The 115,343-nt window shown below is 36.7% G+C and carries 111 protein-coding genes, 1 tRNA gene and 2 pseudogenes (2 of these 114 only partly in view); 34 read left to right on the top strand and 80 right to left on the bottom strand.

Features of this window, described 5'->3' with window-relative positions; genetic code table 11:
* A protein-coding gene (locus tag BXY64_RS18875; protein WP_120241532.1) for a glycoside hydrolase family 3 N-terminal domain-containing protein crosses the window boundary here: on the top strand, positions 1-550 show its final stretch. It extends 2,561 nt beyond the left edge of the window; only the last 550 of its 3,111 coding nucleotides appear in the window; its start codon lies off the left edge, out of view; the stop codon is at positions 548-550.
* Here BXY64_RS18875 and BXY64_RS18870 read toward each other — a convergent pair.
* From BXY64_RS18870 to BXY64_RS18860, 3 genes are read right to left on the bottom strand one after another with little or no spacing between them, the layout of a single operon-like run.
* Positions 521-979 carry a CYTH domain-containing protein gene (locus tag BXY64_RS18870; protein WP_120241531.1) on the bottom strand — a complete coding sequence of 153 codons (459 nt, stop codon included), beginning with the start codon at positions 977-979 and terminating at the stop codon, positions 521-523. The two genes, BXY64_RS18875 and BXY64_RS18870, sit on opposite strands and share 30 nt — an antisense overlap.
* Before the next feature lie 10 nt (positions 980-989).
* Complete coding sequence (locus BXY64_RS18865) at positions 990-1,760, bottom strand: type III pantothenate kinase (RefSeq protein WP_120241530.1); 771 nt, start codon at positions 1,758-1,760, stop codon at positions 990-992.
* Positions 1,761-1,782: 22 nt separating this feature from the next.
* A complete protein-coding gene (locus tag BXY64_RS18860; RefSeq protein WP_211334552.1) occupies positions 1,783-2,724 on the bottom strand; it encodes an NAD(P)-dependent oxidoreductase in 942 nt (313 codons plus the stop codon).
* 159 nt (positions 2,725-2,883) lie between these two features.
* Here BXY64_RS18860 and BXY64_RS18855 point away from each other — a divergent pair, with 159 nt between their 5' ends.
* From BXY64_RS18855 to BXY64_RS18840, 4 genes are all read left to right on the top strand, one after another.
* Positions 2,884-4,041 (top strand): ATP-grasp domain-containing protein, encoded by a 1,158-nt coding sequence (locus BXY64_RS18855; protein ID WP_120241529.1) that lies wholly within the window; start codon positions 2,884-2,886, stop codon positions 4,039-4,041.
* A 155-nt stretch (positions 4,042-4,196) separates the two neighbouring features.
* Positions 4,197-4,559, top strand: coding sequence for a GNAT family N-acetyltransferase (locus BXY64_RS18850; protein ID WP_317124616.1), 363 nt, complete (start codon positions 4,197-4,199; stop codon positions 4,557-4,559).
* Between the two features lie 263 nt (positions 4,560-4,822).
* On the top strand, positions 4,823-5,596 hold the full coding sequence (locus BXY64_RS18845) for a class I SAM-dependent methyltransferase (protein ID WP_120241527.1): 774 nt from the start codon (positions 4,823-4,825) through the stop codon (positions 5,594-5,596).
* 151 nt (positions 5,597-5,747) lie between these two features.
* Positions 5,748-6,371, top strand: coding sequence for a class I SAM-dependent methyltransferase (locus BXY64_RS18840; RefSeq protein ID WP_120241526.1), 624 nt, complete (start codon positions 5,748-5,750; stop codon positions 6,369-6,371).
* A 171-nt stretch (positions 6,372-6,542) separates the two neighbouring features.
* Here BXY64_RS18840 and BXY64_RS18835 read toward each other — a convergent pair whose 3' ends face one another.
* The 14 genes from BXY64_RS18835 to BXY64_RS18770 all read right to left on the bottom strand — a co-directional run bounded on the left by BXY64_RS18835 (position 6,543) and on the right by BXY64_RS18770 (position 20,809).
* Positions 6,543-7,154, bottom strand: coding sequence for a hypothetical protein (locus BXY64_RS18835; protein ID WP_120241525.1), 612 nt, complete (start codon positions 7,152-7,154; stop codon positions 6,543-6,545).
* A gap of 192 nt (positions 7,155-7,346) precedes the next feature.
* Entirely contained in the window at positions 7,347-7,580 is a 234-nt protein-coding gene (locus BXY64_RS18830) for a hypothetical protein (protein ID WP_120241524.1), read from the bottom strand.
* Positions 7,570-8,085 (bottom strand): hypothetical protein, encoded by a 516-nt coding sequence (locus BXY64_RS18825; protein ID WP_120241523.1) that lies wholly within the window; start codon positions 8,083-8,085, stop codon positions 7,570-7,572. The genes BXY64_RS18830 and BXY64_RS18825 overlap by 11 nt, the downstream gene beginning before the upstream one ends.
* Before the next feature lie 90 nt (positions 8,086-8,175).
* Positions 8,176-8,898: a hypothetical protein gene (locus tag BXY64_RS18820; RefSeq protein WP_120241522.1), complete on the bottom strand. Its 723-nt coding sequence runs from the start codon at positions 8,896-8,898 to the stop codon at positions 8,176-8,178.
* A 200-nt stretch (positions 8,899-9,098) separates the two neighbouring features.
* Positions 9,099-10,133, bottom strand: a complete 1,035-nt coding sequence (locus tag BXY64_RS18815) for a toxin-antitoxin system YwqK family antitoxin (protein WP_120241521.1) — start codon at positions 10,131-10,133, stop codon at positions 9,099-9,101.
* Positions 10,134-10,224: 91 nt separating this feature from the next.
* Positions 10,225-10,773 carry a hypothetical protein gene (locus BXY64_RS18810; protein WP_120241520.1) on the bottom strand — a complete coding sequence of 183 codons (549 nt, stop codon included), beginning with the start codon at positions 10,771-10,773 and terminating at the stop codon, positions 10,225-10,227.
* A 665-nt stretch (positions 10,774-11,438) separates the two neighbouring features.
* The gene (locus BXY64_RS18805) at positions 11,439-12,641 is read right to left on the bottom strand and encodes a multidrug effflux MFS transporter (protein ID WP_120241519.1); all 1,203 of its coding nucleotides are present in this window, start codon (positions 12,639-12,641) and stop codon (positions 11,439-11,441) included.
* 778 nt (positions 12,642-13,419) lie between these two features.
* Positions 13,420-13,713 carry a transporter suffix domain-containing protein gene (locus BXY64_RS18800; protein WP_120241518.1) on the bottom strand — a complete coding sequence of 98 codons (294 nt, stop codon included), beginning with the start codon at positions 13,711-13,713 and terminating at the stop codon, positions 13,420-13,422.
* Positions 13,714-14,361: 648 nt separating this feature from the next.
* The gene (pcaF, locus tag BXY64_RS18795) at positions 14,362-15,567 is read right to left on the bottom strand and encodes a 3-oxoadipyl-CoA thiolase (protein ID WP_120241517.1); all 1,206 of its coding nucleotides are present in this window, start codon (positions 15,565-15,567) and stop codon (positions 14,362-14,364) included.
* Between the two features lie 166 nt (positions 15,568-15,733).
* Positions 15,734-17,080: an aspartate aminotransferase family protein gene (locus tag BXY64_RS18790; RefSeq protein ID WP_120241516.1), complete on the bottom strand. Its 1,347-nt coding sequence runs from the start codon at positions 17,078-17,080 to the stop codon at positions 15,734-15,736.
* Between the two features lie 19 nt (positions 17,081-17,099).
* Positions 17,100-17,753 (bottom strand): 3-oxoacid CoA-transferase subunit B, encoded by a 654-nt coding sequence (locus tag BXY64_RS18785; RefSeq protein WP_120241515.1) that lies wholly within the window; start codon positions 17,751-17,753, stop codon positions 17,100-17,102.
* On the bottom strand, positions 17,747-18,460 hold the full coding sequence (locus tag BXY64_RS18780) for a 3-oxoacid CoA-transferase subunit A (protein WP_120241514.1): 714 nt from the start codon (positions 18,458-18,460) through the stop codon (positions 17,747-17,749). The genes BXY64_RS18785 and BXY64_RS18780 overlap by 7 nt, the downstream gene beginning before the upstream one ends.
* A gap of 31 nt (positions 18,461-18,491) precedes the next feature.
* Positions 18,492-20,024 (bottom strand): hypothetical protein, encoded by a 1,533-nt coding sequence (locus tag BXY64_RS18775; protein WP_211334551.1) that lies wholly within the window; start codon positions 20,022-20,024, stop codon positions 18,492-18,494.
* 332 nt (positions 20,025-20,356) lie between these two features.
* Positions 20,357-20,809 carry a DUF5362 family protein gene (locus tag BXY64_RS18770; RefSeq protein ID WP_120241513.1) on the bottom strand — a complete coding sequence of 151 codons (453 nt, stop codon included), beginning with the start codon at positions 20,807-20,809 and terminating at the stop codon, positions 20,357-20,359.
* Positions 20,810-21,059: 250 nt separating this feature from the next.
* Here BXY64_RS18770 and BXY64_RS18765 point away from each other — a divergent pair, with 250 nt between their 5' ends.
* A complete protein-coding gene (locus BXY64_RS18765; protein WP_120241512.1) occupies positions 21,060-21,515 on the top strand; it encodes a cold-shock protein in 456 nt (151 codons plus the stop codon).
* Between the two features lie 191 nt (positions 21,516-21,706).
* Here BXY64_RS18765 and BXY64_RS18760 read toward each other — a convergent pair whose 3' ends face one another.
* The 4 genes from BXY64_RS18760 to BXY64_RS18745 all read right to left on the bottom strand — a co-directional run bounded on the left by BXY64_RS18760 (position 21,707) and on the right by BXY64_RS18745 (position 24,485).
* Entirely contained in the window at positions 21,707-21,898 is a 192-nt protein-coding gene (locus tag BXY64_RS18760; protein WP_120241511.1) for a cold-shock protein, read from the bottom strand.
* Between the two features lie 242 nt (positions 21,899-22,140).
* On the bottom strand, positions 22,141-22,686 hold the full coding sequence (locus BXY64_RS18755) for a GNAT family N-acetyltransferase (RefSeq protein ID WP_120241658.1): 546 nt from the start codon (positions 22,684-22,686) through the stop codon (positions 22,141-22,143).
* Positions 22,687-22,715: 29 nt separating this feature from the next.
* Positions 22,716-23,471, bottom strand: coding sequence for a DUF4197 domain-containing protein (locus BXY64_RS18750; RefSeq protein WP_120241657.1), 756 nt, complete (start codon positions 23,469-23,471; stop codon positions 22,716-22,718).
* Positions 23,472-23,597: 126 nt separating this feature from the next.
* A complete protein-coding gene (locus BXY64_RS18745; RefSeq protein WP_120241510.1) occupies positions 23,598-24,485 on the bottom strand; it encodes a hypothetical protein in 888 nt (295 codons plus the stop codon).
* 246 nt (positions 24,486-24,731) lie between these two features.
* Here BXY64_RS18745 and trhA point away from each other — a divergent pair, with 246 nt between their 5' ends.
* Positions 24,732-25,412, top strand: a complete 681-nt coding sequence (gene trhA, locus BXY64_RS18740; protein ID WP_120241509.1) for a PAQR family membrane homeostasis protein TrhA — start codon at positions 24,732-24,734, stop codon at positions 25,410-25,412.
* 75 nt (positions 25,413-25,487) lie between these two features.
* On the opposite strand, the gene BXY64_RS18735 is transcribed toward trhA, so the two are convergent.
* Both BXY64_RS18735 and BXY64_RS18730 read right to left on the bottom strand, forming a co-directional pair.
* A complete protein-coding gene (locus BXY64_RS18735) occupies positions 25,488-25,814 on the bottom strand; it encodes a hypothetical protein (protein ID WP_120241508.1) in 327 nt (108 codons plus the stop codon).
* Positions 25,815-26,029: 215 nt separating this feature from the next.
* Positions 26,030-27,409 (bottom strand): tryptophanase, encoded by a 1,380-nt coding sequence (locus tag BXY64_RS18730; protein WP_120241507.1) that lies wholly within the window; start codon positions 27,407-27,409, stop codon positions 26,030-26,032.
* Positions 27,410-27,992: 583 nt separating this feature from the next.
* Between BXY64_RS18730 and BXY64_RS18725 the strand changes: the two genes are divergently transcribed.
* The 3 genes from BXY64_RS18725 to BXY64_RS18715 all read left to right on the top strand — a co-directional run bounded on the left by BXY64_RS18725 (position 27,993) and on the right by BXY64_RS18715 (position 30,768).
* Positions 27,993-29,630 carry a DUF3078 domain-containing protein gene (locus tag BXY64_RS18725; protein ID WP_170150707.1) on the top strand — a complete coding sequence of 546 codons (1,638 nt, stop codon included), beginning with the start codon at positions 27,993-27,995 and terminating at the stop codon, positions 29,628-29,630.
* A gap of 122 nt (positions 29,631-29,752) precedes the next feature.
* Positions 29,753-30,220, top strand: a complete 468-nt coding sequence (locus BXY64_RS18720) for an HAD family hydrolase (RefSeq protein ID WP_110360276.1) — start codon at positions 29,753-29,755, stop codon at positions 30,218-30,220.
* A 113-nt stretch (positions 30,221-30,333) separates the two neighbouring features.
* Positions 30,334-30,768, top strand: a complete 435-nt coding sequence (locus BXY64_RS18715; protein WP_120241505.1) for a rhodanese-like domain-containing protein — start codon at positions 30,334-30,336, stop codon at positions 30,766-30,768.
* Here BXY64_RS18715 and BXY64_RS18710 read toward each other — a convergent pair.
* A complete protein-coding gene (locus BXY64_RS18710) occupies positions 30,765-31,262 on the bottom strand; it encodes an O-acetyl-ADP-ribose deacetylase (protein ID WP_120241504.1) in 498 nt (165 codons plus the stop codon). The genes BXY64_RS18715 and BXY64_RS18710 overlap by 4 nt on opposite strands.
* A gap of 293 nt (positions 31,263-31,555) precedes the next feature.
* On the opposite strand from BXY64_RS18710, the gene BXY64_RS18705 reads away from it, so the two are divergent.
* Positions 31,556-32,650 carry a 6-phosphofructokinase gene (locus tag BXY64_RS18705; protein ID WP_110360273.1) on the top strand — a complete coding sequence of 365 codons (1,095 nt, stop codon included), beginning with the start codon at positions 31,556-31,558 and terminating at the stop codon, positions 32,648-32,650.
* 309 nt (positions 32,651-32,959) lie between these two features.
* On the opposite strand, the gene BXY64_RS18700 is transcribed toward BXY64_RS18705, so the two are convergent.
* The 6 genes from BXY64_RS18700 to BXY64_RS18675 all read right to left on the bottom strand — a co-directional run bounded on the left by BXY64_RS18700 (position 32,960) and on the right by BXY64_RS18675 (position 36,269).
* Entirely contained in the window at positions 32,960-33,385 is a 426-nt protein-coding gene (locus BXY64_RS18700; RefSeq protein ID WP_147376044.1) for a thiol-disulfide oxidoreductase DCC family protein, read from the bottom strand.
* Between the two features lie 25 nt (positions 33,386-33,410).
* Positions 33,411-34,448, bottom strand: coding sequence for a permease (locus BXY64_RS18695; RefSeq protein ID WP_120241502.1), 1,038 nt, complete (start codon positions 34,446-34,448; stop codon positions 33,411-33,413).
* 24 nt (positions 34,449-34,472) lie between these two features.
* Positions 34,473-35,177 (bottom strand): aromatic aminobenezylarsenical efflux permease ArsG family transporter, encoded by a 705-nt coding sequence (locus BXY64_RS18690; RefSeq protein ID WP_120241501.1) that lies wholly within the window; start codon positions 35,175-35,177, stop codon positions 34,473-34,475.
* 5 nt (positions 35,178-35,182) lie between these two features.
* Positions 35,183-35,650 (bottom strand): nitrophenyl compound nitroreductase subunit ArsF family protein, encoded by a 468-nt coding sequence (locus tag BXY64_RS18685; protein ID WP_120241500.1) that lies wholly within the window; start codon positions 35,648-35,650, stop codon positions 35,183-35,185.
* Positions 35,651-35,719: 69 nt separating this feature from the next.
* The gene (locus tag BXY64_RS18680; protein WP_120241499.1) at positions 35,720-35,956 is read right to left on the bottom strand and encodes a thioredoxin family protein; all 237 of its coding nucleotides are present in this window, start codon (positions 35,954-35,956) and stop codon (positions 35,720-35,722) included.
* A gap of 13 nt (positions 35,957-35,969) precedes the next feature.
* The gene (locus BXY64_RS18675; protein WP_120241498.1) at positions 35,970-36,269 is read right to left on the bottom strand and encodes an ArsR/SmtB family transcription factor; all 300 of its coding nucleotides are present in this window, start codon (positions 36,267-36,269) and stop codon (positions 35,970-35,972) included.
* A gap of 238 nt (positions 36,270-36,507) precedes the next feature.
* Here BXY64_RS18675 and BXY64_RS18670 point away from each other — a divergent pair, with 238 nt between their 5' ends.
* Positions 36,508-36,966: a hypothetical protein gene (locus BXY64_RS18670; protein ID WP_120241497.1), complete on the top strand. Its 459-nt coding sequence runs from the start codon at positions 36,508-36,510 to the stop codon at positions 36,964-36,966.
* A gap of 60 nt (positions 36,967-37,026) precedes the next feature.
* Here the strand turns inward: BXY64_RS18670 and BXY64_RS18665 are convergent, their stop codons facing one another.
* From BXY64_RS18665 to BXY64_RS18650, 4 genes are all read right to left on the bottom strand, one after another.
* Positions 37,027-37,482, bottom strand: a complete 456-nt coding sequence (locus BXY64_RS18665) for a hypothetical protein (RefSeq protein ID WP_147376043.1) — start codon at positions 37,480-37,482, stop codon at positions 37,027-37,029.
* Positions 37,483-37,618: 136 nt separating this feature from the next.
* A complete protein-coding gene (locus BXY64_RS18660) occupies positions 37,619-38,065 on the bottom strand; it encodes a hypothetical protein (protein ID WP_147376042.1) in 447 nt (148 codons plus the stop codon).
* Positions 38,066-38,161: 96 nt separating this feature from the next.
* On the bottom strand, positions 38,162-38,548 hold the full coding sequence (locus BXY64_RS18655) for a hypothetical protein (RefSeq protein ID WP_120241494.1): 387 nt from the start codon (positions 38,546-38,548) through the stop codon (positions 38,162-38,164).
* Positions 38,549-38,569: 21 nt separating this feature from the next.
* Positions 38,570-39,268: a hypothetical protein gene (locus BXY64_RS18650; RefSeq protein ID WP_120241493.1), complete on the bottom strand. Its 699-nt coding sequence runs from the start codon at positions 39,266-39,268 to the stop codon at positions 38,570-38,572.
* 1,027 nt (positions 39,269-40,295) lie between these two features.
* On the opposite strand from BXY64_RS18650, the gene BXY64_RS18645 reads away from it, so the two are divergent.
* From BXY64_RS18645 to BXY64_RS18635, 3 genes are all read left to right on the top strand, one after another.
* The gene (locus tag BXY64_RS18645; RefSeq protein WP_120241492.1) at positions 40,296-40,847 is read left to right on the top strand and encodes a hypothetical protein; all 552 of its coding nucleotides are present in this window, start codon (positions 40,296-40,298) and stop codon (positions 40,845-40,847) included.
* Positions 40,848-41,090: 243 nt separating this feature from the next.
* Positions 41,091-41,852 carry a cyclase family protein gene (locus tag BXY64_RS18640; RefSeq protein WP_120241491.1) on the top strand — a complete coding sequence of 254 codons (762 nt, stop codon included), beginning with the start codon at positions 41,091-41,093 and terminating at the stop codon, positions 41,850-41,852.
* An 88-nt stretch (positions 41,853-41,940) separates the two neighbouring features.
* Positions 41,941-43,758, top strand: a complete 1,818-nt coding sequence (locus BXY64_RS18635) for an endonuclease/exonuclease/phosphatase family protein (RefSeq protein ID WP_120241490.1) — start codon at positions 41,941-41,943, stop codon at positions 43,756-43,758.
* 122 nt (positions 43,759-43,880) lie between these two features.
* Here the strand turns inward: BXY64_RS18635 and BXY64_RS18630 are convergent, their stop codons facing one another.
* On the bottom strand, positions 43,881-44,555 hold the full coding sequence (locus BXY64_RS18630; RefSeq protein WP_120241489.1) for a PrsW family glutamic-type intramembrane protease: 675 nt from the start codon (positions 44,553-44,555) through the stop codon (positions 43,881-43,883).
* Between the two features lie 242 nt (positions 44,556-44,797).
* Positions 44,798-47,245, bottom strand: coding sequence for a phenylalanine--tRNA ligase subunit beta (pheT, locus tag BXY64_RS18625; protein ID WP_120241488.1), 2,448 nt, complete (start codon positions 47,243-47,245; stop codon positions 44,798-44,800).
* Between the two features lie 219 nt (positions 47,246-47,464).
* On the opposite strand from pheT, the gene surE reads away from it, so the two are divergent.
* From surE to lpxB, 3 genes are all read left to right on the top strand, one after another.
* Positions 47,465-48,238, top strand: a complete 774-nt coding sequence (gene surE, locus BXY64_RS18620; RefSeq protein ID WP_120241487.1) for a 5'/3'-nucleotidase SurE — start codon at positions 47,465-47,467, stop codon at positions 48,236-48,238.
* Complete coding sequence (locus BXY64_RS18615) at positions 48,222-48,521, top strand: hypothetical protein (RefSeq protein WP_120241486.1); 300 nt, start codon at positions 48,222-48,224, stop codon at positions 48,519-48,521. The genes surE and BXY64_RS18615 overlap by 17 nt, the downstream gene beginning before the upstream one ends.
* A 124-nt stretch (positions 48,522-48,645) precedes the next feature.
* Positions 48,646-49,776 carry a lipid-A-disaccharide synthase gene (gene lpxB, locus BXY64_RS18610; protein ID WP_120241485.1) on the top strand — a complete coding sequence of 377 codons (1,131 nt, stop codon included), beginning with the start codon at positions 48,646-48,648 and terminating at the stop codon, positions 49,774-49,776.
* A 2-nt stretch (positions 49,777-49,778) separates the two neighbouring features.
* On the opposite strand, the gene BXY64_RS18605 is transcribed toward lpxB, so the two are convergent.
* From BXY64_RS18605 to BXY64_RS18590, 4 genes are all read right to left on the bottom strand, one after another.
* Positions 49,779-50,522: a GIN domain-containing protein gene (locus BXY64_RS18605; protein ID WP_120241484.1), complete on the bottom strand. Its 744-nt coding sequence runs from the start codon at positions 50,520-50,522 to the stop codon at positions 49,779-49,781.
* Positions 50,519-51,619: an acyloxyacyl hydrolase gene (locus BXY64_RS18600; RefSeq protein ID WP_120241483.1), complete on the bottom strand. Its 1,101-nt coding sequence runs from the start codon at positions 51,617-51,619 to the stop codon at positions 50,519-50,521. The genes BXY64_RS18605 and BXY64_RS18600 overlap by 4 nt, the downstream gene beginning before the upstream one ends.
* A gap of 173 nt (positions 51,620-51,792) precedes the next feature.
* Positions 51,793-52,539, bottom strand: coding sequence for a GIN domain-containing protein (locus BXY64_RS18595; protein WP_120241482.1), 747 nt, complete (start codon positions 52,537-52,539; stop codon positions 51,793-51,795).
* A complete protein-coding gene (locus BXY64_RS18590) occupies positions 52,526-53,497 on the bottom strand; it encodes an acyloxyacyl hydrolase (protein ID WP_170150706.1) in 972 nt (323 codons plus the stop codon). Before BXY64_RS18590 ends, BXY64_RS18595 begins: the two co-directional genes overlap by 14 nt.
* A gap of 242 nt (positions 53,498-53,739) precedes the next feature.
* On the opposite strand from BXY64_RS18590, the gene gldF reads away from it, so the two are divergent.
* The 6 genes from gldF to BXY64_RS18560 all read left to right on the top strand — a co-directional run bounded on the left by gldF (position 53,740) and on the right by BXY64_RS18560 (position 61,099).
* Positions 53,740-54,471, top strand: coding sequence for a gliding motility-associated ABC transporter permease subunit GldF (gene gldF, locus BXY64_RS18585; RefSeq protein WP_120241480.1), 732 nt, complete (start codon positions 53,740-53,742; stop codon positions 54,469-54,471).
* Positions 54,465-56,177, top strand: coding sequence for a gliding motility-associated ABC transporter substrate-binding protein GldG (gldG, locus tag BXY64_RS18580; RefSeq protein ID WP_120241479.1), 1,713 nt, complete (start codon positions 54,465-54,467; stop codon positions 56,175-56,177). Before gldF ends, gldG begins: the two co-directional genes overlap by 7 nt.
* Before the next feature lie 246 nt (positions 56,178-56,423).
* Complete coding sequence (gene dnaN / locus BXY64_RS18575) at positions 56,424-57,554, top strand: DNA polymerase III subunit beta (protein WP_120241656.1); 1,131 nt, start codon at positions 56,424-56,426, stop codon at positions 57,552-57,554.
* 102 nt (positions 57,555-57,656) lie between these two features.
* Positions 57,657-58,424 carry a 3'-5' exonuclease gene (locus BXY64_RS18570; RefSeq protein ID WP_120241478.1) on the top strand — a complete coding sequence of 256 codons (768 nt, stop codon included), beginning with the start codon at positions 57,657-57,659 and terminating at the stop codon, positions 58,422-58,424.
* Between the two features lie 30 nt (positions 58,425-58,454).
* A complete protein-coding gene (locus tag BXY64_RS18565) occupies positions 58,455-59,066 on the top strand; it encodes a fumarylacetoacetate hydrolase family protein (RefSeq protein ID WP_120241477.1) in 612 nt (203 codons plus the stop codon).
* A 236-nt stretch (positions 59,067-59,302) separates the two neighbouring features.
* Entirely contained in the window at positions 59,303-61,099 is a 1,797-nt protein-coding gene (locus tag BXY64_RS18560; protein WP_120241476.1) for an AMP-dependent synthetase/ligase, read from the top strand.
* Between the two features lie 126 nt (positions 61,100-61,225).
* Here BXY64_RS18560 and BXY64_RS18555 read toward each other — a convergent pair whose 3' ends face one another.
* From BXY64_RS18555 to BXY64_RS18535, 6 genes and pseudogenes are all read right to left on the bottom strand, one after another.
* A complete protein-coding gene (locus tag BXY64_RS18555; RefSeq protein WP_120241475.1) occupies positions 61,226-62,092 on the bottom strand; it encodes a class I SAM-dependent methyltransferase in 867 nt (288 codons plus the stop codon).
* Positions 62,093-62,134: 42 nt separating this feature from the next.
* Positions 62,135-62,842, bottom strand: a complete 708-nt coding sequence (locus tag BXY64_RS18550; protein WP_120241474.1) for an MgtC/SapB family protein — start codon at positions 62,840-62,842, stop codon at positions 62,135-62,137.
* A gap of 9 nt (positions 62,843-62,851) precedes the next feature.
* Positions 62,852-63,277, bottom strand: coding sequence for a GNAT family N-acetyltransferase (locus tag BXY64_RS18545; RefSeq protein ID WP_120241473.1), 426 nt, complete (start codon positions 63,275-63,277; stop codon positions 62,852-62,854).
* Positions 63,270-63,950, bottom strand: a complete 681-nt coding sequence (locus tag BXY64_RS21755) for an NfeD family protein (protein ID WP_449405343.1) — start codon at positions 63,948-63,950, stop codon at positions 63,270-63,272. Before BXY64_RS21755 ends, BXY64_RS18545 begins: the two co-directional genes overlap by 8 nt.
* Positions 63,951-64,001: 51 nt before the next feature.
* Positions 64,002-64,697 (bottom strand): annotated as a pseudogene (locus BXY64_RS21780) (NfeD family protein); the annotation flags it as partial.
* A 74-nt stretch (positions 64,698-64,771) separates the two neighbouring features.
* The gene (locus tag BXY64_RS18535; RefSeq protein ID WP_120241471.1) at positions 64,772-65,554 is read right to left on the bottom strand and encodes an EI24 domain-containing protein; all 783 of its coding nucleotides are present in this window, start codon (positions 65,552-65,554) and stop codon (positions 64,772-64,774) included.
* Between the two features lie 183 nt (positions 65,555-65,737).
* Here BXY64_RS18535 and purB point away from each other — a divergent pair, with 183 nt between their 5' ends.
* Both purB and BXY64_RS18525 read left to right on the top strand, forming a co-directional pair.
* Positions 65,738-67,075: an adenylosuccinate lyase gene (purB, locus tag BXY64_RS18530; RefSeq protein WP_120241470.1), complete on the top strand. Its 1,338-nt coding sequence runs from the start codon at positions 65,738-65,740 to the stop codon at positions 67,073-67,075.
* Positions 67,076-67,195: 120 nt separating this feature from the next.
* Entirely contained in the window at positions 67,196-69,025 is a 1,830-nt protein-coding gene (locus BXY64_RS18525; protein ID WP_120241469.1) for an ABC transporter ATP-binding protein, read from the top strand.
* Between the two features lie 117 nt (positions 69,026-69,142).
* On the opposite strand, the pseudogene BXY64_RS18520 reads toward BXY64_RS18525, so the two are convergent.
* A pseudogene (locus BXY64_RS18520) lies at positions 69,143-69,400 on the bottom strand (GIY-YIG nuclease family protein); the annotation flags it as partial.
* Between the two features lie 269 nt (positions 69,401-69,669).
* Here BXY64_RS18520 and BXY64_RS21400 point away from each other — a divergent pair.
* On the top strand, positions 69,670-69,816 hold the full coding sequence (locus BXY64_RS21400) for a hypothetical protein (RefSeq protein WP_170150705.1): 147 nt from the start codon (positions 69,670-69,672) through the stop codon (positions 69,814-69,816).
* Between the two features lie 135 nt (positions 69,817-69,951).
* On the opposite strand, the gene BXY64_RS18515 is transcribed toward BXY64_RS21400, so the two are convergent.
* Positions 69,952-70,024: transfer RNA gene (locus BXY64_RS18515), tRNA-Trp, on the bottom strand.
* Positions 70,025-70,277: 253 nt separating this feature from the next.
* On the opposite strand from BXY64_RS18515, the gene BXY64_RS18510 reads away from it, so the two are divergent.
* Complete coding sequence (locus tag BXY64_RS18510) at positions 70,278-70,721, top strand: (4Fe-4S)-binding protein (protein ID WP_120241468.1); 444 nt, start codon at positions 70,278-70,280, stop codon at positions 70,719-70,721.
* 38 nt (positions 70,722-70,759) lie between these two features.
* Here the strand turns inward: BXY64_RS18510 and hpf are convergent, their stop codons facing one another.
* Complete coding sequence (gene hpf, locus BXY64_RS18505; protein ID WP_120241467.1) at positions 70,760-71,050, bottom strand: ribosome hibernation-promoting factor, HPF/YfiA family; 291 nt, start codon at positions 71,048-71,050, stop codon at positions 70,760-70,762.
* Positions 71,051-71,510: 460 nt separating this feature from the next.
* On the opposite strand from hpf, the gene BXY64_RS18500 reads away from it, so the two are divergent.
* The 4 genes from BXY64_RS18500 to BXY64_RS18485 all read left to right on the top strand — a co-directional run bounded on the left by BXY64_RS18500 (position 71,511) and on the right by BXY64_RS18485 (position 74,944).
* Complete coding sequence (locus BXY64_RS18500) at positions 71,511-72,428, top strand: AraC family transcriptional regulator (RefSeq protein ID WP_120241466.1); 918 nt, start codon at positions 71,511-71,513, stop codon at positions 72,426-72,428.
* A gap of 108 nt (positions 72,429-72,536) precedes the next feature.
* Entirely contained in the window at positions 72,537-73,166 is a 630-nt protein-coding gene (locus BXY64_RS18495; RefSeq protein ID WP_120241465.1) for a LysE family translocator, read from the top strand.
* A gap of 368 nt (positions 73,167-73,534) precedes the next feature.
* A complete protein-coding gene (locus BXY64_RS18490; protein ID WP_120241464.1) occupies positions 73,535-74,149 on the top strand; it encodes an alpha/beta hydrolase in 615 nt (204 codons plus the stop codon).
* 312 nt (positions 74,150-74,461) lie between these two features.
* On the top strand, positions 74,462-74,944 hold the full coding sequence (locus tag BXY64_RS18485; RefSeq protein ID WP_120241463.1) for a hypothetical protein: 483 nt from the start codon (positions 74,462-74,464) through the stop codon (positions 74,942-74,944).
* A gap of 1,158 nt (positions 74,945-76,102) precedes the next feature.
* Here the strand turns inward: BXY64_RS18485 and BXY64_RS18480 are convergent.
* Both BXY64_RS18480 and BXY64_RS18475 read right to left on the bottom strand, forming a co-directional pair.
* Entirely contained in the window at positions 76,103-77,029 is a 927-nt protein-coding gene (locus tag BXY64_RS18480; protein ID WP_120241462.1) for an HNH endonuclease, read from the bottom strand.
* A complete protein-coding gene (locus tag BXY64_RS18475; RefSeq protein WP_120241461.1) occupies positions 77,026-79,062 on the bottom strand; it encodes an AAA family ATPase in 2,037 nt (678 codons plus the stop codon). The genes BXY64_RS18480 and BXY64_RS18475 overlap by 4 nt, the downstream gene beginning before the upstream one ends.
* A 223-nt stretch (positions 79,063-79,285) precedes the next feature.
* On the opposite strand from BXY64_RS18475, the gene BXY64_RS18470 reads away from it, so the two are divergent.
* Positions 79,286-80,524 (top strand): hypothetical protein, encoded by a 1,239-nt coding sequence (locus tag BXY64_RS18470; RefSeq protein ID WP_120241460.1) that lies wholly within the window; start codon positions 79,286-79,288, stop codon positions 80,522-80,524.
* Positions 80,525-80,626: 102 nt separating this feature from the next.
* Here the strand turns inward: BXY64_RS18470 and BXY64_RS21395 are convergent, their stop codons facing one another.
* The 4 genes from BXY64_RS21395 to BXY64_RS18455 all read right to left on the bottom strand — a co-directional run bounded on the left by BXY64_RS21395 (position 80,627) and on the right by BXY64_RS18455 (position 83,759).
* A complete protein-coding gene (locus BXY64_RS21395) occupies positions 80,627-80,797 on the bottom strand; it encodes a hypothetical protein (protein WP_170150704.1) in 171 nt (56 codons plus the stop codon).
* Positions 80,798-80,867: 70 nt separating this feature from the next.
* Positions 80,868-81,800, bottom strand: a complete 933-nt coding sequence (locus tag BXY64_RS18465; protein WP_147376048.1) for a permease — start codon at positions 81,798-81,800, stop codon at positions 80,868-80,870.
* 828 nt (positions 81,801-82,628) lie between these two features.
* Positions 82,629-83,201 carry a sigma-70 family RNA polymerase sigma factor gene (locus BXY64_RS18460; protein WP_120241458.1) on the bottom strand — a complete coding sequence of 191 codons (573 nt, stop codon included), beginning with the start codon at positions 83,199-83,201 and terminating at the stop codon, positions 82,629-82,631.
* A 135-nt stretch (positions 83,202-83,336) separates the two neighbouring features.
* Positions 83,337-83,759 (bottom strand): mercuric transporter MerT family protein, encoded by a 423-nt coding sequence (locus BXY64_RS18455; RefSeq protein WP_120241457.1) that lies wholly within the window; start codon positions 83,757-83,759, stop codon positions 83,337-83,339.
* A 267-nt stretch (positions 83,760-84,026) separates the two neighbouring features.
* Between BXY64_RS18455 and BXY64_RS18450 the strand changes: the two genes are divergently transcribed.
* Positions 84,027-85,490, top strand: coding sequence for a hypothetical protein (locus BXY64_RS18450; protein WP_120241456.1), 1,464 nt, complete (start codon positions 84,027-84,029; stop codon positions 85,488-85,490).
* Between the two features lie 43 nt (positions 85,491-85,533).
* Here the strand turns inward: BXY64_RS18450 and BXY64_RS18445 are convergent, their stop codons facing one another.
* The 25 genes from BXY64_RS18445 to BXY64_RS18325 all read right to left on the bottom strand — a co-directional run.
* Positions 85,534-87,150, bottom strand: a complete 1,617-nt coding sequence (locus tag BXY64_RS18445; protein ID WP_120241455.1) for an RluA family pseudouridine synthase — start codon at positions 87,148-87,150, stop codon at positions 85,534-85,536.
* 133 nt (positions 87,151-87,283) lie between these two features.
* Positions 87,284-89,557, bottom strand: coding sequence for a beta-glucosidase BglX (bglX, locus tag BXY64_RS18440; protein WP_120241454.1), 2,274 nt, complete (start codon positions 89,555-89,557; stop codon positions 87,284-87,286).
* 30 nt (positions 89,558-89,587) lie between these two features.
* A complete protein-coding gene (locus BXY64_RS18435) occupies positions 89,588-91,048 on the bottom strand; it encodes a glycoside hydrolase family 30 protein (RefSeq protein WP_120241453.1) in 1,461 nt (486 codons plus the stop codon).
* 80 nt (positions 91,049-91,128) lie between these two features.
* Positions 91,129-92,664 carry a RagB/SusD family nutrient uptake outer membrane protein gene (locus BXY64_RS18430; RefSeq protein ID WP_120241452.1) on the bottom strand — a complete coding sequence of 512 codons (1,536 nt, stop codon included), beginning with the start codon at positions 92,662-92,664 and terminating at the stop codon, positions 91,129-91,131.
* 17 nt (positions 92,665-92,681) lie between these two features.
* Positions 92,682-95,741, bottom strand: a complete 3,060-nt coding sequence (locus BXY64_RS18425; protein ID WP_170150703.1) for a SusC/RagA family TonB-linked outer membrane protein — start codon at positions 95,739-95,741, stop codon at positions 92,682-92,684.
* Between the two features lie 144 nt (positions 95,742-95,885).
* Positions 95,886-98,315 (bottom strand): GH36-type glycosyl hydrolase domain-containing protein, encoded by a 2,430-nt coding sequence (locus BXY64_RS18420; RefSeq protein ID WP_120241450.1) that lies wholly within the window; start codon positions 98,313-98,315, stop codon positions 95,886-95,888.
* A gap of 10 nt (positions 98,316-98,325) precedes the next feature.
* A complete protein-coding gene (locus BXY64_RS18415; protein ID WP_120241449.1) occupies positions 98,326-99,945 on the bottom strand; it encodes an MFS transporter in 1,620 nt (539 codons plus the stop codon).
* A gap of 5 nt (positions 99,946-99,950) precedes the next feature.
* Entirely contained in the window at positions 99,951-100,691 is a 741-nt protein-coding gene (locus BXY64_RS18410; RefSeq protein ID WP_120241448.1) for an NUDIX hydrolase, read from the bottom strand.
* Positions 100,692-101,339: 648 nt separating this feature from the next.
* Entirely contained in the window at positions 101,340-101,948 is a 609-nt protein-coding gene (locus tag BXY64_RS18405) for a hypothetical protein (protein ID WP_120241447.1), read from the bottom strand.
* Complete coding sequence (locus tag BXY64_RS18400) at positions 101,945-102,361, bottom strand: DUF5675 family protein (RefSeq protein ID WP_120241446.1); 417 nt, start codon at positions 102,359-102,361, stop codon at positions 101,945-101,947. Before BXY64_RS18400 ends, BXY64_RS18405 begins: the two co-directional genes overlap by 4 nt.
* Positions 102,361-104,631 carry a hypothetical protein gene (locus BXY64_RS18395; protein WP_120241445.1) on the bottom strand — a complete coding sequence of 757 codons (2,271 nt, stop codon included), beginning with the start codon at positions 104,629-104,631 and terminating at the stop codon, positions 102,361-102,363. The genes BXY64_RS18400 and BXY64_RS18395 overlap by 1 nt, the downstream gene beginning before the upstream one ends.
* A 2-nt stretch (positions 104,632-104,633) precedes the next feature.
* Complete coding sequence (locus tag BXY64_RS18390; protein WP_120241444.1) at positions 104,634-107,000, bottom strand: hypothetical protein; 2,367 nt, start codon at positions 106,998-107,000, stop codon at positions 104,634-104,636.
* Positions 106,997-109,603 carry a phage tail tape measure protein gene (locus BXY64_RS18385; protein WP_120241443.1) on the bottom strand — a complete coding sequence of 869 codons (2,607 nt, stop codon included), beginning with the start codon at positions 109,601-109,603 and terminating at the stop codon, positions 106,997-106,999. Before BXY64_RS18385 ends, BXY64_RS18390 begins: the two co-directional genes overlap by 4 nt.
* Positions 109,593-109,958 carry a hypothetical protein gene (locus tag BXY64_RS18380; protein ID WP_120241442.1) on the bottom strand — a complete coding sequence of 122 codons (366 nt, stop codon included), beginning with the start codon at positions 109,956-109,958 and terminating at the stop codon, positions 109,593-109,595. Before BXY64_RS18380 ends, BXY64_RS18385 begins: the two co-directional genes overlap by 11 nt.
* Positions 109,959-110,002: 44 nt before the next feature.
* Positions 110,003-110,332 (bottom strand): hypothetical protein, encoded by a 330-nt coding sequence (locus BXY64_RS18375; RefSeq protein WP_120241441.1) that lies wholly within the window; start codon positions 110,330-110,332, stop codon positions 110,003-110,005.
* A 32-nt stretch (positions 110,333-110,364) separates the two neighbouring features.
* Positions 110,365-110,811 (bottom strand): phage tail tube protein, encoded by a 447-nt coding sequence (locus BXY64_RS18370; protein ID WP_120241440.1) that lies wholly within the window; start codon positions 110,809-110,811, stop codon positions 110,365-110,367.
* Positions 110,812-110,822: 11 nt separating this feature from the next.
* The gene (gene gp17, locus BXY64_RS18365) at positions 110,823-111,176 is read right to left on the bottom strand and encodes a tail completion protein gp17 (protein WP_120241439.1); all 354 of its coding nucleotides are present in this window, start codon (positions 111,174-111,176) and stop codon (positions 110,823-110,825) included.
* Positions 111,176-111,685 carry an HK97-gp10 family putative phage morphogenesis protein gene (locus tag BXY64_RS18360; RefSeq protein WP_120241438.1) on the bottom strand — a complete coding sequence of 170 codons (510 nt, stop codon included), beginning with the start codon at positions 111,683-111,685 and terminating at the stop codon, positions 111,176-111,178. Before BXY64_RS18360 ends, gp17 begins: the two co-directional genes overlap by 1 nt.
* Positions 111,685-112,011: a phage head closure protein gene (locus tag BXY64_RS18355; protein WP_120241437.1), complete on the bottom strand. Its 327-nt coding sequence runs from the start codon at positions 112,009-112,011 to the stop codon at positions 111,685-111,687. Before BXY64_RS18355 ends, BXY64_RS18360 begins: the two co-directional genes overlap by 1 nt.
* 2 nt (positions 112,012-112,013) lie before the next feature.
* Positions 112,014-112,592, bottom strand: coding sequence for a head-tail connector protein (locus BXY64_RS18350; protein WP_120241436.1), 579 nt, complete (start codon positions 112,590-112,592; stop codon positions 112,014-112,016).
* 51 nt (positions 112,593-112,643) lie between these two features.
* Positions 112,644-112,994: a helix-hairpin-helix domain-containing protein gene (locus tag BXY64_RS18345; RefSeq protein WP_120241435.1), complete on the bottom strand. Its 351-nt coding sequence runs from the start codon at positions 112,992-112,994 to the stop codon at positions 112,644-112,646.
* Between the two features lie 14 nt (positions 112,995-113,008).
* Positions 113,009-114,370 (bottom strand): phage major capsid protein, encoded by a 1,362-nt coding sequence (locus tag BXY64_RS18340; RefSeq protein ID WP_120241434.1) that lies wholly within the window; start codon positions 114,368-114,370, stop codon positions 113,009-113,011.
* 35 nt (positions 114,371-114,405) lie between these two features.
* Positions 114,406-115,056: an HK97 family phage prohead protease gene (locus BXY64_RS18335; protein ID WP_120241433.1), complete on the bottom strand. Its 651-nt coding sequence runs from the start codon at positions 115,054-115,056 to the stop codon at positions 114,406-114,408.
* A gap of 2 nt (positions 115,057-115,058) precedes the next feature.
* Entirely contained in the window at positions 115,059-115,334 is a 276-nt protein-coding gene (locus tag BXY64_RS18330) for a hypothetical protein (RefSeq protein WP_120241432.1), read from the bottom strand.
* Positions 115,327-115,343, bottom strand: partial view of a phage portal protein gene (locus BXY64_RS18325; protein ID WP_120241431.1) — the 3' portion only. The gene runs 1,285 nt beyond the window's last position; the window shows 17 of its 1,302 coding nt (coding positions 1,286-1,302); its start codon lies beyond the right edge, outside the window — the gene reads right to left on this strand; it ends in the stop codon at positions 115,327-115,329. Before BXY64_RS18325 ends, BXY64_RS18330 begins: the two co-directional genes overlap by 8 nt.

Raw genomic sequence — 115,343 nt, 5'->3', positions numbered from 1 at the left:
CCAAAATGACAAGTTCTTTAGAAGGCAGTGGATAAAAGGATATGTACACGACCCTACATCAGCAATGCTTGGAGGTGTGGCAGGTCATGCCGGCATGTTTGGCAATGCCAGTGACTTGGCCAAGTTGGCGCAAATGTATTTGCAAAAAGGAGCATATGGAAGCGAAATGTACATTGGATCGGAAACCATGGAGAAGTTTACTTCGCGAGCATATCCTGAAGGAGAGAACCGAAGAGGGATAGGCTTTGATAAACCCTTTTTAGATCCTACCGATGAGAATGGACCAACCAGTAATTTGGCTTCATTGTCAAGCTATGGCCATACAGGTTTTACGGGAACCATGATATGGATTGATCCTGATTATGACTTGGTATACATCTTTTTATCGAACCGAATTTGTCCGGATGAATCCAATGCGAAATTGATGGAAATGGATGTTAGAACCAAAATACAGGAGTGCATTTATAAGGCCGTAAGACCCGAAATTACTCCTGCAAGAAATTTTTCCGACTTGTTGGTGTCACCACTTGATGAAAGGATTTTCAATTAAGGAGACGTTCAAATATTTTGGATCATTGCTGACTTCCTGATCTATCCATTCGGGAAGTTTAATTTGTTCTTCGGAAGATGCCAGTTCAATTTCAGCAACAATTAGCCCTTGGTTGTCGCCATGAAATACATCTACTTCCCAGGTGTATTGAGCCATAGGAATCAGGTATCGGGTTTTTTCTATTTTAGCATCACATAGTTCAAGCAGTTCATGAGCATCCGTCATGGGAATCTCATATTCAAATTCGCTTCTCTTTAAAATGTCATTTCCCGATTTGATGGTTAGAAAAGCTTTTTCGCCAGCGATTCTAATGCGTAAACTCTTCTGCGGATCGCTCCAGATGTACCCTTGAATCAACTTTTTTCCATCATTAGGAAGAGGGAGTAAATCTTGATTTACCAGGAATTTTCTTTCTATTTCTATTGCCATTTTTCAGTTATCACTGTTTGTAAAATTGATTTCCGATTATTTTTAAGCCATCAAGAGTCAAATCAGGTTCATGGTGATCAAAACAATCAATTACCGGAAGCATAACTTTCGATAAACCACCAGTTGCAATCACTCTTGTATCGCCTTCTAATTCAGATTTGATTTCCTTCAAAAGATATTCAACCAAACCTTTGTATCCCATTACAATTCCTGCTTGTAGTGCGTGTGTGGTATTTTTACCAATGCATGACGGAGGAACTGCGATGTCAACATTGGGCAGCTTTGCAGTATTCTGCGATAAAGATGCCATGGCAGTTTTTAAACCAGGCGCAATGCTTACGCCAAGTAGGTTCCCATCTGCTTTAATGGCAGTAAAAGTAAGTGCTGTACCAAAATCAACCACAATACAATTGCCTTTGTATTTGTTGTGAGCTGCAACTGCATTTGCCACCAAATCGGTTCCTATCTCGTAAGGATTTTTAATTCCGATATTTAGTTTCGGATAAAGCTCAGGTCCAACCACCAATGGTTCTTTTCCGAAAAGCTTTTTAATCATCTCCCGAATTGGCAGAATCAGTGAAGGAACCACACTACTCACTACGATTTTATCAACCTCTTCGAGTTTAATGTTTCGGCTTGAAAGTAAGGTACGATAGATTACTTCGTATTCATCGGCAGTTTTATTGGCAACCGTATGAATTCTAAATTGTTCTGTCCAATGGTTGTTGTCCGATAAACCACAAACCACATTCGAGTTTCCTATGTCAATGGCTAATAACATCTATTTGTAAATGATTTTAATTCTAATTTACTCTGTTTTTTTCTTTTCCGTCAATTAAAAAGGAAATGATATTCTCACTGGCCTCTTTGCCCATTTCTATTCTGGTTTCAATTGTTGCTGTTCCAATATGCGGAACTACAACTACATTCTCCATTTGCAATAGTTCAGGATGGATTTTGGGTTCGTGTTCAAACACATCCAAAGCAGCTCCCGCTATAGTGTTTCTTTTTAGTGCATCCACAAGTTCCTGTTCGTTTACCACTGGTCCTCGTGCAGTATTAATGAGCACTGCTGTTTCTTTCATCAGCTCCAATTCCTTTTCCCCAATTAGATGATGGGTTTCATCGGTTAGTGGGCAATTCAGGGAAACCACATCCGACTGTTCCAACAAATCAGTAAAATTAAGATACTGATAGCTTGAATTGTCTATTTTGTTGCGATTGTAATACACTACTTTCATACCAAAAGCTTTGGCTTTATTGGCAACAGACTTACCAATCTTACCCATTCCCACAATGCCGAGTGTTTTACCTTGCAATCTGGTTCCCAGGTTTTTCATTACGCCCCATTCAAAATCAGAATTGGTTTTTAATCCATGATGACATTTGGCAATGCCTCTGGAAAGAGATAAGATCAAGGCCAGGCAAAGTTCAGCTGTAGGCTCACAAACTGCTTCTGGCGTATTACAAACCACAATCCCTTTTTTGCCAGCCGTTTCAATGTCGATATTGTTAAAACCTACTCCGTAATTGCTGATAATTTTCAATTGCTTGCCAGCTTCAATTACCTCTTTGGGAACTTCCTTGTTGAATATCGACAAGAGTGCGATACAGCCCGGTATTCGTTCAATTAATTCTTCCGTTGAGAAAAATTCTTTATCAGGATATATTAAATCAAAATCTTTTTCAAGCTCCAAAAGTCCTTGAGGAGGAATAGAATAAGCGATGAGGATTTTGTCTTTCACAATGTAATTTTTAGTGATGATTTCAATTCTGAAATTTAATGAATCATTGCATATAAACATTGCTGCGACTGAAAAAACTGCAATTTCTGATTTCAGCATGAATATTAAAGCTTTCTTCGTAGCTTTGCGATATTATCATATCGACAAAACAAACACTACATGATACTATTGGATAAACCCTACGTTTCCAAATTCTTAAAGGAAACAATAGTAAAATATGACTTTCCTGCCTTAGATACCGGAAATATCACGGAGCATGGAGAACTAAGTCTGATAAGCCCTGAAGAAATTATTAAGAATTTTCAGAATGATTCGAATAGCAGATTGTATACCAATTCTGAAAATTCAATCAACTGGGTGGTGAAGAATTTGGGCTTTACCAAATTGCCAGAGTACATCAATGTTTTTAAGAATAAGGTTGAGTTTCGCAAGCTGATTCAGAAAATGTATCCTAATTTTTTCTTTCGCGAAGTGGGTCTGAAAGAGTTGGATGCAATTAAACTGGAAGAATTGCCAATGCCATTTATTATTAAGCCTGCAGTTGGTTTCTTAAGTTTGGGAGTTCACAAAGTATTGAATCAGGAAGATTGGGCGCGAGTAAAACAACTGATTAAAGATGAGTTTACCGAGGCTCAAAGCTTGTTTCCAATTGAGGTGGTAAATGCTTCCAGTTTTCTGATTGAAGAAATTATTGAAGGGGAAGAGTTTGCTTTTGATGCCTATTTCGATGAGGTGGGAGAGGCTACATTGTTAGGGATTTCGAAACACTTGTTTTCTTCGGATACCGATGTAAGCGACAGGGTTTATTATACATCCAAGGAAACCATTAAGCAATATCTTGAAACTTTTACCCAATTTGTTCAGCAGCTTGGTAAGGAAGCCAATTTGAAAAACTTCCCAGTGCATGTTGAAGTGCGTGTAGACAAAAATGGAGTGTTGATTCCGATTGAAGTCAACCCAATGCGTTTTGGTGGATGGTGTACAACTGCCGATCTAACTTATTTTGCAGCCAAACTGAATCCTTATCACTGTTTCTTAAAAAATATCAAACCAGATTGGAAGCAGGTATTGGAGGAGATGGATGATGAAATTTACTCCTTGGTTATTTTAGACAATTCAACAGGTATTCCTTCAAAAGAAATTGCAAGTTTCAATTACGATGCTTTGTTGGGTAAATTTGTTCAGCCATTGGAACTGAGAAAGGTGGATTACAAAATGTATTCTATTTTTGGAATGTTGTATACCAAAACTCCGAAGAATCAATTTTTGGAAATCGAAGAAATTCTAACTTCAGATTTAAAGGAGTTTGTAGAATAATAGATTTATAAGGATTATAAGTGAAGCCAAATTTGAAGATGTCAGCAGAAATGCTAATGCTTCAGGTTTGGCTTCATACTTATGCTACCGATGGCATTGAAGGAGAATATGCCGATTACCTTGTAGCTGAGATTACCTAAGAGAAGACCGAACTTATCATACAAAATCCTGACAAGAAACATTTTTTGATGGAAAAAGAAGGGAGAATAATTGGTTGTTACCAATTGGATTTTGATACCAAACGCCCAAATCTGGAAATCAAGGCCCCCGAATTATCCGTTTTGTATCTCTCTCAACATTTTCATGGAATGGGCTTGGGCAAACACATGCTGAAACATGCCGAAGAGGAAATTTTAAAATTGGGTTATGATACCATTTGGCTTACGGCTTATTATGAAAACAAGCAAGCCATTGCTTTCTACCAACATCAAAATTATGCGATGAAAGGGAAATGTTATTTCGAAATGGGTCATGGCAAATACGAGAATTGGGTGTTTTGGAAGGAGTTGAAGAAATGAATTCCTGGTTTATGATGGTAACTCTTTTACAGATATTAAAAAATATCTTACCTTTGAATCGAACTAAAATAGGTTGATGTTTAAATTTAAGAAGGATCTGGTATCGTAAATAAGTTCTGATGTTCTTTCAGGCTTATCCCATAGTAAAACTCAGACATGTCCATGTCGGAGTTATTTTTATGCCTATACATTATTATTTTATGATCCGACAAAGAAGTTAATTCTACTTGTCGATGATTTATTACATTTAAAATTTAAACATTATGAGTGAAGATATAAAATCAATTCACGAGTTCGATTTCACTTTAATATGCGAATATTTTTCAAATCTGGAGCGTCAAGGTCCGGGAAGTCCTGAGATTACTTTAAAAGCCTTAAGTTTTGTTGAAAACCTTACAAAAGATTCAAGAATTGCAGACATTGGTTGTGGTTCCGGCGGACAAACTATGGTGTTATCTCAGCAAGTAGAAGGACAGGTGACAGGAGTAGACTTGTTTCCCATATTTATTGATTTATTCAATAAAAATGCTTCTAACTTAAAACTTGAAGACAGAGTTAAAGGTGTAGTAGGATCAATGGATGATCTTTCTTTTCAGGATGAGGAGTTGGATTTAATCTGGTCGGAAGGAGCAATATACAATATTGGATTTGAAAAAGGTCTACAAGAGTGGAGGCGCTTTTTAAAGAAGGGTGCCTACATTGCTGTTTCTGAGGCGACATGGTTTACAGATGAACGTCCGGCAGAAATAGAAGAGTTTTGGCAGGATGCCTATCCCGGAATAGATACCATTGCAAATAAAGTAGGACAAATGCAAAAGGCAGGTTATGTTCCTGTTGCTAGTTTTATTCTACCTGAAAATTGCTGGACAGAATATTTCTACAAGCCACAAGTTGAACTTGATGAAAAGTACTTGAAGGAAAATGAAGGCAATAAAGCAGTTGAAGATTTTATTGCAAACCAGCGTCACGAGGCTCAACTGTATAACAAATACAAAGAATATTATGGCTATGTGTTCTTCATAGGTAAGAAGATTTAATTAAAAGAAGGATTGTCCTATTTATGGGGCAATCCTTTCTTTTGTGATTTATATCTAAATCCTCGAATTGTACACCTCAATGTTCCAATTGTGTTCCAAATTTGAAATGAATACCATGTAGTTTTGCTGATATATTTTTAAATTAACAGACATGAAAGAATTTTGGGACGAAAGATATAGTCAGGATCAATTTGCCTATGGTGAAGAACCAAATGCATACCTGAGAGAGAAATTGCCTCATTTAAAGGCTGGCAAAGTATTGTTTCCGGCAGAAGGTGAGGGAAGAAATGCTGTATTTGCAGCTCAGTTGGGTTGGCAAGTATCGGCATTCGATTATAGTGCGAAGGGAAAAGAAAAAGCCGAAGAGTTGGCCAGTAAAAAAAATGTGAAGATTGATTATAGCTTAAGTGGTTTTTTAGAGGAAAGCTACGAAAAGGAAGAATTCGATGCCATTTGTATGACTTTTGTTCATTTCGATCCGAAGATTAAAACGGAAATGCACAAACGACTGGACAGTTACCTAAAACCAGGCGGGCATATTATTTTTGAGGCATTTAGCAAAGAGCATCGTGAAATGAACAAAGTAAATCCTGATGCGGGCGGACCCAAAGACATCCATATGATGTATTCTATCGAGGAAATTGAACGCAATTTTAGCAATTACAATATCATCGAGTTGAAAAAGGAGTTGGTACATCTGAATGAAGGCTTCGGACATGTGGGGGAGAGTTCCCTGATTCGATTTATTGGGAAGAAAAGATTCAATATTGACTAGTTGGAATTTATAGGTAAGAAACTTGGATAAGTCGCTAGTGTGAAGTTGCAACAGAGCAATGGAAAAACTTCCCCTACTGCCGAGTTCTCTCGTTTGATTCAATCTTTAATATGGGACAGGATTAAATCTCTCACCAGTAGGAGAAGTTAAATTGCACTATAGGCTTATGCATTATAGTTTGTGCAAGATATCTTTTTTTCTTTGCATACTGTGCAACAATTTGCTTCCATGCTCTAGGAAGTAATCAATATCTGGTTCTTCAAATAACCATTTATTGATTTCTACACCTACAACCATTTTTCCTTTTAACTCTTTCACGAACTGAAGGTAATCGTTCTCAATGATCACTTTTAGCGGATTCGTTCTTTCAGTCATTTTTAAAAAATGCTTAACGGCTGTTGCATTTACGATTCGTAAAGGGATATCGCTCGATTTGGATGAAATGGTAACATTTTCATCAATGTAATGATTTCCTGTTTTGCGCTTGTTGGATGTTAGAAACTTATCCAACCAGTCTTTCTTTGTCATTTTAAGCTCAAGAGGTTCTGGTATATCAATAAGACCGTACAAACCTGTATATGTACAATTCATATAAGCTTTGGTTCCAAAAGAATCGTAAGCGCAAAAGAACAAATTATCCTTTTTAAATATTACAAACTTGGTATTCAAAACCGGGTCAGAAGGAAAAAAATGAAATCGTCTGTCATTCGTGTGAGTGTCATAATCCAATCCATGCTTTTTAGGATAGTCTACCAATATATCAAATGCACTTCGTTCTTCCATAGCTTATTGTTTTTTGATGGTTTTGTTCAATCTACAAATATGTATTTATACCCTCATTTAGAGATGTAATGTACACGTATCTGCTTGTGAATGTACAAAACAATAGTCCTTTTGCAAAGAATTTTAAGTTAGATTGGGGAGAGGTAATAAGAAATTCGATAAGTGCGCCTATTGTACGTCCAACTCTCTTTTTTACATGTTTTTTATTGAACCCGAATTGTAGCCTTTTTGGGATGCTATTATTTCATTTAATTCATCAGGGATTGCACCTTTCTCATGGACTTCAGCATTAATTAAATTGCTGAATGTTTCGGATAATTCATTTGCTCCAATTTTACGATAACCTTCAATAAGTTCTTTAATGCCATCCTCCTTATAATGATTTACAGAACTATCGATAGCTTCCATAACATCACTAATCCGCATGATCCTTAAATTTTCGATACTTTCCTTCAATTTGCAGTGTTGATTGTGGGGTATTGTTACTGTCCATTTTTATTGTGAATAGATATTTGTGATACGACCAATAATCACTTTTAAACTGCTTGTAGGTATTAACTCTTTGACCCAAATACGAAACGATAAAGTAATTGTGTCCTCTTTCATTAATCTTGTTGGTAAGCTGTTCTCCATTATAGAATGCAATTTTTGATGGCGGAAAGGAATTTTGCCACTCAATCTTAATGCTATCCCTTTGAATTAATGAATCGCTAACAACATGTATTTCGTTGGTATTCCATTTTGCTTTCCAATTTCTCTGGTGGGATTTGAAATTGGAAAAGAAAACCGCAAGGGCCAATATGAGGACAAAGAGTAAAACCAAGGGTGGGAGAAAAACCACTGCTTTCAACTTTTCTTCTCGGTAACCAAAACCAAAAACTGGTTTTTCATTCAGTACTTTTTCAATTATTTTTTGATACCATTTAAACATTTAATGTGTTTTGTTTTATTACTGTTCTTTCTTAGAAGTTATCGTATGTGATTCAACTTTGGGAATGCAAGGAGATAGAGTTGCATTTAATTAGCTATCTATTCGTTTCTTAATTAATTCTATTTCATATTGGTTATTGAGAGATTTTTCGAAATGTTTATTAATCCAATATGTAGCAGATTCATTATTAGCTTTCTGCTTATATAAGAAAGCTAAAATATATTCGTGTGATATAATTTTATGACCGATTTCGAAAACAGGATTTTCAATGTCTTCTAATAATCCTGAAATATTTTGGTCTAATGTGGTTTTTTCATCAAACCATTTTTTGAGTTTTGGGATATTCTTTGATAAAACCGTTTCTAAACTTTTTCTGAATTTTTCTTCATTAACAGTGCTTATTTTATCAGGATTAATTGGACTACCATCTGCCATACTCTTTTGCCAACCATCTAGTCTTTTAGAATATATAATTTTTGTCGATTTATCTGTTCTATGATTTACGAGTCTGCTTCCAGAGATACTTGGAACAGTACTGAAACAGTTGCCATAGGTAAATGACCCTCCAAATATTTTGAAGACATTGTATTCGACAACATGTTTTATTCCTTCATTATTAAAATCACTATACCATAAATATTTGCCATTCCAATTTTTTAGACCAATCTCGGCAAATTGAGGAGTTACGATTTCTCTAAAAATTTGTAATCTTTTATCTAAAAGAACTTCATCTAAGCTTTCAGCATCTTTAAAAATTCTGCGAATTGCCCTTTTTCGGTCTATTAAGTTCTTAATTTTTTTGATGATGTGCATGCTTTGAGATTAATACCAACGGATTTATAATTACAATGTCATAACTATTTTATTTATGCTAGTGCGAGCTTGTAGCTCGTACTCTGCCTTGGCAGAAATAAATTGATTATTTATATTTTCAGCTAAGTTTGTTGGATACTTTTTGCTTTCGCAAAGCACGAGCTACAAGCTCGCGCTAGCTGGGGTTATTTTTAAATGTTTTATTCTTTCAAGTAAATATTATCTAAGGCTAACCAAAATTCATTTCCATATTCTTCGTATAAATCTGATGTAATATCCATAACGATTTGAATTCCCTTTTTGTCTATTAGTGCATGTACAATTAAAACATTGTGTCTTGAACCATCTTCGTAAATAGTATATCCTGAATAGGCAATGGCATTTTTAATTTTTAGTCTACCACTATCATGAATAAATGTAGAATCTACCTCAAATGACATTTTCTGTCTCTTTTCCATTGAGTACAAAATAACATCATCCAAATCTACTTTTTCTTCAATGAGAAAGGATATATTGGGTAATATGTCTACGCCATTTTCATTTTTAATAGGATTTCGTTGAAAACTATGCCAGCTTACATTGTTTTTTCTGATGTATTTATTTCTGAACCACTCATTATTAGGAATATCAAATAATAATTTGTTTTTAAGTATCTCGTATTGTTTTTTATAAACAGGATTGTAAGTTAGGTTACCGTATTCATCGAAATATCTCCATTCACCAACTTTCTTTCCATTATCGAATTCACTATGAATTTTTAATTGTCCATTGGGAAACCAAAATTCAAGCACACCGTGTAAGTTCCCATTTACATATTCTCCATTAGACTCAATCTGTCCATCAGGGTAATAACTTCTCATTAAGCCATGAAAGATTCCATTTTGATAATTCTCAATTGTTTTTGTTTTGCCATCATCAAAGTAAAAGATGATTTCACCGTTTTGCTTGCCGTTTTTGTATTTGCCCTTTTGTACAATGACTCCTTTAGGGTTATACCAGATAAATTCTCCATGCCTGGCTGATTTGAATGGTTTATTCAACATCCCTGTCATCTGTAGGCGATTGTCAATATAGTAATCCTCAATTTTCCACAAAGAATCAAGTTTGGTTAACACTCTGTAATATTCAGCACTAGTTTTTTCAGTTTCTTCCCAGTCTGAAGCAAAATAAATTGTGTCTTGAGAAAATGCATTAAGAGTAAAAAATAGTAAGGGAATAATTAGGGCTTTTTTCATGTTATAGAGAGTTGATTGTTATGTGTTTTTTAGGAGTAATTGCCAATGACATAAATAAGAACTTGATGCCTGTTTTGATATTTACATTAAACTATTTTGCATACTTAGAAAACACATTGGCATAGTGATCATCAAAACTCAACTTTGTAATGTTTTTAAAATCATTAGTAGTGTTTTCTTTGTCGTATATGCCTTGAGCATTGAAATATCGAATAGAAATAGATTTTTTATTTACTCGTTTTAAATTTCCAATACAGAATGACTTTATCTTAGGGTGTTCACATTCTGAAATTACAGTTAAACCTGTTTTTTTTACATCCCTACAGATTGACTTCCAATCTGTCAAGTCTATCTTGTATTTCAAACCAACATTGGCAAGCAGCCCTTCTTCCTTTAGAATCCTTTCGTATGTTTTGTCATTCTTATTATACCTTACATGTTTAATGGTCTCGATAGGAAATATCTGGTAACCCAATATTCTAAATTCATCCGTTTCTTGGATTAATATGAAATTATTGGATTTACCTAAAATAAAACCAGTTGAGATACCTTCAAAACTGCCTTTTTTACGAGTTAATCGAACATAGTTTTTATTGGTGAAATACTGTTCTAACTTATTGAGTATTTTTTCTTTTTTCACAGTTTGTTTTAATTGTGAATATTTCGATTTATGTTTCCGCTCGTCAATTTACAAAACAATAATCCCTTTACAAAGGTTTTTATATTGTTATTTAAATTAGAATAGGATGAAGAGAGGAGTTTGTTATGTGCTTATTTAAAAATAGAAGAAAGCTTTTGAAAGTGAAAATCCATATCTTAAAAAAAAGAAGGCGCTTTTTAAGTTCAAAACTTACGTTCCCAAAATTAGAATGTAGCTGTAGCAGACAATAATCGATAATGTTTAAATGGGAATGTCAGTTTTGAAATTTTTAGGAGCGTTTTTAAAAATAAAAGAGGCCTTTTGAAGGTGAAAAGCCATTTTTTTTTAAATCGAACGTGCTTTTAAAATTCAAAATCCCATTTTAATTGAGTTAGAAAGGCGATTTTAAATTGAAAACTGCCTTTCAAAAACCAAAAACGCCCCTTTTTAATTTAAAAACCCATTTTCTTTGATTTAAAACGTGCCTAAAAGATTAAAAAGGCCTTTTCTAAGTCAAAGATCGTTGCTTTTTAAGTTCAAAAGTTACGATCAAATTAAAAGAACGCTCCTGAGGATTTTTTACAGCCATTTTCCACGACAATGTTTATTCATTCCTTTTAAAAGAGACAAGAATTGAAAATAAAAAGCTCCATTCAGTTAAAACTTTAGCTTTCCCTTCTCCCCAAAAACTTAAAATACTGAATCAGCAACAAGGAAATGCCACTACAAACAGCATATCCTGCAAAAACAGGTAGGGCAGTTGCATCAATAAATCGGCCAATAAAGGTAGCAATGGGTACAGCCATTACCGTTCCGATAAAACCAAACAGGGCAGCTCCAATGCCGGCAATGTGTCCCATGGGTTGCATGGCCAGTGCGTTGATGTTTCCGAAAATGAAACCAACACAAAATAGCATGCCCACAAAAAATAATAGGAGAATGCCAATATCAGGATTGGGCTTGCCGAAAAACAAGAGTACGTAGCATGAAGAAATGCAGAAAAGGAGTGTGGTAAAGCTTTGTGCCAGCTTTAGCATGCCAAAACGAATTACAAAACTTCCGTTTAAAAAGGTGGATAGACCAATTACAACGGCAATTCCTGAGAAAATAAATGGAAACTCTTCAACCAATCCGTATTGCTCCTGGAATATCTGCTGGCTAGAGCTCAGATACACCATAAAGGCCGATAGAATTAAGCCAGACATAAAGGTGAAAATTAAGGATTGTTTGTGCTTGGTAAACTCCTTAATTCCGTTTGAGAAAAGCGATAGAGTCAGCTTCCTTCGGTTTTCAAGCTTTAGGGTTTCCTGCTGTCGTTGCCACAACCACAAAATTACAAACAGACCGAATAGCAGCTGGCTCGAAAAGATGGATTCCCATCCAAAGGAGTCGAGCATAATCTTGCCAAATGATGGGGCTACAATGGGTGCCAGAATAAAGATTACCGTAACAAAGGACATGATTTTGGCCATATAATCTCCCACAAATCGATCGCGCACCATGGCGGTGGCAACGGTTCGGGGTGCCGATAAGCCAATTCCCTGAAGAAAACGTCCTGCAATCATCATCTCCATGCTCGAAGCGTAAATGCATAGCATGCTGGATAATGCAAACAAGGAAAAGCCAATATAAATGGTGTTTTTTCGACCAATACTATCCGATAAGGGACCTGAAAGCAATTGGCCGAAACCCATTCCTAAAAATATCATCGTAATCAGCAACTGATTGTTCTTCGGATCGCTTATGCCAATGGTTTTGGCAATTTCGGGCAAGCCGGGAAGCAAGGCATCTATCGATAGGGATGCCAGGGACATCAAAGAGGCCATGATGATGATAAATTCGGTATCTGATTTTCTTTTGATTTGCATAGGGATATTACATTTCGAACAAGCGTGCAAAGCTACTTATTATTTCGATACTGAAACCTGTTTTGTGAGTGGTTAGCGAATGATCTGCCTTTCTATGAAAGGAATAAGGCTACAAGTGCCATAAGCAATATGGGCCAAATCAGCAAAAGAGCAGATAGGCTTCTTTGGTTTTCGTATAGTTTTTTGCTTAAAATCAGGTTGGCGATTAAATAACGTGAGTTCGGTGTAAAATTCGACCACAGTTTGATCTGGTTTTGAGTAGAAATTTACACAAATACGTGAAGTAATATCGGGATATTTCAAACGGATTTGGGGGAATTTATACCAAAAGCAGGCGAATCTTTAAAGGAAAGTTCTCTTTACTATATCTTCACATTAAAAACTCTTCAAAATAGCCCACTATTCTTTCAGATTTTTTAATGCAAATCTATCGCAAATATAACTTTCTGTGGATGGAATTTTACGTCGAACTCACGTTATATAATGGATAGGCATTAATGGCAAAGAACAAAAGCGATGCATTGCCATTGGGATCATCAAATAAATATAAGCTCACGTAAAAAACAAGCGGCCATGCTAATATTGGCAATAGGCTTACTACTTGTAAAATTCGATAGGCAAGTGTCTTTTTCATTCTTGAGGATGATTGGATTGAAATCAATAGGTGTTGCAGTGGATGTTTTTGGCTGAAACACCATTAAAATTGGGACACGAAGATAGAAATTTATGACAGAAATATTCTGTTTGCTTTGTTCTGGGCTAAATAGGAGGGGACAGACTACTTGTTTATTTGCTCATCCTCTTGCTTTTTCTTGAACCAATTCTTAGGGTTAAAGTAGGATTTGTATTTTTTAAGGAGTTCTTTGCCCACCAATATGCCACCAGACCAAAACAGCACCTCACCTATAATTAGCGATACGGTGGAAAGGGTAATCTTGGTTTTGGCTTCCAATTCCATAAATGGAAATACAGGTATAATCAGAAAGAATGGGATGCAGAGAATCATCAGAAAGATTCCTAATTTGATTTGCCAGTTCTTTTTCGTGTTGTTAGTATTGCTTTGTTTGCTCATAGTTTTAAATTAAGGGACGTAGTCCTGAGATCTAAAATAGCATTATTTAATTGTGTATTTGTAAAAAAAAAGATCTCCAAGACAATCGTATTTAAAAATATTGGTTCTATAAGGAAGATAGTGGGTTGCTAAATCAATTATTAATTGAAAACATTATCCTTTAACTTTACTTTGCTCAAGCCGCATGGCTCTTACTTTTTGCATCGATCAAAAAGTAAGCAAAAAATCTAGGGCGTGTAAGCACAACCTCCTTCTACTTGAAAATATTAAGTTCGGCGGGGTGATCTTCGAACAAGTTCTCAGCTTCCCCGTCTCTCTAAATATTTTCTGCGGATAAGAAGCTTGTCCTTCCAATGCCCACCAACTCCACTCGAACAAAGTAGAAATGATTTTTTATTTTATACGCTAGGTAATTTTATAAACTACCCACTATAAATCATACAGAGCCAAAATGTTTCACACTGATGTTCGCAAATCTTTCGCTGATTCTCGCAGAATTTCAAAGAATAATATTTTTTTCTGCGTGAATCTGCGGATTCTAGTCAGCGATTATCTGCGAGAAAAGTAATAGTAAGTTTAAATCCAATTACCCTAACAAACGCCACTTTTATTGCATTTAATTAAAGATACTTTTTAAAGTGATAAGTCTTAAACTTTCTCCAATACCAAAGCAATTCCTTGCCCAACGCCAATACACATGGTGCAAAGTGCATACTTGGCATCGGAGTGAATCATTTGATAATAGGCCGATGTGGTGATGCGGGCTCCGCTCATTCCCAGGGGATGACCCAAGGCAATGGCACCTCCCAAAGGATTGATGCGTGGGTCATCATCTGCCAGACCCAGTTCGCGTGTGCAGCCAAGCGATTGGGCAGCAAAAGCCTCATTGAGTTCTATAATATCTATATCATCCAATTGTAATCCGGTAAGTTGTAGCACTTTTTGGGTAGCGCTTACCGGTCCCATGCCCATAATTCTTGGCAGAACACCAGCAGTAGCCATGCCCAATATCTTCACTTTGGGAGTGAGATTGTATTTCTTTACAGCATCTTCTGAAGCCAATAGCATGGCAGCAGCTCCATCGTTTACTCCCGAAGCATTTCCTGCTGTTATGCATCCATTGGCTCCTGAAATTGATTTCAGACTTGCCAGTTTTTCCAATGAGGAAAGTCGTGGATGTTCGTCGGTAGAGAAGAGGATGGGATCAGCTTTTCGCTGTGGAATTTCCACGGGGACAATTTCGTGAGCCAAACTTCCATTTTCCTGCGCATTGCGTGCTTTTTCCTGGCTCCATCGTGCAAACTTGTCCTGATCTTCGCGGGAGATTGAAAAATCGTCGGCAATGTTTTGTGCCGTTTGAATCATGCCTTCGGTACCATACATCTGGTCTAGTTTTTTATTCACAAATCGCCAGCCAATGGTGGTATCTTCCAGTTTGTGGTTTCGCCCGAATGCTGTTTCTGCTTTTCCCATTACAAATGGTGCTCTCGACATGCTTTCCACACCTCCTGCAATCATCAAATTTGCTTCCCCGGCTTTTATGGCCCTGGCTGCACTTCCAATGGCATCCATTCCCGATCCGCACAGGCGGTTGATGGTAGCTGCCGAAACGGTTTCAGGAAAACCAGCCAAGAGGGTAGCCATTCTTGCTACATTTCGATTGTCTTCACCCGCCTGGTTGGCACAACCCAGTAAAACGTCATCAATGGCAGACCAATCCATTTCCGGATTTCTATCCATTAATGCTTTTAAAGGGATGGCAGCTAAATCATCGGTTCGAACAGAGGCTAGTGAGCCTGCATATTTTCCTACTGGTGTTCTTATGGCGTCGCAGATATATACAGTTGTTGTCATATGGTTTCTTTTGGAGCTTAGTGTATGTGAGTTCTATCTAAGCTTAAATTAGTGTTTGTAATAGAATTAGCTTTATCATTAAGATTTCCGAAGTACCAGTGAAATGTAGTTTTCATTTTTATACTTATCACTTTATCCTTACTACTTTATCCTTTTTACTTCATACTTACTTGGCAAACTGATGAATTTCAGCTTTGTATTTTTTAAATCCATTGTATAAGGATTGAGATAGGCGATCTACTTCTACCTGTGTGATGGTGGTGGCAAACATACAAGCGAAGGTGTTGATCAGAATCAGGTTTTCATGAAGGAAAAGATAGTCGAGAAGGTCTACAATTACTTTTCTTTCTTCCGGTGCCTGATAGGTTTCACGATAATTGCGTGGCTGTTTGTGACGAAAATGTAAACGGAACATCGATCCTGCTCCCGTTATTACAACAGGCACACCGGCCAATTGAATGGCTTCCTGTATTTGCTTTTTAGCAATTGCTGCCATTTTATTGATCTTGTCTACTGCCTGCCTGTTGTACAGTTGCATGGCTGTTTTTCCTGCAATCATGGTAACCGGATTGGCCGAGAATGTGCCCGAATGAGGCTGTTTAATTACTTTTCGAGAGGGATCGAATACCGACATGATTTTTGCCGCTCCGGCAATGGCACCAACGGGGAATCCACCGCCTATAATTTTTCCAAGAGCAGTCATGTCGGGCTTTACAGGATATAAATGTTGTGCGCCACTATAGGTTACACGATAGGTTACCACCTCGTCGAATACCAAAAGCACTTTGTTTTTTCGGGTCCAATTGTAAATAGCCAGCAAAAACTTTTCCTCAATTGGGTACATTCCAACCCGATGAGAAACCGGATCGATCAATACACAGGCCAGTTCATTTTTGTTGGCTTCCAGTAAATTGATCGTGCGTTCAATGTCATTGTATGGGAATACAATGACATCTTTTTTTACACTGTCGGGTGTGCCATAGGTTACCGGAACCGAATTTGGTTTATTGATATCTCCCCAGTTTTGAGGTTCTGCTATTTGGCTGATTTCTGCAAAATCGTAGGTGCCATGGTAGGCTCCTTCGGCCTTGGCAATTTTAGGTCGGCCTGTATAAGCTCGGGCTGCTTTTATCATTGACATTACGGCCTCGGTGCCTGAGTTCACAAACCTAATTTTTTCGAACTCTTTGTTTCTTTCCACCAACAACTCACCAAACTCTACTTCTACCTCACTTCCCAGTGTATAGGCGGTTCCGTTTTGCATTTGTTCGGTAACGGCATCTACAATTACAGGATGAGAGTGCCCATGAATCAAGGATGCCATATTGTTAGCAAAATCAATTCGGGTATTACCATCTATATCGGTTACATAGCTTCCTTTTGCCTGGGCCACATAGAAAGGATGAGGACGGCGGAAAATGGTGTTTCTGCTTACGCCTCCGGTAATTACTTTTTTGGCTCTTTTGTAGAGTTTCAGGCTTGATTTATAATTTACATTATCAGCATTTTTCATGATGATTGCAGAGTTTAGTTTATTGATATAGTTTGGCTTCGGTATGTTTCTGTAAATATTCAAAATCAACATTGGGCCCTAATTTTCTCACATAAAGTCCCTCGTCTTTCACATCGATTATGGCCAGGTTTGTATAAATGCTTTCCACAACCCCTTTGCCGGTAAGTGGATAGCTGCATTGATTCAGGATTTTTGGTTTGCCATCTTTGGTATTGTGCTGTGTGATTACCAGTATTCTTTTTACACCTGCTACCAAATCCATAGCTCCGCCTACCGCAGGAATTGCATTGGCAGCACCTGTAGACCAGTTTGCCAAATCGCCTTGTTTAGAGATTTGCATGGCGCCTAACACACACACATCAATATGTCCTCCTCTAATCATTGTAAAACTATCTGCATGATGAAAGAAGCAAGCTCCGGGTATGGTGGTTACTGGTTTTTTGCCAGCGTTTATCAATTCAGGATCTTCTTGTCCGGCTATAGGTACTGCGCCCATTCCTAGCAATCCATTTTCAGTCTGATAGATCAGTTCACGACCTTCGGGAACAAAGTCGGCTACCATTTCGGGCATGCCAATTCCGAGGTTTACATAGGAGCCATCGGGAATGTCCATCGCTACATTTTGTGCCATTTCCGTTTTGCTCCAGCCGATATTTATCTGCTTTTCTACCATGGGTATGTAAGTTTTTGTGCTACCAATTCCGATTCATTGGCAGGCTTGGAAACTTCGATAATGTGATTCACGAAAATTCCAGGTGTTACCACGATTTCAGGGTTTATTGCACCTGCTTCTACAATCTTTCTGGCCTGAACAATACTTGTTTTGGCAGCAGTACACATGATAGGCCCAAAATTACGTGCAGTGGCATGATAGGTTAAATTGCCATAACGATCAGCCAGTTCGCATTTTACCAGTGAGAAATCGGCTTTTATGCCTTTTTCCAACACATATTCAATTCCATTAAACACTCTACATTCCTTGCCTTTAGCCAAAGGTGTATTTACCGAAGCGGGGGTGTAGAATGCAGGAATGCCGGCCCCGCCAGCTCTGATTCTTTCTGCTAATGTGCCTTGTGGTACCAGCTCCAATTCTATTTCTCCCGCATTGTAGAGTTCAGGAAATACGGTTGAGTTGGCAGTTCGAGGAAATGAACAGATCATCTTTTTCACTCTTCTTTGTTCGATTAAGGCTGCCAGTCCTACATTTCCACTTCCTGTATTGTTGCTCACTACGGTCAAATCTTTTGCCCCCTGATCGATTAAGGCATGAATCAATTCAATGGGACTGCCTGCTTCACCAAAGCCGCTAATCATTATGGTAGCTCCATCGTGAATGTTTTGTACGGCTTCGGCTAAGGATTGTACTGTCTTGTTAATCATAGAACAGAAATGCTTTTGTTTGAACAATATTCTATTTTCTCTCTAATTGTTTTTCTATGGCTTCTAATTCATCTGTATAGAAATATTTATCTCCTTCAAATGGTTTTAGTTTTTCAATGGTGTTTTGCTTGTCGTCGAATTCTGCCAAATACACTCTGTCCATCCATTCCATATTTCTGGCTTCGTTGAATTTAAGTGCAAAGGCCATTTTTTCATTTACTTCTACAGTTCCCAGCATCGAGGCTTTTCCGGCTGACGAGGTCATGGAGATATATCTGGAAGGTCGACCAACCGATGGAAGGCTTCTGTAAATTTGACTAAATACCTTATTGATATCTGCCAATGGTGCCGTGAAATAATGGTGCTCTCCTGTTGGACGGGCATAGTACATAGAGTGGAAGCCAACTCCCAACATCATGAGCACATGTCCTAGGTCTATCCAGTTTTGAGCAGATTTATCGATGTCAATACCTCCATTTTCATCCGGGAACAAGCTGATGTGTTTCATGATTGGACTCTGACTTTTAACCGTTATTCCTGTAGCTCTTAGTCGCCGAACAGCCGCAATGGTGGTCAGGTTCATCAATTCTTTTGGGCCAGAGAAATGTCCCATCCAAATAACTTGAATGCCATGGTCGATTAATTCTTTGTAGAGTGCTAATGTGTTATCAAAACTTGGTTTGATGATCATTTGAGGATCGAAGGTCAAGCTCCTGGAAGCCATGCGTATGTTTCTGATATGCGATAGTTCAGGATCGGTGGTAAATGGCAATAAATATTCCTTCAAACGGGAATATGGCATTAAGCCACCATCGCCACCAGTTAGCAAAATATCGGTTACCTCTTTGTGCTCTCTTAGGTAGTTATGAACCTGATCGATATCTTCCTGTATAAACATGTCTTCGTCGCCTCTTACCTGTGCATGGCGGAAACAGTAATTACAGAATGCAAAACAGCTTTGTGTGCTTTTATCAAATACAAGGAAGCACTGTGGATATTTGTGCTGACTACCATCCAGTATTTCAAAATCGCCATGCTCATTTTCGAAACACGCCTTATTCAGCAATTGTTTGCCATCGTGCGGATTGGTATCGTGAATGTAATCCTCACAAATTTGTTGCTTTTCCTCTTCCGATTTGGCATTCCTGTATCTTTCCAGCAGTTCAGTTTTCATCATTCCGGGCTGAGGAAATACCAATTGAAAAACTGAATCATTTACGTAATCCTTCCAGTTGATGGTATTTAAAATGTGCTTGGTGGCCATAAATCGATACACATTAATGAACAGCTCTCGTTCCTCGATGTAGCCAATATCAATACCATTGGAATTTAGAACAGATATGATTTCTCTAAAACCATCAATACCTGTGTAACGATTTTTACTGGAGGTAAACATTGGTTCACTTTCCTCTTTTAAGATAGAGTATTGTGGGAAGCAGTGATGTAATTTATTGATGAGGCTTGCAGGCAATAGCTTTTCTTTTTCGATGATTTGGACTGCATTTTCATCAATTCCGTGATGAGCAAATTGTTTGGTAAAATCAATTTTTTTTGAATGTAACATGTATAACTATTTTACGATTAATAGTCAGGTTTAGCAGCAGGAGTATGGACTCTTGCTTATTTTGATTCCCATTGTTTGTAGGCTTTATTCGTATTTGCAATACATATCAAATTAGCTTAAAAAGTTTGCTGATTTGTATAGCCTATAGTGGGTTACATGTAATCAAGTTACAACAAAAACTGATATTATTAAATGCATTTTTTTGCAAATAAAAAACCTTCTCTGTTTTTCAGAGAAGGTTCAAATTATATTGATGGCTATGTTTTATATATCGGCATTTCAATTTAATAATTCACAGCTTCGCTTAAGCTTACTCTGAAATTTAGATGGTATTACATGAAAGCTCCAATTCCACCTGCAATTGACATGATCAGAAATGCCAAAACGTAGAAGGATAAAAGTATAATGCTTAAAATACCAATAAACTTATAGTGTTTTTTCAAATACTTAAGTGCCAGGCTTAATTGTTCGCTGTCTTCACTGTAAATGGCAGTTTTTGAGTATTTCGAGAATTTGTACAGGTAAAAAATAGGGAAGAAGTACAATACGCCTAAAAGCAAGTAAAATGCTCCCATTACAATTCCACTGCCCATAAATGGCAGGTTCTCTCCTGCAATAACACCAAACATACTTGCCATAAAAACTGCGGCAATTAGTAGTATTCCCAGAAAAACAAATCCAAGTATGGAAAAAAACATGGTCCATTTTCGGGTTTCGTTTAAGTAAATTACCGATTGTGCAGTCAGTTCAATAGGTTTGGCTTCTCTTCCTTCTTTAGTTTCCATTATTTTAGGATTTTGTTAGTATTTTTGAACAGCTTAAAATAATTAATTCTTTTTTATTTTTGAGCATAAATTGAGGGGCTAATTAAACGAATTTACTATCATTTTAAAAAGCTTTGTATAAAATGAGTAAGTAGTGTAAATAAATGCTTACCTTGCAGCACCTTTCTGTCTTGAGCGAAGTAGGCAAAACTATTATCAGAATCGATTCATTAAGGCTGTTTTAATAATTAATGTATCACTAAAAAATTGTATGGGAAGATCGCAAGAGACTTATAACAAAAAAGAAAAAGAGAAAAGAAAACTCCAGAAGAGAAAAGAGAAAGAAGCTCGTAAAGAAGCTCGTAAAGAAGCAGGTGGAAAAAGTAGTCTGGATGACATGATTGCTTATGTTGATGAGTTTGGAAACATTACATCTACGCCGCCAGATCCACAGAAGAAAAAAGAAGAGATTAAAGCCGAAGACATTGTATTAGGAGCACGTAATAGTGGCGATTTTGCAGAGGAAGAAGGAAAAAGGCAAGGAGTTGTTAATTTCTTTAATGATAGCAAAGGCTATGGTTTTATTAAGGATCTAAATACTGGAGATAGTATTTTTGTGCACGTAAACGGATTGGTTGATACCATCAAGGAAAATGATAAGGTAGAGTTCGATACCGAGCGTGGCCCTAAAGGAATGAATGCTGTCAATGTTACTTTAAAAAAGTAACTATCAAATAATACCATTTATACCGCGTCATTAGTGCGTGGTATAATGCCGATATCTTGATGTGGCTTTAAGAGTTTTGTAAACTTAAAGTGATTGTATAATCAGTGTCATCAAATAATCGGTTTAAAATTTAGACAATAAAAAAAGCACCTCTAGAGGTGCTTTTTCAATTTCTTATAAAGGTGTAGTGATTAGTCAATCACTTTTACATTTACTGCATTTAAACCTTTTCTTCCATTTTCAACATCGTACTCAACTTTGTCGTTTTCTCTGATCTCGTCAACTAAACCTGATACGTGTACGAAAATGTCATCACTTTGATCAGCTGGTTTGATAAAACCAAAACCTTTTGATTCGTTAAAGAATTTTACTGTTCCTTCCATTGTAATTAAATTAAAATAATAATTTGAAATAAGTCTTAGTTCTTAATAACTCCCGTATACTCCTGTTAATTTAATTCCTGGAATGGAATAGCAACAAATAATATTGAAATTAAAAGAGTCGATTATAAATTCGACCTATGACTTTATATCGAGCCAAAGGTAGGTAAAAAAATGATACCTAAAACAAAAAACTTTTAAATTACTACATTTATAATTATTAGATAATGAGATTGTTGATTAAATTAGTCATTGGTAGCAGTCCATTCGCTTGCTAAAATGGCATAAATAACATCATCTACCCACCTCTCATTTATTAAAATACTCTCTTTGAAATGAGCTTCTTTTCTAAATCCAAGTTTTTCCATTAGCTTAATTGATGCAGTGTTTTTTGGATCGACAGAAGCTATTACTCTGTGTTTTTTTAGCTCGCAAAATAAATGATTCATTGTAGCGATTATTGCTTCTTTTGCATATCCTTTAGCATGATATTCCTTGTTTATGGTACATCCAATTTCTATTTGCTGATCATCTCCCTCAATAAAATGAATGCCCAAATCACCAATCATTTCATTGGTACTATGCAAAACAATTGCAAGTTGATACCAAGTCCCTGTTTCGTTAAACTTTTTGGCAATCCTATTTTTTATGAAGTGCTGACAATCTTCCAATGCGTATGGAATCCAGCCTTGGTATTTATTGGTTTCCCCATCCGATCGGTAGGAGTAGAAAGCCTCGGCATGTTTCATCTCTAGTTTTTCGAGCACAAGGCGTTTTGTTTCAAGCTTCATTACAGATAACTGTTTACTGATGTTCACTGTTACTTATCTAACTCTCCAAATACCCTTTTCAGAATATTGCTGATACGTTTTAAAGGATCTTTCCTGATTTGTTTTTCTTCTTCTGCCACTTTTAAAAACAGGGCATCCAAAGCTTTTTGGGTAACGTAATCATCTAACTTAGTATTCACAGCTTGCAGGTTTGCCAATTTACCGGCAAAACTACCTGCCACCTTATTGTAATTGCTGGTAAGCAGGTTCCACGATTCGTTGGTAGAAATGTTTGCTACCAATTTTTTATCGAGCGAAGCCTTAACTTTTGGCATGAATAAGTCTTTTAGCTTATCGGATGTTTTGCCTTTTAAATATTGGGTTGCTGCATCATCATTGCCTTTTAAAATACCAAAAGCATCTGCAATGGTCATTTCTGTAATGGCCGAAGCAAAAATTGGTGCAGCTTCTTTTACTGCATCTTCGGCAGCACGGTTTAATCTTATTTCTACTTTATCAATTAAATCCTTGCCTCCCGGAATCATGCTAATATTCTTCGATATTTTTTGAGCTTCGGGAGGAAGAAGAATCTTTACCAATTCATCTTTGTAAAAGCCATCTTCAACCGACAAAATATTGGCCGCATTCACACTTCCTACTCTTAAGGCTTCTTTTAAACCAGTGGATACTTCACCGTCGGTTAGAGGTCGGTACTGTTCCAAATTATACTGATCCATTACGGCTTGCATTTCGGCACAAGACCAAAGCATTGTAGAAATTATAATTAGATAAAAGTATTTTTTCATTCTGTGATTAAATTTTGGTTCCTGGTAATAATTGAAGCTCCAAGGTATCAAAAATTGAAACAATAAAAAATCCCTTGCGTGAACAAGGGATTTAAATCTCTGGGGAAGAGATTTATAAAACATGGATTATTTAGTTAATGCTTCCATGAAATCTTCAACATCACCCGGGGTACTCATAATTTTCATAAAAGTACCCATGGTAAGTTCAGGCCAGTACAATGCAAATCGGTATTTTCCATGTAGCATGGTAACTTCCTTGTCCTGAAGGATAATTTCGTATGGCATAGCAGCAATGTGGTCTTCGCCAATTATAGGTAAGAAGTGCTTTTCTCCACTTTCCTGATCAAGCAATCCTATACCAAAAACAGCAACTTTTTCATTTGTAAATACCTGTTCATAAATCAACTTGGTATTTCCTTTTTCTGCATTTAGGTTTTTACGAATTTTTGCTACTCCATCTTCAAAACTTTCAAACTCGTTAAGTTCTACCGGATCTTTAAAATAAGGCATCATTATTTTATAATGGTATTTCTTTAAAGCAACAGTTTTTACTGCTCCACCAAAAGCTGTAAACTCGTTTCCAAAATTTTTAAGAGCACTTGCTACATCTGCTGTAATTTTATCATAGGCACTCTTGTCTGTTTCGTAATTGCTAAGGTAAGCACAAAACATATAGTCAGGATTTAGCATACTTATTGTAGTTTGCTCTCCTTTTTTCACCAAGCCAAGTTTTAATACACTTGCCAGGGCACCTCTGTCTTTTGATTCTAAGCAAAGCTCCTGTAAATCATTTCTTGTAAAACAAACAACATGTAGATTGTTGTTTGATTCTGGTGCATATTCACCTACAATTTCAAAATCACTAGCCTTTAGTTGGTTTTTAATATATTCAGTTAATATAGCTATATTTTCTGTTGATTTTCCAACTCTTAGGAAAGGCGAAAGTGTTGATTTTTGTGCAGCTCCAGTTTGAACTGCTGCAAAAAAGCTTAATAATAATAGTATGTTTCTCATTTGATTAGTTACTTGTAGTTATAGAGATGTTTAGAGTTTGCAATATATAAATATGAAAACATCTAGAATGTGTCATGTTGAATGTTTTGCATTCTTTCCAATCGTATTGAATTTAATTTGTAACAGATGTACTATAAATATTAGGATGTAGAGTTATTTGAATTAAAATTAAATTGTATTGGTAATGCTTTGAGTCTTCATCTATTTTTCGGAAATTTAATCTTCCAATCAAAAAGGAGTAGATAAATGAAGTGGTTGTTATTAATAACAAGTCGAATTAAGGAGGATAAGAAGAGGTTTTTAAACAGTAAGGAATCTCTTCATGAACTATGGAACTGGATTTCTCATTTGGCCGGAGTTTTCTTTATCATTCCAGCTGGGACCTGGTTGATGTATCATGCTTGGGAAACCCAAAGCTGGAAAGGACTGTTGGCTGTTTTTATTTTCCTGCTAGGTTTTCTTCTGCTATATTTTTCTTCTGCATTGTATCATTATATGATTGATCATCCTAAAAGGAGCATGTTTAGAAAAATGGATCACATTAGCATATTTGTGATGATTGCAGGAACATACACGCCTTTTTTGGTAATTTACCTGGATAATATGGTAGGTAAAATTTACCTGGCAACTTTGTGGGTTTTGGTTGGATTTGGCATTGTATATAAACTATTCCTATTGGGAAGATACAAATGGATTTCCCTGCTGATGTATTTGTTTATGGGCTATATTCTTGTTTTTAATTTTGATGCATTTAGTGCGGTTCTTCCTATTCTAAGTTTGCAATGGATTATTATTGGAGGTGTATTCTATACCTTAGGTGTGATTTTTTATGTGTGGAAGAGGTTGCCTTTTAATCATTTCATTTGGCATTTGTTTGTGTTTGGAGGGAGTTTGTCGCATTTTGTTGCAGTTTATTATGCAGTATGATAAAGCTTTAGGAGTTGTTTAAATTAAAAAGACCTTCCTAAAGGAAAGTCTTTTCAATTGTTAGTTTTTGGGCAGTTAGCAGATTCTACAATTTTTAACATACCATGATACAGAGTGGTCTCTCTTTTCAACCAATTCCTGGATAATTTTTCGATTATCCCATACGGCACAGCACGAAGTGGTTTGATTTAAAGCTTTGATCAGCTTTGACCAATTGTCCATGATTTCCATAGTCAATAAACTTTCGTACTCTTTGAAGGCTTTAATTGCGGATGATCCACAGAAGTGTAATCTTTCTTCGATAGATTTTAATTTGTCATTTTTCGTGAAGATGTGATCACCAACTTTAAAGTAATCCTCTTCGTTTAATTGTAAAGTTACTTTAAGATCAATTGTAGTCATAGTTCGTTAATTTAGGTTAGAGTTTGCTTCTTTTTTTTCTTATTGAAAATAAGGATTAGTGTTCTTATTTTGTTGATATATTGATCTTTCTTAAAATTAAGCAATTTTGAAGTTCTGAAAAAATAAAAATTATTAAAGAATGATTTCTTTATTCGAACGCATAAAAAAAGCCCCTCGAAGGGAGCCTTGATCATATATGTAGTTGTGATTTTGACTTAGTCGATCTTTTCCAACTGCACTGTAAAGTGTCTCATAATTGGAGCTTCATCAACAATTTTGAAACCATGCTTGATTTCGTGTCTGCGATCGTAAACATTTTTTAGAGCTGCCGCAATTACATCCATATGATTGTTGGTATAGGTTCTTCTAGGAATAGCCAAACGCAACAATTCTAAATCCGGGTAACGATTTTCCCTGGTCTCAGGATCTCTATCTGCTAAAATGGTTCCAATTTCAACACCTCGAATACCAGCTTCTAAATACAATTCGCAACCTAAAGTTTGTGCCTGGTATTCTTCTTTTGGAATGTGAGATAAGATTTTCTTAGCATCCACGAAAATAGCATGACCACCAATTGGCTTTTGGAATGGAATGCCATACTCGTCCAATTTTCCTCCAAGGTATTCAACCTGTTTGATACGAGTTTCTAAATAGTCGAACTCGGTACCTTCATCCAAACCTTGAGCCAATGCATTCATGTCGCGACCTGACATACCCCCATAAGTAACATATCCTTCGAACATGATGTTATAAGTAGAAGCTTTTTTCCAAAGTTCTTCACTCTTCATGCCAATGAAACCACCCATGTTCACAATTGCATCTTTTTTAGAACTCATGGTTGCCATATCAGCATACGAGTACATTTCCAATACAATCTCTTTAATTGTTTTGTCAGCATAACCTTCTTCACGAGTTTTAATGAAGTATGCATTCTCAGCAAAACGAGCTGAATCGAAACATACAGGAACTTCATATTTGTCTGCCAATTCTTTAACCGCTTTAATATTAGCCATAGAAACAGGCTGACCTCCTGATGTGTTACAAGTCACAGTAACAATGATCATAGGAATTTGCTCCTTTGGATAAGTTGAAAGAACCGACTCTAATTTAACAAGGTCAAGGTTTCCTTTAAATGGGTGATCAATTTCAGTATCGAAAGCTTCATCAATAGTACAGTCGATAGCTTTTGCTTTTCTAAATTCGATGTGACCTTTTGTTGTGTCGAAATGAGAGTTTCCAGGAACCACATCACCATCTTTTACCAAAACAGAGAACAATACATTCTCAGCAGCACGTCCTTGGTGAGTAGGCAGGAAGTGATCGAATCCCAAGATGTTTTTTAATGCTTCTTTCATGTTGTAGTATGAACGAGCACCTGCGTAACTTTCGTCACCTAACATCATAGCTGACCATTGTTTGTCACTCATTGCACCTGTACCTGAATCGGTCAATAAGTCAATAAAAACCTGATCGCTTTTAAGGTTAAATAAGTTGTAGTTGGCATCTTTTAACCATTGTTCTCTTTCTTCACGAGTACTTCTTCTGATGGTTTCAACCATCTTGATTTTGTATGATTCTGCAAATGGAATTTCCATGATAATTTTTTATTTAATTGCTTAATATATTGTTTGTTACTAGTATTGGCTTTGGTTCGGTTTATGGTACCCAAAATATTTGTGGATACTACAAATCAATCAATTACATTGTTGTGATATTGAGTTAGCCAAAAAATGAAATACAGATATGCAACAAGAACAGACCAGTTGTAGTAATCTGATCAAAAAATTGCTATTGTATTAAAAAATGGGACAGAAATGTCCTGAGACGGATTAGAAGTGAAACTCGTCTCTGTTTTTGATGTTAAGGTAGACTTTGTGTGTCAGTTTAGGAAGTTGAAATTTAATTTCCATGCTTTCTGATTTTTCTACTGATTGGTCAAAAATAAAACTTTTTGGATTGAAACAAAAATTAAGGACTAAAAATATGCAAACGATTGAATTGAGGAACCTTTAAATGTAAACGATATTTTGGTCCATTTTTTGAATAGATTGCCCGCACAAATGCTTTTAAGAACAAAATAAATTTGACATTTTTGCACAAACCAAATATGATAGAATTGTATTTGGTTAGTGTATGTTCCAAAAGCCCATATTATTAATCCGAACAGAGCTACGCCCAATGATTCGATATTTTCTTGTATTGCTGATTGTAATTCAGCCATTTGTTTTGTTATCTCAAAGTACGTCACAGTTGCAGAAAGACTCTTTGCTTCTGGATACCATTCGGTTTGAAGAGTCGGTTTATAAAATAAAACACAATAGAACTGATTCGTTAAGGCATTTTACGCACGATTCTGTTTTACACCCTATAAAAGATCCTTTAAATCATATTGAAAATGTTGGATTCAGGTTTATTGTTCGTGAACTGGCAGTGGACTATGCTCCAAATCAACATCAAACCGATTCTGTTCGTAATGCGGTAAATACTTTGCTTCAGTATGTGGGGAATGATAGCATCCGAAATATGGTTTTTTACCTTAAGGATTATATAGAAAAGAGAAAAACAGAAGAGGCTTTAAGAGAAGTTAAAAAGCAAATAGAACTTGAAAAGGTATTAAGCTATCAACCTGATTTGCCAGTTATAGACGAAAATGAAATTCATGAAACCTGGAAGACCGAAGCCTTGGATGAACTTTATAATTACGTGGAACATGATCCGGTACACCAATGGATAAGAGAGATTAGCCGAGACTCTGTATTCCTGGGCGTTCGTAACTTTATGAATGACTCTGTAAAGTTTTGGATCAACAATGGAAAACAGGACTACAAGAGATTTTGGCTGAAAAAGAATAAACGAGATTCTATCGGTATTTGGATACAGAATACCTCGGATCGTTCGGTGAGAATTTTGGTTGATGATGATGTTTATCAACAATCGGTGCAGCGTTCAAAAGTTCGAGGAACAAGAGTATTGTTAGAGAAAAAAGAAAGAGCAGATCAATATGCATTAGCCAAACTGGGTAAATACAAACGTTATTCTCAAATCTGGAAAGTTGGAGCAACTGTTGGTATGGCTTTTAATCAAGGTCATGTAAGTGATAGTTGGTCGCGAGGTGGAGAGAGTTCCATGGCTACTACTTCAACACTTGAGGCATTTGCAAATTACAAAAGAGGAAAGCATACCTGGGACAACAGCCTGAAAGTAAAATATGGTTTGTTAAAATCAGGTGAAGATGGGTTTAGAAAGAACGAAGATAGAATTGAGTTTAATACCAAATATGGACAAAAAGCGGTGAAGAATTGGTATTACTCAGCTCAGTTCAATTTAAAAACTCAAATGGTAAAAGGTTATTCGTATCCAAGTGATGGACCACGAGTGTTAAAATCAAACTTTTTTGCTCCAGCTTATATTATTGCTTCTGTCGGTATGGATTACAAACCCAATAAGAATTTTTCAGTTCTTCTTTCACCACTTTCAGCCAAATATACTATTGTAAAGGATACAGCAATTATCGATCAAACGGCTTATGGTGTGGATAAAGACAAGAAAGTTAAAAAAGAGGTGGGGTCGTATGTAAACCTTTCTCATAAATTGAAATTTTGGGATGATTTGGAATTAATTAATAAGCTTACACTTTATTCAAATTATAGTGAAAAGCCTAAGAATGTTGATATAGATTGGGAAGTGAGTCTAACCATGCCAATAAATCAGTATTTACTATCAAAATTTTCAACCCATTTAATTTCTGATGATGATACTGGGTCGAAAGTTCAGTTTAAAGAGAACTTTTCAATTGGTCTTAGTTACCGATTTTAAATCAATATAAAAATGGTATAAATACACATTTTGCAGGAGTTGGGGGCAATCTATTGTGTTTTTAAACTTGTGAAATTTGTTTAAAAAACATTATTTTGTGATTGAAATTAAAACATTAATCTATGAGTTTAAATTATGCGGTTCCAGGTGTTGGAACGATTACTATCGATACCTTGGTGGTAGATTCGAATGGAACATTAACCGTTAAAGGGGAGATGGTTCCTGGTGTGGTGGAAAGAATTCATCGTTTACAAATGTTGGGAGTTAACGTGGTTATGATTTCATCAGACCAACGTGGAAATGCAAGAGATCTGGCTTTGTCGAGTGGTATAGCTTATTATGAAGCGAGCAACTCCAGAGAAAAAGAAGATGTATTGCTTTCTTTGGGAAGTCAAAATGTTGCAGCTATTGGTAATGCTCGTATTGATATAGGATTGTTCGTTCAATCATTAATTTCTGTAGCTACGCTTCAGGCAGAAGGAATTCATAAAGATATTATCGATCATGTTGATGTAATTTTGCCATCAATCAATGATGCACTTGACTTTTTCCTTGATAGCGATACCTTTATTGCTACAATGAAAAGATAATTGTATACGATGTCAATTTATTAAACAGAATAAAATTAAAATCTCCTTGAAGGGGATTTTTTTTTGCAAATCACATTAGAACAGACTATTTTTTCGGTGTTGATTTACTGCCTATGAATTTAATTTTATTAATTGTATCAGTTGTTGCTGTTGGGTTTGGCGTGTATTGGTATTTTATTCATGTGCCAAATTATTTCGCTTATACATCTTCAGAAGGAGAGAGTTTGAAAGAGTTTTTGAATCCAGATACCCTTTTGGAACTTACGCAGGAAGAGCAAGATGATATTTGGATATTGGATGTAAGGGAAGAGGAATATTTCTTAATGGGGCATATTCCCAATGCCAAAAACTTTCCGCATCATGATGTTGAAAAATGGTACGCTAAAATTCCTAAAAACAAGGCATTAATATTGTATTGTGATTTAACCATTAAAACACAAAATGTAATTATCTTTTTAGAAGAAAAGGGATATACAAAAATGTTGAACTGGGGCAAATACAAGCGATGGAATCATAATGAAACGGTAGAAGAAACCATTTCTATTTAAAGTAACTCATTGTAAAGTTTTAAGTTTTCATCATCGAATACACAAAACACAAGTTCTTTTAGGTACTTGCATTTTTCCAATTGTTTCCGGACGGTTTTAATGGCAATCTCGGCAGCTTCCTCTTTTGGGTAGCGATATATACCTGTGCTGATATTTGGGAAAGCAATACTTTGCAATTTATACTTCTCAGCAAGCTTTATGCTTTCTTTGTAGCAACTTTTTAGCAATTGATCTTCATCATATTTGCCTCCGCTCCAAACTGGGCCAACGGTATGTATAACATACCTACAAGGCAAATTATATGCTTTCGTGATTTTGGCTTCTCCTGTTGAGCACCCATTAAGTATACGACATTCTTCCAATAGTTCCGGACCGGCAGCTCTGTGTATTGCGCCGTCAACTCCACCACCTCCCAGTAGACTTCTGTTTGCTGCATTTACAATGGCATCTATCTTCAGTTTGGTAATATCTCCCTTAAATATTTTAATTTTCATGATTGCTAGTTTAATTTTACTTTTCTATCCCTGTTAATTATCCTAAATTGTATGGTGATCTTTCACCTCTGAACCAAATGATTATTTTATTTTAATCTTTACACAGATATTCGATTTATACTAAATATCGATTTTGTGTATTTTAAAATTAATAATTCAAATTCATTATAAAAAGCAATTTCGAAATCGATTGCAATTCACTGACAGTGAAATTGTTTGTTTCGGTTTGGAAAAATATTTTTATTTTAGCCGCGCTAGCCAAGCAAATTGATTGAAATATTAAATTGACAATTATGAAAAGAGTATTAGTTGCAACCGGAGGTGGTGATTGCCCTGGTTTGAATGCTGTGATTCGCGCCGTTGTGAAACGTGCAGCTCAAGAAAAAGATTGGGAAGTTGTAGGAAGTATTCAGTCGTTCGACGGAATTTTGAAGGAACCGACTGAAATTAAGATATTAGATGATGCTGCGGTTAAAGGTATCCACTACCAAGGGGGTACAATTATCGGAACAACTACAAAAGGAGGTCCTTTTGCTTGGCCAGTGAAAAACAAAGATGGTTCTTGGGGATCAGCTGACCGTTCGGATGAAATGATCCGTAAATTACAATATTTGGGAATCGATGCTGTAATTAGCATTGGTGGTGATGGTTCTCAGAAAATTTCACAAGCTCTTTACGAAAAAGGATTAAACATTATTGGTGTACCTAAGACTATCGATAATGACCTTTCGGCTACTGATTTTACTTTCGGTTATCAAACTGCTGTACAAATTTGTACCGAAGCTGTTGATAAGTTGAAAACTACTGCTGCTTCTCACAACCGTGTTTTCATTTTGGAAGCTATGGGACGTGATGCGGGTTGGATTGCATTAAGTGCTGCTATTGCAGGTGGTGCAGAAGCTTGTTTGATTCCTGAAATTCCTTACGATATCAAGAAAGTAAAAGAGAAATTGGATACTCGTTTCTTGAAAGGAAAAGGTTTCGGTATTATCGTAGTTGCTGAAGGTGCTATGCCAAAAGGTGGTGAAGCTTTAGCTGAAGAAAGTACTGAAGTTGGAAACCCTAACTTGAAGTTAAGTGGTGCTGCTGATCGTTTGGCTGCTGAATTAAAAGCCGCTGGTGTTGAAGCTGATATTCGTACTACTGTATTGGGTCACCTACAGCGTGGAGGTATTCCTGTAGCATACGACCGTGTTTTAGCAACTCAATTCGGTGTTAAGGCATTCGAAATGGTTTTGGAAGGTAAATTTGGTCAGATGGTAGCTTACCGTCACCCAGAAGTTGTTGGTGTTCCTCTTCCTGAGGCTATTGGCCAGCAAAACTTGGTTGATCCAAAATCGAACCTTGTTGCTACTGCAAAAGGTGTTGGTATTGCATTTGGAGACTAATTCAAATCAAGAAAATACATTCAACCGGGATCTTAGGATTCCGGTTTTTTTGTTTTTAGATACTGATTTTTATGAAGGATCTGATTATCGTAGATTAGAAAGTGTGAATGTATACTTTATTTAATGTACTACTTGGTTTGAAGGGCATTGGAAGGACAAGCTGCTTATATGTAGAAAGTAAGAGCCTTACGGCTTGAGCAGTCAAATTCTATTAATAAATTAAGCTGTTTGATGATATAATTTAATACCTTCGTTACTTAATCTGCGAAGATCAGCGAGAGACTATTTCAATATTGAGTACTCCAAATTTTACTCATAAAACCTTTTCCTCCATTCAGGCTTAGGAACCATGCATTGGTTCTTTTTACCAAACCAGGAATATCTGTTTCTGGCAATCAGATCGTAACCCCAATCGGTAATAGCATTAGGTAGGTATTTGAAGTAATAGAGTATTCTCCAAGGGTAGGCTAGATGTTTTGCAATATTAAAAGCTGCAGAGCTTTTGGTGTAAGCTTTGTTGTTTTCGATGAAGACTACGGTATTCATCTCATCGAAAGATAGATTGTGTTCAGTAAGCAATTGTTTCGCAAAATCAGATTGGAGTGGAGAGAAATGAATATTTTCTGCTCGATTGTATGCAAGCACAAAACGAACAGAGGTGTTGCAAAAATTACAAACCCCATCGAACAGTACGATAGGGTTTGAGTTACTTGTATTTTTTGAATGACTATGCATTGCTTTCTTTATCTCATACCAAATCTTAGTAGATAAAGTTAAAAATAAATCCAACTATAAGAATTCCGATAGCAACAATACTTACAAATGCCAATATTAACGGCATTTTAAGTACTTTTTTCAGGATAATAACCTCAGGCAATGATAATCCGATAACCGACATCATAAAGGCCAAAGTGGTTCCTAAAGCAGCTCCTTTTGCAACCAATACTTCTACGATTGGAATAATCCCTGCAGCGTTAGAATACATTGGAACTCCAATAAAAATGGACAATGGAACTGAATACCATGCTGATTTACCCATTAGGTTGGCCATGAAATCTTCAGGTACATAACCATGAGCTCCGGCGCCAATTGCTACTCCGGCAACAATGTATATCCAAATTCTACCAACAATTTCTTTTACCGAGTTTAATCCTGATTGAATACGTTCCGAAAAAGATAGATTGGTTGTGTCAATTTCAGTTTGTCCTGTTTTAACTTCGTAAACCCACTCGTGTACATACTTTTCAAGTTTTAAAGCACCAATTAACCAACCTGCAAGAATGGCAATTGATAAACCTGTAAATGTATAAAGAAGTGCAGTTTGCCATCCGAAAGCTTCTGCCAGCATTCCTAAAGCAATTTCGTTTACCAATGGAGCTGCAATCAGGAAGCTGAAAGTTACACCTAAAGGTACTCCTGCTTCAACAAAACCTAAGAATAAAGGAATGGCAGAGCAAGAACAAAAAGGAGTTAAAACACCAAGTAAAGCAGCCATTACGTTGCCAAAAAATGTTGATTTTCCAGCAAGAAAGTTTTTCGTTTTTTCTGGTGAGAAATAACTACGAATAATTCCTACACCAAAAATAACCAATACCAATAGCATAAATACTTTAGGGGTTTCGAATATGAAAAAGTTAACAGCTTCAGTTAAGTGAGCCTCTTTGTTCATTCCGAAAACCGTATAGGTAAGAAAATCAACAATATTCTGAAGGTTCACATATAGAAAATACCAAATTGGTAATGATAATAGAACCAATATTATCTGATTTCTGTTTGTAATTTGAATTGATTTGATCATGATATTCTAAAAACTGATATCGGTTTATTGGATAAAGAAAATGTAAGTGAAATACAATCCTGCAGCAATGAATATTAATGCTGCCACTTTTCTGAACCAGTATTCGAAATTTTTAATTTTGTTATAAAAGTTGCCTACTCCTGAAAGCGTAAAAGCCAATAAATAAGCAATAATAATTACCGGCAATCCGGTTGCAATAGCAAAAACTATTGGTAAGAACAATCCGTCGGCAGAGGCTACGGTTAATGGCACCAGCATTCCGAAGTACAATACCCCACTGTAAGGACAAAAAGCCAGAGCGAAAACCATTCCCATTATTAAAGCGCCCCAGTATTTCCCTCTCATTTTCTCCCCATTCAACTTATCGGTAAGCGAACTAACTCCTGGAAAGTTGATGGAAATTATATCGAGCATGAAGACTCCGATAATGATTAATAATGGTCCCAATAGCCTCTCGCCATAGGTGTTAAAGAAGCTCGAGATATCGAATTTGCTAGCTCCGAAAAACAGAATTATTCCTAAAGCAGTGTAGCTTATTGCTCTGCCAAGTGTGTAAATCAATCCGTTAAAAAAGATTTTCTTTTTATCGCTTAAATCTTTACTGATGTAAGCAGTAGCAGTGATATTGGTTGCCAAAGGACAAGGGCTAATTGCTGTCATGATACCCAATAAAAACGCAGTAAGGATTGGAAAGCTACTTTGAGATAATAATTGATCTAAGTATTCCATTCTGTTTATTGAAGTTCAGCTTTGATTACAGTTTCCAGTTTTTCGATATAAGCAGGAGTGTCGTTAATTGCATTACGGAAAGCAAATGTTGTTAAATCCTGAATTTCTCCAGACTTTGCACTTTTAATGTACAAACCTGAACTACTTGCCTGGAATGTTTTAGCCAACTCTTTGTTCTCTTCCTGATCGAAATTGATATCGAAGAAATTCGCATTTAAGCTTGCCGCTACTTCTTTGGCTTTTGCTCCTACAGCTTTGCAAGTTTTACATTTTCTATCACCATGAAAATAGTAAACGCCCGCCTTAGCTTGGTTCGATGCTACTTTTGTTTCGGAGGTTTTCTCACATTTTGTGCAGTCACCTTTGCATGCTGTTTCTTGCTCAGCTTTTGCAGTTTCTTTTTTTGTGTTCGATTGGCAAGCGCTAAAACTTAAACCTAAAGCCAGTATACCTAATGTTATTGTTTTTTTCATTTTGTTTGTGTTTTAGTGTTATCGTATTGGGTTAAAAGCTGCCGGCTGACCGCCAACAGCCTTAGGGTTTTATGCTTTTTGGATAAATTCCTTGATTTCAGCTACCGAAGGAACTTTGCCGCTAACAGCAACTTTCTCGTTGATTACCAAAGCAGGGGTTGACATTACACCATACGATAAGATTTTTACCATATCGTCTATTTTTTCAACATTGGCTTCAATTCCCAATTCTTCAATTGCTTTCTTGGTTGCATCTGCTAAAGTGTTACACTTTTTACATCCTGGTCCTAATACTTTAATGTCCATGATTAATAGTTTATTATTTAAAAAATTCTTTGAATAATTGCTGAGCCTCTGCCCAGTTCTCTTTATTTAAACAGTATTTGATTTTAGGAGGATTAATTTCTCCTTGCACCAAACCCGAGTTTTTTAATTCTTTCAAATGCTGCGATAGAGTTGATCGTGCAATAGGTACCTCTTCGGCTAAATCGCCGCTGTAGCAACATGCTTGTTTCGATAAAATATCGCAGATGTAAACACGCACAGGATGCGATAAGGCCTTTGCATACCTAGCTAGTTTTTTTTCTTCAACGGAATAAAATTCTTTTGTTTCTTCCATGTGTTTCGTATTTCGTAAAATTACGAAACAAAGGTGTGGGCTTTTTTTTTATTCTCCAAATATATGCTTGTTTTTTAGTTTTGGTTACTAAGGATTTTGATTGATATGTAGAGGTTTATGTGGTGTTTTGCTCATTCAGGTGTAGCTTGGTTTGATTAGGGTTTCTTTTTGATTAAATTAGTTCTCGCTAAACCTTTTCATCAGAGTAAAATAAATCAAAACTATAAACTCAATTTGTATGGATGATATCATTACTACCCTTTTTAATGGACTCACTTATGGTGGAGATCTTAAACTTTCTGTGCTTAATTATGCCTTATTGGTAATAGCCATGTTGCCTTTTCTTCTTCCGGCTGTAAAGTCAATTGCGAAACGCTGGGGAATTGTTTTCATTATTGCCGTTTTGGTTCAATCAACTTTCTGGTTTGTATTAGGTGTGCAGGGAATTTCTATTATTTGGAATGCTCTTGCGGGGATGTTAATGCTTGTGGTGGTAAGGCATGGAACTTCGCTATTGAAGAATGCAAAATGGTTTGTACTGGCTTCTATAGCGATAGTGATACTAGGGGATGTTTATTTTGGATTAATCTTTCCGCTTATTACGACAATAGCCCATGTGGCAGCCTTTCTTTTAGGGGTAATATTGTACTTACTTGTAGGATTTAGAAAGGATAGAAGCGTATCGTTGTCTTCCTGATTTTTATTTAAAGTAACAACAAGGGCTGAATCAAAAAGATTCAGCCCTTGTTGTTAGGTGTTACCATTTGCCGAGTGAGGCAATGTATTCGGTAAATCTTTTTTTTTGCTTGTCGGTTTTAGCTCGATGCGATTTTCGTATGGCGCGTTTTACTTCTTTGGTTCTTACATAGGTGTCGTCAACAAGTTTTGCAGCTTCAACAGGCAGGAGGGTTTCTCTTTTTAAGCGAGATGTTTTCTTGGCAATTTTTATGAGTAGTTTGGTTCGGCGCGATTTTGTAGCAATTTTGGCATATTCGATAAAGTTCGAATAGTTTGCTTTGGTTTTGAAGGCTTGTCTGCCAATTTTTCTGATTACATAGTTGTGATATATGCTCTGGTCGTAAATTGTTTTCAATTCACTCATCATCTCTTTTTTGGTCAGCTTCTTTGAAGTGCTTGCTTTTGTCTGTGCTTTGCTGTTCATGCTTATAAAAAGGCATATTAGCACGGTAAGGGTAATTTTAATTTGTTTCATGTGTGATTTGTTTGGTATTTGTATGTGACGAACTCATACCAGTAATTGTTACACCAATTATGTATTAAAATAATTTGTCACTTTAGTCCGGTTGTGTTGATGTTCTTTGTTTTGAATCCTGCTCGCTTATTTCATTTTACAATGAATATTTTCTAAGTTCCAATCGTCTTGGGTAACTTTTTATTATCGATAGGTTGAACAAGAACAAGAAAGGACCAATGTACAATGACTGTCCGGCGTAGTTGCCATTCAGGTATTGAGATAGTGACCAAATTTCGAAGAAAATTGCAAAGCCTGTACTGAATAAGAAAATGATTAAGGCTGGCAATAGTATTCTGTCGTATTTTACCCTAAAAAACAGGATTAGCGCATTGAGCAGGAAAAGTACATAGCCCAGTAATTTGGTATCGAGATGTTTTAAATCGGAAATGCCATTGTAATCAAGAATTGGTAATGGTATTAGTCTGAACCAATAATCTACTACTTCAATATTTGGTGTGATTTGGTACCGAAAACCAAGCATGCTGGAAAAAAACAAAGCACAAAAGGAGAGTGTGAGAAGTAATTTTTGTTGTGTGTTCAATGTTTTAAGATTTTAGAATCGTAAAAAACACCCACACTGTCTTTCAATAGTGCAGGTGTTCTAACTAAAATGATATGAGAAAAATTGTATATAGTGTTATTCTACTACTTTGATACCAAGCGAGCTGGCAGATAGTCTGGTAGTTTTGCCCCCTGTAACTTGAAAAGTCCGGTCGCTTTCATTGTAAGATTCTTTATTAAGACATCTGATATAGTACGTGCCATGATTTAATCCCTCAACAATTGTTTCGTTAAATAGATGACCGCTTTTAACAGGGCGAGGGTAAAATTTTGCAGAGTAGTTTGTTCTTTCAACTAAGGCTGCCTCTTCGGTGTAAATCTCATATGTCCCCCCTGCGTAATACTCTCCTTCAACTGTGATGATTACATCACCTGTAAGGTCAAGATCATCATCATCGCTACAAGAGCTTAGTGTTACTGATGCAAATAGCATCATCAATAGAATTGTTTTGAATGTATTCATTGTGATTTAATTTATATGTCCCTATTCTTCAGTTTGTTCTTCTGGGCTTTCAACGTTCTCGGCCTTTTTGCGAGTAGCAGGATCAACAATCATTCTTGCTGATTTGTAGGACAGGTAGAATTCCTTGTCATCCACAAAAAGTTCCATCATCGGGTCGATTTGATTACTGATTAAGCTCTGAATCTGATCGATATTGTCTTCGATTAATTCGTTGGTAGTTTTGCGCTCGTTAATCAGTTGGCGAGGTTCAGTTAATACCTTTTCGTAGTCGGTAATTTTAGTGCTCAGTTCAGTAATCATCTCTTCACTTAAGCCATAATCGGCAAGCTCGGTTTTAAGTGGTGTAATTCTTTCGAGCAAGTTTTTGCAAAAACTTAAAAGTTCCTTTTCTCTCAACTTCGTTAAGTAGGAATTGTTAGTGCGATCAACAAAATTGCTCAGGTTTTCTTCTTTACTGATAAACGAATAGGCCTTAAGGATATTGCTCGCTTTTAAAGCTACAGAGCTTAAAGCAGCACGAACCAAGTTTTTATTGCCCGAAGTTTTACTTGGAATGTTTTCAGCTTTGTCGATTAATTCGTTGGTTTCACCAATTAGGCTAGTAAGGCTAGTGAACATTTTTCCCATTGCCGGGATGTGAGCAAACTTTGCTTGATTGTTGCTTAAGTTGATTTGCACTTGCTGGAAAGCATTGCTTCTTGCTGTTATTAATTTGTCCATTTTTTAGGGTTAAAAATATTTTGTTATGATTGGTTAGTTAATTGGGTAGTTCGAAATTAAAAATAATTTTTAAATTATTCATAAAAATTATTGCAAAATAATCATAAGAGTGTTGTGTCTGTAGGCTTTGTTGTTGAGTGAGAATTGTGTATGTTCACAAATTTAATGGTTTATATGGGTATGTGAGGAGTGTGACTCTAGTTTTCTATTTATATAATAATCGTTGATTGTCAAAATATATGGATTGTATTTCTGTATTCTGATTAGAATGTTTTGTGATTGAAAGTGTGTCTATTAGAATATAAGCCTTATCGATTAAAACTATATGTTTACAGATTGAATTGTAAGGTATATTTCTTGAAACAGAGAAGCTACTTCTCTAGGTGGAGAGGTCATTTCTTAATGCTTAGACCCAATTGATCGAGACGGAAAGGCCATTTCTCGAAGTTGAAAGTGTAAAGATTAACGCTTGAATGCCATTTCTTGAAGCTGAGATCCTATTTCTTGAAGGTGGAAGTCTATAGATCAGAACTTCATGGCAATTTCTTAAGGGCGAAAGTCAACCGCATAAGCCGCGAACTCCATTTCTTAGAATTGGGAGTCTATTTCTTGGCGCGGGAAGCCTACTTCTCGAAGCTGAGAGGCTGTTTCTGGTAAATGCCTGCCTATTTCTTTAAGCTTACTCTTTGTTGCTTGCATATTTCAGACAACATTATCCTTTGTTTCGTTAATCTATAATGCAGTGTAAAATATTTATTGCTTTGCTTTGTTGAGGGATTATTGTTTTGTATTTTCAGTGGCGGAAAGTAAAATAGTGCATTTTATACCTCTGATATGGTGTTGTAAGGTGCAATGATATGCTTTATTTACAAGAATGTATATTGAAGGGGGAGTTGAATGATTATATAAGCTTGGAAGGAATTGCGAAGATTGAAATCTGACGCATGTTTGAGGAGGGAAAATAATAAGGGAGTTACAAAATTCAAACTGTAGGAATTATTCATTTAGTGTTTTGATGATCTATCATATGACAGAATTTATAGATACAATTTTAGTTGGTATAGAATATTGGGTAATAATCTCTTTTTTTTTAGGCTTAATTGGTATTATTCTACTTGCATATAATCCTTCTAAAAATCATATAGATCGTATAAAAAACTACAACTTAAAAATTAAGGTAGCTGGAATTATACTAATTATTCAGTTGGTAATATCCGCTTTTCTTGTATTTCGATTAAGTGCTTTTGTAGTTGATAATGCAGGTAGAGAGGTCAAAGAATTTTTATCTCAAGAAAATTTAACTATTAGAATTGGTAATAATAAGCTTGATGCATATGACTCTGATAAAGTTATACTTGAATTAAGAAGAATGTGTCATTTACCAGCTCATCATTCTCATCCAACGGATAATGAAATTAAAATTCAAATTGTCTCTGGTGGTAAAATAATGATTCTTAAATTATATAAGGATTCTAAAATTCCTGAAGAGTATTGGATATTCTGGGATAATTATAGAACAACAATGAAAAGTGAAGTAGGAAGAATAAGAACCACAATCTTTAAAAGTATAGAAAATTAACATTTTGTGCCTATGCATAAATATCGATTTCGATCATTTTTACATAGGTATTAAATCTCGCGATATTTAAGTAGTTGGTTTTCCTTGATTAATAAAATGCTTTATTTTGGCAGTTGTAGAGTTTGTTGTATGAACTATGCACAAATGACTTTAATAGGGTAAACTTATAATAAGTCTTTTACGAATGCAAAAGAGAATAAAAGTAAGGCAACAGCTTTGACTGGAGTAAAAAAAACGGAGACAATGAAAATAGTAGATTTATCAAAACCCATACGATACAATAAGTTCGACCCTTGGTTTATGAAGGTTAAGATTAAACACAAGGCACATAAAAAGGCAGGTTTGTTATTGCGTTTTTTGGGTTTGCCAAAGCGCTTGTTCCCTAAAGGATTTAAGGGTTGGGCAGATGACACCATCAAGCATATGGGGGTGCATTCGACAACACATATTGATGCCCCCTGGCATTATACACCTACAGTAAATGGAGAGCGCGCAAAGACCGTAGATGAAATACCTTTGGAATGGTGCTATGGCGATGGTATTGTGATTGATATGAGCCATAAGGAAGATTTTGATGCGATAAGTGTGGAGGATATTCAGGCTTTTCTTGAAAAAGAAAAGCTATCGATAAGGGAAGGTATGATTGTTTTGATTTATACCGGCAGAGACATTTACAATGGCACAAAAGATTTCCCGGATAAAGGGACAGGTATGAGTGCTGACGCTACCGAGTGGTTAATTGATCAAGGGATAAAAGTGATGGGGATTGACTCCTGGGGTTGGGATTTGCCGTTGAAGCATTTGATAAAGAAGGCAAAAGAAACCAAGAATTCAGAGTTGTTTTGGGAGGCTCATGTAGTTGGACAAAGGAAAGAGTATTGTCATATGGAACAGCTTGTGAATTTGGGAAGTCTTCCATATACAGGTTTTAAAGTCGCAGTTTTCCCACTTAAAATTGAAGGGGCATCAGCTGCACCAGCCAGAGTTGTTGCAATTTTTGAATAAGAGTAACCAGCTTCCCAGATAGTGTGAGTTTGGAGCTCGTGCTTTGTGAGTTACCCATAAATACAATAACCAAAATATCTAGTACCAAATGAAACGAATCGGAATTTATGCTCTGTTAATAATAGTTGCCAATCTGGTACATGCGGAAATCTATGGTCAGCACAGCAGGTTGAGATTAGATTTTGAAGAGAATGCTAAAAGTAGAGAATACGATCTTGTTGGAGATGGCTTTTCGTATGAAAAAGGAGTCGACGGTCAAGCTTTATTGATATCTCCCACCGGCAATGATTTTAATCATTTGTTAGTAAAGAACCTGCCTTTTGATGAAAAAACGAGCTTTACGGTTCAGTTTTGGATCAGGAGCGAATCTACAAAACCTACGGTATTAATTTCTCAAAAGGAATTTCTAAACAAAGGAATCAGCTCGCAAAAAAATAAGGGATGGGCTTTGTATAGCTCGGGAGGAACCATTGGCTGGTCTGTTGGCTCTGGCAAACGCCGATTGAATTACGAAAGAGATAATGGCGATAAGTTACCATTATCTGATGGCTTGTGGCATCAAATAACGATGACGTATGATGATATTTTATCGGAAGTTAGACTTTATTTTGATGGGGAAAACATAGCCATTTACAAGCTTTCGTTCGATTTTTTTAATAACACCCCAATAGTAGTTGGAAGTAAAGAGTACGACTTTGACTACGAGAACGAAGTGTTGGCAGATATCAAAAAAGGAAAGGAGAAGGTTCAGGAATTGGTTTGTGAATTCAACAAATTAGAGGTGGGGGAAGTTGCCGAGGATGAGTTTTTTAGTTTGATTGTTGATCCGAAAGAGTTATATCTGAGCAAACTCAAGCTTGACGAAGCTGAAAAGAGTAGTTTGAGAGAGAAGAAGCTGGCAATACTCGAAAAGGTAAATTCCATTCATCGTTCCTTATATTACAACCCCTATACAGTAAGTCAAAATCATGAATTAACAGCATTAAAGCCGGTAAGTAAAATTTATTACTTACAAAATGGAAAGGTGTGTATCAATGATTTTTATGCGAAGCAATTTGGTAAGGAAGAACAATTTTATCCTTCCGATTTTTCAATCGATAAGCTCACATTTTATGAGCAAGCTTTAGGCCCGGAAGCCATTAGAGATAATTATAGCAAATACCGGAAAGTAAAAGCTAAATTGGTAGCAGAGAAAATAGACACGCTGACCGTTGCAGTATGGAATATATGGCATGGCGGGACTCATTTTACTCAGAAAAAGGATGGATGGGACTCCAGGTTACGAATAGCAGAGCTATTAAAAAAATACAATGCGGATATTGTGTTAATGCAAGAAACCTATTCGTCGGGCGATTTTATAGCTGCTGAATTGGGCTATTATTTTGCTACTACATCAGACTGGGATTACTGTTCTCAAGGTTCAAACATTTCTGTATTGAGTCGTTATCCTATTAAGAAACTAGAGGTTTTGGATAAAACGGAATTCATGAATGTTTCAGTTAAAATTACCTTAAGCGAAAGTCAAGAGATTTATGCAATGTCCAATTGGTATGGCATGTCTTCCTTTCCTAAGGTTTATGAGTTTCATGAAGAAAAATTTAACGATGCCAACAAGACGCCTATCTTGTTTGGTGGAGATTTTAATGCTATTCCTCATACCGATGGTGGAAATAATAAGGCATCGGTTAAGCTTTTAAACAATGGTTTTGAAGATGCCTTTCGTTCCTTGCACAAGGATGTTGATACATTTCCGGGTTTTACACATCAGTGGGGAGAAAGAATTGATCAGCTTTACTACAAAGGGCAAGGGCTTTCTATCATTAGTTCGAAGGTAGTATCTACTGCATTTGGAGGCTTTCCTTCAGATCATTTTATGATATTATCGAAGTTCGAATTGAATTATTGAGCGCTGTTTACACGAGCTTTTTACGATTGTAATACAGATTAGATAAAAAGCAATAATATTTAGGCAGGAGTGTCTGTTTTGATTCCTGCCGAATCTGGGCTGCAAGCTTTGGCTGATTTTAATTACCTGTATCGAAATATTGATTTGTTATTCAATTCGGTCATTTTCCCATTGGTTTTGTACATCAAATAAATTAGGAATGGGAAGAATAGGATTAGTACCCAGTTGATTTGTACCATTAGTATAAAGTCGTAGATACCATGTGCCAGGAATGGAATAAAGAATGCCATTACAAATAGAGGAAGTCTACTGCCTTTCGAAAACTTGGCCAATCCTAGGTAATAGCCCATCATGATGCCAAACATGGCATGGGCAGGAACTGCCGTGAAAGCTCTTGCAATTCCGGTGCTCATTCCGTTCGAAAATACATACATGATGTTTTCTACCAAGGCAAAACCCAGCGATACAAAAACGGCATATACAATCCCATCGAATCGTTCGTTAAAGTTTGGGTTTTTCCATACCAAAATGTAAACCGCCAATAATTTAAAGGCCTCTTCGCAAAGCGCTGCTACTAAAAAAGCATCGCCAAAGGCATAACCAATTTTTCCGTTAAAAATATGCGGAAGAAAAGAGGATATAGCTTTCTCGGCAAATATGATTGGTATGGTAATGGTCATACCAGCCAGCAGTCCTTTTCCCAATAACGCAAGTGGTTCTTTCTCGTATTTGTCGCGATAGTACACGTAGAATAGAATAATGGCAATTGGTGCCACAGAGATTAGTAGAAGGTTCATGTTTTGAGTGTTTCAGAATGAAGTCATCAAATTTAGAAAAAGGATAATCAAACCCCAAGCATCAAAAAACAAATCAGATAAAAATATAAAACTTAAATTCTCATGTTCCTGTAAATTTCATGTTTCACAAACTTAAGATTGTAAATCTGAGGGAGCTATGTAAACTTGGAATTTAAGGAGCATTTACTCATAAAAAAAGCCGACTCTTAAGAATCGGCTTTTGATAATTTATTTGATAACAATTAACGCAATTCTGCACCCAATTGTTTTTCGTAGCTCTTAATTAGCTTTTGCATGATCTTGTCAATCTGCTTGTCGTTCAAAGTTTTTTCAGTATCCTGAAGGATGAAACTTACTGCGTATGATTTTTTATCAGCACCTAGTTTTTCACCTTCGTAAACATCGAACAATGAAACAGATTTCAATAACTTCTTCTCGCAGTTGAAAGCAATGGTTTTGATTTCAGCAAAACTTACCGATTTGTTGATTAACAAGGCAAGGTCACGCTTCACAGCTGGATATTTAGGTAATTCAGTATAGCTCACCTTGTTTTTCATAGCTTCCTGAATTAATAAAGCCCAGTCGAAATCAGCGTAGTAAACCTGAGTGTCAATGTCCATTGCCTTCAAGATTTTTCCACTAACCATACCCATTTCAACCAAAACCTTTTTCTTAATACCGTAGCTTAATCCTTCGGTAAACTGATCGTTTTCTGTTTCTCTAATTCTTAATTTCTCGATATTGAAACCAAAACGTCTTAAGATATTTTCAACGTAAGCTTTCATGTGGTAGAAGCTTGTTGGTTCTTCTTTCAAGTTCCAGCTAGTTGCAGTTTTGTTACCACACATGAAAACACCCAAACGTTCTTTCTCGAAATAGTTGTCAACTGGGTTTTCGTTTTCAGGATTCACGAAGTGCTGGTATGATTTACCAAACTCGTAGAATTTCAAATCAGCATTTCTGCGGTTGATATTGTAAGCCACACACTCCAAACCACCAAACAACAATCCTTGACGCATTGCATTCAAATCAGAACTCAATGGGTTAAAGATGCGAACTGTGTTTTCTTGCTTGAAGCTTTCCAATCCTTCGTAGTAAGAAGCTTTGGTCAACGAGTTGTTCATGATTTCGTTGAAACCAGCTGCGGTCAACATATCAGCAATGGTGTTTCTTAGCTTGTGCTCGTCAATTTTTGGAGCATAGCTTAATGAAGCATTCACTTTTGATGCTACTTCAATATTGTTGAAACCATAAATGCGCAATACTTCCTCAACGATATCAGCTTCACGCTTTACATCTACTCTATATGGAGGAACCAAAAGGTTCAATGTGTCGCCATCTTCTTTCTCAACTTTAATTTCTAAAGCGGTAAGAATGTTTTTGATGGTTTCTTTTCCAATCTGTTTTCCAATCAAGTTTTCGACACGCTCAACGCTTACCTCTACTTTAAAATCTTCAACAGGGTTTGGATAAATATCGATAACATCTGATGCAATTTCGCCACCTGCAATCTCTTTAATCAAAAGAGCAGCGCGTTTCATTGCATAGATGGTGTTGTTAGGATCAGTTCCACGTTCGAATCGGAAAGAAGCATCGGTATTTAAACCGTGACGACGTGCAGTTTTACGAACAAATACTGAATCGAAATATGCACTTTCCAAGAAAATATCAGTAGTTGTTTCGCTTACGCCTGATTCAATTCCGCCGAATACACCTGCAATACACATTGGGGCTTCGTCGTTGCAGATCATCAAATCTTTCTCGTTCAATTCTCTTTCAACTTCATCCAAAGTATTGAATAATGTTCCGTCAGCAAGAGTTTTTACAACTACTTTACCATTTGTTTTTGCATAGTCGAATGCGTGCAATGGCTGACCAGTTTCAAACAATACATAGTTGGTAATATCCACTACATTGTTGATTGGGCTCAAACCAATTGCCTTAAGGCGATTTTGCAACCACTCTGGAGATTCAGCAACTTTAACACCGCTGATACAAACCCCTGAGTAACGGTGGCAAGCCTCGTTATTTTCTACCTTCACATCGATAGGCAAGTTGTTGTTGTCAACTTTGAAATCTTCAACCGAAGGAATTTTGTAATCAATCTCTTTTTGCTGTTTTAGGTATGCAGCCATATCGCGAGCCACACCAATGTGAGATGCTCCGTCAATACGGTTAGGAGTCAAGTCAATTTCAATGGTCAAGTCATCTTCAATGTTGAAGTATTCAGCAGCAGGAGTTCCTACTTTAGCATCTTCAGGAAGAACCATAATTCCATCGTGACCTTGTCCAAGTCCGATTTCATCCTCAGCACAAATCATACCCATTGAAAGTTCACCTCTAATTTTTGATTTCTTAATGGTAAAGCTATCATCTCCATCGTACAATACGGTTCCAACTGTGGCAACCACTACTTTTTGTCCTGCAGCCACGTTAGGTGCACCGCAAACAATAGGTAAAAGTTCTTCGCCGTTAACATCAACGCTTGTAATGCTCAAATGATCTGAGTTGGTATGAGGTTCGCAAGTCTTTACTTCACCAATAACCAATCCTTCTAAACCTCCTTTAATTGATTGGAATTTTTCAATTCCGCCAACTTCCAATCCAATTTGAGTTAGAATCTCATCCATTTCTGCAGGAGAAAGATCAATGTCAATATAATCTTTCAGCCATTTGTACGATACCTTCATTTGTATGTATATTTTATCAGATAATTATCAAATTATACTTGTAAACAGATGCAGTTTGTCTACTGTTTACAAGCTTACAAAAGTAGAAATTTTAGACTCAAGTACCAAAGAACATCTAAGGATAAAGTGTTTAAGTTTTTGTTTACTTTAAATCTGTATGATTGGAATTGTTTATTGCCCCAAATTCGGATATATTTGTACAATTATCAAAATTGAAATATGAGCGATAAACCAATAATACTTGTTACTAACGATGATGGATTAAATGCCAAAGGAATTAAAGCTTTGGTGGCAATGGTTAAAGGATTTGGCGATATTTATGTCGTTGCTCCAAACCGTTCTAATTCAGGAAAATCAAACTCTATAACAGTAGAAGTGCCTATCCGAATTAAAAAAGTTCGTGATGAGGAAAATCTGCACATTTATTCATGTAAGGGAACTCCGGTGGATTGTGTAAAACTGGCTTTGAACAAGATTTTACCTCGAACTCCTGATTTTTTGGTTTCAGGTATCAATCATGGTGCAAATACATCGGTTAGTGTTTTGTACTCGGGAACCATGGGTGCAACTATCGAAGGTTGTTTGAACGGAATTCCTTCTATTGGATATTCGCTTAACGATTTTAGTGCAGATGCTGATTTTTCGCAAAGTATTAAATATGGTCGAAAGATTTTTGCCAATTTGCTTGAAAAAGGATTGGAAAGAAGCGTTTGTTTGAATGTGAATTTCCCTAAAGGAGATATAAATGGTATTCGTGTTTGTCGCCAGGCAGATGGACGTTGGAAAGAGGAGTTTGATCACAGACAAGATCCTTTTGGAGGCGATTATTATTGGTTGACAGGCTACTTTAAGAATGCAGAACCGAATGCTGAAGAAACAGATGAATGGGCAATTAATAATGGCTATGCATCTGTTGTTCCTACAAAAATAGATATGACAGCTCACCAATTGGTGGAAGACCTTAAAACCTGGGATTATGAAGTCGAAGATTAATTCTACTATTTTAGGACTCATTATTGGTTTGCTTGTACCAGTACTATCAATTTTGTTGGCTTATGTGGTACGTTTCCAGGATGAATTGACCATTAAAGAGTTTATTGATAGTTTGTTAATTTATAGGGTGTATACCAAAGTAATGGCTTTGGGAGTATACTTTGGTAATATAGTTTTTTTCTTTTTGTTTATTAAGACCGATTTGTTGAAAGCAGCAAGAGGAGTGCTTTTGGCTACCATATTGTATTCTTTTGCCATAATGGTTTTCCGTTTTGGATTTTAGACCCTGATAAAGAAGAAAAATAGGATTTGGTGATTGAATCCAAATCAACAAGTAAGTATTGAATTGTGAGGATTTAATTCTCAACTCATTCCCGATAACTGTCGGGATCATAATTCAGAATTCCATGAGATATTATATTATAGCAGGAGAAGCATCCGGTGATCTTCATGCTTCGAACTTGATGAAAGAAATAAAAAATGAGGATTCGGCAGCCGAATTTCGATTCTGGGGTGGCGACCTTATGCAAGCACAAGGGGGTGAACTGGTAAAGCATTATCGAGAAACTGCTTTTATGGGATTCTTAACTGTACTAAAGAATTTGGGAAAGATTCGAGCGAACTTTTCATTGTGCGAGAAGGATCTTTTGGAATACAAACCCGATGTTTTGATTCTTGTGGATTATCCTGGATTCAATTTGCGAATGGCAAAGTTTGCAAAGGAAAATGGAATTCGAGTTCATTATTATATTTCACCTAAAATTTGGGCTTGGAAAGAGGGGAGAGTAAAGAAGATTAAAGCACATGTTGATCGTATGTTTACCATTTTTCCTTTCGAAACGGAATTCTACAAAAAGCACAATTATGAGGTGAGTTTTGGAGGAAATCCTTTGTTGGATGCCATTGAAAATCGTCCAAATAAAGATGAATCATTTGAAGACTTCACGGCTAAAAACAATCTTTCAAATAAACCAATTGTAGCCTTATTGGCTGGAAGCAGAAAGCAGGAAATAGAAAGAATACTTCCTGTAATGTTAGATGTTGTTGGTGATTTTCCAGATCATCAGTTTGTAGTTGCTGCAGCTCCTTCAATTACAAAGGAATTTTATTCACAAGTAGTGGGCGATAGAGATGTGAAATTTGTTTATGGACAAACCTACGATTTATTGCAGCAGTCGAAAGCGGCATTGGTAACTTCGGGAACTGCTACTTTGGAAACAGCTCTTTTAAGAATTCCACAGGTGGTTTGCTATATCACCGGTGGTGGCAAAATTCTTTTTGCAATTGGCAAGCGATTGCTAAAAGTAAAATACATTTCCTTGGTTAATTTGGTGATGGATCAATTGATTGTGAAAGAATTGATTCAACATTACTGTAACAAACAAAGTATTACACAAGAGTTGAAAAATATTTTAGAAGAAGGAAACTACCGTTCGGAAATGCTTGAGAACTATCAACTGTTAAATGAAAAATTGGGAGGAGCTGGAGCTTCTGCTCGATTTGCCAAGATGATTGTTGAGGATTTAAAGTCTCAATAACATTACTGTGGTAAAACTTGGCCAGAAGCTTTTTGATTATTGACTTGAACCCTGTTAACGGTAATGTGTGGATTTCCTTTATAGTAAATATTGCCTGAATTGTAGAATGTTACATTTAGGCTGTCGTTTACCCAAATATGGGCATTACCAAGTCCGTTGTGACCAATTCTCATTTTATCAGTTTCCAATTCATTAGCGAACATATTGTTACTACTATTTAGTGTAAAATTAGCATTATTGCATATGCCTTTAAATGTATGTTTACCAGAACTTGATCCTCTACTGTCAAAGCTAAAAGTTTCGAACTTTAAGTTTAGATTCATTTCTACAATGTCAGCTTCTTCTGTCAGGAATATTGCTAGTTGATCACCTGAAAGAGTGCCCTCAGTTTGAAGATTGCAAGAAGTTTGAAACTTGATTTCTTTAAGTTCGGAGCAATGAATTTCTAGTTTTGGAATTTCTAAATTATGTAGCCAATTGCTATAATCATGCTTTATAGTCAGCGTATTTTCCTGATCGGTAAATGAAAATTTATCAAGGATATTTTCTCCTCCTTTAAAATAGATAGAGTGACTATCATCTTGAATGATGGTAATTGAGAAAATACCCTCAAGTACTATTGTATTAAATGTTTTGGTTTCGAATAGCACATCAGTTTCTGTTCCACTGTCTTCCAAAGGATTAATGAATGAACAGGATGAATTAAGTAAGTAGAATAAAATGAGTAAGTAATGGATGATTTTCATGACTTTTTAGTTTTATTAAAATAATATCCAATACCAAATTCTATATAATCCGATTGGTCTAAATATGCTTTCAATCCAAGATTAATTAGCAGGTGTTTATTGATTTTATATCTGAAAGCAAGTCGATTATAAAGAGAAGAGGAGGCTGGTTTAGATTGGTAATATGTATAAACTCCTACTTGAGCTGAAAATGAAAGACGGCTAAATACAAAATCATGTCCTATAAATATTCCCTGGTAAATCCTATTTTCGAAATCAGTTTCAGGAGAAAGGTTCCAGTCCCCTCGATTAATAGATTCATCATAGAATAAATCAATCCCAAATCCTAAACGCTGCTTTGAGTTAATACCCCATAAGTATCCTGTGGATAGATTGCTCACATAATAAGTGTGAGGATCGTTAGCACTTTTTTCCTTAAAAGCATGGTTTGAAATCAAGAAGAATTCATTGTCTAACTTGAGATATAATATATCAACCTTTCTTATTTTTTTTCTTTTTCCCCAATCTATTGAAACTCCTATGTTGCTTGTGATGTAGTTGAAACCACTATTAGGGTGTTTGGTTGATCCATTTGAAATATGGCTAAAATAGATGCCTCCAATTAGGTTAAAGGGATCTAGTTCATATTTTAGTTGAAAATTTAAATTTACATGGGCATTGTATTTTGATCCAATTAATTTATTTGCATAGTTTTCTACAGGGTGAAATGGCTTGGAAACTATGCCAATTCCTGTACCTATGCTTGTAAATAGGTTTAGGTTTCTCCAGTTGCTCAAGCGAAAAGTAATGTATGGGTAGATTGAATTTATTTCTCCAAGTACTTCATCACTTCCCAGAGAACCTTGATAATAGGCTATACCTATCTCACATACTGAGTATTGATTGATCCAGCTTTTATTTGGATTAGGATGGATTCCAATCCTTAATTCTTTGGCAGATAGCTTGTCTTGAATGAGGTAGTTTAGTTCCGGAGTTTTAGGAACACTCAATCCATGATGATATATAAGGCTTGTACTTAAAGTTCTTTGTTCAAGAATTTTCTGAGCAAAGCCACAATTCCAATAAAAGATAAGTCCAATCAGTAGAATCCACTTCATACCGTCCAATTATTAAATATTTCAAGCGGGTTGAAATATTTCTGAATACATTACATGTGAAATGTTAATCCTGAAATTTGAGAGATTACCAAAGTAACCTTCCCAAGGATTAATACATGTGATGGGTTAGTAGCACTATTTAAATTACTTTAAAAGAGTGAAACAACAAAATATTATTTTTCTTGTAATACTTCTCCAGTTGGATTCTGATTGTTAACCTGAATTCTTTTTACGGAAATTTCAGGAGTTCCTTTGTAGTATATGTTACCACTAGAATATATGGTTACATTGAGTTTATCTTTTGCCCAAACATGAGCTTCTCCGATACCATTTTGAGCCAGACTTATGTTGTTACTTTGTAAATCTCCTGCTTTAATATTAATTACACCATTAAGAGTATAGTTAGTGTTGGGGCAGGTTCCCGAAAACTTAAACCCACCAGTTGCAGAACCAAATGAGTGAAACTTCATGCTGTCATATTCTAAAATCAAATTCGTTTCAACAAGTTGTGATTCTGAATATACAATAATGTCGAGATGATTTCCACTAAGTTTATTTATACTTGAAATGTTTGCCGGAGCTGAATAAGTTATTTTAGTTACTTCTTTTAAATGAATTTCTGCAGTAATTAAATCAAAATTACGAGCATTATTGTTGTATGAATGGTCTATTGTCAATTGTTGATCTGCAACACTAACATTTGTTTTTGAAACCAGGTTTTCTCCGCCTTTCAGTAAAATAAATTCTTCATCATCCTGAATGATTTGAATCTGAAAAGTATTTAAGTTTTTAATTGCACTTACTCCGTTTATATCTACTCTCTTTTCAATATATTCTCCTTCTCTTTCGAAAGGATTAAAAGAACTGCATGATGAAAGGCAGAATGTTATTAAAATAACTAGTAGTCTATGGTTTCTCATTATTATTTGTTTTTAATTTATAACCAATTCCCCATTCAATATAATCGGCCTTTCCCAAGTGAGCTTTTAAACCTAAGCTGGCTAAAAAATGTTTATTTATCTCATATTTTAAACCAATTCTGGTATATACAGGTTTTTCTGGTTTTGTTTCGAAAAATGTATAAGCTCCTACATTTGCAATAATGCTAAATCTTTGTACAACTAGTTCATGAGATATAAAAATAGCCTGGCTAAAACGATCTTTAAATTTGGTTTGAGGATCAAAATCCCATTTTCCTCTGTTTGCTGATTTATCGTAGAAGAGATCGATTCCTAATCCTATTTTCTGTTTGGCATTTATGCCTTTTAAATATCCCAGGCTTAAACCTGTTTTGTAATATTTATGATCATCTTTTTCTGCTGTTTGCTTTATACCATTGTTCCAAATGATTACAATTTCATCATTTAATTTTGGATGGATTAAATTTGAATGGCTCCTAACAGGACTTTGAAAAACATTAAAATGATATTGAATACCAATACTTGCAGTAGCCATATTAAGTCCTTTGTTAGGTACTTTAATAGAACCATTGGAAAGATGTTGAAAACCTACTCCTGCATTGGCAGACCACTTATTTGTGAAATGATATGAACCATTCAATAGAATTTTGAAGAAAGCATTGAATTCTGATCCTATTGCTACATTTGTATAATTTTCTGTAGGGTGAAAGTGTTTTTTTGTATGTGCAATTCCAAAACCTGTTTGAAAACGTAAACTCCCTTTCTGGTAGTCTTTCAGATTAAAATTGATATATGGAAATATTGCATTCGTATTTCCCAATACTTTATCATTTCCCAAACTTCCATGATAAAATCCCAAACCTATTTCTGGTTGATTGTACAATCTAGACCATGATCGATTTCTTGATGGAAGAAAACCAAAATTCAGCTCAATGGCACTAACTTGATTATTAATCAAATAACGAATTGATTTATGATGGGGCAAAACCACACCATAATGATATCTTATACTTGTTATTAATATATCGTTATTATCCTTTTCTTGTGCAGTACCGCACTTGAAAATTAATAAAGAGAGTAAAAGCAGCAGGCAATTTTTCATGTTCAAATTTATGTAAATTAAATGAATTGAAAAACAAATTTTTTCTACTAAAATAATTTTGCAAATTTGTGGTAGTATAGTAAAACAACACACATTTTATGCTAGCACTTCTAATAAAGGAGTTCCGAACCTTTTTCAGTTCTCTTACAGGTTACCTGATATTATCAGTTTATTTGGTTGCAACAGGATTATTTGTATGGGTATTTCCCGGATCAACAAACCCATTGGATACAGGATATGCAAACCTTGATGTTCTGTTCGGGATGTCTCCATGGATTTATCTGTTTTTGATTCCTGCGGTTTGTATGCGATTGTTTGTAGATGAAAAAAAACAAGGTACCATAGAATTGGTTTATACCAGACCTTTAAAGGAGGTGGATATTGTAATGGCAAAATACTTTGCTGCCCTTTTGGTTATTTCTGTTTCTCTTTTGTTCTGCCTCATTTATTATTTCTCGATTTATTATTTGGGAAATCCTGTTGGGAGCATTGACTCAGGAGCTTTCTGGGGATCGTTTATTGGTCTGTTTTTGCTGGCAGCTGTATACATTGCAATTGGTGTTTTTTCCAGTTCGGTTACCGATAATCAAATTGTAGCATTTCTACTTGCTTTAATTCTGTGCTTTTTATTTTATACCGGTTTCGATTATTTAGCCGATTTGATCATTTTTCAGAATATACAATCAGATATTTACAATTTAGGAATCCAGGAACATTATAAATCAATTTCTCGAGGAGTAGTGGATTCAAGAGACCTGGTTTATTTTACAAGTGTAATTGTGGCTTTTTTGTTGATTACAAAAACAGTTTTAAAGAGTAGAAAATGGTAAAAGAGAAAGCTATGATTAAAAACAGAAGGAAGCAGGATATTCTCAATTTATTGATTTCATTAATTGGATTAGGAGTTCTGGTTCTAATTCTTCAAGTTTATTTTTTTCGTATTGATTTTACAGCCGAGAAAAGATATACATTATCTGATAAAACCAAGCAACTGGTGAGTTCTCTTGATAAAGATTTATACTTTGAAATTTACCTTGCAGGAGATTTGCCACATGGATTTAAAAAGCTACAGAAAGCAAGTATTGAAATGCTTGACGAATTGGAGGCTTATGCAAATGTGAATATCAACTATGCCTTAATTAATACCAGTGATATTCCCAATCCCAAGCAAAGGAACCAAATGTACGAACAGTTGGCTGCACGAGGATTAAAACCCACCAGTTTGCAGGAAAGAACTACCGATGGAAGCTTAAAGCAAAAGATTATTGTTCCTGGAATAATAGTTCATGATACGGAAAAGGAAACTTCGGTTCATTTATTGAAAAATGTGACCGGTTTATCTGCCGAAGAAAACCTGAACCATTCCATTGAAACCATCGAATTTGAGCTAACAAAAGCCATTCGAATGTTGCAAAGTAAACAACCAAAAAATATTGCTTTTTTAACTGGGCAAGGAGAATTGAACGAATTTGAAGTTGCCGATTTTACAGCTTCTTTACTACAAAAATATGAGGTCGATAGAGTTTCAGCACAAAAACTGAATCATTCTAAAAAGAAATATTCAGCACTGGTAATTGCACAGCCACGAAATGAATTTTCCAGAGAGGCTAAATATCAGGTTGATCAATACTTGATGAATGGAGGACGAATTCTGTGGCTTGTGGATGAAGTGTCGGCGAGTATGGATAGTCTGCAGGTAAAAGAAAGTACAGTAGCTTTTTATAAACCATTAAATATCGAAGACCAGTTATTTACTTATGGGGTTAGGATTAATCCTGATTTGGTGATGGATATTCAAGGACAATTGATTCCGGTTCAAACTGCTTTGCCCGGAGAAAAACCGAAATTTACGCCTGCTCCATGGTATTATTCGCCTTTGTTAAACGCACCGGATCATCATCCGATTACGCGAAAATTGAATGTGGTAAAAGCTGAATTTGCCAATTCCATTGATTGGGTAGGAGAGAATGCTAATGTGAAGAAAACGACTCTGCTTACAAGTTCTGATTATACGCGATTGGAAAAGGTGCCAAGTATTGTAAGTTTGGATATTGTGAATCAGCAACCCAGGCCGGAAGATTTTGCAGTGGGAAGAAAGAAAATTGCGGTTTTGCTTGAAGGGAAATTTCAATCGGCATTTATGAACAGAGCTTGGAAAGGAATCGATCGCAAATCATTTAAATCAGAAAGCACTCCAAGCAAAATGATCGTAATTTCTGATGGGGATATCATTAAAAACAGGGTTCGTGGAGTTGGAAAAAACAAGCAGATTGAAGCTTTGGGATACGATAGATATTCAAGAAAAACATATGGAAATAGAAGTTTTCTTTTGAATTGTATTGATTATTTGTGCGATAACGAAGGTTGGATGGAATTAAGAGCGCGAGAGGTAAAACTCAGAATGCTTGATAAAACCAAAATTAGATCGGAAAGATTATTTTGGCAAGTAGTAAATGTGGTTTTGCCTTTGTTTTTACTTTTGATTTTTGGAGTATTAAGATATTTTATGAGGAAACGAAAATTTACAAGGTCATAAATATGAGAGAGATATTTATGATTTTAAAATAACTTTGTATCTTAACATTATTGGTAATCTCTGCTTTTTAAATAAAATTTTGATTTTATTTAAAAAGAGGCAAATCTTTTTTGTCTTTAGGATATCGTCAATCCTTAATAAATTTGTATATTCACCACTTAATACTGTGCTAAAATAAGTTTCGTTTTTGAACTTGTTTAAGCGTTGAAATATAGAATTTTAGGTTAACTTTTAAATATTATGCAAATGAAATTTGTAGTATCAAGTACAGAATTGTTAAGTCACTTACAGGCCATCAGTAGAGTTATCAGTAGTAAAAACACTTTACCAATTTTGGATAACTTCCTTTTTGAGCTTAAAGATGGTGAATTGATAGCAACTGCATCTGATTTGGAATCTACTTTAATTACCACTATTCCTCTTGAAACTTCAGAAGGTGAAGGGGTGATTGCTTTTCCTGCTAAAATTTTGACTGATACTTTAAAAGAATTTCCAGAACAACCTTTAACTTTCGATATAGACAGCACTTCTTTGGCTGTAAAAATTACATCAGAAAATGGTGTGTTTAGTATCGTTGGACAGAATGGTGAAGATTTTCCAAAACTTCCTGAAAAAGAGGAGAACAGTTTGGTGAATATTACCGTTGAGAGTGATGTTCTATTAACGGGTGTAAACAAAACTTTATTCGCAACTGCTGATGATGAACTTCGTCCGGTTATGAATGGTATTTTTGTTGAGTTGGGTAACAATGATTTAACTTTTGTAGCCTCAGATGCTCATAAGTTGGTTCGTTATAAGCGTTTAGATGGAAGATCTGATGTGGAGTCGTCATTCATTTTGCCTAAAAAACCAGCTTCTTTATTACGCAATATCTTGCCAAAAGAAGAAAATCCTGTTAAAGTGGAATTCGATGATAAGAATGCATTCTTCACGCTATCGAATTACAAGTTGATTTGTCGTTTGGTTGAAGGAAATTATCCAAGTTACAATTCGGTAATTCCAAAGAACAATCCTAATGTTCTTACCATTGATAGAGTAGAATTGTATAACACATTAAAACGTGTTTCTGTATTCTCGAATCCTGCAAGTAACTTAATTAAGTTCGAATTGAGAGCAAATGAATTGGTAGTTTCTGCTCAGGATATCGACTTTTCAATCTCGGCAAGAGAAAGATTGCTTTGTCAATATGAAGGACAAGAACTGGAAATTGGATTTAAATCAGTATTTTTATTGGAAATCCTTTCAAACATTTCATCATCGAATGTAATGGTTGAATTATCTGATCCAACAAGAGCAGGTATTTTCTTGCCATACGATAACGAAAATGCCGACGAAGATGTATTGATGTTGTTAATGCCAATGATGATTAATGCCTAAACAGTATTAATTCCAAATAATGATATTAAAAACCTAACAGAGAGCATATTTCTGTTAGGTTTTATATTTTTATATCCTAAATAAAATAGAATAAATATATAGATGAATCTTAATTTAAAGAATCCAATTGCCTTTATCGATTTAGAAACGACAGGTATTAATGTTGCAAAAGATCGTATTGTTGAAATATGTATCGTAAAAGTTAATCCCAATGGCGATGAAGAGGTAAAAACTTATCGTGTTAATCCTGAAATGCATATTCCTGCTCATGCTTCGGCTGTTCACGGTATTAAAGATGAGGATGTTAAAGATGAGCCAACATTCAAGGAATTGGGTAAAACCATTGCTAAATGTTTGGAAGGTTGCGATTTGGCAGGCTACAATTCGAATCGTTTCGACTTCCCTTTATTGGCAGAGGAGTTTTTGCGTGCTGATATTGATTTTGATATGCGCAAAAGAAAATTTGTTGATGTACAAACTATTTTTCACAAAATGGAGCAACGTACTTTAACAGCTGCTTACCGTTTTTATTGCAATAAGGAATTGGAAGGAGCTCATGGTGCTGAGGCTGATACCAAAGCAACTTACGAGGTTCTTAAATCGCAATTGGATAAATATGATTCATTGGAAAATGATATCGACTTTTTGGCGAAATTCTCATCGCAGAATAAGAATGCCGATTTTGCAGGATTTATTATCATCGATGAAAAAGGAATTGAAAGATTCAATTTTGGTAAAAATAAGGGGAAAACTGTTGAGGAAGTTTTAGAGCAGCAACCTGGGTATTATGGTTGGGTAATGAATAGCGATTTTCCTTTGTATACGAAGAAAATACTAACTGAAATTAAACTTCGTGGATTCAATAAATAATCCATTGTATAACTGATCAGATTTACTGCAATGAAAATATTAGCCATTGGAAGGAACTACGTAAATCACGCAAAGGAATTAAACAATCCGGTACCAAAGGAACCAGTTGTATTCTCTATGCCTGATTCTGCTTTGTTAAAAAATAATAATGATTTTTACTATCCTGATTTTTCTAAGGATATTCACCATGAGTTGGAGGTGGTGGTGAAAATTAATAGAGTAGGGAAGAATATTCCTATTGAATTTGCACATCGTTATTATGAGGAAATTGGTTTGGGTATCGATTTTACAGCTCGTGATATTCAGGCTGAATGTAAGAAAAAGGGATTGCCTTGGGAAAAGGCCAAAGCTTTTGATGGAGCAGCTCCAATTAGTAAGTTTATTCCTAAAAACAAGTTTAAATCGGTTGATAATTTGAATTTTAATTTGGATATCAATGGAGAGAGGGTTCAGGTTGGAAATACAGCAAATATGATTTTCTCAATTGATTACTTGATTTCATATTTATCACAGTTTTTTACCTTAAAAATTGGTGACATGATTTATACAGGAACGCCAGAGGGAGTTGGTCCTGTAAAGATTGGAGATCATTTAGTTGCAGATTTGGAAGGTGAAAAACTATTGGATTTTCATGTGAGATAAGATACAATACAGTATAATTTCTGTATTTAAGATACTTCTAACGATCATTAGCTTATGTTGATGATCGTTTTTTGTGTAAGGAATTGAAGTGTAGTTTGTTTGTTGAGATTGGAGGTTCGTATTATGATGCAAATTGATAAAGGTTAACAGATTACAACTCGCTACAATTCAATGAAAATCTTTTAAATCGGTCAAACATGATTATATTTGTATCGATTTACAACTAAAATACTTTTATGGAGTATCAACATTGGGGCAAGTTAATTCGTGACAGAATTGAAAAATTCGGCGATCGAATTGCAATGCGCTATAAAGATGAAGAGAGCAATAAGTGGATAGGTGTAAGCTGGAATGAATTTGGTTTGCAAATTCGACAAGTATCAAAAGCTCTTATGAAATTGGGTGTTAAGGAGAAGCAATCTGTTGCTATTTTCTCTCAAAACATGCCTGAATGGATTACCGCAGACTTAGCTATTATGAGTGTTCGCGGCATTTCTGTTCCAATATATCCTACAAACTCTACAAGCGAAGCAAAATACATAGTTCAAGATTCTGAAGTTCAGGTTATTTTTGTTGGAGAGCAAGAACAGTACGATCGTACAATGGAATTGATTAAAGAGGTTCCACACGTGAAGATGGTTGTTGTTTTCGATAAAAAGACAAAGCTTACCGATCATGATAAATCTATGTATTGGGATGAGTTTATCATCATGGGGAAAAACTCAGGCTTAGGAAAATCATTTGATGAACGTTTTTACAGTGGACAATTTGATGATTTGGCTACCTTGATTTATACATCAGGAACTACTGGTGAGCCCAAAGGAGTAATGATTGACCACAAGAACATCTCAAGTGTATTGGTTTCTCACGATAAGGAGTTGAATGTGTCTGAGAACGACATTTCTCTTAGTTTCTTACCATTAAGTCATGTTTACGAACGTGGATGGTGTTTCTTCTGTTTCCATCGTGGAATAGAGGTATACTTCAATCGTGATCCAAAACAAATTGCTGAGGTAATGAAAGAGGTAAGACCAACATTAATGTGTACGGTTCCTCGTTTGTATGAAAAGATCTACTCTGGCATAAAGGATAAAACCGCAGAAGCTTCGCCAACCAAACGAGCACTGTTAAACTGGTCGGTAAAAGTTGGCGAAAAATACTACAATCAATATCAGATGTTTGAGAAGAAAGTTCCATTGGGATTGAAGCTTAAGCATAGAATAGCTGATAAATTGGTTCTGAGTAAACTTCGTGGAATTATGGGAGGTAGAATCAACTTTACACCTTGTGGTGGAGCACCTGTTTCCAGAGAAATATTGGAGTTTTTCCATTCTTTGGGGGTCAATGTGAAAGTTGGTTATGGATTGACAGAAACCATGGCTACCGTTAGTTTGTATGGCGATAAGAATATCGATTTTGGAACTGCGGGTAATACCATTATTGGAACTGAAATTAAAATCGGTGAAAATGATGAGATTATGGTGAAAGGCCCTGGTGTGATGCGTGGTTATTACAAAAAGCCAGAAGCTACAGCCGAAGTAATGAAAGATGGCTGGTTTTGTACAGGTGATGCTGGTAGAATTGATGAAAATGGTTGTTTGGTGATTACCGATCGAATTAAAGACCTGATGAAGACTTCTGGTGGAAAATATGTTGCTCCACAAAAGATTGAAACGACATTGGTTAACGATCAGTTTATTGAACAAATTGCCGTAATCGGAGATTGTAGAAATTATGTGACTGCACTTGCAGTTCCTGCATTTGGTCCGTTACAGGCATATGCAATTCAGCAAAATATTGTTTTCGATTCAATTGAAGAGTTGTTAGCAAATTCTCAAATTATTGAGTTTTTTGAAAAGAGGATCGAAGAATTACAAAAGGAACTCTCAAGATTTGAGAAGGTGAAGAAATTTACGCTTCTTCCTAAAGAATTTACCATTGAAGCGGGAGAGATTACTTCTACTCTTAAATTGAAAAGAAAAGTAATTCAGGAAAAATACAAGCATCTTATCGAAAAGATGTATAAGGAATAAATCGACAGTTTAACTGTTAATAGAAACCCGAGAAATTATATTTTTCGGGTTTTTATTTTGTGTTTAGAATCAAGCTTATAGAAGAGAAAAGGAATTTTTCCACGCTATTATAAGAAGCTTTTTAGCTTACTTCTGTACAATCATCCCAATCCAAGGACTGCCATCTTCATATGGTTTTCCTCTTAAATTTGCCCAGTAATCCTTAACTGTAAATCCGAGCTCCTCGGCCATTGCAATTGCTCTTTTTACCGAAAAATAATGCTTCCAAATGTGATGAGTTCTCATTTCACCATCATTGAAAATTAAGGTGTATTTATCGAGACGAATTTTTTCTTTCTTGTATTTGTAATGCGATTGAAGAAGCAGGTGTTCTTTTTCGCTCCAAAAACCGTCTTCTTCGCTAATGTACCACGATTGATCAGGTTCTCTTGTTTCAAAATAGTATTTGGTAAACACATCGAATATTAGGAATCCACCAGGTTTAAGTGCTTTATAAACTTTTTTAAGAAGTTTGTCGCGATCTTGGTGTGATAACACACACAAATCTCCGTAAATTAAACTAACAACATCGAATTCATTCTCATAATCAATATCCAGATAGTCCTTACACAAGTATTGAATTGGGTAGCCAAATTCTGCCGCTTGCTCTTTTGCGTAATTGATAGAGTTTTCAGAAAAGTCGATTCCTGTTACATCAAATCCTTGTCCAAAGAAATTTTCGCTGTATAAGCCAGGTCCACAACCAAGATCAAGGTATTTGCTGTCTTCAGGCAATTTCATATAGGAACAAAGCCAGTTAACAGCTTGAATAATATTTTCGTATTTTCTTGATCCTTGATCTGAATCATCATCAAGATGAGCGTATAGAAGATGTTCTGATATATATGGATCTTGCCAAAAATTCCCATCATCTTTGGCAAATAACTTAGGCTTCTTTGTGATTTTTTCAAGATTCTTAAAATTAAGAAGACCTTCGGCTGTTAATAGCTTCATAAAACAAGTAGTTTATAAGGTATCGGTGATACAAGCTGATGCTTATAGAATTTGTTGCAATTTTACTCTTTTTATTCCTGGAATACTACCCAATTCGGCAGTTAGTTCATTTAGTTTAACTCTTTCTGATATTTGAACAGTTAGGTAGTAACTAATTTTATTTTCATCGTAATGCTGTTCCACATCAATGGTTCGAATTGCTACTTTATGATTTTTCAATATACCCTTAAATTCATCAGGAGAAACTTCTTTGTTTTTTATATGAATGTGAAGTCGTTTGATATATTTTCCAGGAAATAATTTCTTTTCAATTACATCCATTGCCATCAGTGCAACCAATAAAATAGCTGTTCCTATTAATACACCAATATACATGCCTGCACCAATGGCTAAACCAAGAGCTGCAATAACCCATATGGAAGCTGCGGTGGTTAATCCTTTTACATTAACACCAAACTTCATAATTGCTCCAGCTCCCAAGAAACCAATACCTGAAACTACTTGAGCAGCAATTCTGCCAGGATCACCATTTTGGAAATTTTGAAAAGTTTGTGGAACAAAAATCGAAAGAAGCATGATTAACGTGGCGCCCATGCATATTAAGATGTGGGTACGCAATCCAGCAGGTTGTCTATGTGCCTCACGCTCTAAGCCAATAATGGCACCAATGAAAAAACTAAATAATAATCTCCAAAATATGGTTTCGGTTGTTATTTCTGTAGTTGATATGAGTTGATTGATATAATCCATTTATCGATTTTAGTGTTTACGTTTGATCATTACATCGTATTTGTCCAGGTATTTAAATCCGAGCTTTTGATAAAGTTTTATTGCATACTTGTTCTCCTCATGTACCTCAAGCTTTATTTGCATATTCGCTTTCTTGGCAAATTGTAATGCTTTTTCGCTCAATAATCTACCATATCCTTTTTGCTGATAGTTTGGATGAACACCTAAATGATGGAGATACAACCTTCGGGAATCATTGGTAAGCCAAATGGTTCCGATGCATTCGTCACTGGTTAAATCTTCAAGAATCCAAAATTTACCTCCAAACTGCAGGCTCTTTTCAATAGTAAGTGCTGAATCAGCACGTTTTTCGTCAGCTAAACCAGTTAATTCCCATAAACCGAGAACAGCTGCAAAATCATGAGTCTCATATTCTCGAATCTTGATTTTACTCATCACTTTCTTTTTTTATCACATAAACCTGACCTGTTTCAAATCGAATTACTTCCACTTCTGTCTCTTTATCGATAAAACCATCTTCCGATTTGGCATCATATATCTGGTTGTCGATAATTACTTTTCCAGATGGACGCAGCACACTAATGGCTACTCCAATTTTTCCAACCATGTTTTTTGCACTCATGTCAACGCCAACGTAACCTTCTTCCGCATTTTCAACAGTACTTAGAGCCAAATGTCCAAGGAATGAATTGGAGGAAAATAGTTTTTTACTCATGTATATAGATCCCACTATGGCTACCAGCATTGAAAAAATTACCAAAAGTAAGGAAGCTACAATGGTTTTGATATGTCGAGGCTCAAATTCGAAAGCTACATTATCGACCAAACTTAAAGTCAAGCCTGTAATGATGAATATGATCCCTGAAACTCCTGCAACTCCAAAACCTGGAATTACAAATATCTCCACGGCGAGCAGAACCACTCCGGCTCCAAAAAGAATAATCTCCCAGTTTTCAGCCATTCCTTCCAGGTAAAGAGGAGAGAAGTACAATACTGCTGCAATTGCAGAAGCTAGAATTGGGAATCCGATTCCAGGAGTTTGCAATTCAAAATATATTCCTCCTATAATAATCATGATTAGAATTCCTTGCAATACAGGATTTATCATGAAATCAACCACTTTTTCTATACCAGATGGCTCGTAGGATTTTATGGTATACTCTTTCACTCCGGCTTTTTTTAAAACTTCAGAAACATTGTTGGCTATGCCTTCACAATATCCATTTTTAATGGCTTCATCAGGAGTAAAGGTGAGTACTTTTCCAGTATCAATCACATTTTCAATATAAGTTCTTGGATCCACCATGGCCTCTGCAATTAGAGGATCTCGTTTCCATTTATAAATGGTATCTCCAGCTTGAACAAGAGTATCCTTTCCATGAGATTCTGCCGTTGCTCGCATTGTAGATCTCATGTAGGATTGATATTTATCAGGCATTGCCTCTCCGGTCTGGTTTACAACCGTTGCAGCACCAATATTGGCGCCAGTTCTCATGTAAATGCTATCGCAAGCAATGGAAATTAATGCTCCTGCCGAAGCTGCATTGTTATCGATAAATACATAAACAGGCTTTTTGCTATTCAAAATAGCAGTGCGGATGGAATCTGCATGAATTACCATACCTCCGTATGTGTTCATGTGAATTAAAATCAAATCAGCATTTAATTCATCAGCTTCCTCAAAGGCATCTTTTGTTTGGCGCCAGGCAGCTGGACCAATTTCTCTTTTAATGTCAAATTTATACACTAGTTTTTTTGTCGATTCAACTATAGAATCAGGAGTGTTTTGAGCTTTAGGAGCAAAGCTGATGAGCAAAAACAATAATGAGAGAATAATTTTACCGATATGATTCATAAAAGTACTTTTAGTTGTTTATTGTATATAAGATAACAATTAAGTTGCAATAATTCTTTTGTGGCTGAGAAGATTTAATGTTTTTCTTTTTCCCAAATCTCATTAACAGCCAAAGTTCCAGCAACAACAGAAATTATTGCGGCAAAACTAGAGATGGATACACCACAGAATGGAACAATAAGACATAAAGAAAATACAAATCCATTGGCTATTACGATTCCTTTGTTTTCTCTCATAAACTGTACACTTTCCTTAATGCTAAATCTTTTTCTTTCTATGGCATAATCTAAAAAGGAAAAACCATAAAAGTAAGCCGAAATGAAGAATAACATTATGGCTGATGCCCAGCCAATGATTGGAATAAAGCTTAGGAAAAACATTAATACAGTCAATAGCAACTCGATGCAAAGGTTTCTGACTGCAATAAAAACACCACGAATTATGTCCTTAACCAGTTGTCTGAATTCAAAAGGATAATCGTTTCCTGTTTTAATTTTCTCTGTTCGTTCCGATAAGTAAGAGAAAACCGGAGACATGATAATAATAATGATGTATCCACCGAAATAAGCAAACATCAGGAAGAAAAGCACCTTAAATACAATCCATATAAATCCACCGATTGTTGCTTTTAAGAATCCTGAGCCCCAAAAATCTGCATTTTCAAGATCCAACCAATTTTGTAGATAGTTTTGAGTGAATTCCGATAGTGAATTGATATAATCCCATCCGATCCAGAATAGTAGAATATTCAATAGCAGTGGAAAAATAAAGAACCATGCAAGTCTTTTTTTGAATATGTAATTCAAGGCTTCTGAGTAAGTACGTAAACCAAAGCCAAAATCTTTAATAAATTTCATGTTTTTATAGATGTGAGATAACAATTGTGTGTATTAACAAAAATAAGATTAAAAGTGAAATACTGAAAGAACCTAAAACTTAAATGTGTGATCTATTATCTTGCATCATATTTATCACATTTCATAGCTTTTAATTACCTTTGTGACTCTAAATAACCATTATTGACATTTAATATTTTAGAAATGCAAAGTTTGACAGCAATTTCGCCGGTTGACGGGCGTTACCGTGACAAAGTAGACGTATTGGGTGAGTATTTTTCAGAGTACGCTTTGGTACGTTACAGAGTGTTGGTTGAAGTAGAATATTTTATTGCTCTTTGCGAGGTTCCTCTTCCACAGTTGAAAGATTTTAACAAAGATTTATATACTGACTTGCGTAGCATTTATCTTGATTTTACCGTTGAGGATGCGCAAAAAGTGAAGGATATCGAGAGTGTAACCAACCATGATGTAAAGGCAGTTGAGTATTTTATCAAAGAAAAATTTGACGCTTTACAACTTGAAAAATTCAAGGAATTTATCCATTTCGGATTAACCTCTCAGGATATCAATAATACAGCTACTCCATATTCTTTGCGTGATGCTGTATATGATGTGTATTACCCATTGTTGGATCAGTTGATTGCAAAATTGGAAAGTCTTTCTGAAGATTGGAAAGAAATTGCAATGTTGGCTCGTACTCATGGTCAGCCTGCATCTCCAACTCGTTTGGGTAAAGAAATTCAAGTGTACGTTTATCGTTTGAAGAAGCAATTGGATTTATTGAAGAGTGTTCCTTGTTCTGCTAAATTTGGTGGTGCAACAGGTAACTTCAATGCTCACCATGTAGCATATCCTGAGGTTGATTGGGCAGAGTTCGGTAATCACTTTGTGAATGATATTTTAAAATTAGAAAGAGAAGAGTTAACTACTCAGATTTCTAACTACGATAATATGGGGGCGATCTTTGATAACTTGAAGCGTATCAATACCATTTTGGTTGACTTGAACCGTGATTTCTGGACGTATATTTCTATGAATTACTTCAAGCAGAAAATCAAAAAAGGTGAAGTAGGATCATCTGCAATGCCTCATAAAGTAAATCCTATCGATTTTGAAAATTCGGAAGGAAACTTAGGTTTGGCAAATGCAACTTTCGAGCATTTGGCTACAAAATTACCAGTTTCTCGTTTGCAGCGTGACCTTACAGACTCTACTGTTTTAAGAAATATTGGAGTACCATTTGCTCACACAATTATCGCATTTAAATCTTTATTGAAAGGTTTAGATAAACTGATTATTGCAAAAGAAGCTTTTGAAGCTGATTTGGAAGCAAACTGGGCAGTAGTGGCTGAAGCGGTTCAAACCATTTTGCGTCGCGAAGGATATCCAAATCCATACGAAGCATTAAAAGCTTTAACCAGAACAAATACTCACGTTACTCAGGAAAGTATTGCTGAATTTATCGATACGCTTGAGATTGATGATGATTTGAAAGCTCAATTGAAGACAATTAGTCCTGATAATTATACAGGAATCTAGAAAGCATTAATATTTGTTAATACTTTGTTTTTAGGCTGTAAGAGTTGTACTTTTACAGCCTATTTTTATTGAGAGAATTGTGGTTTTCTCAATGATTTTGTTTCACATATTTAATCATTAATGAAAGATTTTATAAAGGTTCTTCAGCGATTCTTACCTCCTTACAAGGGAGATACAATAATGATGTTTGTTTACAACCTGTTGGGGGCTATTTTTGGTGTTTTTTCCTTGGGAGCAATTGTACCTGTGTTAGATACATTTTTTAATAAAAGTGTAGATGTTGCAGTTCTTGAGAAAGTGCCCTGGGAACTGAAAACAGATGTAGCAGTGCACAATTTTAATTATTACATAACCGTGGTAAAGAATAATTATGGTGCTGAGTATACCTTGTTTTTTATAGCTGCGGTTGCATTAACCATGGTGTTCTTTAAAGTATTATTTACTTTTTTGGGTTCATATCACTCAGTTAATATCAGAAACGGAGTAGTAAGGGATTTACGCTTGCAGATTTACAATAAAATGGTTTCATTGCCTCTTCCTTTTTTCTCGGCCGAAAAGAAAGGAGATATTATTGCACGTTCAACTGGAGATGTTCAGGAAGTAGAGATTTCTGTGATGAGTTCCATTGATATGATCTTCAAAAATCCAATTATGATATTGGTTTATTTAATTGGATTGTTATTAATCAGTGTTCAGCTAACCTTATTTGTATTTATCATGTTGCCAATTGCAGGTTATATTATTGGTTTAACTGGTAAAACGTTGAAGAAATCTTCGAGGGATGGACAAAATAAAATGGGGGATATCTTATCTACCATTGAGGAGAGTTTATCTGGATTGAGAATTATTAAGGCTTTTAATGCCGAAGAAAAAATGCATGTTCGTTTTTCTGAAGAAAGTAACTCTTACAGAAGAATCATGAATAGTATGATGCGTCGTTATGTGTTGGCACATCCAGTGAGCGAATTCATGGGAACATTGGTAATGTTAACGATAATGTGCTATGGAGGGATGTTAATTCTTAATGGTACTGGCAATTTAACTGGTTCTACATTTATTGCCTATTTAGGAATGTTTTATATGATTATTGCTCCAGCAAAAGCTTTTTCAAAAGCAGCATATACAATTCAAAAAGGTTTAGCAGCAATGGATCGTATCGATCAGTTATTGGAAGCAAAATCTACCATTACCGATAAAGAAAATGCAATATCAGTTAATGAATTTGGAAATTCTATCCATTATAAGAATGTTACCTTCTCATACAATGGAGAAAAGAATGTTTTGAAGAATGTTGATCTGGAAATCCCAAAGGGAAAGACAGTAGCATTGGTTGGTCAATCAGGTTCGGGTAAAACTACTTTCGTAGATTTGTTACCAAGATTTTACGATATAAATGATGGTAGTATTTCGGTTGATGGTGTTGATATTCGTGACTACAAGATGAAAGATTTACGTAACCTGATGGGGAATGTGAATCAGGAATCAATTCTTTTTAATGATACCATATTTAATAACATTGCCTTTGGAGTTGAGAACGCTACAATGGATGATGTAATAGCTGCTGCTAAAATTGCCAATGCTCATGACTTTATCAGTGCTACAGAGAATGGTTACGATACCAATATTGGTGATCGAGGTAGTAAACTTTCAGGAGGTCAACGTCAGCGATTGAGTATTGCACGTGCGGTTCTTAAAAACCCTCCAATTATGATTTTGGATGAGGCAACCTCAGCTTTGGATACAGAGTCGGAAAGATTGGTGCAGGATGCCTTGGATAAGTTAATGGAGAATAGAACTTCATTGGTGATTGCACACCGTTTATCAACTGTGAAGAATGCAGACCTAATTTGTGTATTCCACGAAGGAAAAATTGTAGAACGTGGCAAGCACGATGAATTAATCGAGAAAGATGGAGCCTATAAGAAGCTGTATGATATGCAGCTGCTGTAGCTTTGAATCCTCTGAATTAACAGGTCCTTCGACTCCGCTCAGGAACCCTTGAATCTGCAAAATGGAGTAGGAGCGGTCCCTGAGCGAAGCCGAAGGGCCATTACAATATCAAACGCATTACAATTTTTTGTAGTGCGTTTTGTTTTTACATGCTGAGAGTAATTTTAGTTCTTCCTTTTGATTACTAATCAATGCTTCTTTCTTTATTCTACTCCAACCTTTTATTTGTTTTTCTCTGTAGAAAGCATCATCTACTCTGTCAAATTCTTCGAAATAAACCAACTTTACTGGTAAGTGTTTTTTAGTGAATTTAGAACTTAAGCCAAGCATGTGTTCTTCTAATCGTTTATCTAAGTTCTTGGTACTACCAGTATAGTAAGAACCATCATTTCATTGTAATATGTAGGTATAAGCAGAGCATATTATATGAGCTTGGTTTTATTAAAGATAACTCTTTTATTTTTTTTCGGCCCTTCGACTTCGCTCAGGAACTTTTGGAAGTGTAAATTGAAGTAGGATTGTAGGTCTTTGAGTGAAATAGAAAGGTTATTGAATATCAAATACATTTTTTTGTAACGTCCCAGGCAAATATTCCGTAAAAATATCTGACAATATGATTTTTGAAGAACTAAAAATTTGGTGTTATGTCTAAAACTTTTAGAGCTGAACAGACCAGAGAAAAGAGAAGACGACCTCAATCGAAGAAATCAAAACGAGGATTTAAAAACAATTTAAACCGAGAAAGTCATCAGGAAATAGCAGACAATTATTTATTGAAAGAGCGTGTGTGAAATCACCGATAGGTGACTCTTCATACCAGAGTTAGTAATATTAGTGTAGGAACAATTAAAAACAGAGAACCGCCTTCGGGCGGTTTTGTTTTTTTATAGATACAAAAAAACCTTCCGAAAATTCGGAAGGTCTTGCACGGGAGGAGAGACTCGAACTCCCGACACCTGGTTTTGGAGACCAGTGCTCTACCAACTGAGCTACACCCGTGTGTTTTTGTAGACTTTAAGACTATCGTTTCTCAAAAGTCTGCGACAAAAGTAGAACATTTTTTTAGATCTGCAAGAGCTTTTTTATACTAAAAGTAAGAATTTATTTTGCCTGCTTTTGCTTGTTTTTGCAGGTGGTTCAGGATGAGGAGATTGTTGTAAGAACTTTTTTTATGCTTTGAAATAAAAATCTGCAATTTTTTTAAAAATGTGGTAAATTAAGTGGTGACAATCTAACATCAAAACAAGAAATCATGAAGAATACAAAAAAGGAATATTCAAATGGAGAGGTAACTGTTGTTTATGATTCGGCTATTTGTATTCATGCCGGAATCTGTTTTAAAGGTTTACCAACAGTTTTTCAGCCAGGAACTCGTCCTTGGATTAAAATGCAAGGAGCAGATACGGAATCAATTATTAGGCAGGTGCAAAAATGTCCGTCGCGTGCTTTATCATTTTATATGAATTCTCCAGAAGAGGATGAGGCTGATAAGGGGCCAATAAAAGCTTTAGAAACAGGTAAAAAAATAGAGGTAATGACCAATGGACCATTGATGGTTGAAGGGCCAATCACATTGGTTAGGTCAGATGGAAAGCGGGAAGCTATGGAAGATGCTTGCTATTTTTGTAGGTGTGGAGCTTCGAAGAACAAACCATTCTGTGATGGTTCGCATCAAGATATTGGTTTCAAGGAATAAAAAAAACGGAGCCGATTGGCTCCGTTTCTGTTCGAGGGTTATTTCTTTTCTTTATATTTTAGAATTTGGCTTCGAAGTGCATCTGCTACCAAATCTGTTGCTTCTTCAAATGTTTTGCTTTGTTTTTTTGCAAATAGTTCCGATCCTGGAACCTGCATTTTCACCTCAACAACCTTATTTTCCCTATTACTAGCTTTGTCTACGTTTAGTATTACATTGTAAGTGGTAATACTGTTTTCCAACTTCTCAAGCTTTTTAAGTTTTTGGTTAATGAAAGCTTCTAATTTGCTATCTGCTTTAAAACCTACGGATTGCATTTTCATGTTCATCACAATTCCTCCTATATTTAATATCCACAAGTGGATAAGTTAATATTCTGATAAGTGTAAACCGGTTTTGTTCTGCGCGTATGTTCGGCTTCGTTAAGCCTTTTTGATTAATCTTTCTACCCTGAAATTAAGCAAAAAAATTAAGCTTACGAAACGAAACCTGCGATTTTATTGAAGTTTAACAAATATTAATTTTCAAAGCATTCAAAATAAGCATACTAAAAAAATAAATTTTTTAATTGTTAAAATTGATAAGGAATTTTAACACTTCAAGATACTGTTCATCACTTAAATTTATTGGGAATACGCTTGTTTATGAGTTGATTTGTTTTACAAAATCAAGATTAATATCTCCGATTGGAGATGTGTATATTTTAGAATTACTACTATCATTTAATTTCTTAAGTAGCGGTAATCGAAGATCTACCTGATTGGAGTTATTATTATAAGCCAGTTTTTTATGCAGAAAGTACAATATGGGTTTTTTAATAAAAATCAATTAGATTGCATTTCCTTTCCCAATACAAAAGAGTTGATGAAGATACAGGAGTTACAAAATGCGAATCATGATCATTTGTCTTTTCAAATGATAGAAATCGAACACAAACCCGTGTATGATTTTACCAGCATTCACAGGCACGATTATTTTGAGATCATTTTGTTTGAAAAGGGTGGGACAGGATCGCAGTTGATCGACTTTCAAGAATATCCCATTAGTGAAAAATCATTGTATGTGGTAATGCCCAATCAAGTGCATTTAATGAAGCGCAAGAGGGAAGAGAATGGTATCATCATTCAGTTTACCAAAGAATTCTTGCAAGCCAGTTTATTGCCGGTTCAAAATGATTTTATGAAAATGCTTCGAAAGAATCCTTATACTCAACTCAATTTGGAGCACTTCGATTTGCTTTACAATGGCTTTACACAATTAAAAGAGCTGTATTTTTCAGGAGGAGAGTACAAGATGCATCAAATCAGGCACCTGTTTGCCTATGTGTTTTTTCAGATTTTGGACATTCTTCCACAAAAGGCTGAAAGTTCGAAACACGATGCTTTGATAGATCGCTTTATTGATATGGCTGAAAGCAATTTTAAGCAAATGCGATTGGTTGCCGAATATGCAAAAATGCTGAATGTTTCGTTGAGTAAACTGAATAGCGAGTTGAAAGAAAAAATGGGCAAGACTCCTTTGCAAATCATACATGAGTTGTTGGCCTTGGAAATCAAAAGCATGCTATTGGTCGAAGATCTGACTCATAAGGAAATCAGTTACCAATTGAATTTCGACAGCCAGAGTTCTTACAGTCGATTTGTGCAGAAACATTTGGGATGTAAACCTTCCGAATTGAAAGAACAATTGCTAAACATTCATTCGTAAAGATTGAACCAAATGCAAATGGCACAATTTGATGTGAGAATTGCTAAGGCTCATTTGATCTAATACTACTTAATTTGCTCGTAATTACTAACGAAAGGATTGTGTAGAATGGAATTAGAGATGATACTTTCTTTTTTAACGGCATCAGTGATTTTATCAATCATGCCTGGTCCCGATAATATTTTTGTGTTAACCGAGAGTGTAAGCAGCGGACAGCGCACAGGTTTGGCCATATCATTAGGTTTATCGCTTGGGGTTTTGGTGCATACCTCGGCAGCTGCTTTGGGCTTGTCTATTATCATACAGCAATCGGCTCTGGTTTTTTCTGTAATAAAATACTTAGGCGCTGCCTATTTGTTCTATTTGGCCATTTCCGCTTTAAGAAGTAAAGGCGATGGAAATCAGAATGAGTCGATAAAGCAAGAAGTGCCAATGGGTGCATTCAAACTGGTTCGAAAAGGTTTCTTGATGAATGTGCTAAACCCTAAGGTTTCCTTGTTTTTTATTGCATTCTTGCCTCAGTTTATTAGCAAATCGGGCATTGCCATTAGTATTCAAATGATTGTTTTGGGAATCATTTTCATGATACAGGCATTGCTTGTGTTTAGCCTGATAGCCATTCTTTCAGGGCGCTTGAATCGCTACCTGAACAGTCAGAAATTTTGGAAGATTACCCAATGGAGCAAGTTTGGTGTTTTGTCTGTTTTAGCCAGCTTGCTTCTACTATCTGAGAAATAATCTACTTACATACAATTCCATGATCCTGATGGATCAAACAAGAAGTCGCCATTGGCGGCTTTTTTTAGCTTAAGCAAATTTGATGGTTTGGCACATTTTTGTGTTGAAATTGCTAAGTGTTAAACCTGATATTATTTGTTAATTGGTACAACCAAATAAAAAAATGATTTGGTGAGTATAGGGGAAAGATGCATTGTGGTTAATGAAATTTTTCCCCTTTCTGGTTGTATTATAATTCCCATTTTCTTTCATCCAATACGTGTGTCATCATTTTCGCTTGTCTATAGAGTATAGATAAAGCAAATTACAGATGTAGGATTACAATGAGCTTGAAAAACACAAATTGTAATCTTTAAACAATTAGCACAATGAAGGAATTAATTACAAAATCGATTTTACTGTTTTTTTTAGGTTTAAGTATTGTATCATGTAGCAAAGATGATGATGTAGACTACACGCTACAATCCAAGTTTGATATTTTTGAGGTGCAAGCCGATAACAAAACCGTTTTAATGAAAGGTGAGATAAAATCGAGCACACTTGGCGATTTTAAACACATGTTGGAAGGTCACCCAAATATCAAAATCATTAAGATGGTTGAGGTTCCAGGCTCAAATGACGACGAAACAAATTTTAAAGTTGGTAAACTTTTGAGAGAGAAAGGAATCAATACACATATTGTAGACAAAGGGATGATTGCATCGGGAGGAGTTGATTTCTTTTTGGCTGGTGTAAAACGTACAAAAGAGGGTACTGTAAAATTAGGTGTGCATTCTTGGTCTGATAGTGATGGAAAGCAAGCAATCGATTTTCCTGAAAGCAGTTCAGAGCATAGACCAAATATTCAATACTACGAAGATTTAGGGTATTCTAAAGAGTGGTCGAAAGATTTTTACTTTTTCACAATTAAAGCTGCTAAAGCTGAAGATGTACACTGGATGACTGAGGAAGAAATTGAAAAATATAAAATGTTTACGGAATAATACAGTAGGATGTATCCGTTTTAGTTTGCAGGTAATACTGTTGAATGAACCCGTTGATTGAATTCAACGGGTTTTTTTAATCGGTGAGCGAGCATAAATATTAGATGTATTAACCTGCTTTTAGAAGTGAAACCTACCAAAGACACTCCCTATAGTTATCGGCGTTGAATGATAATCGGTATAAGTATTGCGACTGAAATTTAATGGTTTAAGTGCTGAAAAGTGCAAAATATGATAAATGTCATCGTCTGATCCGTAATTACTTGTTAAATTCATACTGATATTTTTAGTATTAATCAAAAACTAAATTTCATGCAAAAAAATTTGTTTGATTTGGTTTTAACAGCTGAGGAGCAAACTCAGGTCGATACTGCTCTACAAACCTTAAATGATGTTTTGTTGGCTAAATTGAAAGTTCTTCCGAAAGAAGAGAAGAAGGACATTTTAATTATGGGCGATAAATCAGTGGCTTTTGTAGACAAGTCGCACGAAGTAGCTCGACAGGAAACTGCGATGCTAGGCGGATTTATCGATTTTGATGCATTCGATCACGATGTGGAGGCGATAGGCACATTGCGTTCTATCGACTTCAAATTGTCGGAGATTCTTTCAGCTGTTAAGGATTCTTACGCATTGGCAGGTAGCGAAGCTTATCGAACTTCACTGATGGTGTATAGTTTGATGAAAAATGCTGCTAAAATGGGACATCCGGGAGCTCAGGATAAATTGGATGAGCTGTCGAAACGTTTTCCAGGCCGAGGTGTGAAGAAAACCGAAGAACAAACAGACGAGTAAGACTCGCCTGTTTGATGGATTCAAAAGGAAAGGGTACCAGGCACGGTATCCTTTCTCAGTTTACAAGATCTTTATATAAACCAATATATGCAATAGTAGGTGTAAACTTCTCCTTCACATTTTGATGAAAGGGAAAAATTGCTTGATCTTTCTCTTGCCAGGCTCGCAATTTTCCACTTGCAGCTCCACCTTGCTTTAAATTTGCTCGAGCTTAAACGAAATATCCTCCGCATTTCTATCCAGAGGCTCATTATTGCCCTTTTCAACATCCACTTTTCCAACCGAAAGCTCGACATTGAGGTTTGGAAGCACAAAATTGAGGTATGCGAGGGCAATTTGCCATCATTTTTTAGACGAGCGCTGTTTTTTGGGAAAGCAATGCTGAGCCTTCCAATGAAAATGCCGAGCTAAAATAGGGCAATGCCGACCAAATTTTGGGTAAACTCGAGCCTCAGAGGTGATAGGTTGATGTATGACTACACCCCTGTCGAAGGATTTTTGCCCTCAGCCGAGCCTTTAGAGGGAAAGATTGGGGGTAGCAATAGCAAATTTGCTATCTGAGACAGCAATATTCCTATCCCAGACCCCAAAATTGGGGTCGCCGATAGCAATTTTGAGCTGTGCCTGCTTTTTTTCCTATCCTTATTGCCCTTGCTAGTCTAAACTGAGAGCATCACTTGGAGTGATACCCTCAGCCATATGGATTTGATGCTCTCACTGGAGTGAGGGTATCAATAAGAATAAGGCATGGGGTAGATCTGTTTGCCATAGGGCTTGAAGAGTTTAGAAACTTATGCCGCTGTCAGCAGCTTCGCAGTCTGACAGGTCGTGAAAACCAGCTAGGCAAGTGTATAGGATTAAAGGGGCGTTAGCCCTAAAATCGTCGTAGAAAAATTAAGCATTGGAATAAGTAGAGGGGCATAGCCCTGATATCTAATACCAAGGCAAATACAGAATAAAAAAATCAACAAGCTCTTTTGGAAACCTATAATGATATTTAGATTTCAGGACTACGTCCCTAATATTGCATTGATCATTACATTTCTACGAAGAACACAGGACTACGTCCCTCAGACATATGGATTTGATGCTCTCACTGGAGTAAGGGTATCAATAAGAATAAGGCATTGGGTAGATCTGTCAGCCTTTGATGAAAGCTTATTTTATAAACTTTACCTCGCGGGCGATGTCTCTGGTGAGTTTGGCTAGAGGGCGCTTGCCGAGGTCTTCTTCGCTTGTATAATTACATGTAATTAAGCGTGTGGCTACCTCTTCATTCTCTATTAGATCAGGAAAAGATTCAACCAAGCTATCAATGTATTCTTTTGTATAGATTTCCCCTTTTAGAAGTAGTTCTTTCACTACATCGTCATGATTTTGATATAGATCTTTTAGACCAAATGCATCGATGTTAGATTGCATTTGTCCATTTACCTTGGTGTTAGGAGTAGGCGTAATTAAGATATTTCCTTTAGGATAGGCAAAAGAAGAATCTTTGGGTTTCCATTCAAATGTTATCACATCGTCAGCACGTTCAATTTCGTAAGGGGATAAGCCAATTTCTTGTTCTTTTTTGATGTGGTTACAAGCAGAACAAGATGGGATTAGGTTATAAAAGCATAAAGCCAAATATGGATATCGACTTTTCGGGAAAAAGTGATCCAATTGATCTGTTCGTTTGATTTCCCCATTTTTCCTCTTTGTGGATATAATGAAAGTACGATTGCAATAAGGACAAACTTTAATACCTAAATTTTCTACTAGATCTGATGGTCGATACAAATGTTCTTCTCTACCAGTAAAAGAATTATACTTGGTTTTAATGAAACCCAAATTAAAATTCTGAGCATCCTTTGTGTTTAAAACGCCTCCAACTTTATTTGCGATTTGCCTTAACAAAGATGGAGTTGCAAGTATTAGGTTTTTAATTTGCTTGTTTACTTCACTTCCTAGTAAAGTTTCTAATTCATTTCTTTTAACCCACTTGAGTATATCTTGTTTATTAGCTTTTGAGAATAATGATTCTACACCAGTCCAATGAACATTTAGGGAGTTTTGAGTATCTGGAATTATGATTGGAATCATTGTTTATTTCTTTTGAGTTCAGCAAGTTTTGCTTCAAGTATTTCAATTTCATCATTTAATTCAAACTCATAATGGTCGAACATTTCCTGAAGTTTATTTTTTAATAATGGTTCTCCAATCTGTTGAATTACAAATAGCATGTCACCAGGACTCATCTTGTCTTCTTCATTTTGAAGTTCATTGTTAAGATTTCGAATGACTTGATCAATCTTGCCCTTGGCAAATTCACCCATTAAGCCATTTTCTAAAAAGAAAGAGTTGCGGTAAAGAGAATGGATGTTCGCACCGAAGGTATACTCTGGTTGCTCTTTTCTCTTACAAACGTGGCAAAGGTTAATTGAATTATCATTAACGTCTTTACCCTTTTGAGATTTTAGAAATATAACATTTTCCTTAGGAAGATCAGACAAGAAAAATGGTGAATGAGATGAATAAAGAACTTGAATAGAATCAAAATCTTTACATACTATTTGAATTATTCTTAAAGACCAATCAAGAAAGGTTTTTTGCCACTCAGGATGAAGTGTTAATTCAGCTTCATCTAACATTATGAGTAGATTGTCTGGAATTTTAATTCGATCTTCTGTTAGAATATTACTAATAATATCAGTGTGGTTTTCTTTTATTTTTGAGATAAGATGCCACATATTGCTACCAAACTTTAGGAGTGCCTTTTCTCCAGAACTCATCGAGTTGAAAATATCGTTTTTATCGTATGAAAAACCAAATTGGAAAATATTGCTAAAGTTTATTCTTTTAGCATTATTAATAAAATAATTCATCCTATTAATATTGCTACTATCTTGAAGTCTAAAACTCTTTATTCCATTTTTTCTATTGTAATCATATTTCTTTAATAAACCAGATGTGATGATTTCCTTAACACCAATGAAATATTCTATTATATCAAAATTATTTTTGGGAAAAGTTGTTATTTTTTCTTGTGATTCAAAGAGAATAGCTATAAATTCTAAAAATGTATCACTCCATTCAATTTCTGTAGTTAGATCAATACTTTTGATGAATCTTTGTATTTTCTGTTTGGTATCATAATCATCAATATTTGTTTCTGTTAATCCTTTTAGCCAAAGAAATAAGATGATTTGATCAGAAAATTTATTAGGGAGATAATATGGTTCCGTGTGAATATGCTGCTTAAGCCAGTTCATTCTTAATTCACTTCTTTCTAGTAGGTCTTTTAGATTTTGAACACTAAAATTCAGATTGATAATTAGGTAAGGTGGAAGTGAGAATGGGAGGTCTTCTTCTAGTTGAATAAATTGATTAATGAATATTGCTTGTTGTGTAATTTCAGAATGATGAAAATCTGATATATTTTGAAATGATTTAATTCGATTATTTATCGAAATATCAGTTCTAAATGTGTTAGGAATGGAATTATTTTGGATGGTGTCATTTGTTCTAAACCATATATCTTCTCTATTTTTATACTCTTGAATCTTTATTTCATCAAATATATTAGAGTAGTAGCAAGGATATATATTAAGGTAAGATGGAATAAAATTGACTTTCTTTGTTTGTTCATAGGGGTTTTCAAGGTCATCATTCGGTATGAATGATTTGGTAGTTTTTAAATGAAAATCAAGTGGTTTTCTTTCAATGTCTAGATGTTTAATAATAATATCCAAGTTTGTGAAGCCGCAATATTTTGTTGTTTTATTCTTGCTGTAGATAATTATGGTTTTAAAAATCCCAGGAATGTCTTGAATTTCAACAAAAGGAATTCCATTTGTTTCAAATGCACTGCCAAGTGAAAATTTAAAGATTGCTTCCATTAATGTGCTTTTCCCACTACCATTCTTGCCAACAATTGCAGTTACATTGCTAATGTTCTCACCAAAGAAGTCTTTCGGATAGTTGGTGTTTCTTTCTTCGTGGTGTAGGGTACCTCCAATTATATTTCCTTCCTTGTCTTCTTCAGGTTTAAAATCGAACCAATGCTTCGGCGAAAAGTTAAAGCCTTGCTTTTTAATGTTTTTGTAGTCTTCAATCCAAACGTATAGCAATTCCATAGTATCAGGTGTTTTGTGTTTTACACTGTCAGCAGCTTCGCAGTCTAACAGGTCGGGAAAACCTGACAGTATCCGGAGGATCTGTCAGCCTTGACAATATTTTAGGATTTTTAAATGTAAGCAATCCATCTCATAATCTGCTGTAAAAAAGTATATAATGTTTAACAATTCACAGAATTAATTATTAAATTGGAGGGGAACTTATGAAAATAAGACATTTGTTATGGCTAAGAAGAGGAAAAAGAAAAACAACCAAATGGTTCGTAAGCCTTTGAATAAAAAGAATGGCTTAAAAGTATTCGAGAAGAAGATGTATGAGTTTTTGCGGACTAAATTTCCGAATGAAAGCGAACTGCGTTTTAGTCCAATGGAACTGAAGATCATGTTTATTTATCGGATTGAAGTACCGAATCCTGTAAAAACCGAAGGTCAGAATGTTAGTTCGAGTGAAATGAACCAGATTGGTCATTTGATTCACAAAAGGCTTCGCGAACCCATTTTGCTTCACGATGGTGTTTGGTACTCTACCATTGAACTGGGCTTGTTGTATTGTTATTTTTGGGGGATGAACGATCCCAAAATAACCCCCCAAAGGCGTATGGAATTGTGGCAGTACATTGGAAGTGCCAATAACATTAGTTTATCTCCCGGCCAAATAGCGGAGTACTATGTGGCTGCATTTAGAAAGACCATCACCGCCATTTCCAATGTAAGAAATAAGATTTACAGTTTAAGTTTGCGAGAAACCTATTGTGATCCTAAAAATCCGGCTCTTGCATTTGGCCAAAGAATATGTGTCGGTTATGCCAGGTCAAAAAAGATTAATATTCACGGTAAATCGCGTTTGGTATATCGTTTCATATTGCCCCGAATTAATGATTTGCCTTGGTATGGATATATCATAGCAAAGGATGTAGAAGAGATATACAGCGGTGGTAAGGAGTATCTGGATATTTACATTCAATCTCATGCCTTGGAACGCATGAAAGAAAGGCTGGATTTGTTGGATGAGGAGGCTTTAAACTATGTTATTTACGAAAGCTTTTTAAACCTTCAATTTATGGTTTTAAGCGGCGGTTATGTTTTAATTACGATCAAATTATTTAAGTGCAAGGTGGGCTATTTGGTCGCCAATATTATTGATGATGATTTTGTGATTCGCACCTTTTTATTTGTTACCCATGCAACAACACCTGAGGGTGATAAACTGAAGGAGATTTGTGGATTGGGCAAAAACGACGTGCCTTACTGGAAGATCGATCGCCTGAGTACCTTTATGAATGTTGATGCAGAGCAGTATCCCAAACTATCGGCCATGTTCGAAGAGGCAGGCTGTGGCGATTTGTTTAAACTGCACAACGAAGAGTTTTCGGTTGAAGCCATGCAGACCGCTAATTTAGATGGATTGCGCGAGTATGTGTTAAAAGGACGAATGGAAGTGGAGGAGCCTGTTGAAAATTAAAGTCTTGTTCTTATAAATCACTGAGAGCATCACTTTAAGTGATACTCTCAGTATAATTAATGTGATCTTACCGGTTGAATTCTAAAAATTCAATTCGTTGATTTAACCACAACAGCTGTCACCTGTTTGGTTCGGTTTTTCATCTTCTTTAACTTCTTCGATTTTGATATCGCAACAGCTTGATGCTGGCTTTTTCTTCTTGTCGTCTTTTACTTCTTCAATTTCGAATGAACAACAGCTTGTGTTCTTTTTTGATTTTCCGAATAATCCCATTTTCTTAATATTTTAAAAGTTATAAAGCAATCAGCTTTCAGCGGTCAGCTAACAGCAAATGCCAATTTTTTTACATGATAATATTGAATGCATAACCAGTAATCACGGCCACCAGAAAAATGACTCCAATGAAGGAGAACAAAAGCTTTTTCTTGAAGATCTTGGCCAGCATTGTCATTTCTGGTATGGCCATGCCTGCGCCACCAATTATCAGAGCAATGGCGGTTCCCATACCTACTCCTTTTGAGATTAGTGACATGGCAATTGGAATGGCAGTTTCGGCACGGATGTACAAAGGAATACCCACTACAGAGGCAATTGGAACAGCAAAAAAGTTACCGTCGCCTGCATATTGTGCTATGGTTTCTCCTTTAGGAAGATATCCGTAAATGGCTGCGCCAACTGCAACACCTATAAACAAGTAGGGTAGAATTGGTACCAGTGAATTCCAACCAGCTTTAAGCGATAAACCCATTTTTTTACCCATGGATAAAGATCTTCTTGTATCAATTCCATTGTTAACAGAGTGAGCTCCACCTGATACTTTTACGGCTTTTACATGTTTGGCAAAATTGAACTTCTGAAGCAGGTAGCCAAAAAGTACTGCCAATGTAAAGGACAGGGCAAAATAAATTGCTGCATTTTGAACTCCTACGGTTGCTGCCAGCATGGCCACAATTATTGGGTTCAATAATGGTGATGATATCAGGAACGACATTACCGATCCGAAAGGAACTTTGGCGTTTAAAAAACCTACTGTCATAGGAATGGTTGAACAGGCGCAAAATGGAGTAACCGCTCCAAATACTGCGGCAGCAATGTTTCCAATTATTCCTTTTCCTTCGAATAACTTTTGCAGTTTATTCTGGTTCACATGCATCATGATGTACTCGATGATTGCTGTAATTGCGATGAACAGAATAAACAGTTCTGCTGTGATGAAAACAAAGTTCCCTAGTGTTTTCGTTAGGTTATCGTAGAATGGAGTTGGTATAACTCCCATTGTATGATAAAATAAATTTCTGAATGCTAATATTAAACTCTCTTGCATAATTTTTACTTGTTGATTTGTTACTTGAATAATTGTCTTTCGTTTGAACTACTCTCTATAGAAAAAATTCAATGCGCAAAAATTACAGGTTGAGTGTTTCCCTTCCAGGGAAACTGTCGATAGACTAAAGGGTGAAATGATAAAAAGATAATTTAAAAGCACCCCTCTGCCTGTCGGCATCTCCCCTGAAAGGAGGAGAAAGCCACCATTATACTATTGTGCATCCCATTCACCGTCCCAATGAAAATCAAAATGATTTTGGGCAAAGAGTAATCTTGTGAATGATCAACGATTATCCTGGGCAACAAGTGGACTTTCCACTTTTCCCATAAATCTGGGTGAAACAGATAATGGTCTTGTTCTTTGTCATTACTAATTCATTTAAATTCATAGTAAAGGCGGAAAGGGGGAGTAAAAGATGCAAGAAGGGGTGACTTTTTTTGAAAAAATCACTCTTTAGTAGTATAAGTGCTTATTGATATGGATTTTAAACAGAAATGAAAAGTCAGTAAAAATCAAGAGTAAATATCATTAATCCTTAAGCCGGAAGGCTCCTACTTTTTCCATTGATGAAAAAGTAGGCAAAAAATCTAGGGCGTGTAAACCCAAACTACTGATACTTGAAAACTTTAAGTGCGGCGGGGTGATTTTCGAACAAAGTTCTCAACTTCCCCTTCTTTCTAAAAGTTTTCTGCGTATAAGCAGCTTGACCTTCCAATGCCCACTGAGGTAGATTGTTGGTCACTAGTGTTTAAATTTGTCGATACAGGAGATTGTTAATTAGTTTTTTCTATTGTTTCTTTTTTCGAGCAATGGTGTACAATGGCTCTTGATTTCACAAGAAACAATATTGCCTTGCGCATCGAATTCCACTTCGCAGCATTCAAAGAATAAATCGCGAAGTTTTTTGCGAGCGCGCTGCACTCTCGATTTGGCTCCGGGAAGAGTGATGTCCAGTTTTTGGGCAATCTCTTTTTGAGGAATACCATCAATATCGCTCCATTGCAGCGGAAGGGCATACTCTTTAGGCAATAGGCTAATCATGTCGGAAACATCATCGGAAAGGATTTGTTGAAAATCAGCCGAGTTCAGGTGGTTCAAATTAATGTACTCCTCTTCCCGAAAGTCTTTGTTTTGCAATCGGAAATAATCGGCAATGGTATTGCGAGTCACCTGAAACAGCCAGCTTTTTAAATTTTTAATTTCCTTCTCGCTGATGCATGATTCCATGGTTTTCAAGAAAACTTCCTGAAGCAGGTCGTCGGCGCTTGAAGAATCCTTAATCTGCTGACGAATAAAGGCTAGCAAGTGAGTGCTGTAACGTTGGTATATGCTGTGAATATCGCAATTCATGTTTGTGCTTTTTTGTGAATGATAAAATAAGCAAAAGGGATTGTATTATCAAGAAGCATGAAAACCTTCACCCTCTGCTTAAAGAGAATGAAGGTTCAGTTGTTATGATGGCTTACTGTTTTCCTGTTGTGACAATTAATGATTTTGTGAACATCCGCCATTGCAATTACTAGTTTCAGGACTAGGCTGGCTGGGACAGCATGACTTCGTGGCATTTGAATTTGTAAGGCTCAGCCCCAGAAGGACGATAGTAAAAATGCTTACCACCCAAAGAAAAAGTTTAGCCCTTCTATTGCTCGGTGTTTTTCCAGTGGATTCTGTATTACAACAAGCAGTGGGTTTCTTAAAATAAAGACGATAAAAGCCTATGGTTAGTGATATCAGGGCAACCGAGATGAGGTAGGGTTGCATGGCATGTAAAAAACTCAATTGACTGGCTCCAATTCCCAATGAGGCCAATATACCAGCAATAATAGGGGCTCCACAACAGGTAATACTTCCAAGTGCGGCAAGAATGGCAGCCCCTGCCCCTGCAATAGGTGATCGATTATTTTTCATATTCTAGATATTTTAATTTATATGGTGTCGGGAAGGAAAGGGAAAAGATGCAGGAATTTTGAAAAAAGTGAAGTGGATAACAAAATTACTTGTGAAGTAAAGTTTTTAATGGCCTGTAGGGAGATGTATCAGGAATTTTAATTCCGCAAACGATAGAAGTGCTATCCCTTTAAAAATGGGGCTTCTAAGAGGAGAGGTATTGATAGGAATTCAGTATCTTTAACAATTGAAAGCACACCGAATTATAAATTACAAGAAGTCTGGCGAATGATAAATGAAGTTGTAAAAGTACATGATAAGTTTTCTGTAGAGATTAAAATGGGGTACGAACCCAGTAAGGATAGGAAGGTAAATGAGTTTTCGGTTAAAACCTGGCTGTTTGTTCCAAGTAGTTTAGATATCAATCCATCTACCTATAAGAAGGAAGACTTTTACAACGATTTTAATTCCAATATCCGTTTGATTACCCCGCCTTACCTGCTAAGGGAAATTGCCTTGGGCGATCAATCGGTGTTCAAGTATTTGGAGGATTCTTTCCAGAAGGTGGCCAATTATTCCACTCCCAAGAATGAAGCAAATTACGAGTATCACATTCGCATGTTTCATACCATTCTTCGTTCTGCGCTTCGCCGCGAAATTCAGCATATCCTTAGAAATGAACAGGCCGAAGATCGCCAATATCTCATTAAGGATTACCTGAACAATGTTCGAAAGATTGGGGAGCGATACCGAGAGCTGAGAAGAATTGTTAATGTGCCTACGGTTCGGAAGGAGATGTTCGATTACTTTCTGTTTGGAGATGAGTTCATGAGCAACCAATTCGATGAGCACTCCTACTATTTGCACCGTGGTTTGCGCAAAGTGAATGATCCGGAGATTGATAAATGCAAGGAAGAAATTCTAAGTCTGGTGCGCGATGAAGTTGCCTACAAAAAGAGCAAAAACTACCTGGTGGTAGAGGAAAAGCCTACCGACAAAAACCGTTGGTTTGTGCATCGCAGGGGAGCCTTTAAGAAATATTTCGAGGGGCAGCTATTGCTTTCATTCCGAAAGAAAAAGGAGGGGGTTTTTATGATTCAGGTTCTGTATAGCATTGCAGCTGGATTGGCCATGATTATAGGTGCAGCTCTTACTTTTGTGTTTCAGCAAAGCCTGGGAAGCTTTACCATTCCTTTGTTTGTTGCCTTGGTGATTATCTATATGCTGAAGGATCGAATCAAAGACCTTAGCCGCCATTATTTAGTGGGGAAAATCAATAAGCGATTCTTCGATCACAAGAGTATCATCCGCGTAAAGGGTGATGAGAAAATTGGTTGGTGTAAGGAGAGTTTTGATTTCGTTCGTGAAGATTCCGTGCCTCTTCGTGTGATGAAACACAGAAACCGATCACGAATTGTTGATGTGGAGAGTCGGGGAGTAGGAGAGAAAATCATCTTTTACAGAAAGCTACTTCGTTTGGATCAAAAGGCTTTGGACAATTCATATGGCAATTACAACATTACCGGGGTTGTGGATATTATTCGTTTTAATGTGTCTCGCTTTATCCAGAAAATGGATAATCCTGAAATTCCACTTTACTACCTAAAGGATGATCAGTTTGAAAAGACAGCGGGAGAAAAGGTTTACTTTATGAATATGGTGATTCGTTTTAAACTGGATGATCAGACCAGCTATCGTCGCTATCGAATCATTTTTAACCGACGAGGCATTAAGAAGGTGGAGAAGGTGTAGCTGTATGATTTTAAGGGCTATTTACTATGAATCATACTGATTCTTAAAAATCAGCTTTGTATTTATAAGTAACTTTCTCCTGTGTTGAAGGATGAATAAATGTAATTTCTTCGGCATGCAACATCAGGCGATCTGCCTTCAAACCATATAATGGATCACCAGCAATGGGAGTGTTTAGTCCAAGCGGGTGAGCTGCATGTACCCGCAGCTGATGTGTGCGACCTGAAATAGGGTAGAAATGAACTTTACTTTGACTTGCTGTTCGCTCAATTACTTCCCATTTGGTAAGTGCTGGTTTGCCATGTTCGAAACAAACCAATTGGCGAGGCCGATCATCCAGATCAACACGTAGTGGGAGATCAATGATGCCAGAGTCTTCCTTTATGATACCATCCAGAATGGCGACATATCTTTTTTGAATGCTTTTGTTCAGAAATTGTTTCTGCAGGTTTTCATGCGCCGATTTGGTCTTGGTAATAAGTAAAATGCCCGATGTAGCCATATCAAGACGATGAACAATAAGCGGATCGTCGGCATTTGGATAAAGAGCTTTGGCCTGCGTATAAACCGATTCTTGTTCTTCTTTTCCTGGTACAGATAAGAGGCCGGAAGGTTTATTGACTATGGCAATGGCATCATCTTCATAAAGCACTTTGATGGCTAATTTTCTATTTTCTTCTTTGGCTTTTTCTATTTCCAGCCCTTTAAGCATGTGACCGAGTATTGGTTCGCATTTGCTTTTGCAGGCAGGGTAGAAGTAGGCATGCTTGCGAATTTCTTTTTTTGGAGACGGTCCCCACCAAAATTCGGCTATGGCAATGGGATGTAATTGGTTCTGAAAGGCATACTGTAATAGTTTGGGAGCGCAGCAATCGCCAGCACCGGCAGGAGGAACTTTCGCACCTGTTTGCCTAAAAATAAGGCTTGCACTCTTTTCCTTTCCTTTGCAATTCAAGAAAATATAACTATCGAATATTTGTTGTTGAAGTTGAGCTGATTGGGTTTTGCGTTGTTTTTTTAGCTCATTCACACGTTGATTGTAGGTGTCAAGTTTTAACTCAACTGCTTCAACTCTCTTTTTGCACTCTTTCTTAAGTTTGTTGAAATTGCTTTTCTCAGTTTGGCTTTCTTTGATAAGCTGTTGAAGTATGTTATCCTCGTTCGTGTGATTTTCAGCTTCTGCCCTCTTGGCTTGCCTTTCTTTTTTGGCTTTTGCCATTGCCAGTTTTGCAGCTTTTATTGTATCATTTGATTTTTCATTTGCTTGTTCAAGCTCTTTTAAAAGCTGTTGTCGTTGAGTAGAGTTTTCTGCTTTGTAAATCTCTTCGTTAAGCATATTTAAGCCAGCTTCTCCTTTGCGAAAGAAACCATAGGGATTTGTAACTTCAAACACTTGTGGTACAAAAGGGATTTGGCTTACCTGCGGTTGATCATTGCCAGAATAAGCTGCAAGAAAGCCAAGATCGCCAATCTTGTTTTTTACAATAAGCACACCATACATTTTTCCTTTGGTTTCAGGATTGGGAGTCCCAAGCTCAGCTTGCAATTGTTTAGCTGCTTGTATACTTAAAGGATGAGGGGTATAGTGAAATGGATTGGTAAAGCACTTTGGAAGTTCTTTATCTTGCCATGTGGTATTAAGTGTTATGAAACAATGCATTCGCGATTCAAATAAGAGAATAGAATAATTATTGCAAAAGAAGTAGATTTTGTAGCTAGATGCAAGTCATTATCCCAAAAAGAAAAAGCAAGGCTTATCAATAAACCTTGCTTTTAAACTCTAACCAAGCGAGCTAATCTATGAACTTAACACTAAGTTTTTGTACGTCTCTTGAATTTGTTCCTACATACAAATGGTATGTTCCGGTTTCAAATAAAAATTCACCATCAGGAGAATAATATCCCAAATCAGATTGATCTAAACTGAATTCAATTTCTTTCTCTTCTCCAGGCTTAAAGCTGATTTTTTGAAATGCTTTTAACTCTTTCACTGGTCGGGCATAAGTAGCAGCAGGATCCTGAATGTAAACTTGAACCACTTCCTCGCCAGTAAATTTGCCAGTGTTTTTTACTTTTACATTTAACTGGATCGCTTCATTCATTTTGTAAGTTTGCTTGTCAACATTTGCTTCTCCATATTCGAAAGAAGTGTAGCTTAAGCCATAACCAAACGGATAAAGTGCTTCGTTGGGAGCATCGGTGTAGTGCGACCAAAATACATTGCCTGTATTGTTTGGACGTCCTGTATTCATATGATTGTAATAAATTGGGCATTGACCTGTAGCATATGGAAAGGACATTGTTAGTTTGCCTGAAGGATTAAAATCTCCAAACAAAATATCGGCAATGGCATTTCCAGCTTCGCTACCGGCAAACCAGGTTTCCAGAATGGCATCGGCACTTTCAGCAATCTCAGGAATGGCAATTGGTCTACCATTCATCAGTACAACAACGATCTTCTTATTCAGTTTCCTGATTTTATTGTACAAGTCCATTTGAACTCCTTTTAAGCGAATGTCGGTCTGACTGCGGCCTTCTCCCGACTGAAAACAGTCTTCTCCCAAGGCAAGAATTACGATATCTGATTTTTTTGCAACAGCAACAGCCTTTGCCATTTCTTGGACATCAGCTTCAGCATAAACCAATTCGTCAAGGAAGTTTCTGTCTCCCAAAGCCAGATCGCATCCTTTGGCAAAATTGATTTTGCTTGTTGATCCTACTGCGTTCTGAATTCCTTCCAATAGCGATACAGCCGAATTCTTTATGGCTTGTGCTCTCCAACTTCCAAGAGGTGAGTTCTTATCATCAGCCAATGGACCGATTAGAGCAATGGATTTTGTGTTTTTTGAAAGTGGCAATAACTGATCGTTATTTTTCAATAAAACCATGGAGTGGCGAGCTACTTCTCTGGCCTGTTCACGACTTTCCTTGCTATAAACGATTTCTTTTTCACGTTCCTCATTTGAATATCTGTATGGATCATCAAACAATCCCAATCGATATTTTAATTTTAGGATTCTTCGGGCTGCATCATCAATTAAGGCTTCATCAACTTTTCCTTCTTCTACCAACTCTTTAAGATAGGGAAGGTAAGCACTCGATTCCATATCCATATCCGAGCCAGCTTTAACTGCTAACTCAGCTGCATGTTTTAAATCTTCGGCAGCACCATGGGAAACGATCTCTTCAATGCTTCCCCAATCGGAAATCACATAGCCTTCGAAATTCCATTTGCCTTTTAAAATCTCTCTTTGCAAATAAGGACTTGCAGTAGCTGGTGTACCATTAATAATATTAAAGGCATTCATGAATGTGCTAACGCCAGCATCTGCAACCGCTTTAAAAGGTGGAAGTGCGATGTTGTGCAGCGTGTAAGTGCCAATGTCGACCGTGTTGTAATCGCGTCCTGCTTCGGCAAATGCATAAGCTGCAAAGTGTTTTGCACATGCAGCAATTGTATTTTCCTTAGAAAGATTTTCACCCTGGAAACCTTTAACTCTTGCCACAGATAGTACGCTTGCCAGGTATGGATCTTCTCCGCAACCTTCCATCACACGACCCCAGCGGGAATCGCGACCAACATCCATCATGGGAGCGAAGGTCCAATGTAATCCTGCAGCCGAAGCTTCCCGAGCTGCCAGTTGAGAGGATAATTTTGAAATTTCAGGATCCCAGGCACAGGCTTCGGCCAGGGGAATTGGTGCCATGGTTTTGTATCCATGAATTACATCGTAAGCGAATATCAAGGGAATTCCTAACCTGCTGTTTTCTACTGCCAGTTTCTGCGCTTCATAAGTAGCCTTGGCTCCAACTACATTTAGCATAGATCCTACACCACCAGTTTTTATTTCTTCCAAACGTTTCTGCGATGAGGCATTTTTTGGCGCTGGTCCGGTCATCTCCCAATGACTGGTATATTGGTTCATCTGCCCAATTTTTTCTTCCAGTGTCATTTTTGCCATTAGCTCTTCAACAAACTGATCTTCCTTACTCTTCATGTCTCCCTTATTGGTGCAAGCAGAAAAAAAGATAAGACATCCTGCTAATATTTGCTCTAACTTGATCATTCTTTGTTTTGGTTGAGTTTATAATATGATTTAGTATATAATGCTTTGCATTGCCCTTGCCGGAATGGTAATACTAGTTGCAGTACTACTCCCAACATATAGCTGATAAGTTATTTCTTCATCGGTTGAATTCATCACTACGGTAACCATTTTTCCATCGGGATTTACAAATGTTGTGCTTTCCAGGAAACTGATGCTCGAAACTGTACTTACTCTTTTGGCTCCCGGTCTGATAAATTTCGAGAAATGACCAATGTAATAGTAGGATGGGGTGTAAATCAGGCTATCTGTTCTAGTGTCGGCATGAATGGGAGCAAAGCACAGGTTGTTTACATGATTTGGTCCTCCGGTTTCATCCAAAAGAATGTTCCAGTCAGTCCAGCCTACCGTTCCACGGTTAAAGTCATTAATCATAGAGTGTCCATAGCGTTCTGCATTTGGCCAGTATTGGTATTTCTCAGGATCGAATGCTTCGTTGCAGCCTTCGGTAAATAATAATTTCTTGTCAGGATATGATTCCTGTATTCTTTGTAAGTTTTCGAACATTGGATTTCCTTTTCTCCAGGTTTCGTACCAGTGGAATCCGGTTCCCCAGGCATATTTGGCTGCTTCCGGATCATCAAAAATTGTATTTGCCCTGTGGGTAATCAAATCGCGGTTGTGATCCCAAACCACAATGTTTTTATCTCCCAATCCTTCTTTTTCCAGGATAGGGCCAAGATGGTTTTTAAGAAAATCTCTTTCTTCTTCAGCACTATAAATGCACGATTCCCATCGTTGAGTTGCCATGGGTTCATTCTGAATAGTAACGCCCCAAACAGGTATCCCTTCTGCCTCGTAAGCTTTGATGAATTTGGCATAGTATTTTGCCCATGCATCGTAGTATTCAGGAAGCAATTTACCTCCTCGTAACATGTTCTTGCTGTCTTTCATAAATGCAGGAGGACTCCACGGACTTGCATAAAATAGCATAGAACCACCAGCCTTTTCAATGGCTCTTTTGATCATTGGAAGTCGATAGGCTTTGTCAATCTCAATCGAGAATGTTTTTAATTCTTTATCTCCTTCTTCGATATAGGTGAAGTTGCCCTTACTAAAATCACAAGAATGAATTGAAGTTCGCATTAAGCTATAGTCAATGCCACTTTTACTATAGTAAGCCTGAAGCAACTCTTCCTGTTTTTCTTTGGATAATTCTGCGAATATTTCGGCCGACGAATCGGTAATGGCACCGCCAATTCCAATAAAGGTCTGGAAGGTTTTGTTGGGATTCACAAAAATGGAATTTTCGGTTTCTAATGCTTGTTTCGCCTTCTTAAATTGGACTGAGCCCGATTTATTCAATCGCAAATCAGTATCCTTTGCCGTAGTATAAATACTGGCTTTCTTGCCTTCTGCCATCTCATCTCTCTTCTTTGTTAGGTCTGTTTTCTCTCCCGCTTGCATACAAGCCAACAGGGGAATCGCTAATAATGGAATAAATCGTTTCATGTTTATATATCTATTAAGTTACGAAACAGGTAAAGACTACCCCACAATGAGGTAGCCTTTGGTAATTAAATAATATGATTTTAGTATCCAGGGTTCTGATCGGTTTCACTAATTGAATTGTTTGCAATGATTTCATTCTGAGGAATCGGGAACAATTCATGTTTGTTCGCTGAATAACCTAAACTGCCTAATTCTTGTACCGCAAGATTCCAACGAACCAAATCCCAATATCTGCTGCCTTCAAAAGCCAATTCCAATTGTCTTTCGGTTACGATAGCCTGAAATACATCACCAGAAGCTTCGATATCAGCCAAGCTTGCACGATCTCTCACTTTATTGATTTCAACTAAAGCAAGACCATCCTGGTCCGAAAAGTGATAAGCTTCGGCAGCCATTAAAAGCACATCGGCATAACGCAATAAACGCCAGTTGGTAGTATAGTTCAATTCTGCAACTCCATTGGTACTGGTTTCTGATGCCCTGGTCACATATTTTAGCCTCATGAAGCCTTCATAATCGTGTGCGTTTTCATCCTCGATTACACCTCCTGTAGCTTCAAAATCGGCAGCCGATATTACAGTTGCATTTCCGCGTTCGGTATCACCTGCATCAATGAATGCCTGTCCAATCTTAGCAGATGGCATATTAAATCCCCAACCATTCACGATATCCAATGATGATCCGGAAAGATTAAATAAATTGCCACGAGGACCTTGTAGCTGAACTTCAATATTGTTTTCATTTCCACCACCCCAGGGAAAGTTACCCCAGTCGTATCCCTCTTGTGCGGTATAAGAGATTTCAAATAAAGACTCTTGTCCAAATTCAGTTTCTTTTGTCCATACATCCGCAAAATTAGGTTCAAGGTCATACTCGCCTCTACTAATTACAGCTGCTAGTTGAGTGGCAGCATCAGCATATTTCTTCTGATAAAGAAGTGCTTTGCCATAATAAGCTTGAGCTGCTCCTTTTGACATTCTGTATCGGTCAGCAGCACTGTATTCACTTTTCATTGGAAGATCAGGAATTGCTTCTGATAAATCCTTCTCAATTTGAGTATAAACATCAGCTACTGATGATCGTGGTAGATGATAGTCTGCGGAACTAACTGGATTTACAGTCATTAAAGGTACTCCTCCAAACATAGTAACTAGTTCTAAATACTGATATGCTCTTAGTGCTTTGGCTTCAGCAATCATTTCTTGTTTAGCATCGGTATTAGGCTCAACCAAGTTAATAATGGTATTGGCAGAACTAATTGCCTTGTAAAAGTTGGTCCAAATGGCTTCAATCTTTGCGTTGGTAGTTTGAATTGCAAAGTCATCAATATTCTGATAGCCTGTTTGGTCACCAGGTGATGAGCCGGCCAAACAATCATCGGCAGGTAAATTTTTAATGAAATACACACTCGCCCAGGCACCGCTGGAGAAGTTGTTTTGCATAGAGTTGTAGATTCCAACAATAACGGTTTTTACTTCTTCGTCGGTTTCTAAATAGGTCTCGCTCGATAATTTACCAATTGGTTCTTTATCCAGGAAACGATCTTCGTTACACGAAGTAATTGAAAAAGTCAAGGCTAATCCTATGATGAATATATAGTATTTTGAAAATTTCATGTCTTACGATTTTAATATTAGAAGTTAACAGATACACCAAAAATTACTTTTCCTGCTACTGGGTATAAACCTCTATCAACACCTTGTCGTGTATTGTTAGAACTACCTGCTTCAGGATCTAATCCTTCATAATCGGTAAAAGTGAAAAAGTCATCAAGAGATACAAAAACTCTTGCGCGTTCGATACCTGATTTCTCAAGTATGGATTGTGGCAATGAATAGCCCAATTGAATTTGCTTGATTCTCAGGTAAGATCCATCGGAAACCATCAAGTCACTTCTGTAAACATAGTCGCTTGAGTTGTTAGCAGCCGGACGACTCGCATTCGTATTTGTCGATGTCCATCGATCATCGTACATGAATTTAGGCTTGTTTGAGAATTGTCTGTCGGAGCGGAACCAACCCATAAATACATCATTCCCTTTAGAACCCTGTATGAATAAATTAAAATCGAATCCTTTGTATTGTGCATTGAAGGTAGCTCCATATAAAATATCAGCATGTGGATCACCAATATAAGTCTGGTCGGCATCCGTGATTTCTCCATCGTCATTTGTATCGACTACATTTACTTCGCCATTGGCTGGATTTATGCCATTGGTTTTATAGCCTTTAAAGTACCAGATAGGATATCCTTCTTCAAACCATGTTAAATCGTATCCTCTTAGGTTATCACCTTTTACAGGATTGTCAACATCTAATCTTGTTACTTCATTATCAAGAGTAGACAAATTTAGATTGATGCTGTATTTAAATTCATGATCCATGTTGGTATAGCCCAATTCAAAATCAAATCCTTTGTTGGTTACATCCCCAACGTTCATGATTGGAAAATCGTTTCCTGCTGATAAAGGACCACTACCTTGCGCTAATAAATCTTTAGTTTTCTTGTGGTAATAATCGGCAGAGAATGATAATTTTCCGTTTAATGATCTCAAATCAAAACCAAGATCTAATTGTTCTGTAGTTTCCCATTTTAAATCTGGATTTACCAACTTGTCAATTTCAGCACCTGTTTGGTAGGTATCATCCGCCCCGGGATATTGACTGTTGAATACATAAAACTCCTGACCTTCGTTACCTGGTGTATTGGCTCGACTTCCATTTTCTCCCCAGCTGGCACGTAGTTTCAAGAAATCTATACCTTTTACATCAAAGAAATCTTCCTCTGAAATTGTCCAGCCTGCAGAAACTGCAGAGAAAACAGCAGCTTGATTATCTTTAGGGAAAACATCTGCGGCATCACGTCTGATCGAAAATTCCAACATGTATTTGTTCAGGTAATTGTAAGATAAACGACCAAAGAATGATGTCATGGCATGTTCTTCATATGATCCGCCAACTTTGTCAGCTTCGTTTCCTGTTGCATATCCCTGGTGTGCATACTGACTTCCTTCTTTTACAAGAGGACCTGAGTGCATGGTATATAAAGGACTTTGAGATTCTTCTGCAGAATAACCAGCTAAAACAGTGAAGTCATGATCTCCAAATGCTTTGTTGTAAGAAGCAAAGTTTTCCCATAACCATGTGTACCATTTGTTGATGTTATCATCAACGTAAGTTTCAGAATTCTGACTTTCAGATGAGAAATAGTATAATGGAGCCCATCTGTGATCCGTTTGATAAGTCAAATCCAAACCTATACGAGAGGTGAAAGTCAAACCTTTTATAGGTTTAAGCTTTGCATACACATTACCTAAAATTTTATCCTGGGTAATTGTGTTTCTATAAGTGTCTAGTAAAGCCAATGGGTTTGAAATTTCACCTGTGACATATTCTGGCAATCCATAATATCTTCCATTCTTATCGGTAAGAATCGTGTTTCCTGCGTCAATTAAGGACTGTACTCTTTCTGGAGTTCCATTGTAGGTTACAGGAGTTAATGGATCTAGCAAAAGAGCTGAATTTACAGGACTTCTGTATTCATCATCTTCACCAATGTATTTTTGCTTTGAATGCGAGAAACTGATGTTGTTACCAACTTCGATCCAATCTTTTAATTCACTTTTAATGTTTGCTCTGGTTGTAAAACGTTCATACTTTGCTTTATCGTCACCTACAATACCATTTTGAGAATAGTAAGATCCGGAAATCAAGAAAGTGGTTTTGTCATTTCCTCCTGAAAAACTTAAGTGGTGTTTTTGCATTGGAGCAATCTCAAAAAGTTCATCCAACCAGTCGGTATCATTTCCATTTAAGCTTACCTCGCCAGCTCCTGATTCTGCCATCCATTGTTTGTATTCCTCCGCATTCATAAGATCCAGGTCACTTCTTGAGGATTGCAGACCATATTGAAAGTCGTAAGAGATTTTAGATGCTCCAGCCTTACCACTTCTGGTTGTAATGATAATCACACCATTTGCTCCTTCGGTACCATAAATAGCTGCAGATGCTGCATCTTTTAGTACTTCCATTGATTCAATGTCTCCCGGATCAATGTTGTTAATATCGCCGGTTTTCATACCATCAACAATAAACAGTGGGTTTGAATTTCCATTGGAGTTTACACCTCTAATTCTGATTTTGGCACCAGCACCTGGCGAACCGGAAGTAGATAAGATGGATACACCAGCGGTTTTACCTTGAATAGCCTGATCAGCTCTTGATACAGGAACATTCTGAATGTCATCAGATTTAATGCTTGATATGGAACCTGTTACCAGGCTTTTCTTTTTAACACCATATCCAACTACAACAACTTCGTCAACGCTAAGCGCATCCTCCATCATGATTACATTGATTGTGTTTTGATCTCCAACCAATATTTCTTGAGTTGTATGTCCAATAAAACTAAATACAATAAAACTTTCAGAACTTGCACTGATAGAGAATTCACCATCGATATTAGATACAGTACCAATTGTAGTGCCTTTTAATGAGATGTTTACTCCTGGCAAAGCAAGTCCGTTAGAGTCGGTTACTTTTCCGGTAATTGTTTTTTCCTGAGAAAAAACCATAGCGGTGCTTAATAAAACGGTTAATAATAAGAGGACCGGTTTTAGCATCCAATTGCCTCTTATTTGCTTTCCTTTGTCTGCTATAGACAAAGTAGCTCTGGAATTGTTAGATTTTTTCATAAATTTGAAATGATTCATTAGCGTTAATTTGTTATGAATTATTTGCCGATTGGATTGGGCCAACATATCCTTTCGGCATTTTTTATTTTGATAATTTGCTTGATCATTCATTGGGGTATCATTTTGGCTTAGCTAAATTCGATATTACATGTGAACATCAACCTGGTAATTTCCTTCCGGATGAACAGGAATAAGATTGTCGGTTAACTTTATTCCGTTAATTGAGAGTGATGTTATCCCTTTACAATTCCCATTTGGGTTGTAAATGTTGATATTGTATGTCGATTTTCTAAATTTTCTGATTACCTTAAATTCTTTCCATTCAGAGGGAATACAGGGATCAATTCTTAAGCCATTGTAATCGGGCTGTATGCCAAGAATATGCTGTGTGATCGCATAATAATTCCAGGCAGCAGTACCTGTTAGCCAACTGTTTTTGCCTTCGCCTGGCTTAAAAGCATCTTTTCCTGCAATCATCTGGCAATAAACATAGGGTTCTACTTTGTGCAGTTCGCTGATTTCTTCCAGGTATGCCGGACATATTTTTTTAAAATAATCCCATGCCTGATCTCCTCGTCCCAACAGGGTTTCACCAATAATGATCCAAGGGTTGTTATGACAGAAGATTCCGGCATTCTCTTTATATCCTGCAGGATAAGTAGAGATTTCACCATATTCAATGCGGTATTCGGTAAAAGCAGGATTGTTTAATACAATTCCATAGGGCGTATCCAGCATTTTTTTTACGCTGTTCAATGCTTTTTCCGGCATTCCTTCATCTGCTCCAATTTCGGCCATACTACACCAGCCTTGGGATTCAATGAATATTTTACCCTCTTCATTTTCTTTTGATCCTACTTTATTGCCAAAGTAATCGTAGGCTCTTAAATACCATTCACCATCCCAGCCTTTGCTTTTTACAGCCTCTACCATCTTGTCGATATGGATTTGAGCTGTTCTTGCATCATCCTCTTTGCCAATTTGATTACAGAGTTTTACATACTCTTTGCCATACATCACAAATAGCCCTGCAATCATTAACGATTCTGCAGTATTGCCTTTTTTGTTTCCTGTGGTTTGGAAGGATTCATTCGGATCTTCCGAAAAGCAATTCAGGTTTAAGCAATCATTCCAATCTGCACGACCGATTAATGGCAGTTGATTTGGACCCAGGTTACTCACCACATGATAGAAAGAAACATGCAGGTGATGGAATAAACTTTTGGCTCTGCTTTCATCATTGTCGAAAGGAACTTGCTCATCAAGAATACTATAATCACCCGTTTCCTTAATATATGTTGTTACCGATAGAATCAACCATAGCGGATCGTCATTAAAATCTCCACCTAAGGTATGATTTCCCATTTTTGTTAAGGGCTGATATTGGTGGTAGCATCCACCGTTTTCGAATTGGGTAGCAGCAATATCTAAAATTCGTTCTCTCGCCAGATCTGGTACCTGGTGAACGAAACCAATCAAATCCTGATTGGAATCTCTGAATCCCATTCCCCGTCCAATGCCACTTTCAAAGAAACTGGCGCTTCTCGACATATTGAAGGTAACCATGCACTGATATTGATTCCAAATGTTCACCATTCGGTTCAACTTTGGATCATGACTCTCAAGTTGAAAGCTGTCCAATAGATTCATCCAATACTTTTGGAGCTCATCGAATGCAGTTTCAACCTTTTCCGATGAATCAAACTGACTCATCATTATCTTTGCTTTGTTTTTATTGATAACTCCTTTGGACTCCCACTTTTCGTCCTTCTCATTTTCAACATATCCCAGGATGAAAACAAAATTCTTTTCTTCTCCTGGTTTTAATTCTAAATTGAAATAATGAGACGCAATTGGCGACCAGCCATGGGCAAGACTGTTTTTGGCAGTTCCATTTTCAACTGCCTCAGGATTGTTGAATCCATTGTGCATGCCAATGAAACTCTCTCTGTCGGTATCAAAACCATCAATTTTAGCATTGGCAGAAAAGAATGCAAAGTGATTGCGACGTTCTTTGTATTCAGTTTTGTGGTAGATGGCAGAACCTTCAATTTCTACCTCACCTGTCGATAGGTTTCTCTGGAAATTACTCATGTCATCCTCGGCATTCCAAAGGCACCATTCTGCAAAAGAGAACAGTTTTATTTTTTTAGATTTATTTGAATTGTTCTTTAGTTTTAGAAGATGTACTTCTCCATGATATCCCAAAGGGATGAAGCATAACAGATTTGATGAGATTTCATTTTTACTACTTGTAAATCTGGTATAACCCAATCCATGTCTACATTCGTAATGATCTAGTTTGGTCTGACAGGGTTTAAATCCCGGATTCCAAACTGTATCTTCATCTTTGATGTAATAATATCGTCCACCAGTATCAACTGGAACGTTGTTATATCGATATCTTGTTAATCTACGGAATTTGGCATCTTTGTAGAATGTATATCCTCCCGCTGTATTCGAAATTAACCCAAAAAAGTCCTTGTTCCCAAGATAATTGATCCATGGGAATGGTGTTTTTGGCGAGTTAATTACATACTCTCTATTGGTATCATCAAAGAAACCGTACTTCATAATTCTAAGTTTAAATATTTACTTTTTTATTTTGTTCTACAAGTCTTCTTTGGCCCAATACTGTAGTTATTTCGTTCATCTTATTTTGATTCAATGGATATATTGTCATAAACAATGCTCCCAAGATTGCAATTATTGCAGGTACCCAACTCATTAGCATTTTTATTCCCGGAATTGCATTTTGAATGGCTACCTGATCTTGTCCGTTGTAATGAAAAGCAGCAAGAATAAAACCGATAATTGCTCCTGCAATTCCACCGCCAAACTTGGTAGCAAAGGAACCAGCTGAATATATTAAGCCAGTGGCTCTGCGTCCGTTTTTGAATTCAGAATAATCAGCTGCATCCCCCAACATGGCAAAGAACAGAGTAGGGAATATGGCTGCTGCAAACTCAGAAACAATACCCAATGTGAAAATGGCAGTTGTATCATTCGGTCCACAGAAAAATATGGCCGCATTGGTAATTCCTGAGAAAATCAGGGCTTGAATAAATAAGTTTTTCTTGCCAATTTTTTTGCTTAATGGAGCAGTAATCATAGCACCTGCAATTGATGCAAACATTAAGGCTACCATAAAAGAAGCTGCCAGCAATTGATTGTGTAAATAATGAGTGAAATAGATCACCACAATTCCTTGTTTAATGGAATTGTAAATGCTGAAAAGCAAACCAATTGTTAGCAAAACCAGCCAAGGTTTATTGTGGATCAAATCTTTTAAATCTTTCCAAAGATTATTCCGTTGTTCTTTGGGAGGTTGCACTCTTTCTTTAGTATTCAAAAAAGTGATAATCATGAAGATAGCAAGGAATCCAGACATGAGGTAAATGGAATTACTGTAACCACTTTTTTGATCAATAACAATAATTTTATCCTGACTTAAATTGCTTTCGCCGGTTGCAATAAATGAATATTCCTTATTTGCTTCAATGCTAAAACTTATACTTTGAGATGGAGTGTTTTCTTTTACCTGTTTTGTATCCCATGCGAACTGAGCAATTCCATCTTTGGTCTTGATATTCACATTTTCAACATCGCTTTCGGAGGAAACAATTACATGATATTTTTCGCTTGCCAATTCTTCAACTGTGATTCTTGGATTGATGTTTCCAAAATGTGCAACAAGAAAAAGCAAAGCTCCCTGTACCAACATGCCACCCGCAAAAGCACCAACCATTCGATATGATCCAATACTTGTTCTTTCCTTGTCATCACCAGTCATTACAGCCATTAATGCACCATATGGAATATTGTTGGCAGTATAAATTAAAGTGAAAAGTATGTAGGTGGTATAGGCATATATAATTTTGCCGGTATTGCTTAGATTTGGAGCCGTAAATAATAATGATAAAATTACAGCAAGCGGTATAGCCGTAAATAAAATCCAGGGCCGGAATTTTCCATACCTGGTATTGGTTCTGTCACCTGCAATTCCCATTAATACATCACTTATACCATCGGATGATCTTGCTACCAGCATAAGTAAACCAACCGTAGCAGGGGCAATACCAAATACATCAGTGTAAAAAATAAAGAGAAAGGTTGCTACCCCACGCCAGGCGATATTGGCAGCTCCATCACCTAAGGCATAAGCTATTTTTTCTTGAATTGATATTTTTCGGGATGTATTCATAGAGTCTAGACAGTAAAATCAAACATTTCTTTCTTGGTTTTCTCGTAAACATCTCTACTAAACATGTACAAGCGAGCGGGTTTGTGAGCAACTCCTTTTTGTTTTTCATCTAAAGGAATTAGATATTTCATTCGACCAATTTTCTTTCTGAAATTGCGCTTGTCTAATTCTGTGCCCAGAACCACCTCGTAAACATTTTGTAATTCTGTAAGTGTAAATTTTTCAGGAAGAAGTTCGAAACCAATAGGTTCGTGTTTTATTTTGTTGCGAAGAGCCTTCAGCGCTTCATCAACAATTTGATTGTGATCGAAAGCCAACTCGCCAATCTCTGATAAAGGAATCCATTTTGCAATGCCACATTTTGATTCAACAATGATATCGCGAGTGGAGATTAAAGAGAAGAATCCAATTGAAATGATTCTTTTATCCGGATCCCGACCATCATGGATTAGCCATTTTCTGTCCTTGTCTTTTTTTAATCTGTCGGGATGAGCAAATGCTTTAAATTGTTCCAGGTAAACATTGTCGAGACCAGTTCGATCAAACAAAACACGGTAAGCAGCATCTTCAATGGTTTCGTCTTCGTAAATATGGTTTCCTGTTAAAGTAAGATCAGTAAATTCAATTTCTTTTGTAGATTCATTTGTAAGTGTTCGTTCTACAAGTAGCACTTGAAGTTCGTTGTCGTTGTAGCCAAAAATCACACAGTCTACAGATATATAGTCGTTTAAAGTTCGAGGTATCATTGTTGTAATTAGTGATATATTAGTTTCGTAATTGGTATGTGTAAAAAATACACTAAGTGTGTTTTGATGCTAATGTATAACCTTTTTTGATATTGACAAAAAGTGTTTTTCGATTTTCAGCAATCGTATTCGATAATCTAATTGTAAAAAGTACACTAAGTTGTTCGTGTTTGCTACTGATACAGGATGAATGAATAATCAGCTCTTAAGATTCTTATTTGTAATGATTAAAAATAGCATTAAGGCAAATTGCAGAAGAATATTGATTGTTCTTTAAGAAGAGAACTTGTCTGCCTGTATTTTACTTAGGGTGTTCGATAATGTGTATACAATCGTTAAGAGATTGGCACAGCAGATGTTCTTTTATTATTTATTGCTTAGCAATTAATGTAAGCCAGATATTTTAATTGCGAGGATATAAAACAAAAAAGGGTAGCAAATTGCTACCCTTTCGTGATCCAGCCAGAATTATAACTATATCAATAAAATCAATACTTACATTTAATACGGTACTACAATGGTATCGCAAGAATGCATATAAATTACAATTCAATGGCCTTCAAAAATCAAACAGACATGAAAAAAAACGTGTTCACTTGGAAAATGTTGTGCCTGTTTGGGATGTGGTTTGTTGGTTTCGAACCTTGATTATTTTCTTAAATTACCATCGTTTAAACGGTATTGAAATTTTGCATTTCGTCGGTCGGCAAACCACCAAATAACACAGGTTACTGTGAGGTAAACAATCTGGTTGACTTGGTTTTTAAAAATGCTTACTGCCTCTTCAGCTGTCATTACTTCGCCAGCATCAACAATGATGTTGTAGGCTATCCATGTAAGCCACGATGTTAGGATTACAAAGTAGATTGTTAGTCCTGGGCGAATGGCAGTTTTCAAAAAATCGACAATGCCCAATAGGAAAACTAAAATGCAGCCTAGCCAAGTAGTCCAAGGGGAATCGAATAGTTTTGCAATTATTTCATTGCTTATATTTCGCTTGCCTTCCTGCTTTATGGCTTCGTGGTAAATTTCATTGTCCGATTTAGCCAACTCGCCTTGCACTTGTGTTTCTGTTATTTGAATGTTGGCTTCAGTTTCGGCTTTCATGGCTTCGGTGTTGGCTTGAACCATTGCAATTTCGTGCTGGTTCTTTAACTTCTGCATTTTAATATTTGCAAATGTTGTTAGAAAGTTTCCTATTAAACCAGTGAGTACACCGCCTCCAGCTGAATTGATAAAATCTCCAATTAAACTCATGTGATTGTTAATTTAAAGGGTTGATTATTCATTAAATTTCTAAACTTATTTACCGTAACTCTTGAATTGAGTATGGCACGTTGACCAGCTAACCAGCCATGCTTTTGGCCCAAACCTATGCAACCAGCCGAGTGTGTTTTGTATCCTTTGGTTTTGTCGCCTGCAAAATTCAGCGGATGTATTAGTATCAGCATTCTGCCTTTTACTCCAGTAACATGATAATGATATCCGTACTTACGCGACCAACGTGGCACTACTGTATAAGTACCAGGTGGAATGCACGACAAACCTTGCTTGTTATCTCGCCAAGGTAATTCGAGGGCGAAACAAGAAAAACCCAAAGCAGGACAGGCCCATATGCCTATTGTGCCTTGGTCGGTTTTTTCGAATCTGTGGAGGTAGAATGTTTTCATTAAAATAATCTTCTCAAAGTTCTATCTATTGATTTCTGATCAGTATAGCGTAGGTAAGTTACTCCTCTGCTATTTCTATAAATCTGCATCCCCCATGTTATTTTTGTGTTATGATTCTCATCTAAAGTATCATCAAGCCATGCCCTGCGCCAATTTACACCATCAGCAGATAAGAGAATATAAGCTTCTCTTTTATTGTCCTGTGTGTCAGGATCGAAGTTTGTTGCTTCTCGATGAAAACAGAAAAAGAAGAAATCTCCATCCCTTGTAACAGCTCCACTACCTGCATGAGTTAACAAACTTTCATCATCTGCACTTAATTGATATATAGAATAAAGACTATTGGTAGTAGGCGCAGAATCGTTTTTGAGTTTAAACAAGCCATTAACACCATTTCCCCCACCGCAATCACTTCCAAGTAATATCCATTCACCTATACACTTGAGTGTAGTGAATTGAAGATTTTCACCAAGAAGATTTTCATCTTGATACAAACCGATCCTTGTCCATGTGGTATCTTTTAATTTTATCGGATTAGATCCACTTGCCGTACCACCTGCTAAATCCGGTGCGGTATTCCAGTCATCGCAATACCAAATTGCTGTGTAACTTCCTCTTATCCACGTAGAATCCCCTGTTGTTACATATATTCGGTTATGCACCCAGTCATAACACACCGCATGAACGTGCATGTATGAATAAGGGTAAGAGGCAGTGCCAGCAACAGGGCGCTCAAAATCTCGTTTTTCAGGATAATTGGCATCTAATTCTGAATAATCCCAGCCTGAAGGGTGCATTAAAGGATATGCCCCTGCGCTTGTGGATTTGTGAGGATTGAAAATTACTCGCCAAGAATTTCCATAGTCATTACTTGCCCATACTCGACCGCCTACGCCCTGATCTGCACGTTCTGAGATGATCACCACATTTTTATAGTTATCGAATGACCACACATCCGTAAGTGTTCCACCTTTAATTGTGGGAGAGCTATCGGGGTGTGATGTGTAAACCCAACTCAATGAAAACTGCTTGGTGCTTACTCCATTAAGATCAGATTTATAAATCACTCCATGTAAAGTAGTGTTAGCCCCTTGCGTATGAGATACATTGGCGCAATAAATAACCTCTCCGTTATCCAACTCCTGAGCGTCGGTTATCATTTCACACAGTGCGTCTGGGCATTCTGTCACCAAAAACAAAGAACTATCAATGTCACTATCCAAGTAATTGTCTTTAATTATATCTGTCTTGTATAATTTCTTTCCCAAACTCACATAGAACATATCTGATCTTTTTCCACAATCATGTAAAAACAAATCCTCTCCATTTAGCTTTGGCGTGAATTCTAACCCTGCGGATATTTCTTTAGTATATTTATCCTGATGTTCAGTTACCACATTATAATTTTTCCCAGAAAAGGAAATGTTATTGGCAACCAAATAATCAACATCTATTAGAATATAACCACTAGAAAATTGAACTTTTTGAACACCTACACCTTCTAACGTTTTGGTAATCGCGCTGAATGTAGTTGTATTCTCAGAAGTTCTGAACTCAATAATCAGTTGATTATTTTCATTGAAAGAGAATGTTTTGATAGAATATTGCTTAAAATCATCCTTATCAAAAAAGACTATCTTTTTTATGGCTGAATCAAGCACGATACTATCACTAACTTTATGCATTTGCATTCTCACAACAGCAGGATTTACACCATAAAAATCAAAAGATTTTAAAGTACTATCAGTTATAGCATTGTACAAAGTGTCAAGGTTCAATACATCCCAATTAAGAATGATATCACCTTTTAATAAATCTCTATAGGTTGATTCTATGGTTAATTTATGATTTTTGATTCCTGTGTGTGAGTTAGAAGCCCCCATAAAAGAAGCAACTTTTTCGAATACTCCTGGAGAAGACTCTACAGAAAATTCAATGGTAATAAATCTGCCCAAATAATAAACTTTGGTAAACTTACTTATTAACAATTCTATTTTGACATTAGACACTATCTCTAAACCAAGTATAAATTGGTTTATTTCTTTAACTATTACAGGTGTTAGATTTGTATTTCCGGTGTTAATAAATGCTGTATTTTTGAATACCGAATGATTCAATGATTGCAGAGCATCTATAGATAAAGAGCTTTTTTTATCTTCTAAATCTATTTTAATATTCGTTATTCCCCTTCCTTCAGCATCCAACTTTCTATTTACATCTTCGTGTAACAATTCTTCAACAGTCGATATATCTTTTCTTGTAACTCCCATATCTAAATATTTTCAATTAATACACTTCCGTTATCTTCCAATAGATCGGCACCATCATACAACCAAAAATACCCTTCCAAAAATTCTTCGATTGTTTCTTGGTTTGCTGTTTGGTCGCTGCTGTAAACCATTATTGGCATACTGGTTTGCAGCTCGTCGCCTTCAATATCTTTAAAGAATAAATACTTTTGAACCTCTGGTAATGCATACTCAATAATTTCAGGGCCACTTAACCAGGTCTTTTTCCATCGGCGTGGTTGTGCTGGATCAAAGTCGGCAAGGTTCTGAAAATCGGTATGCCAATAGCTTGCATTGGTAATGTCAAACACATCTTTTGTAAGCTGCGGAAATATGATGTAATTGCCATCATCAATTGCATTAGGGCCAAACACATTTAAAACCGAATCGGAAATACTGCCGATAAACATTGCTTCCAGTTCTCCTTTTATTGGGTAGGTTGGTAATTCTAACCATTCAACACCGCTCCACTCCGAGTTACGTGCTGAATAGGAACATTTTCCCATTAAAAATTTACGGTCGCCACTTCCAACATCACTCAATATGCTTCCTCGGTGCAGTACATCTGAATATAAGTTTGCATTAATTTTAAATCGCGGCACCGCAAATCCTGCCACATATTGCAATGCCATAAGGTTTGCCAATTTATCTTGTTTACCATTGTACTGCCATAGCTTCGTATGCCATCCGTTTGAAAGCAACATGCCGCCCGCAAATGCATTTAATGTATTTGGAAAATCCGGAAGGTCAACAAAATCTAATTCGTATGTAGTTGGTATTAGATTGTTTCTACCATCAACAACAACAACCGATTCTACTTTATCTTCGTATTGCTCGTATTTAGAATTTAAAAATTTTATACTTGCTTTTTTAAAGAATAAAGTTGGGAAATCACCCCATTTTGCTGACCATAGTTGTATTATAAATTTTCCATCTTGTGGTACACTGTGCGATCTTATGTTTAGTTTAAATGTATTGCTTAATTCGGTGTTGTGTATATCTTCCCAAAGGATATCAACAGGTGTGGCACTCCATCCATCTTTGCCCAGATACGATTCGCAAGTGGGATTTACAAAATCATCGGTAATTCTAACGTTAAATTTTACATCTCCGCGAGTTGGTTCCCAAGTGCCTAAGCCTGTATATGTGTTATAAACTATTTTACCAATTGTAAATTCAAGTTCTAAGTCGAATGCATCGTAAGAGCTACGGACTACCAAATCTTCGTGGTGCATTTCCACCGCATAGTTATCAACTGTTGGTAGTTCGTAAAGTAATACGCCTTCATGCTCCAGCTTGTATCCTGGATGTGTTAGCCACCAGTTGTGCAAATAGTATTTGAAGCCTTTACTAACTGGGCGATTTTCCCATATTGGTTCAAAGGTGTCTGGATCTCTCCTGAAAATAGGCAAGGTGTGAACTACTTCCTCTTCGGTTGCTTGATCGAATGTTTTTTCAGTAATCTCACCATTTCGCAAGCTGTTTTCTAGCTTATAATAATTTTGTGTTAATCCAAATTGTTTCCATGATGGCAAGGCTTCCAACTGTGCTCCTGCAACTTTTAGTTTGCAAAAATTGCTTTGGTGTTGGTCGGTGGTTTGTATACTTAAATCTACTTGCTCGTTTGCCAACGGATTGAAATTGGAATCGAAATGCCGAAGGGTGTGCACTTTGTCTAATTCGGGAATTTGCTCAATTACCCATTTGCCCTCGCGTTGCATCATCCTGCTTTCTGCCGACAATAGCAACTGTTCTAGGATCTCATCGCAATAGGTTGCATCTTCTTTATCATCGAGATAATCAAACTTTTTAAGGGTATCTAAAAAATGGATGTTGCTGCCGCTCGATACTTCGTAAATTTCATTTACTACATCAATTTGCAAATCAAATCCGATTTTATCGAGTATGTGCTTTATGGTGTTTTTAATGGTTTGATTTCCTCGCAAATCAAAAGTTAAATTCTTTAATAAACCGATACCATCAACGGCACGTAAATTCACTGCAAATGGTGGTTTGTTGTATGGCTCTTTGTATAGGTCTACCACAAACCAATATTTGCCATCTAAAACACCATCGTACTTTACTTCGCAATAGTGTTTTTTCATATCGGCAGAAAACATTTCGCTGAATCGCAAGCGTTCTTCGGTAACCAGACTTAGCAGAATGTCGCTGCCTTGTAATGGCTCAAATGGATTGTCGGATACATCACCAGCGGATAGTACCAACGGATCGGCAGTGTATTTCTCAACCAACTCAACCGAACCGGTATAGTTTTTTTGAAATATATCTACCTCACATTTCCCTTTTAATCGGGTATCGAATTCAATATGCCATCTTTTGCCGTATGTCATGATCTTGTGTAGCCTATTCGTTTATTGGTTTGATCAATTACTCCTTTCAATGCATCGCCTTTGGCATACAATTCAATTCTGTCAGGATATCCACTAGCTGCGTTTCCTGCATAGGCTGGTGCAACTGGGCCTGCTTGTATGCTCATTGTATTTCCTCCAGATGTGTCGCCTCCTGGTCCTGCACTCAATATTCCCTTAACCACACTGGCAGCGGCTACCAATGCAGCTCCAGCGGCTACGGCGGCCCACGGATTTGCCAATAATGATTTAAAGGCAATGGCTGCCACACCTGCGGCTATCAATGATTTACCAAATGATATACAGAAATCTGCTACTGATATCAGGATGTTATTGAAAAGGTCGCTTAAGTTTCCTGTGCCTGCGCCTATGGCTTCCAAACTGGTTGAGAAGGCATCGACAATGCCCATTACCATTGATTGAAATGCCTGATTGATTTCTACAGTAATGTTTAAAAGTTCGTCGCGTGTTTTCTTTACCCACTCCATTTGTGCTTTCATTCCGGATAAATCCAAAGCAAATCGATTTCCGCTGCCTGTTACACCGCTGGTAACTTCATTGCCTTGTAAATAATTCCTGTCTTTTTCGAATGATGACGAACTGCTTTGATTCTGAACAATCTTTGTTTGTTCGTTTAGTAAATCGCCTTGCTCTTTAATTTTATCGGCAATCAAAGTTTCCATATGAAGGCGTTTGTTTAGCAATCCTTCATATGCGCTTTCTGTTTTTTGTATTTCCTGATTTAACTCTGCTTGCTTCTTTTCAGCTTTTTCAGCCATCATATATATCGGATCACCCTCGGATGAGCTTTGCTTTAATGCTCTTATGATTTCCTCGAAGGTTTCGGCTTGTCTTCCTAAATCGCTTAAATAGCCATCTACTTTTGCATTTTTTCGCATGTGAGTAAACGACTCGGTTATTGTTTTGATGTGATCGGCTTGTTTGCGATACAATGAGTTTAATTCACTTTCTTTTGCGGCTGCATCTTCCTGTATAATCATTAAGCGAATTCTATCTTTATACTGATCATTCACCAGTATTAATCGCTTTTTGATTTCGTCTAATCCAACTTTTTCGGTATCTATCCCTTTTAAAAATGCAGGGTATTTTTCATTGATTTCTTTAATGATTGTAGCGCGAGCACTTTCATTATCGTTGGCGGTGATTAATGATTTAACCAACAGGTTTAATTCTGTTCGTTCCGATTTTAATTTTTCTGAAGCCGATTGCTTGCCCCATTGTTTTTGTGCTATAACTACTGCACCAATGGCAGCGGCAACGCCAAGCAATAAGGCTGGTATTGGTGTAATAATGGCACTCATGGCTCCACCAACCGCCATAAAACCTTTTATGGCTCCAGCCAATGAAGCTATAACGGATACCGATTTCCCAACCACAATCAACAATGGGCCAATTGCAGCTACTGCCAATCCTATTCCAACAATCCACTTGCGTGTGGTTTCGTCCAGGTTTGCAACCCATTTTGCTGCACCCGATACAATATCGGCCAATTGTGTGGCTATTGGCATTAGGGTTTTTCCGAGTTCAATGCCTGCGGTTTTTAAATTGACAAGGGCCGTTCTAAATTTGAAATCGGCGGTTTTCGAAACGTTTTTAAATCCTTCATCTACAATGCCGTTGGCGTTGTTTAGGTTGGTAACAATTTGTGAGTAATTTTCGGCTTGTGCGCCAGCTGTACCAAGCACGTTTGCGAGTGCTCTGACATTTGGTATCAGCTTCGACAAGCCTTCATCGTTGCCTCTAAATTTCTCCATCAGCACTCGTAGCGCATTTGCTAAACCACCCTTTTGCACTCGGTCGCGCAACTGGGCAAAGGTCATGCCAATAGATTTCAAGGCTTCTTTACTTTCGGCGGTTGGTTTTATTAATGCCGACATAACACCACGCAGGCCAACAACGGCCTCTTCGGCTCCAACTCCTAATCGGGTAAAGGTGGCAATGTTGGCACCTACCTCCTCAAAGGAGATTCCCAACTGTGCGGCCATACCAACTACACGCCCCAGTGTTGGTGCAAGGTCGCTTGCTTCCAAATTCCCTTCCCGAACAATGGCGGTTAGGGTGTCGGTGGCATGTGCTGCGCTCATCATTTCGGGGCCATAGGCTTGCATAACGGCGGTTACGGCTCGTGCAATTTCCTTGGTTTCGCCCAGTCCGATATTGGCGGCTTTTGCCGCCATCTTCACAACATTCATGGCGTGAGCACCTCGCAGACCTGCCGAGGTTACAACAAATGAGGCTTCACTCATTTCTTGCTGCATCAATCCTGTTTCTGAAGAAATGGCTTTTACTTCATGTTTAAGCTCGGTTAATGCCTTGCCTCCAATACCAACAAGGTTTTCGATTTTCGAGAATGATACATCTAAACTGTTAGCCATCATAACACCAGCGGCGGCAATGGCTGCCATTGGTACGGTATAGTTTCGGGCCATACTTTTTCCAGTACGTTCCATTTTGCGCGAAAAGCGTTGCATTTTCTTTTGCGCTTTCTCAATACCACTCATAAAGGCTGCGGCATTGGCTGCAATCTTTACGGTTAATGATGCTATTGTTTTTTTACCATTCATACTTCTCTAAATCTATTCCCCAGGCATTGGCACATGTTTCCAGTTCTTCTTTTGTCATGAGGTTTTCAACAATCAACTCTTCGGATTCTTCGGCATCCCACGGTAGTTTTAATAGTTTTTTGGGGTCTACTGATTCACCACCAAAAGATGACATTAATGCTGCCGTGCTCCATCGTGCTGAGTTCCATTGTTCTTGGTTCAGGAAATCAACTCGCTTCCATTGGGCCTCTTCTCTTGCGTTTTGTAATTCGGTAAATCCGAGGATTACTAGTACTACTTCAGCAAATGAGAATTCCCAAAATATTTCGGGTTGTATTCCTACCTGTCCGACACAGGTTTTAAACAGGTAATTCAATGTAATTTCCAGCCCACCGCTGGAATCTTCATCGGTGGGCTGGTTTAGTTTTTTTCACCTGTATCGGCATCTTTGGAGTATTCCTCCATAATCTTTTCAAATTGGGCGGTATCATCCATAATGTCGAATACATCATCAATGGTTAGTCCAGGATCATCAAGTTTTTCTTTTCTGGCTCCATTAATAATCCCTGATAATATCAACTCTGCAATTGTTTCCATCTGTTGCATATCAACATCGTCAGGTTTATCCATCATTTTTTTTAAGCATTTCTGAACATCAGGAATATCGATTCCTACTCTGTTTTTTAAATTTCGAAATGCGGACATACCAAATGCCACAGAGTATTCTTTATTGTCTAATTTAACTTTCATGCTGTCTGATTGTTTAAAAGTTAATTACTTGATTAAGCAACTGTTTTAATCTCAAAGGCTCCAGTTCCCTGAAGGCTTAATGATTCAGTTACTTTATCGTTATCTTTTGCAGAATCTTTTACATTCTTAATGATGTACTTGGCCTCAATGTACTTTTCGCCTGTAGCGGTACCACCACGTTTTACTGTAATAATGGTACCTGCTTGCATTGCTGCAATTGCTGTGTACTTATCCAAGTATTGTTGTGCTGGTGCAATTTCGTCGGTACCTGGTTTATGAAGTCCATTCACATTTAAATCGTGCTTCATTCTTCCTGCCATGTACTCGGTAGCTTCGGCAGGTGTATGCATGTCGGTAATCTCAATCATGTCACGCTCAAAATTTTGATCGTGATCTGTAATTCCTGCATACAAATAGCTGGTGCCATCAAAATCGAAGCTCAACAATAACTTATCACCTCTTATATTTTTTCTTGCCATATCAATAGTTATTAGCGAATAATAATTTTATAGTCCAATTGTTTGCCGCTTACTCTGCGGTCTTCAATATTCGAATCGCGTTCGTCTATCAAACGAATGCTCGCAACATCTACACCGCCAATTATTCCCGATTTGCGCTGTAATTTGTCGTAGATGGATCCACAAAGAGATTGTACCTCGATGTAGGTTTTTGCATATACATTGATTTGTACCCTATGCTCGAAATCATTGGTTTCATACATATCGTCGTTTGGTTCACTATCGATAACCTGATATGTGGCAAATGGCAATGCTTGGGCTTGTGCTCCAACTATTGGCAATAGCTCTATATCTGTTATCAGTGCTTGTAAAACTTCGTAAACCATTATTTCAATGTTTTCTTAAAATGATCATGTACAATTTTTCCTAATTCATCGCCCAAAACGTCTAATACTTCGTCTTTTGTTTCGTCGTAGGCTGGTCGCATGTATGGTTGTGCTGGCTGACCAGGAAAAAACTTGCCTTTTAATGGGCCTTTTTTCACGGTGTAGCCATCGGTTCCGAACTCTGGAAAGTGTGCATACCATGCATCGTGTTTTCTTTTTCGGCCTCGCGATACTTTCGGACCTACAAATGTTGTAGGATTCGTTTTGTTCCTCCCTTTAATAGTTCCTATCGATTTCTTTAAATCGCCCGGATGAATTGTGCGGCGTTTGCCATACCAGTCTACTCTGGTAATATTGGAAACTGGTGCTTTGCTTTGTGCTGATTTTACCAATGGTTTAGCGGCTTTTCGCTGAGCTTTCAAAATCATTTTAGAGCTCATTTTGTGGGGTAGTTTTTTTAAACTATCCATCAATTCATCTAATCCATCAATTTCTATTTCAGCACTCATTATTCATCCTTTCTATCTGTCGATTCGGTATAAAGAATTATTTCATCGGGCAGGGTATCGTTTATTGCCGTAATGTTGTAGGCTTCATCATCCAACAGTACTCGCATGGTTTGCTTTATTCCTGGTATTTTGTCTATTACAAAATCGATTTTGGTAATGGCTTCAATCTGCTCATTTGCTACCTTTTCAGATCCATTGTTAAAACATCGCTTTGCCCAGGCTTTTGCAAATTCTTCCCAAACTTGTGTGGGCTGTCCTGCTGCATCTTTACCAGTGGCAAATGTCTGAATCGTAATTAGTGTATCTCGTTCTCCTATTGTTGCCATTATTAAAATCCGTTTGGAATTTTTCTCAAACTCATGATATCATCGGCGGTTTTTGGTACTTCGTTTGCCGTTTTTCCTACTACAACTTCCTCCCTGTTTCGATACCAATGTGCTGTCATTAAAAAAATGGCGGCTTTATCCAACTTATTCAAAGCTGCGGCATCGGTGTATCCTGCCTCAAATTCAATAGTAACTGCATTGATAATATTGGCAGTTGTAGGCCAGCTTTTACCAAAGGCAGGCGATAAACGTGCAGGCTCACTCGCTGCATCCAACTTCACATCTTGCACGTTTATTTCCTGCTCGGCTCCCAGTGAATCAATGTACCTTACTGACTGCACACTAATCACCGTGCAGCGCATGATCTCGATAATCCCGTTTACTGGAAACTTATCAAGTGTAAGTTGCCAGGTTGATTTGGAGATTACACGGCTGGTTTGCTCCTGGAACCTTCCAATAGCTGCCATTAAGTATATGCCTATCATGTCATCTTCGTTGTTGTGAAGTACACGCATATGCTTTTTGGCTTCGGCTACTGTAATCAGTTCTTCGGTGGCTGGTGTTATTAGTGTGTATGCCATTTTTTGTTGTGTTTCGGTAGGACACGCCGTGGCGTGTCCCTACAATACATCTTATTTTAATGCCTCCAGAATTTCTTCAGCCTTTTTCGGGCCAATTCCTTCAATCTCAGTTAAGTCGCCAAACGCTTTTACAGCCTCAATGGTTGTTAAGTCGTTTTCTATCAACAAATCTCTCGAAGGGAAATCCAATGGTAATTCACCATCTTTTGGTGGCTCTGGCTTTTTTTCTTCCTTTGGCAATTCTGGTAATTCCTCACCCTCGATTGCTTCGGCATAGCCTGCATTGATTAATGCGTGACAGGCTTTTAAGGATAGTGTTCTTACTCCTGGTATAACACTTATAATGTCACCACCGATATTCATTACACAACTTTCCGTTACTAATACTTTATATCCTTTCATGATTTACCTCCTTACTATGCTAACTGTAAATACTTAATTGGATGGGTTCCTGCATCGATCAATGCACCATCATGTCGAGAGAATAGAACAAATACCGTTTGATTTTTAAGCGCATTAATTTCGCCTAATCGCTTCAATGATGCATTTGTAACATCACGAATCAGGTATTTCTCAATATCACCAAAAGCAATTGCTTTAGCACCTGTTGCTATATCAGGCATATCATTGTTAATGATATATGGCTTTCCTAAAATTGTGTTTGGTGCTCCATCTACCATACCTGGTTGCCACAATGGTCTACCATCGTTATCTTTCAATAAACGAATAGCAAGCAAGGTGTTATCGTTGAACATCCATTTACCATTTTGGCGGTAACTTGAATCAACTTTATGCAGTAGCTTTACTAACTCGTCTGCAACAATGGCATTTGTGCCAGCTGCGGTTAATCCTAATGTGGCATCTTGTAAGAAACCTTTTGGTTTGTTGGTTCCATCGCCAGTAGTATAATGCTGGTTTGTAATTTTGAAAATACGCTGTGCAGCAACTCTTGCAATGTATCCTTCCAAATCGAATGCAGAATCTTGCAATAATTCGTTACTAACTGGAATTGCTTTCGAACTATAAGTGTATGCTCCAATTTGCTTGTTACCAAAAGCAATATCTTGTTCGTTAGTGTTATCTGTTGGATTTTCACCAATCAACTCACCCATATTGGTTGTATCATCCATTGTTGGATAGTTGATGGTATTACCATTCTCGGTAGTCATTACTGTTGCTCCAGCGCGAACACCTCCTAAATATTTTAATGCTTCCTCAATTTTAGTTGCCATTGAAGTTGGTGCCAAATATCCACCTGCGGAACCTGTACCAGTTCCCATCGCACGCATTTCCTTATCTTTCGAATCAAGGATTTCTAAATCTTCCTTAGAACAACGAGCTTCACCACCTACTGCCCAATTTTTAAAGGCTTCATTGTAACGCTTTTCGGCCTCTTCCTCGGTTTTGCGCTCTTCTTTGCCCTCAATCTCCTTACCTTCAGCTTTGGCCTTCGCTTTTCTCGATTCCAAACTCACTTCAAGCATTTCAATTTGGCCTTTCAGTTCATCGGCTTTCGAGCGATACTCGTTATACTTGGTGGTTTCATCCTCGGTTAAGGATCGTTTTTCGCTTAACTGAACATCTACAAGGGCATCCATCTTATCCAAACAATCGCCTCTTTGCTCTTTAAAGTTTCTGATATTGTTCTCAATATCAATTAATGCAACTGGTGCAATCATAAATGTTGCTCCGGCTGCCACATCAAACACTGGCAATCCTGCCACGATAAGTAACAAGGCGATAATCACACTCGCTACTATTGCAAATTTTTGTTTCATAATTTTTACTAATTTTTGAATTATTACCTAGTTAATTATCTCATGCGTTCTATTTCGAGTTTGCGCTTTTCGGCTTCAGCTTCGTAAGTGTCGAAAGATCTATTGTCCTTTTTCCATGCTTCGTATGATTCCTTTGCGCCTTCGTAGCCGCGAGCATCTACGGTGGTATCCGAATAGGCTGGGTTTACTACTGGTGCAACATCAATCAAGCGAGTAAATTTCGATATGGTTCTAACTTCGCCATGTTCAACATCATCTTCCCAAATGTCTTCGGTTGTGCCACGAGGCCACGAAAAAGAGGAGTGCTGCACTAATCCACGCTTTACATTTTCAAGTAGGTCGTTTCCTGCGGTGGTAGTTGGTGCTTCGAACTCGTAAAAGGCTCCTATATCATCTACTCCCATAGTCATTTTAGGGGTTCCAATTGTGCGCCCTACTATATGGTCGAAGTTGTGGTTGAACAATGCCACGATATCATCGTTTGCAAAATCGATATCGTCGAATGCTCCTGGCTTAATTTTTTCTTTGAATCCCCAGCCGATTGAACGTGAAAGGGTGTTAAACTTGGCAAAGTACCCACGAATCATTCGTGAATCTTCCTGCCCATCACGAGTAACCAACTGCACAGTGTTTTCGAAAATCCTGCGCTCTGGCCCTGTTTGTTGTTGTTTCTTCTTATCAGTCATGATTACATGAGTTTTTCAATGATTATATCTAGTTTGGCATCAATGCTGCCTACTATTTTGTCGTCTGCTTTGCCATCTAGTCTATGGTGTACAACCTTAAATTTGTCTTCGGTTGTTTTTTCCAGGTGCTTGTGTCCTTCTGCCAACTTGGTGTGGTTTCTGGTTAATCGGATAACGAAACCAATTACCGCAAAAACTATGGTTGTTATTGCGCATATTACGCTCCACATGCTCCAGTTAATCGGATCGGCAACAATTTGCACTGTTTCGTTAATCATTGTTACCTC

The organism is Marinifilum flexuosum, from assembly GCF_003610555.1.
Taxonomy (GTDB): Bacteria; Bacteroidota; Bacteroidia; order Bacteroidales; family Marinifilaceae; genus Marinifilum; species Marinifilum flexuosum.
Note: the sequence above shows the minus strand (reverse complement) of the source record. Positions and strands in the feature narration are given on the sequence as shown.

What these genes read in the sequence shown, in the direction of transcription:
- BXY64_RS18870 (WP_120241531.1), bottom strand. Translation starts at nt 979, where the DNA reads ATGGCAATAGAAATAGAAAGAAAATTCCTGGTAAATCAAGATTTACTC.
- BXY64_RS18865 (WP_120241530.1), bottom strand. Translation starts at nt 1,760, where the DNA reads ATGTTATTAGCCATTGACATAGGAAACTCGAATGTGGTTTGTGGTTTA.
- BXY64_RS18855 (WP_120241529.1), top strand. Translation starts at nt 2,884, where the DNA reads ATGATACTATTGGATAAACCCTACGTTTCCAAATTCTTAAAGGAAACA.
- BXY64_RS18845 (WP_120241527.1), top strand. Translation starts at nt 4,823, where the DNA reads ATGAGTGAAGATATAAAATCAATTCACGAGTTCGATTTCACTTTAATA.
- BXY64_RS18840 (WP_120241526.1), top strand. Translation starts at nt 5,748, where the DNA reads ATGAAAGAATTTTGGGACGAAAGATATAGTCAGGATCAATTTGCCTAT.
- BXY64_RS18835 (WP_120241525.1), bottom strand. Translation starts at nt 7,154, where the DNA reads ATGGAAGAACGAAGTGCATTTGATATATTGGTAGACTATCCTAAAAAG.
- BXY64_RS18830 (WP_120241524.1), bottom strand. Translation starts at nt 7,580, where the DNA reads ATGCGGATTAGTGATGTTATGGAAGCTATCGATAGTTCTGTAAATCAT.
- BXY64_RS18825 (WP_120241523.1), bottom strand. Translation starts at nt 8,085, where the DNA reads ATGTTTAAATGGTATCAAAAAATAATTGAAAAAGTACTGAATGAAAAA.
- BXY64_RS18820 (WP_120241522.1), bottom strand. Translation starts at nt 8,898, where the DNA reads ATGCACATCATCAAAAAAATTAAGAACTTAATAGACCGAAAAAGGGCA.
- BXY64_RS18815 (WP_120241521.1), bottom strand. Translation starts at nt 10,133, where the DNA reads ATGAAAAAAGCCCTAATTATTCCCTTACTATTTTTTACTCTTAATGCA.
- BXY64_RS18805 (WP_120241519.1), bottom strand. Translation starts at nt 12,641, where the DNA reads ATGCAAATCAAAAGAAAATCAGATACCGAATTTATCATCATCATGGCC.
- BXY64_RS18800 (WP_120241518.1), bottom strand. Translation starts at nt 13,713, where the DNA reads ATGAGCAAACAAAGCAATACTAACAACACGAAAAAGAACTGGCAAATC.
- pcaF (WP_120241517.1), bottom strand. Translation starts at nt 15,567, where the DNA reads ATGACAACAACTGTATATATCTGCGACGCCATAAGAACACCAGTAGGA.
- BXY64_RS18790 (WP_120241516.1), bottom strand. Translation starts at nt 17,080, where the DNA reads ATGAAAAATGCTGATAATGTAAATTATAAATCAAGCCTGAAACTCTAC.
- BXY64_RS18785 (WP_120241515.1), bottom strand. Translation starts at nt 17,753, where the DNA reads ATGGTAGAAAAGCAGATAAATATCGGCTGGAGCAAAACGGAAATGGCA.
- BXY64_RS18780 (WP_120241514.1), bottom strand. Translation starts at nt 18,460, where the DNA reads ATGATTAACAAGACAGTACAATCCTTAGCCGAAGCCGTACAAAACATT.
- BXY64_RS18775 (WP_211334551.1), bottom strand. Translation starts at nt 20,024, where the DNA reads ATGTTACATTCAAAAAAAATTGATTTTACCAAACAATTTGCTCATCAC.
- BXY64_RS18770 (WP_120241513.1), bottom strand. Translation starts at nt 20,809, where the DNA reads ATGGAAACTAAAGAAGGAAGAGAAGCCAAACCTATTGAACTGACTGCA.
- BXY64_RS18765 (WP_120241512.1), top strand. Translation starts at nt 21,060, where the DNA reads ATGGGAAGATCGCAAGAGACTTATAACAAAAAAGAAAAAGAGAAAAGA.
- BXY64_RS18760 (WP_120241511.1), bottom strand. Translation starts at nt 21,898, where the DNA reads ATGGAAGGAACAGTAAAATTCTTTAACGAATCAAAAGGTTTTGGTTTT.
- BXY64_RS18755 (WP_120241658.1), bottom strand. Translation starts at nt 22,686, where the DNA reads ATGAAGCTTGAAACAAAACGCCTTGTGCTCGAAAAACTAGAGATGAAA.
- BXY64_RS18750 (WP_120241657.1), bottom strand. Translation starts at nt 23,471, where the DNA reads ATGAAAAAATACTTTTATCTAATTATAATTTCTACAATGCTTTGGTCT.
- BXY64_RS18745 (WP_120241510.1), bottom strand. Translation starts at nt 24,485, where the DNA reads ATGAGAAACATACTATTATTATTAAGCTTTTTTGCAGCAGTTCAAACT.
- trhA (WP_120241509.1), top strand. Translation starts at nt 24,732, where the DNA reads ATGAAGTGGTTGTTATTAATAACAAGTCGAATTAAGGAGGATAAGAAG.
- BXY64_RS18735 (WP_120241508.1), bottom strand. Translation starts at nt 25,814, where the DNA reads ATGACTACAATTGATCTTAAAGTAACTTTACAATTAAACGAAGAGGAT.
- BXY64_RS18730 (WP_120241507.1), bottom strand. Translation starts at nt 27,409, where the DNA reads ATGGAAATTCCATTTGCAGAATCATACAAAATCAAGATGGTTGAAACC.
- BXY64_RS18725 (WP_170150707.1), top strand. Translation starts at nt 27,993, where the DNA reads ATGATTCGATATTTTCTTGTATTGCTGATTGTAATTCAGCCATTTGTT.
- BXY64_RS18720 (WP_110360276.1), top strand. Translation starts at nt 29,753, where the DNA reads ATGAGTTTAAATTATGCGGTTCCAGGTGTTGGAACGATTACTATCGAT.
- BXY64_RS18715 (WP_120241505.1), top strand. Translation starts at nt 30,334, where the DNA reads ATGAATTTAATTTTATTAATTGTATCAGTTGTTGCTGTTGGGTTTGGC.
- BXY64_RS18710 (WP_120241504.1), bottom strand. Translation starts at nt 31,262, where the DNA reads ATGAAAATTAAAATATTTAAGGGAGATATTACCAAACTGAAGATAGAT.
- BXY64_RS18705 (WP_110360273.1), top strand. Translation starts at nt 31,556, where the DNA reads ATGAAAAGAGTATTAGTTGCAACCGGAGGTGGTGATTGCCCTGGTTTG.
- BXY64_RS18700 (WP_147376044.1), bottom strand. Translation starts at nt 33,385, where the DNA reads ATGCATAGTCATTCAAAAAATACAAGTAACTCAAACCCTATCGTACTG.
- BXY64_RS18695 (WP_120241502.1), bottom strand. Translation starts at nt 34,448, where the DNA reads ATGATCAAATCAATTCAAATTACAAACAGAAATCAGATAATATTGGTT.
- BXY64_RS18690 (WP_120241501.1), bottom strand. Translation starts at nt 35,177, where the DNA reads ATGGAATACTTAGATCAATTATTATCTCAAAGTAGCTTTCCAATCCTT.
- BXY64_RS18685 (WP_120241500.1), bottom strand. Translation starts at nt 35,650, where the DNA reads ATGAAAAAAACAATAACATTAGGTATACTGGCTTTAGGTTTAAGTTTT.
- BXY64_RS18680 (WP_120241499.1), bottom strand. Translation starts at nt 35,956, where the DNA reads ATGGACATTAAAGTATTAGGACCAGGATGTAAAAAGTGTAACACTTTA.
- BXY64_RS18675 (WP_120241498.1), bottom strand. Translation starts at nt 36,269, where the DNA reads ATGGAAGAAACAAAAGAATTTTATTCCGTTGAAGAAAAAAAACTAGCT.
- BXY64_RS18670 (WP_120241497.1), top strand. Translation starts at nt 36,508, where the DNA reads ATGGATGATATCATTACTACCCTTTTTAATGGACTCACTTATGGTGGA.
- BXY64_RS18665 (WP_147376043.1), bottom strand. Translation starts at nt 37,482, where the DNA reads ATGAAACAAATTAAAATTACCCTTACCGTGCTAATATGCCTTTTTATA.
- BXY64_RS18655 (WP_120241494.1), bottom strand. Translation starts at nt 38,548, where the DNA reads ATGAATACATTCAAAACAATTCTATTGATGATGCTATTTGCATCAGTA.
- BXY64_RS18650 (WP_120241493.1), bottom strand. Translation starts at nt 39,268, where the DNA reads ATGGACAAATTAATAACAGCAAGAAGCAATGCTTTCCAGCAAGTGCAA.
- BXY64_RS18645 (WP_120241492.1), top strand. Translation starts at nt 40,296, where the DNA reads ATGACAGAATTTATAGATACAATTTTAGTTGGTATAGAATATTGGGTA.
- BXY64_RS18640 (WP_120241491.1), top strand. Translation starts at nt 41,091, where the DNA reads ATGAAAATAGTAGATTTATCAAAACCCATACGATACAATAAGTTCGAC.
- BXY64_RS18635 (WP_120241490.1), top strand. Translation starts at nt 41,941, where the DNA reads ATGAAACGAATCGGAATTTATGCTCTGTTAATAATAGTTGCCAATCTG.
- BXY64_RS18630 (WP_120241489.1), bottom strand. Translation starts at nt 44,555, where the DNA reads ATGAACCTTCTACTAATCTCTGTGGCACCAATTGCCATTATTCTATTC.
- pheT (WP_120241488.1), bottom strand. Translation starts at nt 47,245, where the DNA reads ATGAAGGTATCGTACAAATGGCTGAAAGATTATATTGACATTGATCTT.
- surE (WP_120241487.1), top strand. Translation starts at nt 47,465, where the DNA reads ATGAGCGATAAACCAATAATACTTGTTACTAACGATGATGGATTAAAT.
- BXY64_RS18615 (WP_120241486.1), top strand. Translation starts at nt 48,222, where the DNA reads ATGAAGTCGAAGATTAATTCTACTATTTTAGGACTCATTATTGGTTTG.
- lpxB (WP_120241485.1), top strand. Translation starts at nt 48,646, where the DNA reads ATGAGATATTATATTATAGCAGGAGAAGCATCCGGTGATCTTCATGCT.
- BXY64_RS18605 (WP_120241484.1), bottom strand. Translation starts at nt 50,522, where the DNA reads ATGAAAATCATCCATTACTTACTCATTTTATTCTACTTACTTAATTCA.
- BXY64_RS18600 (WP_120241483.1), bottom strand. Translation starts at nt 51,619, where the DNA reads ATGAAGTGGATTCTACTGATTGGACTTATCTTTTATTGGAATTGTGGC.
- BXY64_RS18595 (WP_120241482.1), bottom strand. Translation starts at nt 52,539, where the DNA reads ATGAGAAACCATAGACTACTAGTTATTTTAATAACATTCTGCCTTTCA.
- gldF (WP_120241480.1), top strand. Translation starts at nt 53,740, where the DNA reads ATGCTAGCACTTCTAATAAAGGAGTTCCGAACCTTTTTCAGTTCTCTT.
- gldG (WP_120241479.1), top strand. Translation starts at nt 54,465, where the DNA reads ATGGTAAAAGAGAAAGCTATGATTAAAAACAGAAGGAAGCAGGATATT.
- dnaN (WP_120241656.1), top strand. Translation starts at nt 56,424, where the DNA reads ATGAAATTTGTAGTATCAAGTACAGAATTGTTAAGTCACTTACAGGCC.
- BXY64_RS18570 (WP_120241478.1), top strand. Translation starts at nt 57,657, where the DNA reads ATGAATCTTAATTTAAAGAATCCAATTGCCTTTATCGATTTAGAAACG.
- BXY64_RS18565 (WP_120241477.1), top strand. Translation starts at nt 58,455, where the DNA reads ATGAAAATATTAGCCATTGGAAGGAACTACGTAAATCACGCAAAGGAA.
- BXY64_RS18560 (WP_120241476.1), top strand. Translation starts at nt 59,303, where the DNA reads ATGGAGTATCAACATTGGGGCAAGTTAATTCGTGACAGAATTGAAAAA.
- BXY64_RS18555 (WP_120241475.1), bottom strand. Translation starts at nt 62,092, where the DNA reads ATGAAGCTATTAACAGCCGAAGGTCTTCTTAATTTTAAGAATCTTGAA.
- BXY64_RS18550 (WP_120241474.1), bottom strand. Translation starts at nt 62,842, where the DNA reads ATGGATTATATCAATCAACTCATATCAACTACAGAAATAACAACCGAA.
- BXY64_RS18545 (WP_120241473.1), bottom strand. Translation starts at nt 63,277, where the DNA reads ATGAGTAAAATCAAGATTCGAGAATATGAGACTCATGATTTTGCAGCT.
- BXY64_RS21755 (WP_449405343.1), bottom strand. Translation starts at nt 63,950, where the DNA reads ATGATAAATCCTGTATTGCAAGGAATTCTAATCATGATTATTATAGGA.
- BXY64_RS18535 (WP_120241471.1), bottom strand. Translation starts at nt 65,554, where the DNA reads ATGAAATTTATTAAAGATTTTGGCTTTGGTTTACGTACTTACTCAGAA.
- purB (WP_120241470.1), top strand. Translation starts at nt 65,738, where the DNA reads ATGCAAAGTTTGACAGCAATTTCGCCGGTTGACGGGCGTTACCGTGAC.
- BXY64_RS18525 (WP_120241469.1), top strand. Translation starts at nt 67,196, where the DNA reads ATGAAAGATTTTATAAAGGTTCTTCAGCGATTCTTACCTCCTTACAAG.
- BXY64_RS21400 (WP_170150705.1), top strand. Translation starts at nt 69,670, where the DNA reads ATGTCTAAAACTTTTAGAGCTGAACAGACCAGAGAAAAGAGAAGACGA.
- BXY64_RS18510 (WP_120241468.1), top strand. Translation starts at nt 70,278, where the DNA reads ATGAAGAATACAAAAAAGGAATATTCAAATGGAGAGGTAACTGTTGTT.
- hpf (WP_120241467.1), bottom strand. Translation starts at nt 71,050, where the DNA reads ATGAACATGAAAATGCAATCCGTAGGTTTTAAAGCAGATAGCAAATTA.
- BXY64_RS18500 (WP_120241466.1), top strand. Translation starts at nt 71,511, where the DNA reads ATGCAGAAAGTACAATATGGGTTTTTTAATAAAAATCAATTAGATTGC.
- BXY64_RS18495 (WP_120241465.1), top strand. Translation starts at nt 72,537, where the DNA reads ATGGAATTAGAGATGATACTTTCTTTTTTAACGGCATCAGTGATTTTA.
- BXY64_RS18490 (WP_120241464.1), top strand. Translation starts at nt 73,535, where the DNA reads ATGAAGGAATTAATTACAAAATCGATTTTACTGTTTTTTTTAGGTTTA.
- BXY64_RS18485 (WP_120241463.1), top strand. Translation starts at nt 74,462, where the DNA reads ATGCAAAAAAATTTGTTTGATTTGGTTTTAACAGCTGAGGAGCAAACT.
- BXY64_RS18480 (WP_120241462.1), bottom strand. Translation starts at nt 77,029, where the DNA reads ATGATTCCAATCATAATTCCAGATACTCAAAACTCCCTAAATGTTCAT.
- BXY64_RS18475 (WP_120241461.1), bottom strand. Translation starts at nt 79,062, where the DNA reads ATGGAATTGCTATACGTTTGGATTGAAGACTACAAAAACATTAAAAAG.
- BXY64_RS18470 (WP_120241460.1), top strand. Translation starts at nt 79,286, where the DNA reads ATGGCTAAGAAGAGGAAAAAGAAAAACAACCAAATGGTTCGTAAGCCT.
- BXY64_RS21395 (WP_170150704.1), bottom strand. Translation starts at nt 80,797, where the DNA reads ATGGGATTATTCGGAAAATCAAAAAAGAACACAAGCTGTTGTTCATTC.
- BXY64_RS18465 (WP_147376048.1), bottom strand. Translation starts at nt 81,800, where the DNA reads ATGGGAGTTATACCAACTCCATTCTACGATAACCTAACGAAAACACTA.
- BXY64_RS18460 (WP_120241458.1), bottom strand. Translation starts at nt 83,201, where the DNA reads ATGAATTGCGATATTCACAGCATATACCAACGTTACAGCACTCACTTG.
- BXY64_RS18455 (WP_120241457.1), bottom strand. Translation starts at nt 83,759, where the DNA reads ATGAAAAATAATCGATCACCTATTGCAGGGGCAGGGGCTGCCATTCTT.
- BXY64_RS18450 (WP_120241456.1), top strand. Translation starts at nt 84,027, where the DNA reads ATGATAAATGAAGTTGTAAAAGTACATGATAAGTTTTCTGTAGAGATT.
- BXY64_RS18445 (WP_120241455.1), bottom strand. Translation starts at nt 87,150, where the DNA reads ATGCATTGTTTCATAACACTTAATACCACATGGCAAGATAAAGAACTT.
- bglX (WP_120241454.1), bottom strand. Translation starts at nt 89,557, where the DNA reads ATGATCAAGTTAGAGCAAATATTAGCAGGATGTCTTATCTTTTTTTCT.
- BXY64_RS18435 (WP_120241453.1), bottom strand. Translation starts at nt 91,048, where the DNA reads ATGAAACGATTTATTCCATTATTAGCGATTCCCCTGTTGGCTTGTATG.
- BXY64_RS18430 (WP_120241452.1), bottom strand. Translation starts at nt 92,664, where the DNA reads ATGAAATTTTCAAAATACTATATATTCATCATAGGATTAGCCTTGACT.
- BXY64_RS18425 (WP_170150703.1), bottom strand. Translation starts at nt 95,741, where the DNA reads ATGAAAAAATCTAACAATTCCAGAGCTACTTTGTCTATAGCAGACAAA.
- BXY64_RS18420 (WP_120241450.1), bottom strand. Translation starts at nt 98,315, where the DNA reads ATGAAGTACGGTTTCTTTGATGATACCAATAGAGAGTATGTAATTAAC.
- BXY64_RS18415 (WP_120241449.1), bottom strand. Translation starts at nt 99,945, where the DNA reads ATGAATACATCCCGAAAAATATCAATTCAAGAAAAAATAGCTTATGCC.
- BXY64_RS18410 (WP_120241448.1), bottom strand. Translation starts at nt 100,691, where the DNA reads ATGATACCTCGAACTTTAAACGACTATATATCTGTAGACTGTGTGATT.
- BXY64_RS18405 (WP_120241447.1), bottom strand. Translation starts at nt 101,948, where the DNA reads ATGAGTTTAATTGGAGATTTTATCAATTCAGCTGGAGGCGGTGTACTC.
- BXY64_RS18400 (WP_120241446.1), bottom strand. Translation starts at nt 102,361, where the DNA reads ATGAAAACATTCTACCTCCACAGATTCGAAAAAACCGACCAAGGCACA.
- BXY64_RS18395 (WP_120241445.1), bottom strand. Translation starts at nt 104,631, where the DNA reads ATGGGAGTTACAAGAAAAGATATATCGACTGTTGAAGAATTGTTACAC.
- BXY64_RS18390 (WP_120241444.1), bottom strand. Translation starts at nt 107,000, where the DNA reads ATGACATACGGCAAAAGATGGCATATTGAATTCGATACCCGATTAAAA.
- BXY64_RS18385 (WP_120241443.1), bottom strand. Translation starts at nt 109,603, where the DNA reads ATGAATGGTAAAAAAACAATAGCATCATTAACCGTAAAGATTGCAGCC.
- BXY64_RS18375 (WP_120241441.1), bottom strand. Translation starts at nt 110,332, where the DNA reads ATGAAAGTTAAATTAGACAATAAAGAATACTCTGTGGCATTTGGTATG.
- BXY64_RS18370 (WP_120241440.1), bottom strand. Translation starts at nt 110,811, where the DNA reads ATGGCAAGAAAAAATATAAGAGGTGATAAGTTATTGTTGAGCTTCGAT.
- gp17 (WP_120241439.1), bottom strand. Translation starts at nt 111,176, where the DNA reads ATGGTTTACGAAGTTTTACAAGCACTGATAACAGATATAGAGCTATTG.
- BXY64_RS18360 (WP_120241438.1), bottom strand. Translation starts at nt 111,685, where the DNA reads ATGAGTGCTGAAATAGAAATTGATGGATTAGATGAATTGATGGATAGT.
- BXY64_RS18355 (WP_120241437.1), bottom strand. Translation starts at nt 112,011, where the DNA reads ATGGCAACAATAGGAGAACGAGATACACTAATTACGATTCAGACATTT.
- BXY64_RS18350 (WP_120241436.1), bottom strand. Translation starts at nt 112,592, where the DNA reads ATGGCATACACACTAATAACACCAGCCACCGAAGAACTGATTACAGTA.
- BXY64_RS18345 (WP_120241435.1), bottom strand. Translation starts at nt 112,994, where the DNA reads ATGAAAGGATATAAAGTATTAGTAACGGAAAGTTGTGTAATGAATATC.
- BXY64_RS18340 (WP_120241434.1), bottom strand. Translation starts at nt 114,370, where the DNA reads ATGAAACAAAAATTTGCAATAGTAGCGAGTGTGATTATCGCCTTGTTA.
- BXY64_RS18335 (WP_120241433.1), bottom strand. Translation starts at nt 115,056, where the DNA reads ATGACTGATAAGAAGAAACAACAACAAACAGGGCCAGAGCGCAGGATT.
- BXY64_RS18330 (WP_120241432.1), bottom strand. Translation starts at nt 115,334, where the DNA reads ATGATTAACGAAACAGTGCAAATTGTTGCCGATCCGATTAACTGGAGC.